The sequence below is a fragment of the Pseudomonas fluorescens genome (assembly GCF_000967965.1).
Taxonomy (GTDB): domain Bacteria; phylum Pseudomonadota; class Gammaproteobacteria; order Pseudomonadales; family Pseudomonadaceae; genus Aquipseudomonas; species Aquipseudomonas grandcourensis.
On the sequence record NZ_LACC01000011.1, the window covers coordinates 115,344 to 226,928 of the forward strand.

Sequence of the window (111,585 nt, forward strand, 5' to 3'; positions counted from 1 at the left end):
CGCGCTGCGCAACTCCGCTTCGCTGCCCTTGAGCAGAATCGTCGGGTCGGCTTCCAGGGTGATTTTCTGGTTTTTCTGGCCGGACAACTGCTGCGCGTCGCTCTTGATCGATTGCAGCAAGCCGTCGATCGGTACCGGCTGGTTGTCCGATGGATAATCGGTGGCTTCTAGCTTGGCCAGCAACAACAGGTCGTTGAGCAGGGTCTGCATGCGTCCACCTTGTTGCTGCATCTGCTGCAAGGCACGACCCCAGCGCGGATTCACCTCGTCGACGTTATCAAGCAAGGTTTCCAGGTAGCCGCAGATCACCGTCAACGGTGTGCGCAGTTCATGGGACACGTTGGCGATGAAGTCTTTGCGCATTTGCTCAAGCTGATGGATGCGCGTCACGTCGCGCACCAGCATCAAGTGTTCGTTGTTGCCGTAGCGGGTGATGTACAGCTGAATGCGCACGCGGTCGTTGGTTGGCGAGGGGATTTCCAGCGGCTCGGCGTAGCTGTCTTGCTCGAAGTATTCCTTGAAGCGCGGGTGGCGCACCAGGTTGGTCACTGGTTGGCCGCTGTCCTGTGGCGTCTTGAGGCCCAGCAGGGTTTCGGCGGCGCGGTTCCACCATTCCAGGTTGCCGTCGGTGTCGAGCATGATCACCGCGTCTTTCAGCGCGGCGGTGGATTCCTGAACCCGGTCGATCACCGCTTGCAGGCGCCCGCGTACCCGTTGGTCGCGGCGTTGCAGGTGGTAGATGCTGTCGAACACCTCGCCCCACAGGCCGTAGCCATCGGGTGGCGCTTCATCGGGTTTGTGCAGGCGCAGCCACTCGTGCAGACGCAGCAATTGCTTGAGGGTCCAGGCCAGGTAAAGACCCAGGCCTGCGGCGAGGCTCCAGCCGTAATAGCCGGTGATCAGACCGATCACCAGGCAGGCGGTGACCAGCAGCAGCATGTGGCGAATCAGGGTGCCATGCCAGTTTTGGTTCACGAAAAAAATACGTCCTTGAATAGAAGCAGTTTTGAGCTTCAAGCCTCAAGCTGCAAGTTTGAGGCGGTTTGGCTTTTAGCTTGCCGCTTGTAGCTTAAAGCTTGCAGCTGTTGTTATCAGGCCTTGGTTGAGAACCTGTAGCCAGTGCCGCGCACGGTTTGTACCAGATTTTCGTAAGCATCGCCGAGGGCTTTGCGCAGGCGTCGAATGTGCACGTCAACGGTACGCTCTTCGACGTAGACGTTGCCGCCCCAGACCTGATCCAGCAACTGGCCACGAGTGTAGGCGCGCTCCTGGTGAGTCATGAAGAATTGCAGCAAGCGGTATTCGGTCGGGCCCATCTCGGCAGGACGGCCGTCGATGGTCACGCGGTGGCTGATCGGGTCCAGCAGCAGGCCGCCGACTTCGATTGGCGCCTCTCCATCGGTTGGGCCCGCACGGCGCAGCACGGCCTTCAGGCGCGCGACCAGCTCACGGGGGGAAAACGGTTTGGTGATGTAGTCGTCGGCACCGACTTCCAGGCCCTGGATCTTGTTGTCCTCTTCACCCTTGGCGGTGAGCATGATGATCGGGATGTCCCCGGTCAGCTCATCACGCTTGAGGCGGCGGGCCAGTTCGATGCCGGACGTGCCGGGCAGCATCCAGTCGAGCAGGATCAGGTCCGGTTTGCGGTCGACGATAATGGCGTGGGCCTGCTGGGAGTTTTCAGCCTCCAGGCAGTCATAGCCGGCCATTTCCAACGCAACGGCGATCATTTCGCGAATAGGCGCTTCGTCGTCGACGATCAGAATGCTCCTGCCAACCATGCCCTTAATCCTCTTGTCATTTAACTGTCTTGCGCCGCATTAGATAACGGAATTATTGCAGTCGTGTGACAGTATTTTAGTCGGCCGGCGATTGGCTGGATCCTGGACTAAGCTTTAAGTCCGAATCCTGACAACCGCAAAAGGAAGGTTTCCATGAACTACATTGCTCAATCCTGGAAGGCTTTGCTGGTCACTGCTGCGTTAACGCTGCCGACACTGGCCTTTGCCGCCGACCCGGCGATGATGAAAGACGGCATGATGGTCGATCACAAGGGCATGACGGTCTACACGTACGACAAGGACAAGGATGGCAAGTCGATGTGCAACGGTGAGTGCGCCGAATACTGGCCGCCAATGATGGCGCCGGCGGGTGCCAAGGCTGAAGGTAAGTGGACAGTCGTCAAGCGTGACGATGGCATGATGCAATGGGCCTATGGCGGCAAGCCGCTGTACTACTACAAGGACGACAAGGCAGTCGGAGAAATGAAGGGCGACAAGAAGAAAGACGTCTGGCACGTCGTTCACGAGCATATGTAACGGTTGTAGCCTGCCGCACCAGATCGCTGCCTTCGTTGCTCTGCAGGAGCTACTGAAGGCGGCGATCTTTTTGATGCTTCAACGCAACGCGTAATCCAGCACAATCCCGACGAAAATCGCCAAACCCGCCCAGTGATTGTGCAAAAACGCCTTGAAGCAGCGCATCCGGTCCTTGCCGCGGGTGTACCAGAATTCCCACGCAAAGCAGCCCGCCGCCACCAATAATCCGAGGTGGAACCAGCCACCAAGGTCGAACTTCGAACCCGCCAGCAACAGGCAGCCCAGCGCCAGCCCTTGCAGGGTCAGGATGATCACCCGGTCCGCGTCGCCGAACAGAATCGCCGTGGATTTCACGCCGATCTTCAGGTCGTCGTCGCGGTCGGTCATCGCGTAATACGTGTCGTAACCCACGGTCCACATCAGGTTGGCGATCCACAGCAGCCATGCAACTGCCGGCAGTTCACCGGTTTCTGCGGTGAACGCCATCGGCATCCCCCACGAAAATGCGGCGCCCAGCACCACTTGCGGGTAATAGGTGTAGCGCTTCATGAACGGGTAACTGAACGCCAGCGCCAGACCGCCCAACGACAGCCATATGGTCGCGGCATTGGTGCACAGCACCAGCAGGAAACTCACGCCCATCAGCAATGCAAAGAACACCAGCGCCTCTTTGGAGCTGATCTTGCCGCTCACCAGCGGCCGCTGCTCGGTTCGCTTCACATGACCATCGACCTTGCGGTCCGCCCAGTCATTGATCACGCAGCCGCCAGCGCGGGTCAGCACCACACCGAGGACGAAAATCACAATGTTGGCCAGGGACGGCGAACCCTTGCCGGCAATCCACAGCGCCCACAGCGTTGGCCAGAGCAGCAGGTAAATGCCGATCGGCTTGTCCATGCGGGTCAGCTGAATGAAGTCCCAGGCCCGAGGGTTCAAGCGGTTCAAGGACTTGAGCAGGCTTTGGTACATCAACGGTTCTCCGATTGGGCGCAGGCGGCGTCCCACAGGGAAGGCAGGAAAATTTCGGCCACCAGCACGCTCAGCGCACCGCGGTCAAAGCGCGAACGACGGCCCCACAGCTCAGGCGATTGCACCTCGGCGGGCAGCCAGGCTTGCGGATAATGGCAAACCTCGATGGCCCGGCGCTGGAAGGCCTGATCGCAAAACAGCAATTCGCCCAGCGAGCGGCTGCCCAGTTCGTCCATATGCAGGCCGTCGCCTTGCAATGCACTGCGTGACGCCACGCTGCGCGCAAACACCCACGCCTGGCCATGACCGCGCAAATACACCTCGCGCACCCAGCCCTCACTGCCATCGGCCAGGTCCAGCGCTGCGCACTCGTCGGCGCGCAGGGGCTGCCAGCCTTCGAACATCGGCGAGACGCTAAAGGCATCATTCGACAGATGAATCAGACGTCTGGTGAGCGAGCCTTCGTCGAACAGCCAGTCCAGGGTGGAAGCATCGGGAAGGGGCGCCAGTTCGCTGCGCGAGAGCCAGAGAGGAGCTGGAGAGGGGGATTCTGTGTGATGCACAATGAGTCATTATTGGCAGCAAATGAGGCGGCGAGCTTAACATGTCAGCCGCCGATATCGATTGAAATGGCCTGCCGTTGCGCCGAACAGGCTTGCATCCGACGGCCCCGATCAGTACAAAACGCGCTGAGTTGGACGGCAGTGCTGCAACCATCGACCGTCTGGCCGGCAAAACGCCTGAACCCTGAGGAAGTACCTGATGAAAAAGTGGCAATGTATCGTCTGCGGCCTGATCTACAACGAAGCCGACGGTTGGCCGGATGATGGCATTGCGCCGGGCACCCGTTGGGAAGACGTCCCGGCAGACTGGCTGTGCCCGGACTGCGGTGTGGGCAAGATGGATTTTGAAATGATCGAAATCGCTGCCTGAATAATTGAGGAGTAAGGAATGAACGCACCTGTCGTAATCATTGGCACCGGCCTGGCGGGCTACAACGTGGCCCGCGAGTTTCGCAAACTCGATAGCGAAACCCCGCTGCTGCTGATTACCGCCGATGACGGACGCTCCTACTCCAAGCCGATGCTCTCCACCGGCTTCGGCAAAAACAAGAATGCCGACGGCCTGAGCATGGCCGAACCCGGCGCCATGGCCGAGCAGCTCAAGGCCGAAGTACGCACCCACACGCGCATCAGCGGCATCGACCCGGGCCACAAGCGCCTGTGGATCGGTGAAGAAGCGGTGATCTACCGCGACCTGATCCTGGCCTGGGGCGCCGAAACCGTGCGCGTGCCCATTGAAGGCGACGCGGCGGATTGCGTATTCCCGATCAACGACCTTGAAGACTACGCACGCTTCCGTGCGGCGGCGGCCGGCAAGCGCCGCGTGCTGCTGCTCGGCGCCGGCCTGATCGGCTGCGAGTTCGCCAACGACCTGACCCTGGGCGGCTACGAAGTGCAGCTGGTTGCACCGTGCGAGCAAGTCATGCCGACCCTGCTGCACCCGGCGGCCGCCGCTGCGGTGCAGGCTGGCCTCGAAAGCCTCGGCGCGCGCTTCCACCTCGGCCCGGTGCTCAATCGCCTGCAACGCGTGGCTGACGGCCTGGAAGCACACCTGTCCGATGGCCAGGTGATCCCGTGCGACGTGGTGGTCTCGGCCATTGGCCTGCGCCCGCGCGTCGACCTGGCGGCAGCGGCCGGTCTGCAGGTCAACCGCGGCATCATGGTCGATCGGCACCTGAAAACTTCCCACGCCAACATCTACGCCCTGGGCGACTGTGCCGAGGTCGATGGGCTGAATCTGCTGTACGTCATGCCCCTGATGAGCTGTGCGAGGGCGCTGGCGCAAACCCTGGCCGGCAACCCGACCGCCGTCACCTATGGCCCGATGCCGATCACCGTCAAAACCCCGGTCTGCCCGTTGGTGGTATCCCCGCCGCCACGGGGTGCAGAGGGCATCTGGACAGTCGAAGGGCAGGGCGCCGACATCAAGGTTTTATGCCGCGATGCCGCGGGCAAGCTGCTCGGTTACGCCCTTACCGGTGCCGCCGTGATGGAAAAACTGGCCCTGAACAAAGAGCTTCCGGCTCTGTTGGCGTAAATACCGGTCGTTCTGTCGGAATCACCCCCCTTTTGCCCTAACAATGGCCGCGCCGATACTGGCGCGGGGCCTCACTGCGTGCCATCCTCACTCCCGTCTGCCGCAGAGTAGAGCACCTGCGGCGCTTTTGGCGCTGCTCCGCAGAGAGCAGCACGGACATAACAACAACAAACCGTCAAAGGGGCTTCACTCACATGCGTAAACCAGACCTCGCCGCAGCCATTGCTGAAAAAGCAGACCTCACCAAAGAACAAGCCAACCGCGTTCTCAACGCCGTTCTTGAAGAAATCACCGGTGCCCTGCACCGCAAAGACAGCGTGACGCTGGTGGGCTTCGGCACCTTCCTGCAACGCCATCGCGGTGCCCGCACCGGCAAAAACCCGCAAACCGGTGAACCCGTCAAAATCAAGGCCAGCAACACCGTTGCGTTCAAGCCAGGCAAATCGTTGAAAGACAGCGTCAATCCGTAATCCGTTTTCACCTCCCGCGCAGCGGGGGAGTGGAATAAAAAATGGGCACGCCAACCAGGGTTGGGTGCCCATTTTTTGTGGGTGGCGAATCAGCCGAGCCCGCTTTGTTGCTTGGCGAGAATCGCCGCCATTTCCGGTCCATCCAGATGATCCAGCGCCCGCTCTACCAGCAAATGCGCCCCCTCAGCCACGCGACTGATCGCCAGGGCTACTGAGCGGCGTGAGCCGTCTACATCATCGGCCAGGTCCGCGGCGATGGCGCTGATGGACAGCAAATCTTCCGATGCGTTGGCCAGGAGTGCTTCGGTGTTGATGTCCGGGCAGACACTGAAGAGTTGGCCGCTGCGTTTCGTTGGTGCTTGTTTTGGTGGGGCGAGATAGTGATCGAGGGCGCGTTCGGCGGCTTCGTGGAGTTTTTTGGAATCGAGGGATTCGTAGGGGGATGTAGCCGGATCTTCTGGCGGATTAGGTGTTGGTTTGAACATTTGAATCACCGAGTTATGGAGCTCACACAGTTTCGCTTGCTTCGAAAAAGGTGGCAGCTGTGTATAGGTGTGCAAGACCGGACTCGGTTGCCGGCAGACCCGAAGGACTCCCACACACAGCCGCCATAACGATTCGCGAGGATAAAAAAACACCCGGTGAATAGCCATAACCGATTGCATGACGAGTCCGGACTTGCACGTCCGAGTCACCAACTTTGCAGTGACTGGGAGAGGTTATCGGTGCCGGCCAAGTACGCCTAGTTCATGTATAGCCCAGCGTATTGAAGGAAATGTCCGATAGGTTTGCGGGGTTGAAGATCAAAAAATCGCAGCCTCCGGCAGCTCCTACAGAATGTGTTTCGTTTGGTGTAGGAGTGGTGTGTGGAGTGGTCTTGAAGGAAGTTTTGATAATTGTGACTTGGTGGTCATCGTGAGGGTAATGGTTCTGATCTTCTTCTAACGCAAGCAGATACTGGTGTTATCGCCTGAAGCCGTTAAACTGCCCCAGCCGTTCATTTTTCTCTTGAGGCTGTGCGCATGAAATTTCGTTTTCTGCTGTGGATGCTGGGTTTGTTGATGGGTAAGGCCAGCCGGACCAATCCGGCGTTTCAGCAGCAACTGGGTGACAAGGACCTGGTGTTTCAGCTGCAGACCCTGGACGGGAAAGTGGCGCGGCAATTCCGCGTGAAGGACCAGCGCATCACCAGCCAATCGGGTGTGCATGCCGAGCCTGCGTTTGCGATTGCCTTCAAAGACGCCGCGTACGGCTTTGCCACGATGCAGGCGAAGAACAAGCAACTGGCGTTCATGACGGGGATTCAGGACAAGTCGATTCAGATCAAGGGCAACCCGGCGCTGGTGATCTGGTTCCAGGGGCTGACAAAGTACTTGAAGCCGAAGAAGGCGTAGGAGCGAGCTTGCTCCGGGCGGCGTTCCGACGAGAAACTCAAGTACCCCGTGTTTATCCAGGATGCACGCGTCATCGTTGACGACCTTCGCGGGCAAGCCCGCTCCTACAGGATTCAGGTGATCCATGTGGGAGCGTGGCTTGCCCGCGATGCTTTTCAGCCTTGAGTGAATTGCGAAGCCAGTTCGCGCAACAGCACTTCGGCCTCGAGGACTTTGCTGACCACGTCATTGGCTTTTTCGCGGCTCAGGCCAAGGCGTTCGAGCAGGGCGTCGGGGATATCTTCGTCGGGGCCCGAGCCGATGCCACGGCTGCGAAGCAGGCGCACCGACAGGCACACCAGGTTCGGGTACTCAGCGAAGTCGCCGTCGTAGTGAGGATCGTGCTGGAAGCGCAGGGCGGTGGCCAGTTCTTCAGGCATGTCCCAGTAGCGCATCAGCCACGAGCCGATCTGTTCCCGGCTGATGCCCAGCAGGTGTTGTTCCACGAAGCTGTGGCACAGGTGCGGGTTGACCTCCAGGTGGCGGCAGATCAGCGAGAAGTGCGGCGGGAACACGTGGGCCAGCAGCAGGTAGCCGAAGTTGTGCAGCAGGCCGGCGAGGTAGGTCAGGCCGGCTTCCGGGCGCTGGGCGCGCGGCATGGCGCGGGTCAGGCCTTCGATGACGGCGGCGGTGTAGATCGATTGCTGCCAGTACGGCGTGGAGTGTTGCGGGTGGTCCTTGGGCAGGCTCAGGGTTTTGCCCAAGGCCAGGCCCAGCGCCAGGTTGATCACCAGGTCGAAGCCCAGCACCCGGACGATGGCGTCTTCCACCGAGCGGATCTTGCCCGGCGAGGCGTAGTAGGGCGATGCCGCCCAGCTCACGACTTGTGCGGCCAGCGCCGGGTCAGTTTCGACCACGCCGGTGATGTCGTCGATGGTGGCGTTGGGGTCGACGCGCAGCTTGATGATTTTTTGCGCGGTTTCGGCCAGCGGCGGAATCTCGATGGTCGCTTCCAGACGCTGCTGGATGCGCCGTGCGGTGAACGCCTGGACGGCCTGGGTGATTTCCTTGCGGTCATCATCGGGGCGGTCGAGGTTGGGACGGATGCTGGTCAGGTTTTCGCCGAAGTTGGCGGCGCTGGCCTTGGTCAGCATGGTCGCCTTGAAGTCTTCGCTGGAGATTTCCAGCAGCACGCCCGGCTCACCGGAGTTGATCAGCAACTTCGGCTCACGCAGCAGGCTTTCGTCGTACAGGCACGGTGAACTGGTCAGTGCCGGCAGGCCCGGCAGCAAGCTGAGGTTGTGCTTGCCGAGCATTTTTGTCAGGCGTTCGGTGGGTACGGCGGCGAGGCGCCGACCGGTGAGTTCAGTGAGGCGATTGAGGTCCAGCAATTGGCTCTGCGGGAACAGCACCATCAATACGCCAACGCTGTCATCCAGCAGAACGGCCTGCACTTTACGCGCGGCATTGAGGCCGTGACGGTCCAGCACTTCTTCATAGGCAATGCCTAACTTGCCCAGCATCAGCCGAATAACCGACGGAGCGTGCGGGGTGTCGGGTGCGAAGGCAACTTCGGTCATGGTCTGTATCCGTACTTAAACAATTGCAGGAGTATAACCAGCTTGCTTGGGACCACGCCTCAGAAACCGTGACGGTTGTCACACTTGGCCGTATTGTTGGCCATGACGCAGCCATCGGTCGAGCAGCGGGCTGACGTGGGTCGGCCAGCGCTCAAGCAATGCCTGGGCGGCATCCCGCACGGCGGGCAGCAAATCGGCGTCGCGCATCAGGTCGGCGACCTTGAATTGCAGCAGGCCGGTCTGCCGGGTGCCGAGCATTTCGCCGGGGCCGCGCAGTTCCAGATCCTTTTCGGCGATGACGAAACCATCGTTGGTTTCGCGCATGATGCCCAGGCGCTGGCGGCCGATCTGCGACAGCGGTGGATGGTAGAGCAGCACGCAATGGCTGACGGCGCTGCCCCGGCCGACGCGGCCGCGCAACTGGTGCAATTGCGCCAGTCCCAGGCGCTCGGGGTTCTCGATGATCATCAGGCTGGCGTTGGGCACGTCCACGCCTACTTCGATCACCGTGGTGGCGACCAGCAGTTGCAGGTTGCTGGCCTTGAACTCGGCCATCACCGCAGCTTTTTCCGCAGGCTTCATGCGGCCGTGGATCAGCCCGACTTTCAACTCGCCGAGGGCAGCGGTGAGATCTTCGTACGTGGTTTCGGCGGCCTGGCAGGTCAGCTCTTCCGACTCTTCGATCAGTGTGCACACCCAATAGGCCTGACGCCCTTCGGCGCAAGCGCTGCGCACCCGCTCGATGACTTCGACCCGCCGGGTGTCGGTGATCAGCACGGTGTTGACCGGTGTGCGACCGGGGGGCAGTTCGTCGAGGATCGAGGTGTCGAGGTCGGCGTAGGCACTCATGGCCAGCGTGCGCGGAATCGGCGTGGCGGTCATGATCAGCTGATGTGGACACATGCGTCCGCCGACACCTTTCTGCCGCAAGGCCAGCCGCTGCTGTACGCCGAAACGGTGCTGTTCGTCGATGATCACCAGCGCCAGGTTCTTGAATTGCACTTCGTCCTGGAACAACGCGTGGGTGCCGACCACCATCGGCGTGCCGCTGGCGATTTGCTCCAGGGCGGCGACGCGGTTCTTGCCCTTGAGCTTGCCGGCCAGCCAGGCGACTTCAATACCCAGCGGCTCGAGCCAGCGCTTGAAGGTGATGAAGTGCTGCTCGGCGAGAATCTCGGTGGGCGCCATCAGCGCGACCTGATAACCGGCCTCCAGCGCTTGCAGCGCGGCAAGGGCGGCGACCACGGTTTTACCGGCGCCGACGTCGCCCTGGATCAGCCGCAGCATCGGTTCGTGCTGGCTGAGGTCATAGGCGATTTCATTGCCGACCCGTTGCTGGGCACCGGTCGGGCTGAAGCCGAGGTTGGCCAGGTACTTGGCCGGCAGTTGCGTGGCTTTGGGCATCGCGGGCGCACGCAGGGCGCGCATGCTTTCGCGCAGACGCTGTTGCGACAGTTGATGGGTCAGCAGTTCTTCGAAAGCCAGACGGTGCTGCGCCCAGTGGTGACCGAGGGCCAGTTCATCGACGTCGGCATCGGCGGGCGGGTTGTGCAGGTAGCGGATCGCGTCGGCCAGCGGCGCCAATTGGTAGTCGCGGGCCAGTTCGTTCGGCAGCCAGTCGGGCAGGCTGCTGGGACCGAGCAGGGTGAGGGTCTGCATGCACAACTGGCGCAAGCGCTGTTGGGTCAGGCCTTCGGTGAGCGGGTAGACCGGGGTCAGGGTTTCATCCACTGGCGGCGGTTCGTCACCGGTGATGGCGCGGTATTCCGGGTGGTAGATCTCCAGCCCCGAAGCGCCGGGCCGCGCCTCGCCGTAGCAGCGAATCCGCGTGCCGCGTTTGAGGCCTTCCTTTTGCGCGTTGCTGAAATGATAGAAGCGCAGGCTGAGTCCGCCAGTGCCATCCTGCAACCGGACCACCAGGCTGCGCCGACGGCCCATGACCACATCGGCACCGCTGACGGTGCCTTCGATGACCGCATCCTGACCGGGCCGCAGTGCGCCGATCGGCACGACACGGGTGCGATCCTGATAGCGCAGCGGCAGGTGAAACAACACGTCCTGGAGGTTTTCCAGGCCGACCTTGGCCAGTTTCTCGGCCATGGCTTCACCGACACCCCTGAGTGCCGTCACCGACACTTGCGACAACTCGCTCATGACCGTTGCTTAGCCCGCAGCGACTTGCGCCGCTGGCTTGGCCACCGAGCACAGGCGAATGGAGTCAGCGAGGATTTCAATCGCTTTCGGACGCGGGAAGCTGGCGCGCCAGGCAATGGCCACGGTGCGGAACGGTACGGGTGCCGACAACGGACGCACCTCAATCACGCCGGGGGCGTAGTGATGGCTGTCGACTGCCGACAACGGCAGGATCGAAATCCCGAGGCCCGAGGCGACCATGTGGCGAATGGTTTCCAGGGAGCTGGATTCCACCGTGGTGTGCTTGGCGCCGTCGTTGCCTTTGGTCAGGGTCGGGCAGGCTTCCAGTACCTGATCGCGGAAGCAGTGGCCTTCGCCGAGCAGCAGCAGGCTCTTGTCGTTGAGCAGACTGGAGTCGATGGATTCTTTTTGCGTCCACGGGTGCTGCGCCGGCATCAACACGTAGAACGGCTCGTCGTAGAGCTGCAGGGTCAGCACGTCGGCTTCATTGAACGGCAGGGCGATGATGATCGCGTCGAGCTCACCGTTGCGCAGCTTGTCGCGCAGCACGTGGGTGAAGTTTTCTTCGATGTACAACGGCATCTGCGGGGCGACCCGGTGCAGTTGTGGAATCAGGTGCGGAAACAGGTACGGTCCGACGGTGTAGATCGCGCCGACCTTGAGTGGGGCGGTCAGCTGGTTCTTGCCGGCCTGGGCCAGTTCGCGGATGCCTTGGGCCTGTTCCAATACCTTTTGGGCCTGGGCCACGATGCCTTCGCCGACCGGCGTCAGGCGCACGGCGCTCTTGCTGCGCTCGAAAATCAGCACACCGAGTTCGTCTTCAAGCTTTTTCACGCCCACCGACAGGGTCGGCTGGCTGACGTGGCAACGCTCGGCCGCATGGCCGAAGTGCTGCTCTTGGGCGAGGGTAACGATGTAGCGTAATTCTGTGAGGGTCATAGCAAGCGTCCATGTAGTTGCGGGCCAAGCATACCGGCTGCAATCGATAGACGCACGTTATCAGACTGAGTGCGTCGAGTGACACCGGGCAATGCCGGATTGCCGCTGGAAGATATGCAAAAGGCACCTTTCGGTGCCTTTTTGGCTGGATTTACGAACTTGTAGGAGCGAGCCTGCTCGCGAAAGCGGTGTGTCAGTCAACGTTGATGTTGAATGTGACGGCCTCTTCGCGAGCAGGCTCGCTCCTAAAGGTGCTGGTGTTATCAGCGGCGGCGTTTCTCCAGCGAATACACAAACGGTGCAACGATTTCGATGGAGCCATTGGTCAGCATGTCGGCCGGTGGCTTGGGCAGCGGTTGGGCGCGGCGGATCATTTCCAGGGTGGCCCGGTCCAGATCGGCAGTGCCCGAGGCGCCTACCAGCTCAAACGACAACACATTGCCTTCGGCATCCACGACGAAACGCAGACGGTTCATGCCTTCCTTGCCCCGCGCCTGGGCACTTGCAGGGTACTTCTTGTACTTCTGCAGGTGCGCCAGCAACGTGCCTTGCCAGCTGGCCTTGGCTGCCATTTGAGCAGGCGAAGGGCCTGGCGCAGGCTGGGCGGATTTCTCCGTCGGTACCTGAGTCTGCTGGGTTTCGGCCGGTTTTTCTTCGGCCGGCTTTTCCTTCGGCGGCTCGGGTTTCTTCTCTACCGGCTTGGGCGGTTGCGGCTTCGGCTTGGGTTTGACCGGCTTGGGCACAGCAATTTCGGCTTTCGGCGCTTCGGCGAGCTTGGGTATCGGCAGTTCTTCAACCGGAGCCGGTGGCTGCGGCGGGGTGACGACCTTCGGCGGAGCAGGCGGTGGCGGGGCAGGAACCGGTGCCAGTTCGACCATCATTGCCTGAGGGGGCAACTCGATGGGCGGACGGGCGGACCAGTTCAGCGCCAGCGCGATGGCCAGCGCGTGAACACCCAGCACCACAGCCAGGCTACCGCTGTAACGCGTCAGTTTATGGCGCGTCGTGATCATTTCTTGGCTGCCGTCTCGAGTCCGACCAGACCGACCTTCAGGTAACCGGCAGAACGCAGGTTGTCCATCACGCTCATCAGGTCGCCGTAATCCACGCCTTTGTCGGCCTGGAAGAAGATCGTCGTGTCTTTCTTGCCCTGGGTCCTGGCGTCGAGGGTGGCGCCGAGTGCTTCGGCCTTCACTTCGTCTTCGCCGAGGAACAGGCGCTGGTCAGCCTTGACGCTGAGGAACACCGGTTTCTCTGGCCGCGGCGCCGGTTTGGCGGTCGAGGCGGGCAGGTCGACCTTGATGTCCACGGTGGCCAGCGGGGCCGCCACCATGAAGATGATCAACAGCACCAACATCACGTCGATGAACGGCGTAACGTTGATTTCGTGGTTTTCGGACAGATCGTCGTCTGCCCCTTCTTTCAAATGCAGGCCCATGGCCGATTACCCCACTTTCACCATGTGCGGTTGCGAGCTGCGCTCAGACTGGTGGTCGAGGTCGCGGCTGACCAGCAGCAGGACCTGTGCCGACGCGTCGGACACCTGAGCCTTGTAACCGGCAATGGAGCGGGCGAATACGTTGTAGATCACGACCGCAGGGATCGCTGCAACCAGGCCCAGCGCGGTAGCCAGCAGGGCTTCGGCGATACCGGGCGCGACGACGGCGAGGTTGGTGGTCTGGGTCTTGGCGATGCCGATGAAGCTGTTCATGATGCCCCATACGGTACCGAACAGGCCGACGAACGGCGCGGTGGAACCGATGGTGGCCAGCACGCCGGTGCCGCTGCTCATGTTGCGACCGCAGGCCGCGACCAGGCGCTCAAGACGGAAGCTGACGCGTTCCTTGATGCCTTCTTTCTCACGGCTGTTGACCGACAGGCGCATCTCTTCGAGAGCATCATGTACCAGCAGGTTGGCCAGGGTGCCTTCCTTTGCTGCGGTGGCGCTGGCTTCCTTGAGGGAGGCGGATTTTTTCAGTTGGGCGATTTCACCGCGCAGACGACGCTTGGCGCCCATCAGCTCAAGACCCTTGGCGATCCAGATGGTCCAGGTAATGATCGAGGCGATGGCCAGGCCGATCATCACGATTTTCACGATGATGTCGGCGTTCTTGTACATGCCCCACGGCGACAGGTCATGGGCCATGCCCAGGGTGTTGTCGGCTTCGAGGACTTCAGGGACGTCTTCACCCAACGCTTCTGCCGATGCGGCCTGGGCAGGATCGGTCGCGACCGGAGTAACGGCCGGGGCGGCATGATCGGCCGGAGCCGGCGCGGTGGCGGCCGGTGTGGCTGGCGCCTGGGCATCGGCGAAAGCGGCGACCGGCGCGAGCATCAGGCTGAGGAACAGGGCGGCCACCGCGCTCCAGGCGCGAGGTCGTTTGGTTGGCGAAGCGAAGAATTGATTGCGTGTCATGCTGGCCGGACCTGAGAGAAAAAACGGGTGATGTTCTTCCAGGCCTCGAAGGCCGAGAACAAAAGTGGGGAGGCATTATTGCAATTAATTCTTGTTAACAAAAGTAATAGCGTCTCTTTTTTTCCTGCATTGCTAGCCGCCTGTCTATTGCCGGCGCTAGTCTGTGGCTTTCCGATGGGAGTTTTCTGATGTCTGCGCCTACTGTTTTGATCGCCGGCTGCGGTGATGTCGGCAGCCGCCTGGCCACACAATTGCTGGCGGCGGGGTGGGAGGTCCATGGCCTGCGACGCGACGTTTCACGTCTGCCCAAGGGCGTCATCGGCGTGGCCGGTGACCTGTTCAACAAAGACTGCCCGGCTACCTGGCCAATCGGCGCCGTGGATTACCTGGTGTATTGCGCGGCGGCCACCGATCACGACGAAGCCGGTTACCGCGCTGCGTATGTCCAGGGCCTGGAACACGTGCTGGAGTGGCTGGACGACTACGGGCAGGTGCCCAATCGCCTGTTGTTCGTGTCCAGTAGCAGTGTTTACGGTCAGCAGAATGGCGAATGGGTCGACGAGGCTTCGCCAGCCGTGGCGGCGGGTTATTCCGGGCGTGTGATGCTCGAAGCCGAGCAACTGGCCCTCAAGAGCGGCATTCCGGCGAGCATCGTGCGTCTGACCGGCATTTATGGTCCGGGCCGTGAGTGGTTGCTGACTCAGGTTCGTCGGGGGTATCGCGTGGTAACTGATCCGCCGCTGTATGCCAATCGGATTCATGCCGACGACGCCGCAGGATTGATGGCGTGCCTGCTTGAGGCGGATCGGCGTGGCGTTGCGCTGGATGATGTCTACATCGGCGTCGATGACGCGCCGGCAGCGCTGGCCGATGTGGTGGGCTGGTTGCGTGAGTATCTGGGTGTGACCGAATGGGCTGATGACGACAGCGTGCGTCGCACAGGCAGCAAGCGCTGCAGTAATGCGCGGGCCAAGGCATTGGGCTGGACGCCGAAGTATCCGAGTTTCCGCGAGGGGTATGCGGCGATTCTGGAAGGGCGCTGCTGACTTCCAGGCACCGTAAACACCTGTGGGAGCGAGCTTGCTCGCGATGGCGGCATAACAGTCAACGATGATGTTGGATGTTATGGCCTCATCGCGAGCAAGCTCGCTCCCACAGTGTTTTGTGGTGCTTTCAAGGGATGCTTATTGCTTCTCGAGCAACCACTTGCGCTCACCCGGGGTGAACGAGGGCATCTCGTCCGCCTGCGCCGTGTTCACGGTCTGGAAAATCTCCAGTTCCTTGCCCTTGCGTGCAAAGATCCAGGCGTTGCCCTGGCCATTGAGTTGCAGCCACATGTTGTCATTGCCACCGCTCATGGATGCGCAATCACCGGCCAGGCACAACGCATAGCGATCGCTGCCTGGCAGGCCGGTCACTTGGCCGTCGGCCTGGAATTGAACCGTGTTGCCTTCGCCTGGGCCGTTGACGATTGTCCAGCCGCCGCCCATGTAGGCTGAATACAGCGCACGTTCGAAGCTGGCGCCTATCGGTGCGCCATCCGGTACCTGGATCTGTACGCGGTCGAAGACTTGTTCAGGCTCGTTGTCGCTGGCGGACTGGCTCAGTTGCTTGCCGTCACGCTTCAGCTCACTGGCCGAGCTGCCATAAAAGTCGACTTTCCAGGCGCCGGACTGTTCACCCAGCAGCTTGCCGTCGACATTTTCAAAACCGTTGGTGTAGCGGGCCTGACCGGCCTTGGTGTTGATGTCCCATTCCAGGTTCGGACCATAGGCCTGGAGAGCTTCACGCAGGGGGACGCCTTTGGCGGCAGCATCGATCGCCACCTGGTTGATCCAGGTGCCGCTGATGTCGCGGTCGGCAGGGTTGCTGGCACATCCGCCCAGGAACAGGGCGAGCAGAGAGAGAGCAAGCGCGTTGCGCATGGGTGGAATCCTTTCAAGCATTCTTTACAGCAGAGCAGTCGGCGCAGCCCGAGGCTGCGCCGTACGCATTACTCGATGACCAGGATGGCATCCATTTCAACCTGCGAACCCTTTGGCAGGGCTGCTACGCCGATGGCGGCGCGGGCAGGGTAAGGCTGGTCGAAGTACTTGCCCATGATCTCGTTGACCTTGGCGAAGTGGCTCAGGTCGGTGAGGAAGATGTTCAGCTTGACGATGTCCTTGAACGAACCGCCAGCGGCTTCAGCCACGGCCTTGAGGTTCTCGAACACCTGGACGGTCTGGGCCTCGAAGCCTTCAACCAGTTCCATGGTTTTTGGGTCCAGGGGAATCTGACCCGACATGTAAACGGTGTTGCCAGCCTTGATCGCCTGGGAGTAAGTACCGATGGCGGCCGGGGCCTTGTCGCTGGTGATAACAGTCTTGGTCATGTAGGACTCCTTGTAATTAGGGCTTAGGCGCGCATGCGGGTGATGCGAGTCACCCCGGTCAAGGCGCGCAGTTTCTTGATCACGCGGGCCAGGTGCACGCGGTCGTGCACGCTGACCACCAACTGGACCACGCTGATGCGACCATCGCGTTCGTCCATGCTGATTTTCTCGATGTTACCGTCGGCGGCGTTGACGCTGCTGGCCAGCAGGGCGATAAGGCCGCGCTGGTGTTCCAGCTCGACGCGCAGCTCGACGTTGAATTCGCCGGTGACATCCTTGGCCCACGAGAGCTGGATGCATTTTTCCGGGTTGTGGCGGATTTCGCTGATATTGCGGCAGTTGTCCAGGTGCACGACCATGCCTTTGCCGGCGGACAGGTGGCCAACAATCGGGTCGCCCGGGATCGGCGTGCAACACTTGGCGTAGCTGAGCACCAGGCCTTCGGTGCCGCGAATCGCCAGCGGGCCTTCAGGGCTAGGCAACTGTTCGCCTTCGCCCAGCAACCGGCGGGCCACCACATAGGCCATGCGATTACCTAGGCCGATGTCTTCCAGCAGGTCTTCGATCAGTTCCAGGCGGTACTCGACGAGCATGGCCTTGACGCGTTCGGCCTGAATTTTCTCCAGCGAGCTGTCGAAACCATTGAGGACCTTGTTCAGCAGGCGCTCGCCGAGGCTGATGGATTCGGAGCGGCGTTGCAGTTTCAGTGCATGGCGTATGTGCGTGCGCGCCTTGCCGGTGACCACGAAGTTGAGCCAGGCCGGGTTCGGCCGCGCACCTGGGGCGCTGACGATCTCGACCGTGGAGCCGCTTTGCAGCGGTTCGGACAGTGGCGCGAGACGACGATTGATCCGGCAGGCAATGCAGCTGTTGCCCACGTCGGTGTGCACCGCGTAAGCGAAGTCGACTGCCGTGGAGCCCTTCGGCAGCTCCATGATCCGGCCTTTGGGCGTGAACACATAGACCTCGTCCGGGAACAGGTCGATCTTCACGCTTTCGATGAATTCCAGCGAGTTGCCGGCGCGTTGCTGCATTTCCAGCACGCCCTTGACCCACTGGCGGGCGCGGGCATGGGTGCCTTTCGGCTGCTCGTCGCCGCTGGACTTGTACAGCCAATGGGCGGCGATGCCGTTGTTGGCCATCTCTTCCATTTCACGGGTGCGGATCTGGATCTCGATCGGAACACCGTGCATGCCGAACAGCGTGGTGTGCAGCGACTGGTAGCCGTTGGCCTTGGGGATTGCGATGTAATCCTTGAACCGCCCCGGTAACGGTTTGTACAAATTATGCACGGCACCCAGCACGCGGTAGCAGGTATCGACCTTGTCGACGATGATCCGGAACGCGTAGACGTCCATGATCTCGTTGAAGGCCCGACGCTTGCCGCGCATTTTCTTGTAGATGCCGTAGAGGTGTTTCTGGCGACCGCTGACCTCGCCCTGGATGCCATCGATGGCCAGGCAGTGGCTTAAGGATTCTTCGATCTTGTTGACGATTTCCTTGCGGTTGCCCCGGGCGCGTTTGACCGCCTGGTAGATCCGCGCGGAACGCATCGGGTGCATGGCCTTGAAACCGAGGTCTTCGAACTCTATGCGGATGGCGTGCATGCCCAGCCGGTTAGCGATGGGCGCATAGATTTCCAGGGTTTCCTTGGCGATGCGCCGGCGTTTTTCGCCGGACAGCACTTCCAGCGTGCGCATGTTGTGCAGGCGGTCGGCCAGCTTGACCAGGATCACGCGAATGTCGCGGGCCATGGCCATGGCCATTTTCTGGAAGTTTTCGGCTTGCGCCTCGGCCTTGGTCTCGAAGTTCATCTGGGTCAGTTTGCTGACCCCGTCGACCAGTTCGGCCACAGTTTCGCCGAACTGCGCTTGCAGCGCTTCCTTGGCAATACCGGTGTCTTCGATCACGTCATGCAGCATCGCAGCCATCAGACTCTGATGGTCCATGTGCATGTCGGCAAGAATATTCGCAACCGCGAGTGGGTGCGTGACGTACGCCTCGCCGCTACGGCGGCGTTGGCCGTCGTGGGCTTGTTCGGCGTAGAAATACGCTCGGCGGACCAGATTGACCTGGTCCTTGCCGAGGTAGGTCGATAAGCGATCGGCGAGGGCGTCTATGCTCGGCATGATGTCTCCTGCCGTAAGCTTTTATCCCGCGCCGTGCTACGTCGACCAGGCATAGGCTTAGACGGCCTCGTTGGACTCGTCCTCGAATGCAGCAAAAAGCGGTTCATCTTCAACGATTTCGGCTTCGGCGATAGCTGCGTAGTCGATCAGGCCTTCAGCGATTTCACGCAGGGCGACGACGGTAGGCTTGTCGTTTTCCCATGCTACTTTCGGCTCTTTGCCGCCGGTGGCCAGTTGACGGGCACGCTTGGTAGAGAGCATGACCAGCTCAAAGCGGTTATCCACGTGTTCTAGGCAGTCTTCAACGGTTACGCGGGCCATGGTCTTCCTCGTAGCAAATGCAATATGCGCGCTGCCCGGATGGGCGAGCGGACTCAACAGTTTAAAAAATCACCAGCGTTTAGGGAAGCGCTGATTTTTTGACCAGGCCCTTCAACGCGCTACAAGTGCCAATGTAAAGCCCTTGCAGCTGTTTTGGGAAGGGCTGATTAACCGAGCAATTCAGCCAGCAATTTGCCGTGACGCTGCTGCTGACGCTTCTGAATCAGCTGATTGGCGCGGAAAATCGCCTTCAGATCGTGCAGCGCGTGGGCGAAATCGTCGTTGATGATCAGGTAGTCGTAGTCGACGTAGTGGCTCATTTCGCTGACGGCTTCGCGCATCCGGCCGTCAATGACTTCATCACTGTCCTGGCCGCGATTGGTCAGGCGCTGGTGCAGGGCCTGCAATGACGGCGGCAGAATGAAGATCGAGCGGGCCTGAGGCATCAGCTTGCGTACTTGTTCGGCACCTTGCCAGTCGATTTCCAGAATCAGGTCGTGGCCTTCGTCCAGGGTCTGCTGAAGGTGGCTTTGCGAAGTGCCGTAGAGATTGCCGAACACTTCGGCGCGCTCGAGGAAATCCCCGTGTTCGATCATCTTCACGAACTCGCTGCGGTCGACGAAGTGATAGTTCACGCCATTCACTTCACCGGGACGCATGGCGCGGGTGGTGTGGGAGACCGAGACGCGGATCTCCGGGTTTGCGTCGGTCAGGGCCTTGACCAGACTGCTCTTGCCCGCGCCCGAAGGGGCGGAAATGATGTACAGGGTGCCGGTGCTGTGTGTCATGTCGGGGTAGCCTTACTCAATATTCTGCACTTGTTCGCGCATCTGCTCGATCAACACCTTGAGGTTGACCGCAGCCTGGGTGCTGCGCGGGTCGAAGGCTTTGGAGCCCAGTGTATTGGCTTCGCGGTTGAGTTCCTGCATCAGGAAGTCCAGGCGCCGACCGGCGGCGCCGCCGGATTTGAGCACCCGGCGAACTTCGATGATATGAGTGCTCAGGCGATCCAGTTCTTCGGCGACGTCGCTTTTTTGCGCGAGCATGACCATTTCCTGCTCCAGGCGCTGCGGGTCCATCTCGGCCTTCATGTCGGCGAAGCGGTCGAGGACTTTCTGGCGCTGGGTGGCGAGCATTTGCGGAACCAGTTCGCGCAAGGTCACCACGTCTTCTTCGATGGAGCTCAGGCGCTCGTTGATCAGCCGCGCCAGCTCCGTGCCTTCGCGCTCGCGGCCGGCCTTCAGTTCCTTGAGGCCCTGGTTGAACAGTGCCAGCGCTTCGGCGTTCAAGGCTTGCGGGTCGGTGGCGTCGCCTACCAGGACGCCGGGCCAGGCCAGGACTTCCAGTGGGTTCAGCGCTGCCGGGTTCTTGATCAGGCTGGCGATGGTCTCGGCGGCGGCGACCAGTTGCGCGGCGCGCTCCTGATCGATTTGCAGCGCCTTGCCGGTGTTCTCTTCGGTGAAGCGCAGGGTACATTCGAGCTTGCCCCGCGATACTCCCTGGCGCAGGGCCTCACGAACAGCGCCCTCGAGGTCACGGAAGGATTCCGGGAGACGCAGGTGGGGTTCCAGGTAGCGGCTGTTGACCGAGCGCAGTTCCCAACTCAGGGTGCCCTGGACGCCGGCTTTCTCGACGCGGGCGAAGGCGGTCATGCTGTGCACCATGGAGGTACCTCGCAAGGCAGATCGGCACAGAACCGAGGTTCCGGGAATCCGATATCAATGAATTAAAGCCGACTGGCAGCAAAGGCGCAGGATTGTAGCGCAGTGGCGCAGATGCGCCCAAACACACAGTGTGACAAAGAGCGGCAGGCCTGCACCGACGCGCGGTGCAGAGCCCTCGGTCGTCGGCGGAATTTTTTAGAAGTGCCCAGTGGCGGCCGTCGGCTCTATAATGCTCCGCAGTTTTCCGTCCCCAGTACAGGTACTCCCTATGATACGTCCAAGTGGTCGCGCTGCCGATCAGCTCCGCTCGATCCGCATCACCCGCAACTACACCAAACACGCCGAGGGTTCTGTGCTGGTCGAGTTCGGTGACACCAAGGTCATCTGCACCGTCAGCGTTGAACCGGGCGTACCGCGTTTCCTGAAAGGCCAGGGCCAGGGCTGGTTGACCGCCGAGTACGGCATGCTGCCGCGCGCAACCGGCGAACGTAACCAGCGTGAAGCGAGCCGCGGCAAGCAAGGCGGCCGAACCCTGGAAATCCAGCGTTTGATCGGCCGTTCCCTGCGCGCTGCGCTGGACATGACCAAGCTGGGTGACGTCACCCTGTACGTCGACTGCGACGTGATCCAGGCCGACGGTGGCACCCGCACCGCGTCGATCACCGGTTCCATGGTTGCGCTGATCGATGCCTTGAAAGTCATCAAGAAGCGTGGCGGCCTGAAGGGCGGCGACCCGGTCAAGCAAATGATCGCTGCGGTTTCCGTGGGCATGTACAAGGGTGAGCCTGTGCTCGACCTCGATTACCTGGAAGACTCGGCCGCCGAGACTGACCTGAACGTGGTAATGACCAGCGCTGGCGGTTTCATCGAAGTCCAGGGCACTGCCGAAGGCGCGCCGTTCCAGCCTGAAGAGCTGAACGCGATGCTCGAACTGGCCAAGAAAGGCATGAACGAGATCTTCGAACTGCAAAAGGCCGCACTGGCTGACTGACCGGACTGCTCCAGACAAGGAGGACACCATGAGTGACGAGCAACTGCCGCTGCCCACGCCGAGCCAAGAGGTGCGTCAGTGGGCCATGTTTTGCCACTTGTCCGCCTTGCTGGGGATCTGGATTCCGTTCGGCACGATCATCGGCCCGCTGATTCTCTGGCAGATGAAGCGCGAGATGGACCCGTTCATCGATGCCCAGGGCAAGGAAGCGCTGAACTTCCAGATCACCGTCGCAATCGCCTCGGCTATCTGCTTCTTGCTGATGGTGGTGATTATCGGGTTCTTCCTGTTTGGCCTGATCGCGATCGGTGCGCTGGTGCTTACGATCATTGCCGGGGTGAAGGCCAATGAGGGGCAGCCTTATCGGTATCCGTTCACTTGGCGGTTGATCAAATAACGATCAACGAAGATCCCCCCTGTAGGAGCGAGCCTGCTCGCGATAGCGGTCTGACAGCCACTGCATCGGTATCTGGTGTATCGTCATCGCGAGCAAGCTCGCTCCCACAGAAAAGCAAAAACGAGTACCCACAAAAAAGCCGACATTGCTGTCGGCTTTTTTGTGTCTGCGAAACGACGCTTAAATGGTCAGCGTCCAGTCGTAGTCCACGATCAGTGGCGCGTGTTGCGAGAACCGCGGCTGGCGTGGCAGGCGTGCGCTGCGTACGAAGCGGCGCAGGCCAGGGGTCAGCAACTGATAGTCGAAGCGCCAACCGAGGTTGAGCATCTCCGCCTGTTCGTTGTCCGGCCACCAGCTGTACTGGTCGCCTTCACGGCTGACTTCACGCAGGGCGTCGACATAACCCATGTTGCCGACAATCTCGTCCATCCAGGCACGTTCAGGTGCCAGGAAGCCCGGAGATTGCTGGCTGTCGCGCCAGTTCTTGATATCCAGCTTCTGTTGCGCCACGTACAGAGAGCCACAATAAATGTACTCGCGGCGTTTGCGTCGCTGTTTATCCAGATAACGGGCGAAGTCGTCCATTAGCTTGAACTTCTGGTTCAAGTCTTCATCGCCGTTCTGCCCCGAAGGGAGCAGCAAGGTCGCGATGCTGACCTTGTCGAAATCGGCTTGCAGGTAGCGCCCGTAGCGGTCGGCCGTCTCGAAACCGAGACCGCTGATGACAGCCTTCGGTTGCAGCCGCGAATACAAAGCCACGCCGCCTTGGGCGGGAACTTCGGCATCGCAGGCATAAAGGAAGTATCCATCCAGTTGGAAGGCTGGATCGTCCAGTTCAAAGGCGGAGGCGCGGGTGTCCTGCAGGCAGATGACGTCGGCATTCTGTGCCTGCAGCCAACTGAGCAAACCACGCTCGACTGCAGCCTGAATACCATTGACGTTCACACTGATGATCCGCATAAATGGCCCCAAAAATCGCGTGCGTGTATGATACACGGCGTCAAGCTAATTAGCTAAATCCGTGGTATTTGGGGTTTTTTCATGCAAGCGTATCAGCGCGATTTCATCCGTTTTGCCATCGATCGCGGCGTTTTGCGCTTCGGTGAGTTCACCCTGAAGTCCGGGCGCACCAGTCCTTACTTCTTCAACGCTGGCCTGTTCAACTCGGGTTCGGCTCTGGCGCAGCTGGGACGTTTCTACGCCGCTGCCATTGCCGAGAGCGGCATTCCCTTCGACGTGCTGTTTGGCCCGGCCTACAAAGGCATCCCTTTGGCGGCGACTACTGCGGTGGCCCTGGCCGAGCATCACAACCGTGACCTGCCATGGTGCTTCAACCGCAAGGAAGCCAAGGCCCACGGTGAAGGCGGCAGCCTGGTTGGCGCACCGTTGACCGGCGACGTTCTGATCATCGACGACGTGATCACCGCCGGCACTGCAATCCGTGAAGTGATGCAGATCATCGCCTCCCAGGACGGCGCCAAGGCCGCTGGCGTGCTGATCGCCCTGAACCGTCAGGAGCGTGGCAACGGCGAGTTGTCGGCGATCCAGGAAGTCGAGCGTGACTTCGGCATCCCGGTCATCAGCATCGTTTCGCTGAACCAGGTGCTGGAATTCCTGGCAGATGACCCGCAGCTCAAGCAGCATCTGCCAGCCGTGGAAGCGTACCGCGCGCAGTTCGGCGTTTAATCGCTATTCCCTGTGGGGAGCTTGTGTGGCGAGGGAGCTTGCTCCCGCTGGGCTGCGTAGCAGACCCAAGAATGTCGTGAGTGCTGCGCACTCAAGCGGGAGCAAGCTCCCTCGCCACAAAAAAGCAGCCTTCCATAGGGAAGACGGTGCAAAAAAAGACCCCGCTCAGCCAGGCCGAGCGGGGTCTTTTTGTTTGCGCTATCGCTTAAGGACGCTTGCGATTGCTGATCAGGGTGCCAACACCGGTATCGGTGAAGATCTCCAGCAGGATCGCATTCGGTACGCGACCGTCGATGATCAGCGAGCTGCCCACGCCGCCCTGGACCGCTTCCAGTGCGCAACGGATCTTCGGCAGCATGCCGCCGTAGATAGTGCCGTCGGCGATCAGGTCGTCGACTTGCTGGGTTGTCAGGCCGGTCAGGACCGTGCCCGACTTGTCCATCAGGCCGGCGATGTTGGTCAGCAGCATCAGCTTCTCGGCTTTCAACGCTTCGGCGACTTTACCGGCCACCAGGTCAGCGTTGATGTTGTACGACTCGCCGTTGGCACCGACGCCGATGGGCGCGATCACCGGGATGAAATCGCCCTTGACCAGCAGGTTCAGCAGGTCGGTATTGATGCCGACTACTTCGCCCACGTGGCCGATGTCGATGATTTCCGGGGTGGTCATTTCCGGTGTCTGACGGGTAACGGTGAGCTTCTTCGCGCGAATCAGCTCGGCGTCTTTACCGGTCAGGCCGATGGCGCTGCCGCCATGACGGTTGATCAGGTTGACGATGTCCTTGTTGACCTGGCCGCCGAGGACCATTTCCACCACATCCATGGTCGCGGCGTCGGTGACGCGCATGCCGTCGACGAAATGGCTCTCGATCGACAGGCGCTTGAGCAGGTCACCGATTTGCGGGCCGCCACCGTGAACCACCACCGGGTTGATGCCCACGGCCTTCATCAGCACGATGTCGCGGGCGAAGCCGGTTTTCAGCTCCTCGCTTTCCATCGCGTTGCCGCCGTATTTGATCACCAGTGTCTTGCCGACATAGCGGCGGATGTAAGGCAACGCTTCGGACAGGACCTTGGCGGTGTTGGCGGCGGCTTCGCGTTCGAGGGTCATTCAGGGCTCCGGGTGAATCAGAACGGTAGTTGGAGATCAGGTGCAACACGCTTCAACTGGACTTTGAATACGTCCTTGATGCGCTGCAATTCAGCCTCGTCATCGGCCTCGAAACGCAGCACCAGCACCGGAGTGGTGTTGGAGGCGCGTACCAGGCCCCAGCCTTTGGCATAGTCGACTCGCACGCCGTCAATGGTGGTCAGGTCGGCGCCTTCGCCCCACTGCGCATCGTGCAATGCATCAATGATGCTGAATTTGCTCTCTTCGGTCACATGGATATTGATTTCCGGCGTAGAAATATCGTTCGGGAAGGTCGCGAACAGCTCTTCGGCCGAGGATTTTTCCTTGCTGAGGATCTCCAGCAATCGCGCGGCGCTGTAGATGCCGTCGTCGAAACCGAACCAGCGCTCCTTGAAGAAAATGTGCCCGCTCATTTCGCCAGCCAGCAGGGCGCCGGATTGTTTCATTTTCTTTTTGATCAACGAGTGACCAGTCTTCCACATTAACGACCGACCACCGTATTCCTTGATCAGCGGAATCAGGCGACGGGTGCATTTGACGTCGAAGATGATTTCGGCGCCCGGGTTGCGCGCCACGACGTCGCGGGCGAACAGCATCAGCAGGCGGTCCGGGTAGACGATGCTGCCGGTGTTGGTCACCACGCCGACGCGGTCGCCATCGCCGTCGAAGGCCAGGCCGATGTCAGCGTTGGTTTCCTTGACCTTGGCAATCAGGTCCACGAGGTTTTCAGGTTTGCCCGGGTCCGGGTGGTGGTTCGGGAAGTTGCCGTCCACTTCGCAGAACAGCGGGATGACTTCGCAGTTCAGCGCTTCGATCAGTTGCGGGGCGATCACGCCGGCCGCGCCGTTGCCGCAGTCGACGACCACTTTCAGGCGACGGGCCAGCTTGATGTCCTGGACGATTTCGGTGGTGTAGCGATCGAGAATCTCGACCTGGGTGATGCTGCCCTGGCCGCTGCTCAGGTTGTTGGTCTTGAGGCGGTCGTGCAGGGCCTGGATCTGTTCGTTGGCCAGGGTGTCGCCGGCAATGACGATCTTGAAGCCGTTGTAGTTCGACGGGTTGTGGCTGCCGGTGAGCATCACGCCGGATTTGCCGGCCAGTACGTTGGCGGCGTAGTAGAGCGCCGGAGTCGGGACCAGGCCGACATCACTGACGTGGCAGCCGCTGTCGGCGATGCCTTTGATCAGTTGCGCGACCAGCTCCGGGCCGGACAGGCGACCATCGCGACCGACGGACACGTTTGGCTCGCCCTGGGCCAGGCTTTGGGAGCCGACGGCGCGGCCGATCCAGTAAGCGGTTTCGGCGTTCAGGAATTCCGGGACGGTGCCGCGGATGTCGTAGGCGCGGAAGATGCTGTCAGGGAACTTGGGTACGATTTTGGCCGGGGTGTTCATCTGTGGAAATGCTCCATCTCGAAAGTGGCTGGACAGGCCGCCGATTCATTCGGCAGCAGGTTCAAACTGAAGGGTATGACGGCGTTTTCCACAGAGAGTTCGTGGTATGAAAGGGCCATGACGCCCCTGACGGCAAGGGTTTGGCCGGGCAATGCCTTGATTTCCGGAGCTAAACGTTGCAGATGACAATTTGAATTTTGTGGCGAGGGAGTCAGATCCCCCGCCCCAAGAACAGCGTGATCGGATCAGCGGGTACCGGTATGGCCGAAACCGCCAGTGCCGCGCTCGGTTTCAACAAACTCTTCAACCATCTCGAAGTGAGCCTGTACCACCGGCACCAGCACCAGTTGCGCCAGGCGCTCGCCGACCGGCATGGTAAATTCGGTCTGGCCACGGTTCCAGCAGGAGACCATCAATGGGCCTTGGTAGTCGGAGTCGATCAGACCCACCAGGTTGCCCAGCACGATGCCGTGCTTATGGCCCATTCCCGAGCGCGGCAGAATCAGCGCCGCCAGGTTTGGGTCACCGATATAAACCGACAGGCCAGTGGGGATCAGCACGGTTTCACCCGGCTTGATCACGGTGTCCTGTTCCAGCATGGCGCGCAGGTCGAGGCCGGCGGAGCCTGGTGTGGCGTATTGCGGCAGCGGGAATTCGGTACCGATGCGGGGGTCGAGGATCTTGGCTTGCAAAGCGTGCATGTAAATTAAACCTGGTTTAGACGTTCGGCGATAAAAGTGATCAGCTGGCGAGCAATCTTGCTCTTGCTGGTCTGGGCGAAAAGTGTGGCGTGAAGTTCACGGTCGATGACGCTGCAGGCGTTTTCTTCGCTGTTGAAGCCAATGCTCGGGTTGGCGACGTCGTTGGCGACGATCAGGTCGAGGTTCTTGTCTTTCAGCTTGCGTGCAGCGTAATCGAGCAGGTGTTCGGTCTCGGCGGCGAAACCGACACTGAACGGACGGTCGGGGCGGGTGGCGATGGTGGCCAGGATGTCCGGGTTACGCACCATCTGTAGCAACAAGCCGTCGCCGTTCGTAGGATCTTTCTTGAGTTTCTGCGGGGCGACGACTTCCGGACGGTAATCCGCGACCGCTGCCGAGGCGATGAACAGATCGCAAGGGATCGCCGCTTCACACGCGGCGAGCATGTCGCGGGCGCTGACCACATCGATGCGGGTGACGCGATCGGGAGTCGGCAGGTGTACGGGGCCGGTGATCAGGGTCACGCGGGCACCGGCCTCCACGGCGGCTTCGGCCAGGGCAAAGCCCATTTTTCCGGAGCTGTGGTTGGTGATGTAGCGCACCGGGTCGATGTTTTCCTGGGTCGGGCCGGCCGTGATCAGCACGTGTTTGCCGGTCAGTGCCTGACGCTGGAAGCAGTCGGCGGCACACTGGGCCAGTTCAATGGCTTCGAGCATGCGCCCCAGGCCGACATCGCCGCAGGCCTGGCTGCCGGAGGCCGGGCCGAAGACCTTGATGTCGCGACTTTCTAGGGTTTGCAGGTTGGCCTGGGTCGCCGGATCGCGCCACATCGCCTGGTTCATTGCCGGTGCGACGGCGACCACTGCGTCGGTGGCCAGCACCAGCGTGGTCAGCAGATCGTCGGCAATGCCTTGGGCCAGGCGGGCAATAAGGTCCGCCGTGGCGGGGGCGATCAGCACCAGGTCGGCCCATTTGGCGAGCTCGATGTGGCCCATGGCTGCTTCGGCCGCCGGGTCCAGCAGGTCCAGGTGGACCGGGTGCCCGGACAGGGCCTGCATAGTCAGCGGGGTGATGAACTCTGCGCCGCCACGAGTCATGACCACGCGCACTTCGGCGCCCTGATCGATCAGGCGGCGAACCAGGTCGGCGCTCTTGTAGGCAGCGATGCCGCCGCCGACGCCCAGAACAATGCGTTTCCGATACAGCCGCTGCATAGGCCTGCCTTTCAATTCGTTGGTGACATACGTGGCGAAACCCCCTCCCCAGGATGAATTCGCCCGCAAAAAAGATGGGCTACGATATCACAGCGACCGCTACGGAACAGCGGTGCCCACAGACAGGGAGGTGCTATGAGTATTCGCGATTGGCCGGCGACGGAACGGCCGCGGGAGAGGTTGCTTGAACAGGGTGCGGGAAGCCTTTCGGACGCCGAACTGCTGGCGATCTTTTTACGTACGGGCGTGGTGGGTAAAAGTGCAGTAGATCTGGCGCGACACCTGTTGAATCAGTTTGGCAGCCTGCGTTTGCTGCTTGAGGCCGATCAGGAAACGTTCAGCAAGCAGCTGGGACTTGGGCCGGCGAAATTTGCACAGTTGCAGGCTGCGCAAGAAATGAGCAGGCGCCATCTGGCCGAGCGAGCGCGCCAAAAATCGGCACTGGAGAATCCGCACGCGGTTCGTGAGTACCTGAAATCGATGCTGCGCCACGAGCCGCACGAGGTGTTTGGGTGTCTGTTTCTCGATTCCAGGCATCAGGTACTGGCGTTTGAGACGCTGTTTCGCGGCTCCATCGACAACACCAGTGTTCATCCGCGAGAGGTGGTCAAGCGTGCCCTGGCCAACAACGCAGCAGCATTGATCCTCTGCCACAACCATCCGTCGGGCAACACCGACCCCAGTCAGTCCGACCGGGTGCTGACCAATCGCCTGCAAAAGGCGCTGGAGTTGATTGACGTGCGGGTGCTCGACCATTTCATCATCGGCGACGGCGATCCGTTGTCGATGGCTGAGTATGGGTGGATTTAGATCTGGTGGGGGAATGCAGAACCCTGTGGGAGCGGGCTGCCCGCGATGACGGCGGTACATTCAGTACAAAGGTTGCCTGAAAGTCCGCTATCGCGAGCAAGCTCGCTCCCACAGGTTATGTGTGGTGGTTGGGTTATTTGATACTGACCTTGGAATAGTCCTGCCGGCCGAACGGGCTGACCGAGTACCCCTCGACATCCTTGCGCGTCAGCGCGAACGCAGTCGGGTGGGCCAGTGGCAACCACAGCGCCTGCTGCTGGATCTGCGCCTGGGCCTGTTCGTAGAGTTTGCTGCGCACACCTTGCTCGCCGGTGGTCTTGCCGGCGCTGATCAGCTTGTCCAGGTCCTGATTGCAGTAGCGGGCGAAGTTGGTACCGGACTTGACCGCGGCGCAGGAAAACTGCGGCGTGAGGAAGTTGTCCGGGTCACCGTTGTCACCGGCCCAGCCCATGAACAGCAAGTCATGTTCACCGGCCTTGGCGCGGCGGATCAGTTCGCCCCATTCGATCACGCGGATTTCGGCCTGAATGCCGATTTCCGCGAGGTCAGACTGCAGCAGTTGAGCGCCAAGGCTTGGGTTGGGGTTAAGCAGGCTGCCGGAAGGGCGGGTCCAGATGGTGGTCTGGAAGCCGTCCTTGAGTCCGGCCTTGGCCATCAAGGCTTTGGCCTTCGCAATGTCGTGAGGGTAGCCCGGCAGGTTTTTCGCGTAGCTCCAGGTGTTGGGTGGGTACGGACCGTTGGCCGCCTCGGCGGTGTCTTCGAACACGGCTTTGACATAGCTGGCCTTGTCGAAGGCAAGGTTGATGGCCTGACGCACTTCTGGCTTGTCCAGCGGCGGATGCTGGCTGTTGATGCCGACGAATGCGGTCATGAACGCGTCAGTCTTTTCGACTTTCAGCGTCGGCTCTTTCAGCGCTTCCTGTACGTCCAGAGGCTTGGGCGACAGGGCGATCTGGCATTCGTTACGGCGCAATTTCTGCAGGCGCACGTTGGCGTCCGGGGTGATGGCGAAGATCAGCGGATCTACAAGAGGTTTGCCACCGAAGTATTCGGGGTTGGCTTTGTAGCGAACCGAGGCGTCCTTCTGGAAGCGAGTGAAAACGAACGGCCCTGTGCCGATTGGCTGGCTGTTGAGCTTCTCGGGTGTGCCGGCCTTCATCAGTTTGTCGGCGTATTCGGCCGAATAGATCGAGGCGAAGCCCATGCTCAGGGTCGCCAGGAAGGTCGAATCCGGGTGGTCGAGGGTGAAGCGTACGGTCTGCGGATCGAGGGCGTCGATCTTCTTGATCAATGCAGGTAACTGCATCGATTGCGCATGGGGGAAGCCGCTCTGGGCGACTTTGTGCCACGCATTGGCCGGGTCGAGCATGCGGTCGAAGCTGAAAATCACGTCTTCGGCGCTCAGGTCGCGCGTTGGGGTGAAATACTCGGTGCGATGGAATTTCACCTGCGGGTGCAACTTGAAGACGTAGGTCAGGCCGTCGGGGCTGACTTCCCAGCTGTCGGCGAGGCTGGCGACCACTTTGCCACTAGCCGTGTCGAAGTCCACCAGGCGATTCATCAGCACATCGGCCGAGGCGTTGGTGGTGGTCAGCGAGTTGTACTGCACCACGTCGAAGCCTTCAGGGCTGGCCTCGGTGCAGACGCTCAGGGCGGCGGCAAAGGCCTGTGGGCTCAGCAGAAGCGGGGCGAGCAACAGCGGTAGGGCAGCGAGGCGCATGGTCGGCTTCCTTTACAGATCGAAGGCCCATCTGCAAGTGCAGTCTGGAAAAGGCTTACCCTAGTGGGCTCGTTTGCAAATGACTATCCCCTTTTTCATTTTGAGAGGACTATAGCGCCTGAATTTGCTGTGAGGCGGGAGAGCAAAATCCTGATTTGGCCGGTTGGCCGATTCTCTGCGACGAGCGGTCGCCATCGATGATAGCCTTTGTCCAAGGCGCTCGGAGCCCGAAAAACGGGGTTTTTGTGAATTCAACGCGCACCGAATGTTGTTGCTCTCCAGTCTTTCTGGTATAAAGCAGCGCTCTTTTCTAGGGGCCCGGTTCCTTCACTGTAGGTGTAGCCGGTAAGACCTCTAAAGAAACGCGGCGCCTGGCGCCAAATGACTGAGAGATTAAGCGGCCAACCCATGCCGGGTTGGGCATGTGGTTTTAGAGGGCTGAGGCATGTCTAGAGTATGTCAAGTTACCGGTAAGGGTCCGGTGACTGGGAATAACATTTCCCACGCAAACAACAAAACCCGTCGTCGTTTCCTGCCGAACCTGCAGCATCACCGCTTCTGGGTTGAAGAAGAGAAACGTTTTGTGCGTCTGCGCGTATCTGCCAAAGGCATGCGTATCATCGACAAGCGTGGCATCACTGTCGTGCTGGCCGAACTTCGCCGCGATGGCAAGGTTTAAGGGAGCTAATCATGCGTGAATTGATTCGTTTGATTTCGAGCGCCGGTACTGGTCACTTCTACACTACCGACAAGAACAAGCGTACTACCCCGGACAAAATCGAGATCAAGAAATATGATCCGGTTGTTCGCAAGCACGTGATCTACAAGGAAGGCAAAATCAAGTAATTGATTTTTCCCTCTTACGAAAAAGGCCCGTATCGCGAGATACGGGCCTTTTTTGTTGTGCTTGAAAAAACGGGTAACTCTTCAGTCTGATCAAGTCACAGTGCTTCAGTGCTGAGTAGAGCGATGCACGGTTTAGCGCAAATCAATTGCCCATGGTGACATGGGTGATGATTTCGTTTTCAACCAGCAGATTGATCCGTGCGGGATTGTAGTCTTTGGTCATGATGAACCCGATGCCCCTCGGACGTACCGCCAGCCCGGTCTTGTTGGCGAGCTCTCCACGCAGCTCTTCGGAGTATTGCCGGCCGATGTACTGAATGGCTGTGTCCAGGTGTTGTTTCAAATCAGTGGTCATATATCGCTTCCTTGCAATTGGTGAGTGAGCGAAATTGCTCCCGTCATCCGTCTTGGATGCCGTGAAGAAATACTGGAGCAGCCCCGAATATTTATCACCTGCTGTACTGTATCGCGATGTTTGCCGGAGCCCGCCCATGAAAAAGCCCGTCACCAGGGACGGGCTTTTAAGTATTTCGATGATCTTGCTTCAAGCCTTCTGTTCAAACGCTACGTAGATCTTGCGGCATGGCTCCAGCACTTCCCAGGTGCCTTTGAATCCGGCGGGGATCACGAAGCGGTCGCCTGCGCGCAGGGTCTTGGCATTGCCCTCGTTGTCACGCAGCACCGAAACCCCTTGCTGGATCTCGCAGTACTCGTGCTCGGTGAAGTTCACTGTCCACTGCCCGACTGCACCTTCCCACACACCAGCGTTCAACTGGCCACAAGGGCTGTTGTAGTGGTTGTAAACGGCTTGTTCCGGGTCGCCCTTGAGCACTTTGGCTGCGTCCGGGCGGTAGCGTTCGGCGGCGGTGGTGGCCTGGCTGAAGTCGACGACGTTCTGGATGTTCATTGTTGTTATCCCCCGTGATTACGGCGCGAGTGGTGGGTGTCCGGTCTCGCCAATACTGTTCCTTTTTGACGGCATCTGTTGCTGTCATGCTGCGTTGCCGCTCCTCGCCATAGCGGGCTATGACTCGTCACGGCGCCTTGCCTGACAACAACATCTGCTCGTCAAAAGAGGAACGTATTGGCGAGACCGGACACTGAAAGGCTCAAAGTCTATGTTTATTAAAATGAACATCGCAAGGCCGTTTGCCGGTGTTATGTCAAATATATTGAAACTTCATGTGCGGCTGGTTTAGGGTGGTGGATGCCTTGGGCCGAAAAGCAGGCTGGCCGGGCAGAATTCCTGACAGCGCCCGCGAAGAACGCGGGTGTCGTATCAATAAGAGGAGGACACTCGCATGACCACCCTGACCCGTGCCGACTGGGAACAACGTGCCCGCGACCTGAAAATCGAAGGCCGCGCCTATATCAATGGCGAATACACCGACGCCGTTTCCGGCCAGACCTTCGAGTGCATCAGCCCGGTCGATGGCCGTCTGCTGGGCAAGATTGCCAGCTGTGACGCCGCCGATGCCCAGCGCGCCGTGGAAAACGCTCGCGCCACCTTCAATTCCGGTGCCTGGTCGCGCCTGGCGCCGACCAAGCGCAAGTCCACCATGATCCGTTTCGCCGGCCTGCTCAAGCAGCACGCCGAAGAGCTGGCCCTGCTTGAAACCCTGGACATGGGCAAGCCGATCAGCGATTCCCTGTACATCGACGTTCCCGGTGCGGCGCAAGCCCTGAGCTGGAGCGGCGAAGCCATCGACAAGATTTACGACGAAGTAGCGGCCACTCCGCACGACCAGTTGGGTCTTGTGACCCGTGAGCCGGTGGGTGTTGTTGGCGCCATCGTGCCGTGGAACTTCCCGCTGATGATGGCGTGCTGGAAACTTGGTTCTGCGCTGTCCACCGGTAACTCGGTGATCCTCAAACCGTCCGAAAAATCCCCGCTGACCGCCATTCGCATCGCTGAACTGGCTGTCGAAGCCGGCATCCCGAAAGGCGTGCTGAACGTGCTGCCGGGTTACGGTCACACCGTCGGCAAGGCCCTGGCCCTGCACAACGATGTCGACACCCTGGTGTTCACCGGATCGACCAAGATCGCCAAGCAGCTGTTGATCTACTCCGGCGAGTCGAACATGAAGCGCGTCTGGCTCGAAGCTGGCGGCAAGAGCCCGAACATCGTGTTCGCCGATGCACCGAACCTGCAAGACGCTGCTGAAGCCGCAGCTGGCGCCATCGCCTTCAACCAGGGCGAAGTCTGCACCGCCGGTTCGCGCCTGCTGGTCGAGCGTTCGATCAAGGACAAATTCCTGCCACTGGTGATCGAGGCACTGAAAACCTGGAAGCCGGGCAATCCGCTGGATCCTGCAACCAACGTTGGTGCGCTGGTCGATACCCAGCAGATGAACACCGTGCTGTCTTACATCGAGTCTGGTCATGCCGACGGCGCCAAGCTGGTGGCCGGTGGCAAGCGTACGCTCCAGGAAACGGGCGGTACTTACGTTGAGCCGACGATTTTCGACGGTGTGAGCAACGCGATGAAAATCGCCCAGGAAGAAATCTTTGGCCCGGTACTGTCGGTCATCGCATTCGACAGCGCCGAAGAAGCCATCGCGATCGCCAACGACACACCGTACGGCCTGGCTGCTGCGGTCTGGACGGCCGACATCTCCAAGGCTCACCTCACCGCCCGCGCACTGCGTGCCGGTAGCGTGTGGGTCAACCAGTACGATGGCGGTGACATGACTGCTCCGTTCGGTGGCTTCAAGCAGTCCGGCAACGGTCGCGACAAGTCCCTGCACGCTTTCGACAAGTACACCGAGCTGAAGGCGACCTGGATCAAGTTGTAAGCCGTTAAGGGAGGCCTGTTGTAGAGCAGGCCTCCCGAACGACGCAGATCCCTTGTGGGAGCGAGCCCTGTGGTGAGGGGGCTTGCCCCCGTTCGGCTGCGAAGCAGGCGCAAAACCATTGCATGCGGTGTACTTGATACACCGCAATTGCAGGTTTTGGGGCCGCTCCGCGACCCAACGGGGGCAAGCCCCCTCGCCACAAAGGCTCGCTCCCACAGTACTTTGCGCTGCATATAAAAATATCCACAGGAGCGTGGAACATGCGTTGGGCGACTTATTTCGCCGTTTTGGCATCTGTCCTGAGTGTCGGCTTGGCCCTGGGTGTCAGCATGCCGCTGGTGTCGTTTCGCTTGGAAAGCTGGGGCTACGGCTCGTTTGCCATTGGTGTGATGGCGGCGATGCCGGCCATTGGTGTCCTGCTGGGGGCGAAAGTCTCCAGCCATCTGGCGGCGCGCTTCGGCACGGCCAATCTGATGCGTCTGTGCCTGTGGGCCGGGGCGGTCTCGATCGGTTTGCTGGCGCTGTTGCCGAGCTATCCGATCTGGTTGGTGCTGCGGCTGATGATCGGGGTGATCCTGACCCTCGTATTCATCATCGGTGAAAGCTGGATCAATCAACTGGTGGTCGAGCAATGGCGCGGGCGGCTGGTGGCGCTGTATGGCAGCAGCTACGCCTTGAGTCAGCTGGCAGGGCCGGTATTGCTGGGCTTCCTCGGTACCGAGCATGACTATGGCTTTTGGGTGGGTGTCGGTTTGCTGATGGCTGCACCGTTCCTGCTGTTGGGACGCAGTGGCGCGCCGAGCAGCGAGGCCAGCAGCGTGACCCTGCGTGATTTGCTTGAGTTCTGTCGAGGCCTGCCGGCGATTGCCTGGGCGGTGTCGCTGTTTGCCGCGTTCGAAGCGATGATCCTGACGCTGTTGCCGGTCTACTGCCTGCGACAGGGCTTCACCACGGAAATCGCTTTGGCGATGGTCAGTACGGTGGTGGTCGGCGATGCGGTGCTGCAATTGCCGATTGGTGCGTTGGCCGATCGTTTGTCGCGACGCGCGTTGTTCGCCGGTTGTGCTGTGGTCCTGCTGATATCGAGCCTGGCAATCCCGCTGCTGATCGACACGCTGATGATCTGGCCGCTGTGGGTGCTGTTCGGCGCCAGCGCTGGCGGGTTGTTCACCTTATCGTTGATCCTGATCGGCGAGCGTTATCGCGACGATGCGCTGGTGCGGGCCAACGCACACATCGCCCAGCTGTGGGGGATCGGTTGCCTGATCGGGCCGCTGCTGGCGGGTGCCGGCAGCCAGTGGATCAGCGGGCATGCATTGCCGTTGCTGATGGCGGTAGGGGCCTTGGGTGTGTTGATTGTGGTGTCGCGGCAAGGGGCGTTTGGCGCGGCTGCAGAGCCAGCCTGAAGAACCACAATGGATCATCGGCTGGCTACAACATCTTCTCCAGCCCAACCGTATTGCTCATCCACGCATTGAAGCGTCGCCACCAACTCCCTGGCTCCTTGGTCAGGGTGTGCATTTTCCCGTCGTCTTCGGTGGTCCAGACGATCTTTCCGTTTTCCAGCTCCACCTGATAACTCAGGGCCGGCGCCATGCCCTGCAGCGCCAGTTCGCGGACCCGTGCGGCCAATTCCGGGCTGTCCACCAGTACGCCGACTTCGGTGTTCCACAGCACCGAGCGTGGATCGAAATTGAACGAGCCGATAAAGGATTTCTGCTGGTCGAATATCATCGCCTTGCTGTGCAGGCTGGAGTCAGAGCTGTGATAGGCGCTGCTGGAAAACAGATGCGGCCCGCTACCGCTGCCGCCTCCCTCGCCGGGTTGGCGACGCAATTCGTACAGCTTCACGCCGTGCTCCAGCAGCGCCCTGCGATAGGGCGCGTAACCACCGTGTACGGCGGGAACGTCCGTGGCTTCCAGTGAATTGGTCAGCAAACTCACAGAAACGCCGGCATCGGCGCGCCCGGTCAGGTACACCAGTCCCGGCTGGCCGGGCACAAAGTAGGCCGAGATCATGATCAGCTCTTTGCTGACGTTATTGAGTTCAGGTGCGAGTTGCGTGGTAAGCAGCAACCGCGGATCGGGCTCGCCCTTGGCCAGTACCTTGCTCGGCGCATCCCACAATGCCTGGTTCCAGGCCCAGATCAGCTCGCGGCGCCAGATGTCCAGGCGTGGGTGGGTGGTGAAAGTCATCAAGTGTTTATAGAGCGCGTGATTCTGTTTGCGCGTTTCCGCCAGGGACTCTTCCAGTCGGACGCGGGTGTTTTCCAGGTCCCGGGGTGTGGGTTTGCTCGACAGGAATTCGTCGATCGGCTTGCTCAGGGCGCTGTTCCAGTACTGGTCGAAACTGTGCCCGAGTTGCTCGGCGACCGGGCCGACACTGAGCATGTCGATGTCGGTGAAATTCATGTTGGGCTTGGCATCGTAATACTCGTCCCCCAGATTGCGCCCGCCGACGATGGCCATGCTGTTGTCCGCAAGCCACAATTTGTTGTGCATGCGTCGATGCTGTTGCGACAGGTTGAACAGTCGGCCCACGGTGCGCGTCACCCCCGTACTGCGGCCCAGATTCAGCGGGTTGAACACGCGGATCTGGATGTTCGGGTGTGCGGCGAGGGTCGCAATGACCCGGTCCAAGCCATCGCTGGCAGTATCGTCGAGCAGTACCCGCACCCGTACGCCCCGGTCGGCGGCCTTGAGCAACTGCTCGATCAGCATGCGCGTGCTGATGCCGTCGTGCACGATGTAGTACTGCAAGTCGAGGCTGCTTTGGGCGTTACGGATCAGTTCGGCGCGGGCGGTGAAGGCCTCGGTGCTGTCCGATAGCAGGCGAAAGCCCGATTGTCCCTTGTAAGGTGCGGCCTGCGCCTGGACCGAGCGGCCGAATGCGGAGTTTGAAGCCGGCAGCGCCTGGCTTGGCACACGCTGTACGTCGAGGCTGGCGCAACCGTCCAGGAACGCGGTGAGTAGCAGAAGAGCAAGCAGGGGCTGTCTGACTCTCACGTAGGATCGTTCCGTTTGGCGGCGCAGATAGGCATATGGACGCTGATCCCCGAATAAAAGTCAGTCGCTGAGCTGATCGGTTTCCGCCAGCAGTTTGATCGCTGTCGCACCGACCTTGCGCACCGCGTCTTCGATCTGCGGTGTTGGCTTGGCAGCGTAGTTCATGCGCAGGCAATTGCGGTACTTGCCGGAGGCGGAAAAAATGCTGCCCACGGCAATCTGTACGCCTTGGTCGTGCAATGCACGATTCAGTTTCAGGGTGTCGAAACCTTCCGGTAGTTCGACCCACAGCATGAAGCTGCCCTGTGGGCGACTCGCGCGGGTACCGGCCGGGAAGTAGCGGGTCACCCAATCAATCATCACGTCGCGATTGCGCTGGTATTGCGTGCGCATTCGCCGCAAATGCGGTTCGAAGTGGCCGCCCTTGAGAAATTCGGCGATGGCGATCTGCGGTTGTGGTGCGGTGGATCCGGTGCTGATGTATTTCATGTGCAGCACCCGTTCCAGATAGCGGCCGGGCGCAACCCAGCCGATGCGCAGGCCCGGCGCCAGGGTCTTGGAAAACGAGCTGCACAACAGGACGCGACCGTCCTCGTCGAAGGACTTGATCGTGCGCGGGCGCGGGTAGGTGTAGGCCAGTTCGCCATACACATCGTCCTCGATGATCGCCACGTCATAGCGCTGCGCAAGCGTCAACAACGCGCGTTTGCGCGACTCCGGCATGATGTAGCCCAACGGGTTGTTACAGTTGGGGGTCAGCTGTATGACCTTGATCGGCCACTGCTCCAGGGCCAGTTCCAGCGCTTCGAGACTGATGCCGGTCAATGGATCGGTGGGGATTTCCAGGGCTTTCATGCCCAGGCCCTTGAGGGTCTGCATCGCACCGTGAAAGCTCGGCGAGTCCACTGCGACAATGTCGCCGGGTTCGCAGATCGCGCGAATACTGGTGGACAGCGCTTCGTGGCAACCGGTGGTGACCACCAGTTCGCTGGCGCTCAACTGGCAGCCGGAATCGAGCATCAGGCGAGCGATCTGTTCGCGCAGTTCGAGGTTGCCGTGGATGTTGTCGTAATACAGACCGGGCATGTCCTGCCGCCTGCTGATTCGCGCCAGGTCACGCAGCAGCGGTTTCATGGTCGGGCTGGTGATGTCCGGCATGCCGCGGCCCAGTTGCACCACGTCTTTGCGCGGCACGGCGCGAATCAACTCCAGCACTTGATCCCATTGGGAAATGTCCACCGGCCGTTGGGCCGGGCGGCCGACTGCCGGCAAATCCGGCAGCTCGCGACTGGCCGGCACGAAGTACCCGGATTTGGGGCGTGGCATGGCCAGCCCGCTGTCTTCCAGCACCCGATAGGCCTGCTGCACCGTGCTCAGGCTGACGCCGTGCTCGACGCTCAGCGCCCGTACCGAAGGCAGCCGGTCACCGGGGCGGTAGAAGCCCTGTTCGATACGTGTGCCGAGCAATTCGGCGAGGTTGACGTAAAGGGTCATGGTGCAGCCTCGATAGGAGTGATTCGGTTAACCAGTACAGATCGGGCAAAAAATCGGGATTCAGTGGCGGAATCGGCAAAACTGTATGGAGTTAATACAGTTGCTTTGAATCTGTAATGCTTTTGCGCGCCCACGCATCATGGAACCTCTGGCTACCCAAGTAAACAGGAGCATCCAAGATGAACGGTTTGAGCGATGTGCGGCTGACGTTACACAGTCAGGAACTGGCGACCGGGCAGAACAACGGCACGCGGGAGGCGGGCATGGGCAATGCGTCGTCCGGCCTGAGTCGCTGGGACCGGTTCTGGCGTTGCCTGCACACGCGCAAGGCCTTGTTGGCCCTGACGGCTGACCAGCTCAAGGATATCGGGCTGACGCGGGAGCAGGCGCGGGAGGAGGGGCTGAAGCCTTTCTGGCGGATCTGAAGTTGCAGTGTTCTTCAGAGCCTCATCGCGAGCAAGCTCGCTCCCACAAGGAGCGGTGGTGAACACAAATCTTGTGAACGCCACCAGACACTGTGGGAGCGAGCTTGCTCGCGATGGCACCGATACAGGCCCCGCCAAACCTTCAGACCAACTCTTTCAGCCGATGCCACAACATCCCCAACGCCAGCAACGGCGAGCGCAAATGCTTGCCACCTGGGAAAGTGATGTGCGGCACCTTGGCGAACAAATCAAAACCACCACTGTGCTGCCCGCTAATCGCTTCGGCCAGCAGCTTGCCCGCCAGGTGCGTGGCATTCACGCCATGACCGGAATAGGCCTGGGCGTAGTACACGTTCGGCTGGTCCTTGAGTCGCCCGATCTGCGGCAGACGGTTGGCGCCGATGCCGATCATGCCGCCCCATTGGTAATCGATCTTCACTGCGCTCAGCTGCGGGAAAACCTCGAGCATTTTCGGGCGCATGTACGCGGCGATGTCTTTCGGGTCGCGGCCCGAGTAATGGCAGGCGCCGCCAAACAGCAGGCGTCGGTCCGCCGAGAGCCGGTAGTAGTCCAGCGCCACCCGCTGGTCACAGACCGCCATATTCTGCGGCAGCAGGGCGTGGGCCTGTTCTTCGCTCAATGGTTCGGTGGCGATGATGTAGCTGCCGGCGGGCAGGACTTTGCCGCTGAGTTCCGGGTTGAGGTTATTGAGGTAGGCATTGCAACCCAGCACCAGGGTCTTGGCGCGCACCGAGCCCTCGGCGGCATGGACCTTGACCTCGGGACCATAGTCAATGCGGGTTACGGCCGAGTGCTCGAACAACTTGACCCCCAGACATTGTGCCGCGGCTGCTTCGCCCAAGGCCAGGTTCAGGGGGTGCAGGTGCCCCGAGCCCATGTCGATCAGGCCGCCAACGTAACGCGTGGAGCCGACCACGGTGTGCATCTCGTTGGCTTGCAGCAAACGGGTCTCGTAGCGGTAGCCGAGGCTGCGCAGTTCTTCGGCATCCTCGGCGAAGCCTTCAAGGTCACGGGGTTTGTTGGCGAGGTCGCAGTAGCCCCAGGTCAGGTCGCAGGGGATCTGGAAGCGCTCGACCCGTTGTCGGACGATTTCCACGGCTTCCAGGCCCATGAGTTTCATTTGCCGAACACCTTCGGCACCGATGACGTTGGTGAACTGATCAAGACCGTGGCCGACGCCGCGAATCAGCTGCCCGCCATTGCGTCCACTGGCGCCCCAGCCGATTCTATGGGCTTCGAGCAGCACCACACTGAGGCCGCGTTCGGCCAGCTCAAGCGCCGTGTTCAACCCCGAAAACCCGCCGCCCACCACACAGACATCAGCCAGCACTTCGCCTTTGAGCGCAGGAAGTTCGGGCTGCGGCAGGCTGCTGGCGGCGTAGTAGGACGCGGTGTGGTTCTGAGCAGGCTGTTGAGCACGGGCATTCATGTGCGTGTTCCTGATTCTTGCGTTTGGAAAACCTGACGGAGCATAAGCCGGAGCTTCCCGGACGGGCAACATTGGTCGGCTGGTGCTGTCTGGATCGAGTCTTTTGCGTCAGAATCGCGCTCTATTCCGCTATTGGTCACCGCTGCAATGAGCTGCAACAGCCAGACGATCCGCACATTGCGACAACAGATCCCCTCGTTCGAGTGCGTTCCCGGCTGCCATGACTGCTGTGGGCCGGTGACCACCTCGCCGGAAGAAATGTCGCGACTGCCGCGCAAGACCCGCGCCGAGCAGGATGCCGCCATGGAAGAGCTCAACTGTGTGCATCTGGGGCCGAATGGTTGCACGGTGTATGACGAGCGGCCGCTGATCTGCCGGTTGTTCGGCACCACCAAGACCTTGCCATGCCCGAATGGTCGCGGGCCGGTGGAATTGATTCATCCGCGGGTGGAGAAGCAGGTGTTTGAGTACATGGCCAGCACTCGGCAGGTGTTGGTTTAGGCGGCGGCGTACTTCAGCAGAACCGAGTCGACTTCATCGCGGGCAAGCCCGCTCCCACAGGATCGCCACTGTACCTGTGGGAGCGGGCTTGCCCGCGATGGGGCCGGTTCGGACACCGCAAATTTCAATCCGGAATCGGCAAGGTCAGGCTCTCTTTCACCTCTTCCATCACGATATAGCTCTTGGACTCGCGCACGTGGGGCAGCTTGAGCAGGATGTCGCCCAGCAACTTGCGGTACGAGGCCATCTCGGAAATCCGCGCTTTCACCAGGTAGTCGAAATCCCCTGACACCAGATGACACTCCAGCACATGGGGCAATTTCAGCACCGCACGTCGGAACTCTTCGAAAGTATCGCCGGATTTGTAGTCCAGGCTGATTTCGACGAACACCAGCAGACTACCCTTCAGGTGCTGCGGATTGAGCCTGGCGTTGTAGCCCATGATGATCCCTTCGCGCTCCAGACGCCGGACCCGCTCAGTACAGGGCGTGGTCGAGAGCCCGACCTTTTCTCCAAGCTCCGTAAAGGAAATCCGCCCGTCCGCTTGCAGGATCCGCAGGATATTGCGGTCGATCTTGTCCAGCTCACGTTTGGTCTGAGTGTTGGTACGCATAGGGGATGCGCCTCCGTGAAAAGGGTTTTTGCCGAGAATTGTCGCCAAATATAAGCGCTTATATAGTGAAAAGCACTGGCAAATCTTTTTTACACTGCGCGCATCTAAAGCTCTGAATAACAAACGTCAGCGGTTAGCCGCGATGAGGGATATGAAAATGCGCGTCATGGTCTTGGGTAGCGGCGTCATCGGTACCACCAGTGCTTATTATCTGGCCCGCGCCGGGTTTGAAGTGGTGGTTGTGGACCGGCAGCCAGCTGCTGCCATGGAGACCAGTTTCGCCAACGCTGGGCAGGTTTCGCCGGGTTATGCCTCGCCGTGGGCCGCGCCAGGTGTGCCGCTCAAGGCCATCAAGTGGCTGTTGCAGCGCCACGCGCCACTCGCGATCAAGGCCACTGCCGACATCGACCAATACCTGTGGATGGCGCAGATGCTGCGCAACTGCACCGCCAGCCGTTACGCGGTGAACAAGGAGCGCATGGTCCGTCTGTCCGAGTACAGCCGTGACTGCCTCGATGAACTGCGTGCCGAAACCGGCATCACCTACGAAGGCCGTAGCCTTGGTACGACCCAGCTGTTCCGCACCCAGGCTCAACTGGACGGCGCCGCGAAAGACATCGCCGTGCTGAAAGAGTCCGGCGTGCCGTTCGAGCTGCTCGACCGCGACGGCATTGCCCGCGTTGAACCGGCGCTGGCAAGCGTCACTGACATCCTCGCCGGTGCCCTGCGCCTGCCGAACGACCAGACTGGCGACTGCCAGATGTTCACCACCAAGCTCACCGAGATGGCCGCGAACCTCGGTGTGCAATTCCGTTTCGGCCAGGACATTCAGCGCCTCGACTTCGCCGGTGATCGCATCAATGGCGTGTGGATCGACGGCAAGCTGGAAACCGCCGACCGCTACGTGCTGGCCCTCGGCAGCTACTCGCCGCAACTGCTCAAGCCGCTGGGGATCAAGGCGCCGGTGTACCCGCTCAAGGGCTACTCCCTGACCGTGCCGATCACCAACCCGGCGATGGCCCCGACTTCGACCATTCTCGACGAGACCTACAAGGTCGCGATCACCCGTTTCGACAACCGCATCCGCGTTGGCGGCATGGCTGAAATCGCCGGTTTTGACCTGTCGCTGAATCCGCGTCGCCGCGAAACCCTGGAGATGATCGTCAACGACCTTTATCCTCAGGGCGGCGATCTGGCCCAGGCCAATTTCTGGACCGGCCTGCGTCCGACCACTCCGGACGGCACCCCGATCGTTGGTGCCACCCCGTTCAAGAACCTGTTCCTGAACACCGGCCACGGCACGCTCGGCTGGACCATGGCTTGCGGCTCCGGTCGCTTGCTGGCGGACCTGATAGCGAAGAAAAAGCCGCAGATCAGCGCCGAAGGCCTCGATATTTCCCGTTATGGCAAAAAAACCCAGGAGTCTGCAAAGCATGTCAGTCCAGCGCCAGCTCACCAATGAGCGCATGAGTCAGATCGTCACCCATAACGGCACGGTTTACCTGGCCGGACAGGTCGGTGATGACATGAACGCCGGGATTGAACAGCAGACCCGTGAAACCCTCGCCAACATCGAGCGGTTGCTCGATCTGGCCGGCACCGACAAAAATAATCTGCTGTCGGTGACGATTTACCTGAAAGACATCGACGCGCATTTCGAAGGCATGAACGCGGTGTGGGACCAGTGGCTGCCAAAAGGATTCGCCCCGGCCCGTGCCACCGTTGAATCGAAATTGTGCGAACCGGAAATCCTGGTCGAGCTGTCGGTTGTAGCCGCTCTGCCATAAAGCCTGTCAGAAAGATCCCTCTCCCGGCGCTGTTGGCGGTTCACGCCACCAGCCAGCGCCGGTTTTTCTTCCCGATAACCCGACCAGAAGTCTGCCGCCATGCGTCCTGCCCGTGCCCTGATCGACCTTCAAGCCCTGCGCAACAACTACCGAATCGCCCGTGAACTCACGGGGGCCAAGGCCCTCGCGGTGATCAAGGCCGATGCCTATGGCCATGGCGCGGTGCGTTGCGCGCAGGCGCTGGAAGCCGAGGCGGACGGGTTTGCCGTGGCCTGCATCGAAGAGGCGTTGGAGCTGCGGGCGGCGGGCATTCGTGCGCCGATCCTGCTGCTGGAAGGTTTTTTCGAAGCCGATGAGCTGGCGCTGATCGTCGAGCATGATTTCTGGTGCGTGGTGCATTCGCTGTGGCAGCTCGAAGCCATCGAGAAAGCGGCGTTGAGCAAGCCGATCACCGTGTGGCTGAAGCTCGATTCGGGCATGCACCGCGTGGGGCTGCACCCGGCGGATTATCAGGCGGCCTATCAACGCCTGCTGGCCAGCGGCAAAGTCGCGAAAGTGGTGCTGATGAGCCACTTTGCCCGCGCCGATGAACTGCGCGAGCAGGCCAGCGCCGATCAGGTGGCGGTATTTGAAGCTGCGCGCAAGGGCTTGTCCGCCGAGGTCAGCCTGCGCAACTCGCCGGCGGTGCTCGGTTGGCCGCAGATTCCGAGCGATTGGGTGCGCCCAGGCATCATGCTCTATGGCGCCACGCCTTTCGAAGAAGCCAACGAAGCGGCATCGCGCCTGCAACCGGTCATGACCCTGGAATCGAAAGTGATCAGTGTGCGCGAGTTGCCGGCTGGCGAGCCCGTCGGTTACGGCGCCAAATTCATCACCCCCAAACCGATGCGCATTGGCGTCGTGGCCATGGGTTACGCCGACGGTTACCCGCGTCTGGCACCGACCGGCACGCCAGTGCTGGTTGCCGGGCAGCGCAGCCAGTTGATCGGTCGGGTATCGATGGACATGCTCTGTATCGACCTGACCGATGTGCCGCAGGCCGGCCTTGGTTCGACCGTCGAATTGTGGGGCAAAAACATCCTCGCCAGCGATGTGGCCATGGCTGCCGGCACGATTCCTTACCAGATCTTCTGCAACCTGCGTCGAGTGCCACTGCTCTATTCCGGGGCTTAGTGCGCAGGGCTCCAGACCGGAAGTCGCCTCGCTGAGCAGGATTCAGGTCAAGGTGTTGTAAATACTGAACGCTGTCGCCATGATAACGCTCACTATTCCAACAATCTGAATCCTGGAGGCGCAAGCTTTGGACGTCGGTGAACGACTGCAATCCATCCGTAGGCTCAAAGGCCTTTCCCAGCGTGAGCTCGCCAAACGGGCGGGGGTCACCAACAGCACGATTTCGATGATCGAGAAGAACAGCGTCAGCCCCTCGATCAGTTCGCTGCGCAAGGTGTTGGGCGGGATTCCCATGTCCATGGTCGAGTTCTTTTCCGAAGAAATCCTGCAGGAAAAACCGACTCAGATCGTCTACAAAGCCAACGAGCTGATCGATATTTCCGATGGCGCGGTGACCATGAAACTGGTCGGTCGGGCGCACCCGAGCCGGGCGATCGCATTCCTCAATGAAATCTATCCGCCAGGCGCCGACACCGGTGACGAGATGCTCACCCATGAGGGCGAGGAAACCGGCATCCTGGTCGAAGGAAAACTGGAACTGGTGGTCGGACTCGAAACTTTTGTCCTCGAAGCCGGCGATAGCTACTACTTTGAAAGTACCAAGCCACACCGTTTCCGTAATCCGTTCGACGTGCCAGCGCGACTAATCAGCGCAGCCACGCCGGCGAATTTCTAAGAAAAGGGGCGTCCTGCCAGCATCGCAGAGGCGCCCAGGCTGTTTTTCCGTCGCGGCCTAAGACCCCTCCGACTTTGGGGTTGTTTCAGTGCGACGGGCTTACCGCTATACTTGCGCCCGCCTGCGAACCGTGGCCGTAGGCGTGACTAGCCACCATTGAGGGTGAACGCGTGAACCTAATTATGAAAATGCTGGCTGCACCAGCAACCGTATTGGCCCTTTGGGCTGTCAGTGTCAGCGCTCAAGCTGCGACCAACGACGATATCGCCAAACGCCTTGAGCCAGTCGGCCAGGTTTGTGTTCAGGGTAAAGAGTGCAAGGGCATGGAAGTGGCCACTGCCGCTGGCGGCGGTGGTGGTGCGAAAACCCCGGATGAAGTGATTGCAAAACATTGCAACGCTTGCCACGGTTCAGGCCTGTTGGGCGCGCCGAAAATCGGTGATGCCGCTGCCTGGAAAGACCGTGCCGATCACCAGGGCGGCCTCGACGGCATCCTGGCCAAAGCCATTACCGGTATCAACTCGATGCCGCCTAAAGGCACCTGCGCCGATTGCTCCGACGCCGAGCTCAAAGGCGCCATCCAGAAGATGTCCGGCTTGAAATAAGCCTGAGTCTTGCTGCTGAAAAGCCGCTTTCGAGCGGCTTTTTTGTGCCTGTGATTTAACCCGGGTGGCTGTTCATTGCAGCAAAGACACGGCAAGCTCGGTTCAAGCCCAAGTCATGGAACGTGAGGGAGGATCCGATGGTTCAGCTGTGCTCTATCGAACAGGCAGTCGATGACGTCTTGGCACGGTTGCCGGCGCATATCCACATGGGCCTGCCTCTGGGGTTGGGCAAACCCAATCACTTCGTCAACGCGCTGTATCAACGAATCGCACAGTCGCCCGAGCGACGGCTGACGATCTACACCGCGTTGTGCCTGGGGCGCCCACCCTTGGGCGATGGTTTGCAAAAGCGCTTTCTCGAACCCTTTGTCGAGCGGGTCTTCGGCGATTATCCGGAGCTGGAATTTCTCGCCGACCTGCGCCGCGACGGTCTACCGGGCAACATCCACGTCCAGCAGTTCTTCATGCAGCCTGGCAGCCTGCTCAACAGTGCCACGGCGCAACAGGATTACGTCAGCAGCAATTACAGCCATGCGGCGCGGGACATCAATGCCGCCGGGTTGAATCTGGTGGCGCAACTGGTGGCCAGCGAAGCCGAGCATCCCGACCGCTTGAGCCTGAGCTGCAACCCGGACATCACCCTCGACCTGTTGCCGATGATCGCCAAGCGCCGCGCCGCCGGAGAAACCATCCTGATGGTCGGCCAGGTGCACAACGATCTGCCCTACATGCCCGGCGATGCGGAACTCGGCATCGACACCTTTGACCTGCTGATCGATGAGAAGGACAACACCACGCTGTTTTCCACGCCGAACATGCCGGTGGGGTGTCAGGACCATTTCATCGGCCTGCACGCCAGCACCTTGGTGCGTGACGGCGGCACCTTGCAGATTGGTATCGGCTCCATGGGCGATGCGCTGACAGCGGCACTGCTGGCGCGGCAAGCAGACAACGACCGATACAGGGCTTTGCTGGCAGACGTAAACCTCAGTCAGTGGTCGCAACTGATCGAGCGCGAAGGCGGCATCGAACCCTTCGCCAAGGGCTTGTACGGTTGCAGCGAAATGTTCGTCAACGGCTTGCTGGTGCTGGCGGATGCCGGGATCGTGCGGCGCAAGGTTTATCCGGACGTGGCGACCCAACAGCAGGCGAATGCCGGCACCCTCGACGAAGCTGCGCAAACCGATGGCATCTCGGTGCACGGCGGATTCTTCCTCGGTCCGCGCAGCTACTACGAACGCTTGCGCGAGTTGCCGCAAAACAAGCGGCTCGAATTCAACATGACCCGCATCAGCTACATCAACGAGCTCTACGGCCAGGAAGAACTCAAGCGTTTGCAGCGCCTGGATGCGCGGTTCATCAACACTGCGTTCACCGTGACCTTGCTCGGTGCCGCGGTGGCGGATCAGCTCGAAGACGGACGTGTGCTCAGCGGCGTAGGCGGGCAATACAACTTCGTGGTTCAGGGGCATGCACTGGCAGGCGCGCGCTCGGTCTTGTTGCTGCGCAGTTGGCGCGAGTCTGGCGGCGATGTCAGCTCGAACATCGTCTGGGAATACGGTCACTGCACGATTCCCCGGCACTTGCGGGACATCGTGGTCACCGAATACGGCATCGCCGATCTTCGCGGCAAGACCGATGCGGCGGTGATCGAGGCCTTGCTCAATATCAGCGACTCGCGTTTTCAGCCGGGGTTGATCGAGCAGGCGCAGAAAGTCGGCAAACTACCCAAGGACTTCTGTCTCGATCCGCGCTTTACCGATAACAGTCCGCAGCGTTTACAGGCGATTCAGGCGCGGCATCCGCAGCTGTTTCCGGAGTATCCGTTGGGTTGCGATTTCACCGAGGTCGAGTGTGATCTGTTGCGGGCACTGAACTGGCTCAAGAGCAAGTTCAAGCTGAGCGAGGTGCTGGAGTTAGGCAAGGCGGCACTGGATGCGCCGGAGCCCGCGTCGTTCCCGGAGCATCTGCAGCGCATGCAACTGGCAAGCCCGGAGGGGATGAAGGAGGATTTGTATCAGCGCCTGCTGCTCACAGGCCTCAAGGCCACCGTGCAATAACTGCTCGCCCAAAAACAACTGTAGGAGTGAGCCTGCTCGCGATAGCGGTGTATCAGCCAATGACTATGTCGGCTGACACTATGCAATCGCGAGCAGGCTCGCTCCTACAGGGGTATTACTGTGTGGCTGCTTACTCGATAAAGGTCACAACACCATCGGCCAGCGACTTCACCCGGGCCAGGGACTCTACTCGATAACCCTGCGAGTCCAGTTCCGCACGGCCGCCCTGGAACGACTTCTCGATCACGATGCCCAGGCCCGCCACGGTGGCGCCAGCCTGCTTGATGATCGAAATCAGTGCCTGGGACGCCTTACCGTTGGCCAGGAAGTCATCGATGATCAGCACGCGGTCGCTGCTGGTCAGGTGGCGCGGGGAGATCGCCACGGTGCTTTCGGTCTGCTTGGTGAACGAGTACACGGTCGCCGACAGCAGGTTTTCGGTCAGGGTCAGGGACTGGTGCTTGCGGGCGAAAATCACCGGCACACCCAGGTTCAGACCGGTCATGATCGCCGGGGCGATGCCCGAGGCTTCGATGGTGACGATCTTGGTGATGCCCGAATCCTTGAACAGCGTGGCGAATTCGTCGCCGATCAGCTTCATCAGGGCTGGGTCGATCTGGTGGTTCAGAAAGGCGTCGACTTTCAGGACCTGGTCGGAAAGCACTATGCCTTCTTCGCGAATTTTCTTGTGCAGGGCTTCCATGAAGCTGTCCTCTGTTGGCGCCTTGTGCGCCCTAAGGTTTTAAAAAAGTGGTCAATTCTAGCGCTTTAACATCGCGCGTATATCCGCCAATGCATTGTTGCCGCGCACGGCTTTGACTTCGGTCGGTGTGTCGTCGTTGCCTTCCCAGGCCAGATCGTCCGGCGGCAACTCATCGAGGAAGCGGCTCGGTGCGCAATCGATGATCTCGCCGTACTGCTTGCGCTTGGCGGCGAAGGTGAAGGCCAGGGTCTGGCGCGCGCGGGTAATGCCCACGTAGGCCAGGCGACGTTCTTCTTCGATAGTGTCGGCTTCGATGCTGGAGCGGTGCGGGAGGATTTCCTCCTCCATGCCCATGATGAACACGTAGGGGAATTCCAGGCCCTTGGACGCATGCAAGGTCATCATCTGCACGCCTTCGGCGCCATCTTCCTCTTCCTGCTGACGCTCGAGCATGTCGCGCAGGACGAGTTTTCCGATGGCGTCCTCGACGGTCATTTCGCCTTCTTCGTCTTTTTCCAGGGTGTTCTTCAGCGCTTCAATCAGGAACCAGACGTTACCCATGCGGTAGTCGGCAGCCTTGTCGCTGGAGCTGTTGGTGCGCAGCCAGTTCTCGTAGTCGATGTCCATGACCATGCTGCGCAGGGCAGAGATCGGGTCTTCGCCGGCGCACTGCTCGCGGACCCTGTCCATGAAGCGCTTGAAGCGCGACAGGCGATCGGTGAAGCGGCTGTCCAGATGCTCGCCCAAACCCATCTCGTCGGTGGCAGCGTACATCGAGATCTTGCGTTCGGTGGCGTAGTTACCCAGCTTCTCCAGCGTGGTCGAACCGATCTCGCGGCGCGGCACGTTGATCACCCGCAGGAAGGCGTTGTCGTCGTCCGGGTTCACGATCAGGCGGAAGTAGGCCATCAGGTCTTTCACTTCCTGACGTCCGAAAAAGCTGTTGCCGCCGGACAGGCGATACGGCACTTGGTGATGCTGCAACTTCAGTTCGATCAGCTTGGCTTGGTAGTTACCGCGATACAGGATCGCGAAATCGCTGTACGGGCGGTCGGTGCGCAAGTGCAGGCTGAGGATTTCCATGGCCACGCGCTCGGCCTCGGCGTCTTCGTTGCGGCAACGGATCACGCGGATCTCGTCGCCGTGACCCATTTCACTCCACAGCTGCTTTTCGAATTCGTGGGGGTTGTTCGAGATCAGCACGTTGGCGCAGCGCAGGATGCGACTGGTGGAGCGGTAGTTCTGCTCCAGCATCACCACTTTCAAGGACGGGTAGTCTTCCTTGAGCAGCATCAGGTTTTCCGGGCGAGCGCCGCGCCAGGCATAGATCGACTGGTCATCGTCGCCCACCACGGTGAACTGGTTGCGCTTGCCGATGAGCATTTTCACCAGCAGGTACTGGCTGGCGTTGGTGTCCTGGTATTCGTCGACCAGCAGGTAACGCACCTTGTTCTGCCACTTTTCCAGGATGTCGGCGTGCTCCTCGAATAGCTTCACCGGCAGCAGGATCAGGTCGTCGAAGTCCACCGCGTTGAACGCCTTGAGCGTGCGCTGGTAGTGGGTGTAGACGATGGCAGCGGTCTGTTCCTTGGGGTTGCGCGCGTTTTCCAGGGCCTGGGCCGGCAGGATCAGGTCGTTTTTCCAGGCGCCGATCATGTTCTTGATCTCGTCGACGCCGTCGTCGCCCGAGTATTCCTTCTGCATGATGTCGGTCATCAGGGCCTTGACGTCGGTCTCGTCGAAGATCGAGAAGCCCGGTTTGTAGCCCAGCCGCACGTGTTCCTTGCGGATGATGTTCAGGCCCAGGTTGTGGAACGTGCAGACCGTCAGCCCGCGCCCTTCACCGGCACGCAGCAGGGTGCCGACCCGTTCCTTCATTTCGCGGGCGGCCTTGTTGGTAAAGGTCATGGCGACGATGTACTGGGCGCGAATGCCGCAGTTCTGGATCAGGTGCGCGATTTTGCGCGTGATCACGCTGGTCTTGCCGGAGCCAGCACCGGCGAGCACCAATAGAGGGCCGCCGACGTAGTTCACGGCTTCTTGCTGCCGGGGATTGAGTCGGGACATACGTAAATTCAGGAGTCAGTCACAAAATGGGCCGGCATTTTAACAGGCTCAGCGAATTGTGCTGCTCTGTCCGACTTGTGACGTAGCACGCTATCTGTAATTGCCGGTTTTGTTACTTTCACGCAGGATGCGCAACGAATTTGCGGCTAATGTTCGTAATTCCGGATACAAAGGGCTCGTTTTGCTCACTGATGTCATTGTCATTGGTCATCGGAACGGCATAATGCCCGTCGCCTACATCTTTGCAGAGTCTAGGGAGCTAGCTTGTCTACGCCTGTCGAACCCTTGCGTTTGCTGCTACTGGCCGAAGAGCCAGCGTGGGCAGCGTTGTTGCGCGAGTGTCTGGCTCCTATGGGGAGCTCGGCCGTGCTCATCAGCGCGCCGAGTTGGGAGTCGGTCAGCAGCCTGTTCGATGACAACCGCAGCGCGGTGTTATTGACCATCCCGCAACTTCAACCGGCGCCGGGCCGTTGCAGCCTGCCGACGGTGTTGTTGCTCGACCATGAGCCGCTGACCCCGCCCGACGGCGTGAGTGACTGGCTGGTGCGCGATTTGCTCGATCCCGGCATGTTGCGCCGTTGCCTGCGCCATGTGCGCGAACGCGGCGTCCTGGAAAACACTCTGCAACGCCTGGCCGAGCAAGATCCGCTGACCGGCATCGCCAACCGCCAGGGTTTCCAGACCCTGCTGACGGCGCGCCTGGCGGAAAACGACGGTCGCGGCCTGGCCCTCGGTCATCTCGATCTCGACAACTTCCGTTATGCCAACGACGCCCTCGGCCATCAGGCCGGTGACCGCCTGATCCTGCAAGTGGTGGCGCGGCTCAAAAACCAGCTTGAGGCCGGCGATCAACTGGCGCGCCTGGGCAGTGATGAATTCGCTCTGCTGATCGACACCCGTCGCGCTCCCCAGCGTGCCGAGTGGATGGCCGAGCGCATCAGCGAAGCACTGGCCGAGCCTTACTGGGTCGACGGCGAAAGCCTGTTGATCGGCTCCAGCCTGGGCATCGCCTACGCCCGGGCCCAGGCCAGTGCGGACCCGCTGATGTGGCATGCGCACATCGCCATGCAGCAGGCCAAAAGCACCCAGGGTTGCACCTTTCACATTTTCAACGAGCGCATCAACCGCAATGCCCGCAGCATCGCCGACCTCGAAACCGAGCTGCGCCGGGCGCTGCGTCGTGATGAGCTGGAGCTGCATTACCAGCCACGGCTGAACCTCGAAGACGGGCAGATCGTTGGCCTCGAAGCGTTGGTGCGCTGGCGGCATGCCGAGCGCGGCTTGCTGCCTCCGAGTGAGTTCGTGCCGCTGGCTGAGCAAAGCGGTCTGATTGTGCCGCTGGGCTACTGGGTGATTTCCCGGGCCTTGCGCGACATGCAGGCGCTGCTTGAGCTGGGTTTGCCGCCGTTGCACATGGCGATCAACCTGTCGTTCCGACAGTTCCAGGACAGCCAGCTGTTGTCGACCCTCAGTCGCCTGATTGCCGAGCGTGGTGTCGAGGCGCAGTGGCTGGAGTTCGAGCTGACCGAAACCGCCGTGATGCGTCGCAGCGATCTGGTCAAGCAGACCATGGATGCCCTCGGGCGCCTCGGCGTGCGCTTCTCCCTCGACGACTTCGGCACCGGGTTCTCGTCGTTCGTGCACCTCAACAGCCTGCCGATCACCTTGCTGAAGATCGACAAGAGCTTTGTCGGCGGTATGGAGCAGCGTGAGGAAAACCGCAAGCTGGTCCACGCGATGATCAACCTGGCGCACAACCTCAACCTCGAGGTGGTCGCAGAAGGCGTGGAAACGCCGGAGCAACTGGATCTGCTGCGCGGGTTTGAATGCGATCAGGTGCAGGGATATTTGATCAGCAAGCCATTGCCGCTGGCCGAGTTGGTGGAATATCTGACGTTTGGTTCCAGTCAGCAGCCGATGCTGGAAATCGTGAGCTGACGTGTACACCCCTGTGGAGCGGGCTTTTGTGGCGAGGGGGCTTGTCGGAACGCCGCACTGCCCCGTTGGGTCGCGAAGCGGCCCCTTATCCTGCAACCGAGCTCTGTCAGGTACATCGCATTTTCTGGCTTTGCGGTTGCTGCGCAACCGAACGGGGGCAAGCCCCCTCGCCACAGGGCTGCTCCCACAGGGGATCTCAGTCTGGCTGAGCGACCGTGAAGTCGTTCTGTTGCGTTGGCTCCCGTCGAATCATCCGCTTCATCTTCCACTCAAACCCCAGCGTCAGGCTCACCGCCGCGCACGCCAGCCCCAGCGCCAAGCCCCACCAGACACCCGTTGGCCCCCAATTCAGGTGGAACGCCATCCACCACGCTGCCGGTGCGCCAATCAGCCAGTAGCAACCCAGGCCGACGAGGAAAGTGGTCTTGGCATCCTTGAGTCCGCGAATGCAGCCCATGGCAATGGTTTGCACGCCGTCGAACAGCTCGAACCATGCCGCCACCGCCAACAGGCTCACGGCCAGGTTGATGACATCGCGAAACGCCGGGTCGTTGTGGTCGAGAAACAAACCGACCAATTGGTTCGGCAATAGCCAGAAGACCATGGCGAAACACAGCATCGCCGCCGCCCCGAACGCAATGCCGACCCGCCCGGCCAGCCGCGCATCCAGCAGTTGCCCGGCGCCGTAGTGCTGGCCGATGCGCATGGTGATCGCATAAGAAATCCCCGCCGGGACCATGAACGCCACCGAAACGATTTGCAGGGCAATCTGGTGCGCTCCCAGCTGAGTGCTACCCATGGTGCCCATGCACAGCGCGGCGAAGGCAAACAGCCCGACTTCCACCGCGTAGGTGCCGCCAATCGGCAGGCCCAGGCGCCACAGCTCCTTCAGGTACTGGCGGTTCAGCCGCGACAGGCCCTGGCGTAGCGGATAGGCCTCATAAGCCGGATGCCGACGAATGTGCCACGCCAGCGCAAGTGCCATCAGGTTGGCGACAATCGCCGTGACCAGCCCAATGCCCGTCAACCCCAGCTTCGGCAGGCCGAACATGCCGGTGATCAACGCGTAGTTGAGCAGGAAGTTGGCGACCGTACCGCCAAGGCTGATGACCATCACCGGCGTCGCACGGCCAATGGCGCTGGTGAACCCGCGCAGGGCCATGAAGCTCAGGTAGCCGGGCAGGGCGAACGGCAGGAAGATCAAAAATTGACCGGCCGCGTTGACGTTGGTTTCGGTCTGCCCGAATAGCAGCAAGACCGGTTTGAGGTTCCACAGCAGCAAACCGGCGGCCAGTGCCATCAGCCATGCCAGCCACAGCCCGGCCTGGGTCAGCCGGGTAGCCCCGACGATATCGCCGGCCCCCTGACGGATCGCCACCAAAGTGCCGACGGCCGCAATCACGCCGATGCAGAAAATCGACACGAACGAATAGGTCGCCGCACCGAGCCCGCCACCGGCCAGGGCCTCGGGACTCAGGCGCGCCATCATCAGGGTGTCGGTGAGGACCATCAGCATGTGCGCCAACTGCGAGGCAATCAGCGGCCCCGCCAGCCGCAGGATGGCCCAGAGTTCAGTACGTGCTGGATGCTGCATGGTCATCACGCTCGATTATCAAAGGGAACAGGAAAGCACCGATTCTCGGCGCTTTGCGCGGTTTGCACAAAGGGATAAAAAGGATGGGTAGCATGATTAAAACTCATGCTGGAGAGTTTCTGCTAGGGTAGGCGAACCCCGCACCAGGAGCTTTCCCAATGTCCCGTCGTCTTCCTCCCTTGTATGCCCTGCGCGCATTCGAAGCGGCGGCGCGGCACAGCTCGTTTACCCGTGCGGCCGAAGAGCTGTCGATTACCCAAAGTGCGGTCAGCCGACATATTCGTACGCTCGAAGAGCATTTTGCCTGCCGCTTGTTTCACCGCAGTGGCCGCAACCTGCAACTGACCGAGTCGGCCCGTTTGCTGTTGCCGGGCATTCGCGAAGGCTTCACCGCCCTTGAACGTGGCTGTAATACCTTGCGCGCCGAAGACGACATCCTGCGCATGAAGGCCCCGTCAACCCTGACCATGCGCTGGTTGCTGGCGCGCCTCAGTCGCTTCCGTCATCTGCAACCGGGCAACGAAGTGCAATTGACCAGTGCGTGGATGGACATCGATTCGGTGGATTTCAACGACGAGCCGTTCGACTGTGCGGTGTTGCTGGGCAATGGACATTTCCCCCCGGACTGGGAGGCGAGTTACCTGTTCCCCGAGGAATTGATCCCGGTGGGCGCCCCCAACCTGCTGAACGATCAGCCTTGGGATGTCACGCGTCTGGCCAATACCGAATTGCTGCACCCGACCCCGGACCGCCGCGACTGGCGCAACTGGCTGGAACGCATGGGGCTGGCTGATCAGGTATCACTCAAGGGCGGGCAGGTGTTCGATACCTTGGAGCTGGGCATGATCGCCGCCGCGCGGGGTTATGGCGTGTCCATGGGCGATCTGCTGATGGTGGCTGAGGACGTGGCCCAGGGGCGCCTGAGTTTGCCCTGGCCGACCGCCGTTGCCAGTGGCGAGTGCTATTACCTGGTATGGCCGAAAACCCGGCCCGGCGGCGAACGCATGCGCCGGCTCAGCGACTTTCTGCAAAATGAAGTCCGGTCCATGGAGTTGCCGGATGTCGTGCATCTGAGCTGAAACGATGAAGCCGCCGCAATGACGGCTTCAGGCAATCTCCCGGTGAATGACTCAAGTATTCAACTTCGCCGCTGAAAATTTGCTGATGGGACCTTCGTGCAGGTCCCTGTATTCCACTGCGGACTTGCGGCATCAGGTTGACCGGTTTCGTTGAGTCACTGCCGAAGTCGCCATCGCGAGCAGACTCGCGATGGCATCGACTCAAATCCGTTTGCCCCCCATCTACTGATCAATTGTCTTTCTTGGCATTTTTTCGACTTTTATGCTTGCTGAAACGTTTCATCATGTCTATAAAAATGGCACAACTCCAAGAAAGGCTATTTTCATGACACCGCTCAAACTCTTCGTTGCCCTCAGCGCACTGTCCGCTGCCTCCCAAGCCCTAGCCTGGGATTACGTCCTGCTCGACACCGAAAAAGCCGCCCAGAACTGGCAAATCACCAGCCAGCAACTCGGCGTAAAAACCGACAAACCTTTCAGCGTGACCCTGCGTACTTTGCACGGCGGTCGGCAGGAAGGCGTCAGCATCGTCGACATCGATAACGGCACGATGAAACTTTCGGTAGTTCCAACTCGCGGCATGAACGTCCTGCAGGCCTCGGTCGGTAACGTGCGCATGGGTTGGGATTCGCCAGTCAAGGAAGTGGTCAATCCGTCCTTCATCGAGCTCAACGGCCGTGGTGGCCTGGGCTGGCTGGAAGGCTTCAATGAACTGGTCACCCGCTGCGGCTACGAATGGGTCGGCCACCCCGGCATCGACAACGGCGAACTGCTGACCCTGCACGGTCGCGCTGCCAATATCCCGGCAAACAAAGTCACCCTGCACATCGATGAAAAACCGCCGTACGCCATCAGCCTGCGCGGCGAGCTGAAAGAGCAGGCTTTCAAGAAAGTCGACTTCTCGGTCGCGACCGAACTGGTCACCGAGCCCGGCAGCGTAGCGTTCGCCCTCAACGACACCCTGACCAACAACGGCGACTATCCGAAGGAATACCAGGCGCTGTATCACAGCAACTTCAGCACCCCATTCCTGGAACAGGGCGCCCGCTTCGCTGCGCCGGTGAAACAGGTGTCGCCGTTCAACGATAAAGCCAAAAGCGATTTGCCGGACTGGCAAACCTATCGCGCACCGACCAAGGACTACGACGAAACGGTTTACAACGTAGTGCCGTACGCCGATGCCAAGGGCGATACATTGACCGTCCTGCATAACAAGGCCGGCAGCCTGGGCGTCTCGGTCGGTTTCAACACTCAAACACTGCCCGTGTTCTCCCTGTGGAAAAACACCGATACCGAAGGGCAGGGCTATGTCACGGGGCTGGAGCCAGGCACGAGTTTTTCCTACAACCGCCGGTATCAGCGGCCACTGAACCTGGTGCCAATGATTGGGCCGAAGGAGCAGAAGCAGTTCCGCATCAGCTACGGCTTGCTGGCGGATAAGACCGCTGTGGATAAGGCGCTGAAGCAGGTGAGCGAGATTCAAGGTGGGCGGGAGACTGAGGTGCGGCAGACGCCGTTGGTTGACCTTACCAAGGGTTGATTTTCGCCCTCTTTCCGAAAAACCGCTCATTGGTCGAAAAAACACTTAGAAATGACGTTTTTCAAAACACTTACAAATTTGAGCTACTGGCTTGTTGGCCGATATTGCAGCGCTTCGGCCAAGTGCTCGCGTCTGATCTCATCGACTTGTTCAAGGTCCGCAAGAGTGCGCGCTACTTTGAGCAGTCGATGGGCCGCTCGCAGTGACAAGGTCAGTCGTTCACACGCTGTCTCCAGCCACGTTTCGTCTGTTGTGGATAACTTGCAGTGTCTGCGCAGGCCCGGCAAGTCGAGAAAGGCATTGGCACAGCCTTGGCGCTTTTGTTGCCGTTCTCGTGCATCGGCAACCAACTCGGCGGCGGTGGCAGTGTCCTCGCCGGGTTTTAACGCAGGATTCAATGCCGTGGCTTCGCGAGCAACCGTCAGGTGCAGATCAATACGATCCAGCAGTGGCCCCGACAGTTTGTTGCGATAGCGCTGAACCATGTCCGGCGTACAGGAACAACGGCCACTCGGTTCGCCAAGATATCCACAGGGGCAGGGATTCATCGCGGCGACCAGTTGAAAACGCGCCGGGAAGCGTACGCGGTCCTTGGCGCGGGAAATCACGATGTGGCCGGATTCCAGTGGTTCTCTCAACACCTCCAATACCTTGCGATCAAATTCCGGGAGTTCATCGAGGAACAGCACGCCATGGTGAGCGAGGGTGATTTCGCCCGGTTGTGGTTTCGAGCCACCGCCCACCAGTGCCGGTCCTGAGGCGGAATGGTGTGGTTGTCGGAAGGGTCGCTGTGGCCAGTGGCTCAGCGGTACGCAGCTGGCGACGGATTGAATCGCCGCGACCTCCAGTGCTTCGTTTTCGGCCAAGGGTGGCAACAGCCCTGGTAATCGGCTCGCCAGCAGTGTCTTGCCCGTACCTGGTGGCCCGCTGAACAGCAGGTTGTGCGCACCCGCTGCCGCAATCAGCAGCGCGCGTTTGGCTGCCATTTGCCCCTGAACTTCATTCAAATCAGGATAGGGTTTGCTGGCGTAGAGCAAACCATTGGAAACGTAAGGTTCGATGGGGGTGTGCCCATTGAAATGCGCCACCGCTTGCAGCAGATGGTCCACCGCGATGACCTTCAACCCCGACGCCAGGCAGGCCTCTTCGGCATTCGCCTGCGGCACCATCAACCAACGCCCGGCCTTGCGCGCCGCCAATGCCGCCGGCAGCACCCCGCGGACCGGCCGCACTGCGCCGGAAAGCGCCAGCTCCCCCAGGCACTCCACGTCATCCAGTGTCAACGTCGGCACTTGCACGCTGGCCGAGAGAATCCCGAGGGCAATCGCCAGATCGAACCGTCCGCCATCCTTGGGCAAATCCGCCGGCGCCAGATTCAACGTGATCCGTCGCGCCGGAAATTGCAGTCCCGAATTGATGATCGCACTGCGCACCCGATCCTTGCTTTCCTTCACCGCCGCCTCGGGCAAGCCGACCATGGTCAGCGATGGCAAACCATTGGCCAGATGGACTTCTACAGTAACGGCAGGCGCCTCCACGCCGACCTGGGCGCGGCTGTGGACGATGGAGAGGGACATGATCGTTCCTTGAGCTAAACGGGGACCGCTTCCTGCGGGTTTTTGAAGGGTAGACGCGGGGTGAGGATCTGGCGTTGGAAACAGGCCGGGAAATGTTCGCCGGATGTTGCGAGGTCATATCCACTGCTGTTCGAAAACAAAAAAACCGCCCAAAAGGCGGTTTTTCATTCGTGCATACGGTGTTTATTCGGTCGGCGGATTCAGCTTCGCTTCCAGCTCCGCCACCTTCGCCTCAAGGCTCTCCAGTCGCGCCCGTGTGCGCGCCAATACAACCATCTGGCTATCGAACTCTTCCCGACTCACCAGATCCAGTTTGCTGAAGCCACTTTGCAGCAACATTTTGAACTGGCTTTCGATTTCAGCTTTCGGCAGAGGCGTGTCGCCGCTGAAGAGGCGGGAGGCAGTGCCGGTGAGGGCGTCGAGGAAGTCTTTTGGCGCAAGCATGGGCAATGTCCTGGAAACAATGACGGGCAGTGTATCACGCAGTGTCTATAGTCATTTGCGCGGGCAAGGGATGCACGCTTTTCGCGCATGGGGACGGACGGTGTTGCACCGTTATTGTGCGTAACCCGGCGAGTGTTGCTGCGATATGGCGGACATCTGTCGGCAAAAGATTGAAAACTATGAGTTTTGTGGAGATGGCAAGGTTTCTGCTTAGATGGTGATGACCCATGCACTGATGCAGTCACTGTGACGAACGAAGTGCGCCAAGCGAAGCGGGGGAGTGTTTCGTGAGGGGCGTCGGACGGGCAGGTCAGGGCCGACGATGCGTTACAAAGCCAGGCACTGCGCTTAGACTTGAGTCGGGTTTGTTTTCCTGGGGCAAGTCCACCAATTCGGGAGAGAGTTTTCATGAAGCTAGTCACTGCCATCATCAAGCCGTTCAAGTTGGACGACGTACGCGAGTCGCTGTCCGAGATCGGCGTGCAGGGCATTACCGTCACTGAAGTCAAAGGCTTTGGTCGGCAGAAGGGTCACACCGAGCTGTATCGCGGCGCGGAATACGTGGTCGATTTCCTGCCCAAGGTGAAGATCGACGTCGCCATCGACGATAAGGATCTGGACCGGGTAATCGAGGCCATCACCAAGGCGGCCAACACCGGCAAGATCGGTGACGGCAAGATCTTCGTGGTCAATCTGGAACAGGCGATTCGCATCCGTACCGGCGAAACCGATACCGACGCAATCTAAGCCGCCACAAACCCAACGCCCCAGGAGAAAACAATATGACTCTGCGTAAATTCGCAGGGCTAGGAGCCCTGTTGTCCATCGTAATGCCCAGCCTTGCTCTGGCGGCAGACGAAGTGGCGGCCCCAGTCCTCAACTCCGGCGACACCGCCTGGATGATGACCTCGACAGCCTTGGTGCTGTTCATGACCATTCCCGGCCTCGCGCTGTTCTACGGCGGCATGGTTCGGTCGAAAAACATTCTTTCCGTGATGATGCAGTGCTTCGCCATTACCGGTCTGATCAGCGTCCTGTGGGTCATTTATGGCTACAGCATCGCGTTCGACACCACGGGCATGGAGCAGGGCGTCATCAACTTCAACTCGTTCTTCGGCGGCATGGGCAAGGCGTTCCTCGCCGGCATCACGCCAGCCAGCCTGACCGGCCCTGCGGCGCTGTTCCCCGAGGCGGTGTTCGTCACCTTCCAGATGACCTTCGCGATCATCACCCCGGCGTTGATCGTCGGCGCGTTCGCCGAGCGGATGAAGTTCTCCGCGATGTTGGTCTTCATGGGCGTGTGGTTCACCCTGGTTTACGCGCCGATTGCGCACATGGTCTGGTCCGGTAACGGCGGTCTGTTGTGGGACTGGGGAGTTCTGGACTTCGCCGGCGGCACCGTGGTGCATATCAACGCCGGTGTGGCTGGTCTGGTTGCCTGCCTGGTGCTGGGCAAGCGTAAAGGCTTCCCGACCACGCCGATGGCGCCGCACAACCTCGGTTACACCCTGATGGGCGCGGCCATGCTGTGGGTCGGCTGGTTCGGTTTCAACGCCGGTTCCGCCGCTGCGGCCAACGGCACCGCCGGTATGGCGATGCTGGTAACTCAGATTGCTACCGCCGCTGCTGCACTGGGCTGGATGTTTGCCGAGTGGCTCACCCACGGCAAACCTAGTGCACTGGGCATTGCTTCGGGCGTGGTTGCCGGTCTGGTGGCAATCACCCCGGCTGCCGGCACCGTTGGCCCGATGGGCGCACTGGTAATCGGTCTGGCGGCTGGTGTGGTGTGCTTCTTCTGCGCCACCACCCTCAAGCGCAAGCTCGGCTATGACGACTCCCTGGACGCCTTCGGCGTGCACGGTATCGGCGGTATCCTCGGCGCAATCCTGACCGGTGTGTTCGCTGCTCCGTCCCTGGGTGGCTTCGGCACCGTGACCGACATCGCCGCACAAGTGTGGATTCAGTGCAAAGGCGTGGGCTTCACGGTGATCTACACCGCGATCGCTACATACATCATCCTCAAGGTGCTGGATGCGGTCATGGGCCTGCGTATCAACGAAGAAGAAGAGGCGGTCGGCATCGATCTGGCGCTTCACAACGAACGCGGCTACAACTTGTAAGCAGGCGCGTAAAAAAACTGCCCGGCTTGCCGGGCATTTTTTTGTCTGGAATTTGTCATTAAGGACTGAGCTGAAAGGTTTTTTCCTACAGGTTTTACGATGTTTACGTCGGGTGTTTTTGTGCCGCCAAAGGCTTACAGGATTGAAGGAATATTAGGGCCTTTGTTTTTTCCCAGAGCGCGCTAGAATGCGCCCCGAACGTGCGGAGAACAGTATGTGGCAACAGACTCTGATTACCTTGCGGGCGAGGCCCCGGGGCTTTCATCTGGTAACGGACGAGTTACTCGCCGGCCTGCCTGAACTCAAGGCGTGTCGGGTCGGTCTGTTGCATTTGTGGCTGCAGCATACCTCGGCGTCGTTGACCATCAACGAGAACGCCGATCCGGCGGTACGTCGCGACTTCGAACGATTTTTCAATCGTCTGATCCCACAAGGAACAGACGGCTATGAGCATAACGACGAAGGCCTGGACGACCTCCCGGCGCACTTCAAGGCCTGCGTGCTTGGCTGTCAGCTCAGTTTGCCGATTTCGGCAGGCCGGTTGGCGTTGGGGACCTGGCAAGGCGTTTATCTGGGCGAGCACCGTGATCATGGCGGTGCCCGTAAAGTCCTCGCCACCGTACACGGTGAAGAGGCATAGCCGCTGGTCAGCAGCGGCTGTTGAATTTTTTCCTGCAGCCTTCGACAGAGGGCAAAGCTGGGCTATAACTAATCTGCTTTTCGCAAGTCATGAGGTAGAACATGAGCGACGATGATCTGGAAAACGACGACCTCGAAGTAGGCGACGACGACGAAACCGAAGAAGGTCTGGAAGCAGCGGCGGAAGACGTCGCTGAAGACGACGGCGGTGATGCGCCGGTTCCGGCCGCCAAAGGCAAGGCCAAGGCAGCGGTATCGGTCGATGAACTGCCGAGTGTCGAAGCCAAGAACAAGGAACGCGATGCTCTCGCGCGGGCCATGGAGGAGTTTTTGGCCAAAGGTGGCAAGGTGCAGGAAGTGGAGGCCAATGTGGTCGCCGATCCGCCCAAGAAACCGGACAACAAGTACGGCAGCCGGCCTATCTGAGCCTGCTACCCGCTTGCTGAAAAAGCCCGCCGTCGCTGCGGGCTTTTTCATGTCTGAAACAAAAATTTGAAACCTGTGGTGATCCCTGTGGGAGCGAGCTTGCTCCGGGCGGCGATCCGACGATGGCGGAGTGTCAGGCAACATTTATTTTGAATGTTAAGCCCTCATCGTGAGCAGGCTCGCACACAGGTTCTGTGTCAGGCCGAGGCCTTGTTCCAACTCGCCAGCAACGCCGGCAAATCGGTCAGGCTGCGAATCTCCGCATCCGGCAGTCGTTCGGCTTCCCAGACCTTGCCCGCCGGATTGAACCAAATTGCCCGCATTCCCGCCTGCTGCGCACCGGCAATGTCATCGCCTGGATGATCGCCAATGTGCACCGCCGATTCAGCGGTCACGCCACCGCGCTGCAAGGCTTCCTGGAACAATCTCGCGTCGGGTTTGGCGATGCCTATGTCTTCGGCGCACAGCGCAAACTTGAAGTAATCCGCCAGGCCCAACCGACGCACATCGGCGTTGCCATTGGTGACCACGCCGAGGGCGTAATGGTTGGCGAGGATTTCCAGGGTCGGTTCAACCTCTGGAAACACTTCGATCTGATGCCGAGCATGCAGAAACACTTCAAAGCTCTTGTCCGCGAGGTCCGAGGCCTCGTCATGCCCATAACCGGACTCTTCCAGTGCATGGAACAGCACCCGTCGACGCAGGGCGCTGATGCGGTGCTTGAGGCCAGGCTCGTTGCTCAATACGCGCTCGCGAATAGCCCACAGATGCTCCACCGGCACCGCCCCAAGATTGGGCGCGTGCTCGGTCAGCCATTCACGCAAAACGGCTTCGGCGCTGACGATGACGGGGGCGGTGTCCCACAAGGTGTCGTCGAGGTCGAAGGTGATCAACTGAATGCTCATGAATCGTCGCCCTTAATGCGTTTGGCCCGTGGGTGGGTGCTGTCGTAGACCGTGGCCAGGTGCTGGAAGTCCAGGTGGGTGTAGATCTGCGTGGTCTTGATGTCCGAGTGGCCGAGCAGTTCCTGCACTGCGCGCAGGTCCTGGGAGGATTCCAGCAAATGGCTGGCGAAGGAGTGCCGCAACATGTGCGGATGCAGGTTCTGCCCCAGTTCGCGCTCGCCGGCAGCCTTGACCCGCACCTGGATCGCCCGGGGGCCGAGGCGGCGGCCTTGCTGGCTGACAAACACCGCATCGTCCGCCGGGTTGGCCATGGCCCGCAATGGCAGCCACTGCTCCAGCGCTTCGCGGGCCTTCTTGCCTACCGGTAGCAGGCGGGTCTTGCTGCCTTTACCGAGCACCTGGACCATGCCGTCGGCCAGGTCCAATTGATCGAGATTGAGCCCCGTCAGCTCCGATAGCCGCAGCCCGGAGGAATAGAACAGCTCGAGAATCGCCTGGTCCCGTCGAGCGAGAAAATCATCTTCGACCCCGCCTTCAAGCAGTTGCAGGGCGCGGTCGGTATCGAGGGTTTTCGGCAGACGGCGTTCGCCTTTGGGCGGCGCGAGGCCATTGGCAGGATCGTGGTCGCACAGGCCTTCGCGGTTCAGGTAGTGATAGAGCCCGCGAACGGCCGACAGCAATCTCGCCAGGCTGCGGGACGATTGACCCTGGGCATGCAGACGGGCAACCAGACTGCGCAAGCGCTGGATGTCCAGCGCCGTCCAGCTGCCGATGTTCTGTTTGACGCACCAGCCCAGCACTTTATCGAGGTCGCGGCGGTAGGCCGACAGCGTGTGCGGCGACACCTGCCGCTCACTGCGCAGGTGTTCGCAGTAAGCGTCCAGTTGTCGTTCCATGTTCAGCGTACCGAGCGCAGGGAGTTGTTGACCCGTGGCAGCACGCGACCCATGACTTCAGCGATGTAGCTCAGGAACAAGGTGCCCACCGAGCTTTTGTAGTGCTGCGGATCACGGCTGGCGATGGCCAGGATGCCGTGGATGCCCTGGTGGCTGATGGCGACGACGGCGGTGGAGCCGATCTGCTTGCGCTGCTCTTCGCCGAACAGGAAGTCCAGTTCATGCTCGCGCAGGCTGCCGCTGACGCTTTTGTCTTCCGAGAGCAAACCGCCGATGGCCACTTGTGCTTCGGCGTGGGTGACCCAGCGGCCCACCGGCATGGCGTTGTCGCCGAGCAGAATGAGACTGACGAAGGGCACCTGGAATTCCTGGCGCAGGCTGTCTTCGACGCACATCACCACGTCTTCCAGGCTGGCGGCATCCATCAGCGCGAGGATCAGGCGACGGGTCTTTTCGAACAGCCGGTCGTTGTCCCGGGCCACGTCCATCAAATGCGACAGGCGATGACGCAGTTCAATGTTGCGGTCGCGCAGGATGGTCATCTGACGCTCCACCAGCGACACGGTATCGCCGCGTCGATGGGGAATACGCAGGGACGGGAGCAGTTCTTCGTGCTCGACGAAGAAGTCCGGATGAGCCTCCAGGTACGCGGCTACAGCCGCCGCCTCCAGGCTTTCGGCCGGTGATTCGTCAGCTTGTCGTGCGGGTACCTGAGGCTTGTCGGTCATGGATTTCGCTCACTCAAAGACGCACTTGTCCTTCATATACGCGCACTGCCGGGCCGGTCATCATCACCGGTTGGCCAGGGCCTGCCCATTCGATGGACAAGCGCCCGCCAGGCAGGTCGATCAATAGCGGCGAATCCATCCACCCCTGGCTGATCGCGGCCACTGCGGCGGCACAGGCGCCGGTTCCGCAAGCCTGGGTTTCCCCGGCTCCACGCTCCCAGACGCGCAACTGCGCGCGGCTCCGGTCGATGACCTGGAGAAAACCGACATTGACCCGTGCCGGGAAGCGCGGGTGATGTTCGATTTTCGGCCCCAGTTCATGCACCGGCGCGTTGTTGATATCGCTGACCCGCAGCACGGCATGGGGGTTGCCCATGGACACGGCGGCCAGATCGACCGGGGTGCCGTCGACGTCGACCTGATAACTCTTGGCCTGCTCCGGTGCCTGGAACGGAATATCCGCCGGCACCAGGCGCGGGGCGCCCATGTTGACGCTGATCTGGCCGTCGTTACGCACGTCGAGCTCGATGACGCCGCTTTTGGTCTCGACGCGAATCAGCCGTTTTGCGGTCAGGCGCTTGTCGAGCACGAAGCGGGCGAAGCAGCGCGCACCGTTGCCGCACTGTTCCACTTCGGAACCGTCGGAGTTGAAGATCCGATAGCGGAAGTCCACGTCCGGGTTGCTCGGCGCCTCGACGATCAGCAACTGGTCGAAACCGATGCCGGTGTGCCGGTCGCCCCATTGCTTGGCGTGCTTGGGCAGAATGTGCGCGTGCTGGCTGACCAGGTCGAGGACCATGAAATCATTGCCCAGTCCGTGCATCTTGGTAAAACGCAGCAGCATGGTTTTACTCCGGCAGCAGGCTTTCGCCAGCAAACAACTCGGCTACCGTTTCACGGCGACGCACTTCAAATGCCTGATCACCGTCCACCAACACTTCCGCGGTACGGCCGCGGGTGTTGTAGTTGGAGCTCATGACAAACCCGTAGGCACCGGCCGAATGCACGGCCAGCAGGTCGCCTTCTTCCAGCGCCAGCTGACGATCCTTGGCCAGGAAGTCGCCGGTCTCGCAGATCGGGCCGACGATGTCGTAGGCGCGGGCAGCTGAGGTACGCGGACGCACGGCCGTGACGTCCATCCAGGCCTGATACAGCGCCGGGCGGATCAGGTCGTTCATGGCCGCATCGACGATGGCGAAGTCTTTGTGTTCGGTGTGCTTGAGGTACTCGACCTGGGTCAGCAGTACACCGGCGTTGGCCACGATGAAGCGGCCCGGCTCGAACACCAGCGCCAGGTCGCGACCGTCGAGACGCTCGCGCACGGCTTTGATGTAGTCGGCAGCCAGTGGCGGCTCTTCATCGCGATAACGCACGCCCAGGCCACCACCGAGATCGATGTAACGCAGGTAGATGCCGCAATCGCTCAGGCGGTCGACCAGGCCCAGCAGGCGGTCGAGGGCGTCGATGAATGGCGGCAGGGTGGTCAGTTGTGAGCCGATGTGGCAATCGACGCCGACCACTTCCAGGTTTGGCAGCTGCGCGGCACGCACGTACACGTCTTCGGCATCGGCAATGGCGATGCCGAACTTGTTCTCTTTGAGACCGGTGGAAATGTACGGGTGGGTGCCGGCATCGACGTCCGGGTTCACGCGCAGCGAAATCGGCGCGCGAACGCCCAGTTCGGCGGCGACCACCTGCAGGCGTTCCAGCTCGTCGGTGGATTCGACGTTGAAGCAGTGCACGCCGACTTCCAGGGCGCGACGCATGTCGTCACGGGTCTTGCCGACACCGGAGAACACGATCTTGTCGGCGCTGCCGCCAGCGGCCAGTACACGTTCCAGCTCACCACGGGAGACGATGTCGAAACCGGCGCCCAGACGCGCCAGGACATTCAGTACGCCCAGGTTGGAGTTGGCCTTTACAGCAAAACACACCAGGTGCGGCATGCCGGCCAGTGCATCGGCGTAAGCCAGGTATTGGGCTTCGATGTGCGCGCGCGAGTAAACGTAGGTCGGTGTACCAAAGCGCTCGGCGATGGCAGACAGGGCAACACCTTCCGCGAACAGTTCACCGTCACGGTAGTTAAAAGCGTCCATGAGGTTCCCTTATTATTGGTAGACGTCGTGCTTGTGTGCTTTGGAAGCAGGCTGCTGCTGCGACGACTTGGCTTGCTCGACAGGGTCCTGGTCTTCATCGGGCAGGTACAGCGGGCCTTTTTGACCGCAGGCCGACACAAGACAGGCAACCGCGAGGAGCGCAGCAAGGGAAGAGATCAGGCGCTTCATGGCGAAATCCTTGAAAATGCATTAATTGCGCCGGAGTATACCGGCCACCCGGCAGCTTGCCTATGCAACGGACCGCCCGTCCGGCGGGGCTTGGCCGCAAGCACATCGAACCCTGTGGGAGCGGGCTTGCCCGCGATGAGGCCATAACAGACGCATTGATGTTGAATGTGAGGCCGCCATCGCGAGCAAGCTCGCTCCCACAGGTAGGCAACTGGGCGTTATCCTTTGCAATCGACGGGGCTCGGTCGTATCTTGCGGCGCTTGAGCCTGATCAGACACTTTTTGAGGTTGCCGTAATGAGTTTGTCCGAAGCGCGTTTCCATGACCTTGTCGATGCCACCCAGCAAACCCTGGAGGACATCTTTGACGAGAGCGACCTGGATATCGACCTCGAGAGCTCGGCCGGTGTGCTGACCGTCAAGTTCGAGAACGGCAGCCAGTTGATCTTCAGTCGCCAGGAGCCGCTGCGTCAGCTTTGGCTGGCGGCGGTTTCCGGTGGTTTTCACTTCGACTACGACGAAGAAAGCGAGCGCTGGATGTGCGACAAGAGCGAAGAACAGCTGGGTGAAATGCTTGAGCGTATCGTCCAGCAGCAGGCCGGTGTCGAGCTCGATTTCGAAGGCCTGTGAGATCGTGACCCAGCCTGCGCCTGTCCGTGCGCCCAAGCCGCTCTACAGCAACGTCAGCCCGGCGGTGCCATCGCCCTGCAGCGGTGTGTGCCGGCTGGATGAGCAGAAAGTCTGCCTGGGCTGCTTTCGTCACGTCGAAGATATTCGTGAGTGGCGTTCGGCAGATGATCAGCGTCGGCGGGTGATTTGCGCCGAGGCTGCCCACCGCAAATCCTTGGCATAAGGGCTTTTGTGGCGAGGGAGCTTGCTCCCGCTCGGTTGCGGAGCAGCCGCATGCTTTTTTAGGGGCGCTTCGCACCCCAGCGGGAGCAAGCTCCCTCGCCACAGAGGTAAAGCGACCTCAAATGGCGTGACTTGTATATTTTTTGAGCTGTGATAGTGTCCGGAAACGCCTCAACCCATCGAGGCTTATGAAAACCCCGCCTTTTTCTGGCGGGGTTTTGCTTTTTTCGTGCAGAAGAAAGGAGTCTGCCCAGATCATGACCGCACCTTCCATCACCCTTACCCGTCTGGACGTCCAGCGTCTGGAGCGTCTGATCGACAGCCTGGACGACACGCTGCCGGGCGTTATTGCGTTGCAAACCGAACTGGATCGCGCCGATACCCTGGTCGGCCACGATGAAGTGCCGGCGGATGTCGTGACCATGAATTCCCGTGTGCATTGCCGCGAAGAAGGCAGTGGCAAGGACTATCACCTGACCCTGGTGTACCCCAAGGATGCGAACGCCGACGAAGGCAAGGTCTCGATCCTGGCGCCGGTGGGCAGCGCTCTGCTCGGCCTGAAGGTTGGCCAGCACATCGATTGGCCGGCTCCGGGCGGCAAGATCCTGAAGCTGACACTACTGGAAGTCGAGTCGCAGCCGGCCAATGGCGGCGCGTTCCCGGAGTGACACCCCTCAGACCTGATCAAGCGCCTCGTTCAATGCGTGCTCCAGGTCGGCTTTGTAGCGAAGGTACAGATGGGTGGAACTCTGCCCTTCGCCCAGCAGGCCCGACAGGTCGAGGTCGGTGATGTAGCAGCGGTAGCGTTCGGTTTCCCGGCGCTGCCCGACGATTTCCCGGGCGACCACGCGGAACAACTGGTCGCCATGTTCCAGCTCGGAAAACTCCCGTTGATTGCAATACAAGGTCACCTGCACCTGACCCGGTGCGGCTTTGCCGACGATCGCCTGCACGTCGTAGAACGGCTTGTTCACCGGCGTCTGCGGTGCCGGCCGGGCTTCGATGCGGCGCGCCCGGCCAGGGCCTGACGGCAACAACTGGCAATACAGGGTGTCGAGGTTCATGGGGTGGGCCGCCTCCATTGGCAGCAGGGCATCGCGGCGGTACTGGATCGATTGCAGGAAACGCTGCAGCGGCACCAGCAAGCTTTGCTCGTCATGCCAGGGCAGGCGTTGCTGCCACAGGGCATTGAACTCATCGAGCACGTACAGATCAGCCTGATCTTCGATAACCCGGTAGAACACTTGAATGCAGTCCGGCTGGCCCGTTGGCAGGAACAGCGAGAGGTCGTGCTCTTCCAATGCCTTTGGGTCCAGGTGAAGCGGGCTGTAGCTCGCCATTTCTTCACCCAGGTAATTGATCAGCGCCGGCAGAGTGGCCAGCGCGATGTGCTGGACCCGGCCCGGCACCAACTCCAGCACGTGGTAGTCCTGCTGGACCTGGATAAGGTAGCGATGATTGAGCCGGCTCAGCAGCAGGTTCTGCGCGGTATCGAGGATTTCCTCCACCCGTTGGGCAATGAATTGCGCGCGGTTATGGCAGAAGCAACGCACCCTCAGCTTCGGCTGTTGTGGCCCGGCCGGCAGGTTGTTGAGGTAGTCGCGGATGCAGTCGAGCAGGGCGTGGGGGCCGTCGTAGCGACCGACCAGCACTTCGTTCCAGCTATTGAGCGTGACCTGGTCCAGGGTCAGCACCAGATTTTCCCGGACACCGGCGTAGCTCAGGGAGTCGGTGCGTTCGGTGGTCATGAGGATGTTCAGGTCGCGATGGTGCTTGAGCGGATCGATGCCGACATTCACCAGGATCAGCACTTCACTCGGCACGCTGGCGCGCAACAGAGGTTCCTCGGCGACGGTGGGCAAGGGCAGGGCGATGGTCTGTTGCAGGCTGCCGAGCAGGTTGAACAGTTCGAATTCGCTCAAGTCGCTGGTGCCGGGGTGCAAGGCCAGGCGGGTACTGCTGTCGATCACGCCATTGCGGTGGCACCAGGTCAGCAGCTCGAGCAAGTGACGGCTGCGTTTGATCGGCGCGAAATGGTCCCACTCCAATGCCGTAAGACTGCCGTTGTACAAGCCCCACTGGCTTTGCCCAGGTTCCTTCTTGTTCGGGGCGTGCACCAGCGTCAGGGTGTCTTCAGCCAGGTCCGGGGCGATGCCGGGGTTGATGAATTCGACTTTGCCGGCCTTGCGCTCGAAAGCGGCGTACAGGCGACGGCCGAGGACACTCAGGTCGCGCTTGTTGATGCGGCTGACCGTTTGTTCGTGACGGGCAAACTGGGTGAGAAAGCGGTAGCTGTAGTTCAGCTCGTTGACCAGTGCCCGCCGCTCGGAGCTGACTTGGCGGACTTTCCACTGGCTGCGGCTGTCGAGCAGGCTCAGCTGGCGCTGGTCCCAGTGCCATTCATGGGCCAGGCGTTCGAGCAAAGAGCGCTGCCAGCTCTGGGTGCGGCTGTTGCCAGTGAGTTTGCGATTGACCTTCAGGTACAGCGCGCGACGCACCAGTTCCAGGCGTTCCGGTTCGTTGCGGGCAATCAGGTATTCCTCGATGCGCCGGTACACCACGACGTACGGATCCAGTTCGTCGAGGTCGAGCCGGTTGGCGAACACCGCTTGCTTGAAGCGCAGGCTCAGGCAATGGACCCTGGGGTGCTCACTGGCGTAAACCTCCGTCAGCAGCAACTTGAGTACCGATTTGTAGGGCGACTCGATGCCCTTGAACAACTGCCAGAGCCCGGCACCGATAAATTCGCCGGGCGGGATGTAGGCCAGGTTACCGAGGTCGAGGGTTTCATCGGCACGGATGAAGCGTTTGGAGATCAAGGTATGGGTGTAGCGGTCGTAGCTCGACTCCTCGTAGACCGGCACCAGCCACCAGATCGGTGTGCGCCCGGCGAGCCAGATTGCGGTGCGGTAAAACTCGTCCAGCAACAGGTAGTGCTGGGTGGTGCCGCAATCTTCCGAACTCAGCTGGGTATCGCGCTCGCCGCGGACGAAACGGCTCGGGTCGATCAGGAAAAAATGCGCTTCGGCGCCCTGGCTGGCGGCCCAGGCTTCCAGCAACTGGCATTTCTTGCGCAGCTCGGCGAGTTCGTTTTCAGTCAGGTCCGGTCCATGACAGACCCACACATCCATGTCGCTCTGGTCAGCCTGCGCCAGGGTGCCGAGGCTGCCCATCAGGAACAGTCCGTGAATCGGCCTTGGCGGGTTGCTGCCGTGGCGCGGCTTGTAGGAAAACGAGCGGGTCAGGCGCTGGGCTTCAGCGAGGACATTGGCATCCGGTTCGAAATTCGACAGTCCGGCCGGCGTACTGCCGGAAACGTAGCCGGGCAACAGCGGATGGTTAACGTGGAAAAACAGCGGCAGCAAGGTCAGGACCCCTTGCTGGCGCGTCGACAACCCTTCCATGGCGCGAGCCATGCGTCCTTCGTTGAGTTTCAGAAAGCGTGCGCGCAGCTGGCTGAGAACCTTGCGGTCGATTCCCTCGTCCAGATCAGGGCGGATTTCATGGGTGCGCGTCATGTCAGCTCAAACCGGCTCGCAGGGCTCGGACGTGGGGCTCTTCGGATGAGTGGCAGTTTAGCGCCTTGAGGCGAGGACTTTTAAGCTGATTTTATTTTTCTGGCGTCAGATTTCTAACGGCTGGAGACAGAAATCAGGGGAATGTGCCCGCGGAAATCCCTGGATCGGGGTCTCCGTGGGCGATACGGCAGAATTCAGGCTGTTACTTCGGCGTTAAGAATGGTCAGCACGGATTGCACATTTTGCGCGGCGTCACGACCCAGACTGGTCAGGTAACCGCCATCAGGCTGGTTGGTCAGTTCTTTTTCAAAGAGGCGTTTGGCGGCGGCAATGTGTTTCGGGGCAGCGGTCTGATGAATTTTCAAACCTTCCTGGGAACTGTCCAGGTTGAAGAGTGCGAGGACTTCCAGTTCGGCAACCAACTCAGGGGTAAGCGACATAAGGACTCCAGACTTTCTAGGAATTGGACGACAGCGCCCCTAAGGTGAACCCGCTTGTCCGGCATGTCCAGTGCTCGCGACAGGGTTTTTTTCCTCGGGTGGCCTTCCCCCGGTGGATGGTGGGGTAGCGGGGTGGTTCCAGTGTAGTCAGATGCCGGGAGACGGCAGGCGGGATTGGCAACAAAATGTGTGGGAGCAGCATTTTGTGGCGAGAGAGCTTGCTCCCTCGCCACAGGAATCGGTGTCGGTGCTTACTGCTTTTCCGGCGGCAGCTCGGGCAATGCGCGCAGGGCAGCTTCGTACCATTCGGTGTTGAACGCGCGGTCTTCTTCGAGGATCGCGTCGATTTCTACCGCCAAAACGTGAGCCATCAGGTTAAGAATTTCTTCGCGCTCATAACCCACCAGCGTCAGCTTGTTGAACGTCGCTTTGGCAGCCGGCGGGTTGTCGCTTTCGATCTGGTTTTCGATGGCCTGGATCAGGGTGCTTTCGGCGAACTCTTCTTCGTCGTTGTCGATATCGGTTGGCTCGCTCATGGCAGGCTCCTCAGGGAAAGGCGGCCAGTTTACCCGCATTCAGTCGCGTGATGCTGCTGGCAAGAATCCCGGCAGCGTTCTATAAAAAGGCACTGCCCACCCCGCATGGCCTGGAGGCTTTGTGATGATCAAGCTTTATGGATTCTCCGTCAGTAACTACTACAACATGGTCAAACTGGCGCTGCTGGAAAAAGGCCTGCCCTTCGAAGAAGTACCGTTTTACGCGGGCACCAACCCCGAGGCGCTAGCCATCAGCCCTCGCGGAAAGGTCCCGGTGCTGCAGGTAGAGCAGGGCTTCATCAATGAAACCAGCGTGATCCTCGAATACATCGAGCAGAGCCAGAAAGGCCCGCCGCTGCTGCCGAGCGATCCGTTCGAGCGCGCGCAGGTGCTGGCACTGGCCAGGGAAATCGAGCTGTACATCGAATTGCCAGGCCGGGCCTGCTATCCCGAAGCCTTTTTCGGCATGACCCTGCCGGATGCGATCAAGGAAAAAACCAAAGCCGAATTGTTGCTGGGGATGGCGGCGCTGGGCCGGCACGCCAAATTCAGCCCTTACGTGGCTGGCGACAGCTTGAGCGTGGCGGATCTGTATTTCCTGTTCAGCGTGCCGCTGGCGTGTGGGGTCGCCAAGAAGTTGTTTGGCATCGATCTGTTGGCCGAGATGCCGAAGGCCAAGGCGCTGCTGGAGTATTTGGGGGGGAATCCGAATGTGCAGCGTGTGGCGGCGGACCGGGAGGCCGCGATGCCGGCGTTCATGGCGATGATTGCTGCCAAGAAGTAATTCTGTTGCGCTCTGAAGATCGCATTCGCGAGCAAGCTCGCTCCCACGAGGTATGCGTCAGACACCGGTTTTGTGTGTGACGATCAATGTGGGAGCGGGCTTGCTCGCGAAGCTTTTGGCGATTTAGCGGCTGGCGAGCAACGCCTGGCCACGAGCCACGGCAGCCTTCACCTGCGCCGGCGCGGTGCCGCCGATGTGGTTACGGGCATTGACCGAGCCTTCCAGGGTCAGCACGGCGAACACGTCCTGGTCGATCTGGTCGCTGAACTTGCGCAGTTCTTCCAGGCTCATTTCCGCCAGGTCCTTGCCGCGGTCCACGCCGTACTTCACGGCATGGCCGACGATTTCGTGGCAATCACGGAATGGCAGGCCGCGACGCACCAGGTAGTCGGCCAGGTCGGTGGCGGTGGAGAAACCGCGCAGGGCCGCTTCGCGCATCATCGCGTGCTTGGGCTTGATCGCCGGCACCATGTCGGCAAATGCGCGCAGCGAGTCGCGCAGGGTGTCGGCGGCGTCGAACAGCGGTTCCTTGTCTTCCTGGTTGTCCTTGTTGTAGGCCAGGGGCTGGCCTTTCATCAGGGTCAGCAGGCCCATCAGCGCGCCGAACACGCGACCGGTCTTGCCACGCACGAGCTCCGGCACGTCCGGGTTTTTCTTTTGCGGCATGATCGAGCTGCCGGTGCAGAAACGGTCGGGCAGATCGATGAACTGGAACTGCGCGCTGGTCCACAGCACCAGCTCTTCGGAGAAGCGCGAGAGGTGCATCATCGCGATGCTGGCCGCCGAGCAGAATTCGATGGCGAAGTCACGATCGGAGACGTTGTCCAGCGAATTGCCGCCAACCGCGTCGAAACCCAGGAGTTGGGCGGTGTATTCGCGATCGATCGGGTAGGTGGTGCCGGCCAGCGCCGCGCTGCCCAGTGGCATGCGGTTGGTGCGCTTGCGGCAGTCGACCAGGCGTTCGTAGTCGCGGCTGAGCATTTCGAACCAGGCCAGCATGTGGTGCCCGAACGTCACCGGCTGTGCGGTCTGCAGGTGGGTGAACCCCGGCATGATGCTGGCGGCTTCGCGCTCGGCCTGCTCCAGCAGACCTTTTTGCAGGCGGGTGATTTCGGCCAGGATCAGGTCGATCTCGTCACGCAGCCACAGTCGGATGTCGGTGGCGACCTGATCGTTACGGCTGCGGCCGGTGTGCAGTTTTTTACCGGTCACGCCGATGCGGTCGGTCAGCCGTGCCTCGATGTTCATATGGACGTCTTCGAGGTCGATGCGCCAGTCGAACTGACCGGCCTCGATTTCGCCCTGGATGGTGTTCAGGCCATCGATGATGCTGTCGCGCTCGGCATCGGTCAGCACGCCGACCTTGGCCAGCATGGTAGCGTGGGCGATCGAGCCCATGATGTCGTGGCGATACAGGCGCTGGTCGAAGGTGACGGAGGCGGTGAAGCGGGCGACGAAGGCGTCGACGGGTTCACTGAAGCGGCCGCCCCAGGACTGATTGGTCTTGTCAGTGCTCATGAATTCGCTCGTATCGGCTTGAAGTAAGAAGGCGTGGAACGCTGGCGCGGATAATAACAGGGTTGCCAATCCTGTCGCTGACACTGGTCGATACGTTTTTTTGGGGGGAGAGAGCCCGGGCCCGGGCAAGACTCGCGCATTTTTGCGGAACGATATTTTCCAATTGAGCTATATCGTCCCGGCAACCGTCTACAGTTGGACAGTAGGATCAGCGCACTTCTCGGTGCAGCCGCTGACTATAAGAAGAGTGGGGTGTTCATATTGCGTATCAGCAAACCCTGTGGCGATGCGTCGCCAACGCGGGCCTGGGCCGCCAATCGCCCGGCAGATGAAAATTTAGCCGCCGGACCAACGGCACTTTTTGGCGCTCGCGCTAGTCTTAGCGTGGATCGCGGTGACGGATGTCACTTCACCTGTCTACGCTATCCTTGTGCGAGACTCACGCAGGAATCCAGCGCAATATGAATGTCCTGATCGTTGATGACGAACCCTTGGCCCGCGAGCGCCTGAGCCGAATGGTTGGCGAACTCGAGGGATACAGTGTCCTGGAGCCTAGTGCCACGAATGGCGAAGAGGCGTTGGCACTGATCGACAGCCACAAACCGGATATCGTGCTGCTCGATATCCGCATGCCCGGCCTGGATGGCCTGCAAGTGGCTGCTCGGTTGTGTGAACGCGAAACTCCGCCCGCCGTGGTGTTCTGCGCCGGGCCCGATGAATTTGCCGTGGAAGCCTTACAGGCCAGCGCCGTAGGCTATCTGGTGAAACCTGTGAGAACTGAACAATTACATGACGCATTAAAGAGAGCCGAGCGCCCCAATCGTGCCCAGCTCGCCGCCCTGACCCGCCCTGCTGCCGAAAGCGGCAACGGCCCGCGCAGCCATATCAGCGCCCGAACCCGTAAAGGGATAGAGCTGATTCCGCTGGATCAGGTGGTGTATTTCATTGCCGACCACAAATACGTGACCTTGCGCCACGAAAGCGGCGAAGTGCTGCTCGATGAGCCGCTCAAGGCCCTCGAAGACGAGTTCGGTGACCGTTTCGTGCGTATCCATCGCAATGCGCTGGTCGCCCGCGAGCGTATCGAGCGATTGCAACGCACACCCCTGGGGCATTTTCAGCTGTTCCTCAAAGGCCTCAATGGTGATGCGCTGATCGTCAGCCGGCGTCATGTGGCTGGGGTACGCAAAATGATGCAACAGCTTTAAACGGCTGTTCGCAGGCCAGTTTTACACCCGATTGCCGGACATCCGGGGCCAGGGAGGCCGAGTAGTATCTGATACAAGTCAAAGTGGATTTGGCTGAGCTGTTATTATCCGCCGTATCTATTCAGTACGGATTGATCCATGTCCTCTCGCCAGATCCGCATCGCCACCCGCAAAAGCGCTCTCGCCCTTTGGCAGGCCGAATACGTCAAAGCCCGTCTTGAAGCGGCTCATCCCGGCCTGCTGGTGACCCTCGTCCCTATGGTCAGTCGTGGTGACAAGCTGCTTGACTCGCCGCTGTCGAAAATCGGCGGCAAGGGCCTGTTCGTCAAGGAGCTCGAAACCGCGCTGCTGGACAATGAAGCCGACATTGCCGTGCACTCCATGAAGGACGTGCCGATGGACTTCCCCGAAGGCCTCGGTCTGTTCTGCATCTGCGAGCGGGAAGACCCGCGCGATGCCTTCGTTTCCAACACTTACACCAGCCTGGATGAGTTGCCCCAGGGCAGCATCGTCGGCACCTCCAGCCTGCGCCGCCAGGCTCAATTGCTGACCCGTCGCCCGGACCTGCAAATCCGCTTCCTGCGCGGCAACGTCAACACTCGCCTGGCCAAGCTCGATGCCGGCGAATACGACGCCATCATCCTCGCCGCTGCCGGCCTGATCCGCCTGGGATTCGAAGATCGCATCACCTCGGCCATCAGCGTCGACGACAGCCTTCCGGCCGGTGGCCAGGGCGCGGTGGGTATCGAATGCCGCAGCGCCGACAGTGAAATCCATTCGCTGCTGACACCCTTGCATCACCAGGACACCGCCACCCGCGTGACCGCCGAACGGGCCCTCAACAAGCACCTCAATGGCGGCTGCCAGGTGCCGATTGCGTGCTACGCCGTGCTGGAAGGCGAGCAGGTCTGGTTGCGCGGATTGGTGGGCGATCCGGCTGGTGGCCTGCTGCTCAGCGCACAAGCCCGCGCCCCTCGCGACGATGCCGAGGCGCTGGGTGTGCGAGTCGCCGAAGACCTGCTCAGCCAGGGTGCCGATGCCATCCTCAAAGCGGTCTATGGCGAGGCTGGTCACGAGTGATCGGCTGGCGCTTGCTGCTGACGCGTCCCGCCGAAGAAGCGGAGGCGCTGAGCAGCCTTTTGGCCGAGCAGGGGATATTCAGTAACAGTCTGCCGCTTTTGGACATCATGCCCATTGCGGCCACTGACACAATGCGCCAGGCGATTCAGGCCCTGGATCAGTTCTGCGCCGTCATCGTGGTCAGCAAGCCGGCCGCCCGGATCGGCGTCGAACTGCTCGAGCGATATTGGCCAACACCGCCTGGTGTGAAGTGGTTCAGCGTCGGCGCGGCGACTGCGCAGATCCTCGAGGATCACGGGCTGGACGTGAGCTTCCCGGCAGAAGGCGATGACAGTGAAGCCTTGCTCGAACTTTCCCGATTGCGCGAGGCTATTGCACGACCCGATGCGCGCGTGCTGATCCTGCGCGGGGAGGGCGGGCGCGAGTTGCTGGCTGAGCGTTTGCGTGAGCTTGGTGCTAGTGTCGAGTATCTGGAGTTGTACCGCCGGGGATTGCCGATTTACCCGCCAACACTGCTGCCGCAACGGATCCAGGCGGAACGCCTGAACGGGCTGGTGGTCAGCAGTGGACAAGGTTTTGAGCACCTGCATCAACTGGCCGGCGATGCCTGGCCGCAGTTGGCGCGGTTGCCGTTGTTCGTACCGAGCCCCAGGGTTGCCGAAATGGCGCGTGCCGCCGGGGCCAAAACAGTTGTGGATTGTCGTGGCGCCAATGCCGCGGCCTTGCTGACGGCGTTACGGGAGCATCCCGTACCCGTTTTCTGATGCAAAGGATGGATACGTGAGCGAAACAGCCTTGCCTAAAGATGACTCGCGACCGGTGCTTGATGCACCTGTTGATGCTCCTGTTGATGAAATGCTGCCGCCGCCACCTGCTGCCGAGCAGCGTCGAGGCAATGGTCTGGCAATCATCGCGCTGCTGTTGGGTGCGGCCGGTGTAGCGGTGGGCGGTTGGGGTGTCTGGCAGGTGCGTCACCTGCAGGCCAATAATCAGCAGCAACTGAGCCAGGTGCAGGCGCTGAATGACCAGGCACAAAGCCTCAAGCTCAATGAGGAACGCCTGAGCGCACGCCTGGCACAATTGCCTCCCGCCGATGAACTGGAAGCGCGCAGCCGTCTGGTTGTTCAGCTGCAAGGTGATCAGCAGCGGTTGAACCAACGGCTGGAAACCGTTCTCGGTGCCAGTCGCAAGGACTGGCGTCTGGCCGAGGCCGAGCACCTGCTGCGTCTGGCCAGCTTGCGACTATCCGCCTTGCAGGACATCAGCAGTGCCCAGGCACTGGTCCAGGGTGCCGACGAGATATTGCGTGAGCAAAACGACCCGGGCTCTTTTGCTGCTCGCGAGCAGGTGGCCAAGACCCTGATCGCCTTGCGCAGCACCGAACAGCCGGATCGCACCGGGCTGTTCCTGCGTCTGGGCGCGCTGCGCGATCAAGTGACCAGCCTCACCGAGCTGGCACCGGAGTACAAGGACCGTGGCGATTCGTTGCTGGGCCTGACCTCCGATGGCGACGGTGCCAGTCGCTGGGCGCAATGGTGGGATCAGATTTCGCGCTACATCCGTATCGATTTCAATGCCGACAAAAACGTTCGCCCATTGCTGGCCGGCCAGAGTCTGAGTCAGGTCCGCCTGGCCCTGAGCCTGGCGCTGGAGCAGGCGCAGTGGGCCGCACTCAATGGCCAGGCGGCGGTTTACTCCCAGGTGCTGGACGAAGCGCGGGACATCCTCAAGGGCAACTTCAACCCGGACAACGCGCAAAGCAAAGTCATGCTTGAGCAGGTCGCCGAGTTGAGCGGGCAACCTGTCACCGTCGTCACGCCGGATATGACCGGCACCCTGAGCGCGGTGCAGGGGTATCTGGAGCGGCGCAACGTCAACGCCGAGGAATCGGTCAAGCCACTGACCAGGCCTGCCGCGAACGCCGCGCCGGAGGCCACGCCATGAGACGCCTCTATGTGATCGTGTTCCTCGTGATCGCCGCTGCCGCTGCGCTGGGGCTGGCGATTGCCGAACACTCCGGCTATGTGCTGATTGCCTACAAGACCTTCCGTTATGAGTCGAGCCTGTGGGCTACCTTGGCGCTGGTGGCTGTGCTCTGGCTGGTGATCTGGGGCATCAAGTCACTGGTCGAACTGGTGATGGCTTCCAGTGGCGTGGTCAATCCATGGTCACGACGTAACCGCAGCCGTCGGGTACAGGTGGCGATCGAACACGGTCAGCTGGACTTGGCCGAGGGTCGCTGGGCCAGCGCGCAACGGCACTTGCATCGGGCTGCCGAAGCCGAGCGCCAGCCGCTGCTTTACTACCTCGGCGCTGCCCGTGCCGCGAACGAACTCGGCAATTACGAAGAAAGCGACAACTTGCTGGAGCGCGCCCTGGAGCGTCAGCCTCAGGCCGAGTTGGCGATCGCCTTGAGTCACGCCCAGTTGCAGACAGATCGCGGTGATACCGACGGTGCCCTCGCCACCCTGCAAGCCATGCGTGAACGCCATCCTCATAACGCTCAGACCCTGCGTCAGTTGCAGCGCCTGCTTCAGCAGCGTGGTGACTGGTCGGCAGTGATTCGCCTGCTGCCGGAGCTGCGCAAGGACAAAATCCTGCCGGCGACTGAGCTCGCCGAACTGGAGCGTCGGGCCTGGGGGGCGAACCTGTCCCTGGCGGCGCAACGGGAAGAAGACGGAACGGTAGGGAAGCAATCGCTGGAACGTGCCTGGCAACAACTGACTTCGGCACAGCGTCAGGAGCCGCAACTGGTGCTCGCGTATGCCGAACAACTGCGGCAATTGGGGGCTCAGGTCGAGGCCGAAGAAGTGCTGCGCACTGCGCTCAAGCGCAGCTACGACAGTCATCTGGCACGACTCTACGGACTGGTTCGCGGCAATGATCCGGCCCGCCAGCTGCAGGCCGCCGAAGGCTGGCTCAAGGACCATCCGGCTGATCCGGGCCTGCTGCTGACACTGGGTCGTCTATGCCTGCAAAACAGTTTGTGGGGCAAGGCCCGGGACTATCTGGAAAGCAGCCTGCGTATACAGCGCAATCCGGAAGCCTGTGCCGAGCTGGCACGCTTGCTGGCGCAAATGGGCGATGCCGAGCGCAGCAACCAGCTGTTTCAGGAAGGCCTGGGGTTGTTGGATGAACGCTTGCTCGCGGCCCCTCTGCCAGTGCCAGTCCGCGCTTGAACCATTCGCTGGCGCCGGGCTCCGGCGCCTGAGCGATGACCTGCGGCGAGGGAGCTATCGCCCTCGCCGTAGTGCAATGACGGGTTGAAATTCAGTCGCGAAATTTCGTCGCAGGCAAAGTCCTACAGAGGACTACATTTTATCCTCTCACCTGCGTCGGGATTTCCCTACTCCTGCGCTGAAGTCTCTGTGGGCACTTGCCTTGAAAGGCTGTCGCGCTTTCCTCTACCGTAATGGTCTGTCACTACTTTTACGGAAAAGCCATGTCTTTGGCCTGCTCACGCTCCTTGTTTTTCATGGCTTTCATTGCGGGTGCCCTGGCGATGGGCGTTTCCTACTACCTGGAATATGCAGTCGGCCTGCGACCTTGTGGCTTGTGTCTTGTGCAGCGGGTTTGCCTGGCGCTCCTGACCGGCATCTGCCTGATGGCTTCGGTCCATGGCCCCGGTCGCATCGGTAACGTTCTGTATTGGCTGCTCAGTCTTTGTTGCAGCCTGGCCGGCACCGTCACGGCGTGGCGACAGGTCTTGCTGCAAAGCCTTCCGACGGAGCAGGTAGCGGCATGCTCAACGCATCTTGCGGACCTGCTGGCCAATTCGCCGTGGCTATCGGTCGTACAGCAGATGTTCAAGGGCGCTGCCGATTGCGTGGAAATTTCCTGGACGCTGTTCGATCTGAGTCTCACCGAGTGGAGCTTGCTGTTCTTCGTCGCGATGATGATTCTGGCCGTTTACCAGTCGCTGCGACTGGTCTGGACCAGCTATCAGCGACCGCTCAGCGGCGAGTCGTCGCACCGGGCCTTTGCAGGCGATTAAACACTTGTATGAACTTTATCGCCTGCGTACCTTGAAGCCAGTGTCGTGCGGGCATAATCTGGCCCGCACGTGTCATTGGAATTATGTTGCTCGATGACGCTCTGCCTGACCGCCCACCGACGTTACAAGAGGCGAGCGGGCATAGAGCAGCTGACCCACAAGGGAAGAGAGATCACCATGCTCGAAAGTTGTCAGAATGCTCAGGAACGCTGGGGCGGAGTGCACCTGCTGATCGATCGCTGGTTGCAGGAACGACACGAACTGATCGGGGCCTATGACGCTCTCGGCGCAAAGCCTGAGGTGCTGGGTGAGAACCGCAAGCCCTTGCAGGAATTCTGCGGCGTGCTGGTCGATTATGTATCGGCCGGACACTTCGAGATCTACGAGCAGCTGACGGGGGAGGCCAAGGCTTTCAACGACCAGCGTGGCCTTGAGCTCGCCGAGACGATCTACCCGCGTATCGACGTCATCACCGAAAAGCTGCTCGCCTTCAATGATCTGTGTGACGCAGGAAAGTGTGTCGCCGAAGAGTTCAAGACACTCGGCGGACTGTTGCATGAGCGCTTTGAACTGGAGGATTGCCTGATCGAAGTGCTGCACACCGCCCACAAGGAAACTGATTCGGTTCAGGCCTGAAGCTCTTTCTGCAAGATCCCGAAACGGCGTGCCAAGGCACGCCGTTTTTCGTTTGCGTCGTCAGCTGGTGGCGCCGCGCAATTCGACTTCGAACACCAGTGGAGTGAACGGAGCAATCACGTCACCGGCACCGTCGGCGCCATAGGCTTGAGCCGATGGAATCACCAGTCGCCATTTCGCCCCGACCGGCATGTTTTGCAACGCGCTGCGCCATCCGGCGATCACGCTGTCGAGACTGAACCATTGTGGCTGACTGTTCTGATCGAACACCGTTCCGTCGGGCAAGCGACCGATGTACAGCACCTGCACTTTGCCGTTCGGTCCGGCCTTGGCGCCAGTGCCTGGCGTCAACTCGGTCAGCAACACGCCATCAGCCAGTTCGCGCACACCCGGCCTGGCTTTTTCCGTGGCGAGAAAACGCTGTTCTTTTTCCAGTGCCATTTCGCTTTGCGGCTCGGCTGACTGCATGGCGATCCGGGCTTCATGCTCGTTCAGTATCTGCTGGATTTGCTCGTCCTTCAGCGCCAGTGGTTTGCCCTGATAGGCCTGCTGCAATCCTTCGACCAGTGCCTGGAGCTGCAGATCGGGAGCCTCCTGGCGCAGGCGTTCGCCAAGGCTTGCACCCAGGCTGTAAGCGAGATCGTGGGCTTCATTTTCCTGCGTTTTTTCGGCGGCCTGGGCCACCGAAAAAAACACGCACAGCGATAAAAAAAGGTAGCGCGACATGAACTCTCTCCGACCTGAATTGCGGGCGATTATGCCAGCGAGAATGTGCGCAACGGTGAACTGCTTTTGCGTCGAGGCAGAAGTTTTTCAATCCTTTGCAACGTAGCGCTTTCGATAGTGTCAACATGCCCTAGCGGCGGTTGCAGCAGAGGTCTAGTATGAGCCGCACTCACTTCAGCCAGGAGGTAAACCATGTCGGCCACCAAGAAGCCAGTAAACACTCCGTTGCACTTGCTCCAACAACTCTCGAGCAGCCTGCTCGAGCATCTGGAAACCGCTTGTTCCGAAGCCTTGGCTGATGCTGAAAAGTTGCTCGCCAAACTGGAAAAGCAGCGCGGAAAAGCGCAAGAAAAACTGCACAAGTCCCGCACCAAATTGCAGGACGCTGCGGCGGCCGGAAAAGCCAAGGCGCAAGCCAAGGCCAAGGGCGCAGTGGCCGATCTTGAGGAGCTGCTCGATGCCCTCAAGGATCGTCAATCGGAAACCCGCGGCTATATCCTGCAACTCAAGCGCGATGCTCAGGAAAGCCTGAAACTGGCCCAGGGCGTCGGTCGTGTACAAGAGGCTGTCGGCAAGGTGTTGTCCTTGCGTGCGGCCAAACCTGCTGCGGCACCTGCGAAGAAAGCCGCTGCCAAACCGGCTGCTGCAAAAGCACCGGCCAAGCCTGCTGCTGCCGCCAAACCAGCCGCTGCCAAACCAGTCGCTAAAACTGCCGCAGCCAAACCTGCTGCCAAACCGGCTGCGAGAAAACCGGCTGCTGCCAGCGCTGCAAAACCTGCGGCTAAAACCACGGCTGCCAAACCAGCCGCCGCACGACCTGCCGCTGCAAGAGCCGCTGCTGCCAAACCAGCCGTGGCTAAAACCGCCGCCGCGAAACCGGCTGCAAAACCAGCTGCAAAACCGGCCGCTAAACCAGCTGCCCGCACCGCTGCCGCGAAACCTGCTGCCAAGCCGGCTGCAAAACCCGTCGCTGCAAAACCGGCAACCAAACCTGCAGCTAAAGCAGCAGCCAAGCCAGCGGCAAAACCTGCTGTAAAAGCGGCTGCCAAACCTGCTGCTAAACCAGCCGCAAAACCAGCTGCAGCGAAACCAGCCGTTGCCGCCAAACCAGCCGCTACCAAGCCAGTTGCCGCCAAACCGGCTGCTGCGAAACCCGCTGCAAAACCAGCAGCCAAACCTGCAGTGAAAAAGCCGGTTGCCGCCAAGCCAGCCACCGCTCCGGTTGCCAAGCCAGTCGCTCCGGCTGCGCCCGCAGCACCTGCTCCGGCAGCAACTACTACCTCGACAGCCGCGCCAGCGCCAACGCCTGCCGCAACTTCGAGTGTTGTAACCACCCCAGCCAGCGCTTCCTAAGTGCCGGTTACCGCGACGCGCAGCTGATGCAGCGCGTCGCGGTGCAGGTGGGCGGCCTCAGCCGCCGCACCTTCCAGCCAGGCCGATAGATCGGTCTCGGCATTTTGCGGCCAACTCTGCGCCGCTCTCTCCAGCCGCAACAACAGATGCCGTTCGGCTTCCAGCTCCAGTGCCTTCACTTGTTCACGCAGGGTATGCAATTCAGCGTCTTCCTTGGCCGCGGCTTTCCACTGTATGCGCAAGGCGCGTAACGGCCGCACGACATCGGTGTCCCAGGCGAAAGCCACGCTGCGCAATTGCTGCAAGCGCTGCTCATCGCAGGCCACACCTCGATGTCCCAACCACGCACCACACAGCAACAGGCACACATTGACCCCCGCCGATTGCAATTGCAGGCAGGCCTGCTCAACGCTCGGGCGGGCGTAAGTGGTTAGGGAAAAGCTCCACAGGTCAGAGGACATAGTGCTACTCGCGCCAGTTGCGAGCGAAGCTGGTAGACTCCGCCGCCATTATGATTCGACTTCAGAACCTGACTTTACAGCGTGGCCCGCAACGTCTGCTAGAAGACGCCGAGCTGACGCTGCACGCCGGCCAGAAAGCCGGCCTCATCGGTGCCAACGGCGCCGGCAAATCGAGCCTGTTCGCCTTGCTTCGGGGTGAGCTGCACCCGGACTCGGGTGATTGCTTCCTGCCGGCCGACTGGCGTATCGCCCACATGCGCCAGGAGGTCGACACCCTCGAGCGCCTGGCGGTCGACTACGTGCTCGATGGCGACCTGCGCCTGCGCCAGGTGCAACGCGACCTGGCGGTAGCCGAAGCGGCCCATGACGGTGCCGCTCAGGCCCGCCTGCACTCGGAACTCGACAGCGCCGACGGTTACACCGCCGACGCCCGGGCGCGCAAGTTGCTGGCCGGACTTGGGTTCACCAACGAGCAGATGGATCGCCAGGTCGGGGATTTCTCCGGTGGCTGGCGGATGCGCCTGAACCTGGCGCAGGCCCTGATGTGCCCATCGGACCTGCTGCTGCTCGACGAACCGACCAACCACCTCGATCTCGACGCCATCATCTGGCTCGAAGAGTGGCTCAAGAGTTATCCCGGCACCTTGATGCTGATTTCCCACGACCGGGATTTCCTCGATGCCGTGGTCGACCACATAGCCCACGTCGATCAGCGCAAGATCACCCTGTACCGCGGTGGCTACAGCGCCTTCGAGCGCGCCCGTGCCGAACGCCTGGCCCAGCAACAGCAGGCGTACGAGAAGCAGCAGGTGCAACGTGCGCACATGGAAAGCTACATCGCCCGCTTCAAGGCCCAGGCCACCAAGGCCCGTCAGGCCCAGAGCCGGATCAAGGCCCTGGAGCGGATGGAAGAGTTGACCGCTGCCCACGTCGACTCGCCGTTCGATTTCGTTTTCCGTGAATCACAGAAAATTTCCAGTCCGCTGATCGACCTGTCCGATGCCCGTCTGGGTTACGGCGACAAAGCCGTGCTGGAGAAGGTCAAGCTGCAACTGACCCCGGGTGCGCGAATCGGTCTGCTCGGCCCGAACGGCGCCGGTAAATCGACCCTGATCAAGAACCTTGCCGGTGAGCTGTCGCCATTGGCCGGCCGCTTGACCCGTGGCGAGAACACCGTGGTCGGTTACTTCGCCCAGCATCAACTCGATTCTCTGGACTCCAAGGCCAGCCCGTTGCTGCACGTGCAGCGCCTGGCTCCGACCGAACGCGAACAGACCCTGCGCGACTTCCTCGGCGGTTTCGACTTCCGTGGCGCGCGAATCGACGAGCCGGTACTGAATTTCTCCGGTGGCGAGAAGGCACGCCTGGCGTTGGCCTTGATCGCTTGGGACCGACCGAACCTGTTGCTGCTCGACGAACCGACCAACCACCTGGACCTGGAAATGCGCCTGGCGCTGACCATGGCCCTACAGGAATTCAGTGGTGCGGTACTGGTGGTCTCTCACGATCGCCACTTGCTCAAAAGCACCACCGACAACTTCTATCTGGTGGCGGACGGCAAAGTCGAAGAGTTCGACGGCGACCTGGAGGACTACACCCGCTGGCTGGTGGAGTATCGCCAGCGCAACGCCCCGGTCAGCAACACGCCGGTCAACCCGGACAAGACCGACAAGAAAGCCCAGCGTCAGGCTGCTGCTGCGTTGCGCCAGCAACTGGCACCGCACAAGCGCGAAGCTGACAAGCTTGAAGCCGAGCTCGGCAAGCTCCACGAAAAATTGGCGAAGGTCGATACCAGCCTCGGCGACAGCGATATCTACGAGCCGGCGCGCAAGAGCGAATTGCGTGATCTGCTAGCCGAACAGGCCAAGCTGAAGGTGCGTGAGGCGGAGCTGGAGGAAGCGTGGATGGAAGCCCTGGAATTGCTGGAAGGCATGCAGGCGGAGCTGGAGGCACTGTCCTGATGGACGCCTTCAAGCTGCCGTTGCCGGCGGTGTGGGTCGAGCCGATCTGGCTTGGCGTGCAAATCCTGCTGATCCTGCTCGCCGGCTACTTCACCCAGCGATTCGTCGCCAAAGGCCTGACCCGCCTCGGTGAGCGTTACCCGTTTCCGCCGCAGTTGCTGATGCCGCTACGGGGCGGATTGCGCTGGCTGATCATGGGCAGCGCGCTGATTTTCGTCCTGGAGCGACTCGGTGTATCGGCCACGGTGCTCTGGACCGCGTTGTCCGGTTTCGTCGCAGTCGCGGCGGTGGCGTTTTTCGCCATGTGGAGCGTGCTCTCGAACCTGCTGTGCGCGATCCTGATCTTTACCGTCGGCCCGTTCCGCATAGGTGACGTGGTCGAGTTGGTGGATACCACCGACAAGCCCGGCGTCAAAGGCCGAGTGGTAGCGATCAATCTTCTTTACACCACGCTGATCGAGGCCGAAGAACTCGGCACTGGCAGCGCCATGGTGCAGGTGCCCAACAGTTTGTTCTTCCAGCGCTCGGTGCGACGCTGGCGCGGGACGGATGTGTTTCCTTCCAGTGGGTTTGAAAAGTAAGCCTTCAGCTGACTGATACACCGCCATCGCGAGCAAGCTCGCTCCCACAGTGTCTTGTGTAGCACCCGGATATTGCGTCCGCAGCAGATCCCTGTGGGAGCGAGCTTGCTCGCGATGGGGGTCTCAAGTCGGCCGTCGCCATGTCCTACAAAAAATCGGTAGTCATCCAATCAAAGCCGCATTAGCTTAGACGTCTGTCACGAGTCTGAGTCGAGGTGTGCAATGGAGCTTCAAACATGGCTGGCGTTTTTTGCCGCCTGCTGGGTGATCAGCCTGTCCCCCGGTGCCGGCGCCATTGCGTCGATGTCCAGCGGCCTGCAATACGGTTTCTGGCGCGGCTACTGGAACGCCCTGGGCCTGCAACTGGGCCTGGCTTTACAGATCGCCATCGTCGGTGCCGGTGTCGGCGCCATTCTTACTGCGTCGGCCACAGCCTTCTACGCCATCAAATGGTTTGGCGTGGCGTACCTGGTTTACCTCGCGATCAAGCAATGGCGCGCGCTGCCCAGCGATATGAGCGATGACGCGGCAGTGCGCCAGATCGGCAAGCCGATGGCCCTGGTGTTCCGTGGTTTTCTGGTGAACATCAGCAACCCCAAGGCGCTGGTGTTCATGCTGGCGGTGCTGCCGCAGTTCATCGACCCCCATGCTCCGCTGCTGATTCAGTATCTGGTGATCGGCGTGACCATGGTCTGCGTCGACCTGATCGTGATGGCCGGGTATACCGGTCTGGCGTCTAAAGTGCTGCGTCTGTTGCGCACACCGAAACAGCAAAAACGCATGAACCGCACCTTTGCCGGGCTGTTCATCGGGGCGGCGGCGTTCATGGCGACGTTGCGCAGGGCTGCTGTGTAAAACGGCGACTTACAAAAAAGGCGACCCTGGAGGTCGCCTTTTTCATTTGGGGGAGCAATTCCAGAATCCAATGCAATTACGAAGAAGTATCAACAAAGCTTGAGCGAAACCCGTCAGGCGTTAACAATATGTAACTTCGCATTTCCAATTGAGATTCATTCATGATTCCCCCCTCCCGTTTTCTTGCGTGGCTGTTGCTGCCGCTGTTGGCTGCGTGCAGTTTTCAGCTACTGGCCGCTCCCGCCGAAGGTGCGCCGCAGGCGCTGCACTTGCTCGATTACATCGGCGAGGATTACCCGGACACGGTGCAGGCGGGCAGCATCACGGACCAGGCCGGATTTCGCGCGCAGCAAGAATCGGTCAAGACACTGGGCAGTCTGATTGCAGCCATGCCGGCCAAGCCGGAAAAAGCCGTGCTGGAGCAAAGCCTGGCCGCGCTGGGAAATTCCATCAGCGCCCGTCAGGAGGGGACCGAGGTCACTCGCCAGGCCCGACAACTGGGCGCGAAGCTGGCCGTGGCCTATGAAGTCAGCCAGGCTCCGGTCATTACACCGGACCCGGCGCGTGGCGCGCCGCTGTACGCTCAGCATTGCTCGGTCTGCCACGGCGATACAGGGGCCGGCGACGGCCCGGCAGGTGTCGGCATGACGCCTCCGCCATCCAATCTGCGTGATACCACACGACTGGATCGACTGAGCCTCTACGCGATCTACAGCACCTTGGGTCAGGGCGTCGAAGGGACTGACATGCCTGCCTTTGCCGATCAACTGGATGATCGTCAGCGCTGGGACCTGGCCACCTATATCGCCAGCTTCAGTGTTGACCCGGCGACGGCCAAGGCTGAAAAGACTTACAACATCGCCGACCTCGCTCGTCAGACCCCGACCGAAGTACAGGCCGCCGAAGGCCCGCAAGCCGCCGCGACCTTCCGTGCCCAGCGGGCGCAACCGCCCCAGGTCAAGCGTGGCCCGGCGCAACTGCTCGACTACACCGCAGCCACTCTGGACAAGAGCATCGCGGCGTATCGTGCCGGTGAGCATGATCAGGCTTATGACTTATCGGTAGCGGCGTATCTGGAAGGCTTCGAGCTGGTTGAGAGCTCGCTGGATAACATTGACGCCAACGTGCGCAAAGACACTGAAAAATCCCTGATGGCCTACCGTCAATCGTTGCAGGACGGCCTGCCGGTGAGCGAGGTCGAGCAGCGTCTGGACGTGACCAAGGGCAAGTTGAAGGCATCGGCCGGCCTGTTGGGCAACGAGGGTTTGAGCTGGTCGCTGAGTTACATTTCCGGCCTGCTGATTTTGCTGCGCGAAGGTCTGGAAGCGATTCTGGTGCTGGCGGCGATCCTTGCTTTCCTGCGTAACACAGGCCAACAAACGGCAGTGCGCAGCGTTAACGTCGGCTGGGGCCTGGCGTTTGTGGCGGGGCTGGGCACCTGGGCGCTGGCAGCCTATGTGATTGATGTCAGCGGTTCGCAGCGCGAGTTGCTGGAAGGCGCGACAGCGTTGTTTGCCAGCGTCATGGTGCTGTGGCTGGGCGTGTGGATGCACGATCGTCGTCACGCGGCGGCCTGGCAGGATTACATCAAGAGCAGCCTGGTGGGCGGCGGCGGGCGTTTCGGTTTTGCGACCCTGGCGTTCTTCTCGGTGTATCGCGAACTGTTCGAAGTGATCCTGTTCTACGAAACCCTGTGGTTGCAGGCAGGCCCCGCAGGGCACAACGCGGTGCTGGCTGGTGGGGCCACGGCGCTGGTGCTGCTGGTCGGCCTGGCCTGGGTGATTTTGCGCGGTTCGGCGAAGTTGCCGCTGGCGCTGTTCTTCAGCATCAACGCCGGTCTTTTGTGCGCCTTGTCGGTGGTGTTTGCCGGGCATGGCGTGAAAGCGCTGCAGGAAGCCGGGATTTTCGGCACGCGGCCGGTGCCGTTCTTTGACTTTGAATGGCTGGGGATCCATACCGATGCGTATTCGTTGAGCGCCCAGGCTGTGGCGATCATTGCGATTGTCGTGTTGTACGGTCGTAGCCGGGTGGTTGAGAGGCAGCGGGTGCAGGTTTCTTAAACGGCATTCGCTGCGCTCACTTTCGCGGGCAAGCCACGCTCCCACAGGTTTAGCGTTAACCTGTGGGAACGTGGCTTGCCCGCGATGCTTTTCAACAGAGGAAAATTCAATGCGTGTGTGGATCGATGCCGACGCCTGCCCGCGGGCAGCCAAGGATCTGGTGGTGAAGTTCGCCCTCAAGCGCCAGTTCGAAGTGGTGCTGGTGGCCGGGCAACCGCAGACCAAACCGGGGCTGGCACTGGTCAAGCTGATCGTGGTGCCGAGCGGACCGGATGCGGCCGATGACTACCTGGTGGAACACGCAGTACCCGGTGAGCTGGTGATCTGCAGCGATGTGCCGCTGGCCGATCGTCTGGTGAAGAAGGGCGTGGCAGCGCTCGACCCACGGGGCAAGGAGTTTGATGCGCAGAACATGGGCGAGCGGCTGGCGGTTCGCAACCTGTTCACTGATTTGCGCGAACAGGGGCAAATGGGTGGTGGGCCCGCACCGTTTGGCGACCGTGAGAAGCAGGCGTTTGCCAATGCGCTGGACCGGATTCTCACCCGGCTGGCCCGCAAACTGTAGGAGCGAGCTTGCTCCGGGCGGCGATCCGACGATGGACGTCAACGATGACGAGTGCTGGCTGGATGAACGCGGCGCTCTCACGTCTTTCTCGAGCAAGCTCGCTCCTACAGTTCTGAACAGTATCAGGCGTCGTTTTCGTGGGTCAGTTCGAGCACACGGTCGACCAGTTTGTTAATGCCTGAAGCCGCTTCACTGATCGATTGCGCCAGCATATAGGCCGGTGTGCTCACCAGTTTGCGTGCCTTATCCTCGACGATCTCACTGACCGCACAATCGGTATGGGTCGCGCCCATCTTGTTCATCGCGGCAGCCGTGTCGGTGTCGTTGCCAATGGTGCAGATGACGCCAGGGCCGTAGATCTTTGCCGCCAGGGCGGGGGAGATGCACATCAACCCCACCGGTTTGCCGGCCTCGGCAAAGGCTTCGGTCAGTGCCAGGACATCCGGTTGAACGGTGCAGCCGGCGCCTTCGATGGCGAAGTTGGACAGGTTCTTGGCCGAGCCGAAGCCGCCGGGCACGATCAGCGCATCGAACTCATCGATGTTCGCTTCACGGATATCCTTGATGTTGCCCCGGGCAATCCGCGCCGATTCCACCAGCACGTTGCGCGATTCGGGCATTTCTTCGCCGGTCAGGTGGTTAATCACATGCAATTGCGCGATGTTCGGTGCGAAACACTGCACCTGGGCCCCGCGCTGGTCCAGACGCAGCAGGGTGATGACGCTCTCGTGGAGCTCGGCGCCGTCGTACACGCCACAACCGGAAAGGATCACTGCAACTTTTTTGCTCATGGGCTTTTCTCCAGATTCATGGCGTTAAATGTCCACTAATTTGTCCCGCGTTGCCATAGGGTTAATTCGCGGCTGCACATAGCATCTGTCCTCAAGATTCCGATCAGGGCGCGTCATGGACTTCATTCTGTATGCAGTGCCGTTTTTCTTTTTTCTGATAGCCGTCGAGTTGCTGGCGGACCGTTGGCGCGGGGTAAGCAATTATCGGGTGGCGGACGCGATCAACAGCATCAGCACCGGCGTGCTGTCGACCACCACGGGTCTGTTGACCAAGGGTGTGGGACTGGTGACCTACGCCTTTGCCCTCAAGCACCTGGCGCTGTTCGAACTGTCGGCCGACAGCGTCTGGACCTGGGTGTTTGCCTTTGTCTTCTACGATTTCTGCTACTACTGGCTGCATCGCATGGGCCACGAGCGCAACATCCTCTGGGCCGCCCATTCGGTGCATCACCAGAGCGAGGACTACAACCTGTCCACGGCGTTGCGCCAGACCAGTACCGGATTCTTGTTGGGCTGGATCTTCTACCTGCCGATGGCGGTGTCCGGCGTGCCGCTGCTGGTGTTCGTCAGTGTCGCGGCGCTGAACCTGCTGTACCAGTTCTGGGTGCACACCCGGCACATTCCCAAGCTTGGCTGGTTCGAATGGTTCTTTGTCACGCCGTCCAATCATCGGGCCCACCATGCACAGAACGCTCTCTACATGGATCGCAACTACGGCGGTGTGTTCATTATCTGGGACCGTTTGTTCGGTTCGTTCCAGGAAGAAGACGACAACGAGCCGGTGATCTTCGGCGTGACCACGCCGCTGGCGAGCTGGAACCCCGTGTGGGCGAACGTGCAGTTCTATGCGCAGTTGTGGGCCGATGCGCGGCGTGCCGAAAGCACCTGGGATAAGCTACGGATCTGGTTCATGCGCACCGGCTGGCGCCCGGCGGACGTGGCGGCCAGATACCCGATGAACAAGCCGGACCTGAGCCAGTTCCGTAAATTCGAGGTGGCGCTGGACGGGCGTCAGCAGCTCTACGTCCTCTTGCAGTTCTGCGTCTATATCGCGCTGGGCAGTTACCTGATGAATCTTGAACCGAAGCTGCCAGTCGCCGCCCTGGTGTTGGGTTGGGGAGCGGTGGCGTTCGGTCTGTTTGTGCTGGGCGTAGCCCTGGAGAATCGCCCGAGGGCGTTGAAGCTGGAGCTGGTGCGGCTGGCGTCGAACCTGCCATTGGCATGGCTGGCCCCGATGGTGGGGCTGTGGCCGGCCAGCGCGGTGGGCTGGGTCGGCCTGCTCAGCTACAGCCTGTTGAGCGGCGTCGGTCTCTACTGTTGCAGGAACCGCATCACTCGGTTGGCGTCGTAGGGCCTTCGGTGTTGGTCCGCGTAGCTTTCAGGGCTTGTTCGTCGGCGTAGACCTGCTTGGCCAGGCGGGCATTCTTGAAGCGCCGGCGCAGCCACAGCACGAAGCCCAGGACCAGCAGTGCACCGAGCACCCAGAGTTCGTACTTCTTCACACTGCCGAGCATGCCTTCGAGCACTGCGCCGAAATGGTACGCGGCCGCTGCCAGGGCTGCGGCCCAGATCGCTGCACCAATTCCGTTGAGCAGCAGGTAACGGCCCGGCGGATAGCCTGACAGCCCGATGGCCACCGGCATCACCGTGCGTAAACCGTAGACGAAACGGAAGCTCAATACCCAGATGTCCGGATGCTTGCGAATGTGTTCCAGCGCCCGGTCACCCATCATTTGCCAACGCGGCTTGCGCGCTAGCAACTTGCGGCCGTGCTTGCGCCCCAGGAAATACCACAGCTGGTCGCCGGCATAGCTGCCGAAGAAGGCCACGACCACCACCAGGTTGATGTCCATGTATCCACGGAACGCGAGGAAGCCCGCGAGTACCAGAATGGTTTCGCCTTCGAAGAACGTGCCTAGAAAAAGGGCAAAGTAGCCGAAGTCATGCAGAAATTGTTGGAGCATTGTCTGGGTGCTGGCGAAATGAACGCGCAGCCTAACCCTTCGGACACATTCAGGAAAGTGTCCAAATGTGTCTCGACGTGAACATTTCCTACAATGACAATGGAATGCGGCTACCTGTCACAGGGGTGCACACAACTGTAATACGTTCGTCATAATGGCCGCTTATAACTGTCACGCTCGCCCGTAAGCGCGGGCTCAGGAGTCTGCCGTGAGCTTTACCCCCGCCAACCGTTTGTTCCCCGCAACCCGCCTGCGCCGCAATCGTCGTGACGACTTCTCGCGTCGTCTGGTCCGTGAAAACGTCCTGACCGTCGATGACCTGATCCTGCCGGTGTTCGTTCTGGACGGTGAAAACCGTCGCGAAGCGGTGGCTTCGATGCCGGGCGTCGAACGCCTGACCATCGACCTGTTGCTGGAAGAAGCGGCCAAGTGGGTCGAACTGGGGATTCCGGCGCTGGCGCTGTTCCCGGTGACACCCGCGGAACTCAAGTCCCTGGACGCCGCTGAAGCGTGGAACCCCGAAGGTATCGCCCAGCGCGCGACCCGTGCGCTACGTGCACGATTCCCTGAGCTGGGCGTGATCACCGACGTCGCCCTGGACCCGTTCACCACCCACGGCCAGGACGGCATTCTTGATGAAGAAGGCTACGTGCAGAACGACATCACCGTCGACGCACTGGTCAGGCAAGCCCTGTCCCACGCCGAAGCCGGCGCTCAGGTCGTGGCTCCATCGGACATGATGGACGGTCGCATCCAGGCGATCCGCGAAGCCCTCGAAGTGGCCGGTCACGTCAATGTGCGGATCATGGCCTACTCGGCCAAGTACGCCAGTGCCTATTACGGCCCGTTCCGCGATGCGGTCGGTTCGGCGCTGAACCTGGGCAAGGCCAACAAGGCCTCCTATCAGATGGACCCGGCCAACAGCAACGAAGCCCTGCACGAAGTGGCGGCGGACTTGTCAGAAGGTGCAGACATGGTCATGGTCAAGCCGGGCATGCCGTACCTGGACATCCTGTGCCGGGTAAAAGAAGAGTTCAAAGTGCCGACGTTTGTTTATCAAGTCAGCGGCGAATACGCCATGCACATGGCGGCGATCCAGAATGGCTGGTTGAGCGAAGGGGTTATCCTCGAGTCCTTGACCGCTTTCAAACGTGCAGGGGCTGATGGCATCCTGACGTACTTTGCCGTTCGTGCCGCTCAATTGTTACGAGAGCAAAAATAGCCCTCCCAGGAACATTCGATGAATACCGAAGTACTCACTGAAGTTGCCGTAAAAGACGCTCAACCTGTGGTGGAGCAAGTCGAAGAGACCCCGCCGGAGCTGGAGCCAGCTCCGCCCGCGGCGGTCGTCGAAACCGCCGTGACAGCGCCAGTGCTGGCCATTCCCGGCCTGGATGACAGCAGCCTGTACATCCACCGCGAGCTCTCGCAACTGCAGTTCAACATCCGCGTGCTGGAGCAGGCGCTGGACGAGTCCTATCCATTGCTGGAGCGGCTGAAGTTTCTGTTGATCTTCTCCAGCAACCTGGACGAGTTCTTCGAGATTCGTGTCGCCGGCCTCAAGAAGCAGATCACCTTCGCCCGTGAACAGGCCGGCGCCGATGGTCTGCAGCCGCATCAGGCGCTGGCACGCATCAGCGAACTGGTCCACGGTCACGTCGATCGCCAGTACGCGATCCTCAACGACATTCTGTTGCCGGAGCTGGAAAAACATCAGGTCCGCTTCATCCGTCGCCGCAACTGGACGACCAAGCTCAAGACCTGGGTCCGCCGCTATTTCCGTGACGAGATCGCACCGATCATCACCCCGATCGGTCTCGACCCGACGCACCCGTTCCCGTTGCTGGTGAACAAGAGCCTGAACTTCATCGTCGAGCTCGAAGGCATCGACGCCTTTGGCCGCGATTCCGGTCTGGCGATCATCCCGGCGCCACGCCTGCTGCCGCGCATCATCAAGGTGCCGGAAGAAGTCGGCGGCGCTGGCGACAACTATGTATTCCTGTCGTCGATGATCCACGCCCACGCCGATGACCTGTTCCAGGGCATGAAGGTCAAGGGCTGCTACCAGTTCCGCCTGACCCGTAACGCCGACCTGGCGCTGGACTCCGAAGACGTCGAAGACCTGGCCCGCGCCTTGCGCGGCGAACTGTTCTCCCGTCGCTATGGCGATGCGGTGCGTCTGGAAGTGGCCGACACCTGCCCGAAACATCTGTCCGACTACCTGCTCAAGCAATTCAACCTGAGCGAGACGGAGTTGTATCAGGTCAACGGCCCGGTGAACCTGACGCGGCTGTTCAGCATCACCGGCCTGGACAGTCAGCGCGAACTGCAATACCTGCCGTTCACCCCGCAGATTCCGAAACTGCTGCAGAACAGCGAGAATATTTTCAGCGTGATCAGCAAGCAGGACATCCTGCTGCTGCACCCGTTCGAGTCGTTCACCCCGGTGGTCGACCTGCTGCGCCAGGCCGCCAAGGACCCACACGTTCTGGCGGTGCGCCAGACCCTGTACCGTTCTGGCGCCAACTCGGAAATCGTCGATGCGCTGGTGGATGCGGCGCGTAACGGCAAGGAGGTCACGGCGGTGATCGAATTGCGCGCGCGCTTCGACGAAGAGTCCAACCTGCAACTGGCCAGCCGTCTGCAAGCGGCCGGTGCGGTGGTGATCTACGGTGTCGTCGGCTTCAAGACCCACGCCAAGATGATGTTGATTTTGCGGCGCGAAGCCGGCGAGATTGTGCGTTATGCGCACCTCGGCACCGGTAACTACCACGCCGGCAACGCCCGCCTGTATACCGACTACAGCCTGCTGACCTCCGACGACGCCTTGTGCGAAGACGTCGGCAAACTGTTCAGCCAGTTGATCGGCATGGGTAAGACGCTGCGCATGAAGAAACTGCTGCACGCGCCGTTCACCCTGAAAAAGGGCATGCTCGACATGATTGCCCGCGAAACCCAGTTCGCCCTCGACGGCAAACCGGCGCACATCATCGCCAAGTTCAACTCGCTGACCGATCCGAAGATCATCCGCGCGTTGTACAAGGCCAGCCAGTCAGGTGTGCGCATCGATCTGGTGGTGCGTGGCATGTGCTGCCTGCGGCCAGGCATCGCCGGGGTTTCCCATAACATCCACGTGCGTTCGATCATTGGCCGCTTCCTGGAACACACCAGGGTCTTCTACTTCCTCAACGGTGGCGACGAGCTGATGTACCTGTCCAGTGCCGACTGGATGGAACGCAACCTCGACAAGCGCGTCGAGACTTGCTTCCCGGTGGAAGGCAAGAAGCTGATCATGCGGGTCAAGAAAGAACTGGAGTTGTATCTGACTGATAACACCCACAGCTGGAGCCTGCAGTCGGACGGTCGTTACATCCGTAACACACCGACCGGCAACCAGAACCCGCGCAGCGCCCAGGCGACATTGCTGGAGCGTTTGGGTAGTCCGATACTGGCTGTGCGGTAACGCGGATCAGGCAGACAAAAAAAGGGCGATCCAAATGGATCGCCCTTTTTCGTTTTCACTGTATTCCTGTGGCGAGGGAGCTTGCTCCCGTTGGGCTGCGCAGCAGCCCCAAAATCAGTGACCAGATATTTTCTGATTACCTGCAAGCGCGGAGGGGGGCGCTTCGCACCCCAGCGGGAGCAAGCTCCCTCGCCACAGGGGTTGGCTTCATTTCTGGTGTTTCAGCGAGCGCTCAACACGATATCGACCCGGGTCAGCCATTGCGCTTCGATTTCGAAGTCGGCCTGCGTCAGCTGGTTTTCGTCCAGCCAGTTCTCCGGGAACACCACTTCCAGGCTATTGCCATGGGCGTTCAGTTCCACCTGGGGCATTTGCTGGGTGCCACGGATGTGGTGGAACAGGATCGCAAAGCGCAGCAGCGCGCACAGGCGAATCAGCTTGATGCCGTCGTCGCCGAAATCGGCGAACCTGTCCTTGGGAATATTGCGGCGGTGACCGCGTACCAGCAGCGCGAGCATCAACTGGTCTTCGCGGGAGAACCCGGCGAGGTCCGAGTGCTCGATCAGGTAGGCGCCGTGCTTGTGGTACTGGTAGTGAGCGATGTCCAGACCCACTTCATGGACCTTGGCCGCCCAGCCGAGCAGTTCGCGCCAGACGCCGTCTTCCAGATCCCAGTCCTCGGCCACTTGGTCGAAAGCATGCAGTGCCTTGCGCTCGACCCGTACCGCCTGTTCCTGATCGACGTGGTAGCGCTCCATCAGCGAAGTGAGGGTGCGTTCGCGCACGTCTTCGTGATGATGGCGGCCCAGCAGGTCATAGAGCACGCCTTCGCGCAGGGCGCCTTCGCAGTGATCCATGCGTTGCAGTTCGAGGGAGTCGAAGATCGCTTCGAGGATCGCCAGGCCCGCCGGGAAAATCGCCCGGCGATCCGGTTTGATACCTTCGAAATCGATTTTTTCGACGTCGCCCATCTTGATCAGTTTGCGCTTGAGCCAGGCCAGGCCTTCGGCGTTGACCTCGCCGGTACCATGGCCGCCAGCCTTCAGCGCCAGACCGATGGCGCGGATGGTGCCCGAGGAGCCAATGGCTTCATCCCAGGTCAGGCGGTGCAGGGCGTGCTCGATGCTCATGATCTCCAGCCGCGCCGCGGTGTATGCCTGGGCGTAACGGGCCGGGGTGATCTTGCCGTCCTTGAAATAGCGCTGGGTATAGCTGACGCAACCCATCTGCAGGCTTTCGCGCAGCAGCGGTTCGAAGCGCTGGCCAATGATGAATTCGGTACTGCCGCCGCCGATGTCGGCCACCAGGCGTTTGCCGGGGGTGTCGGCGAGGGTGTGGGACACGCCGAGGTAGATCAGGCGCGCTTCTTCACGGCCGGAAATGACTTCCACCGGGTGGCCGAGAATTTCTTCGGCGCGACGGATGAATTCGGCGCGGTTGCGGGCTTCACGCAAGGCGTTGGTGCCGACGATGCGAACGGCGCCGGTGGGCATACCGCTGATCAGTTGGGCGAAACGCTTGAGGCAGTCGAGGCCGCGTTGCATCGATTCTTCGTTGAGATGGCGCTCTTCGTCGATACCGGCGGCCAGCTGAACCTTCTCCCCGAGACGCTCGAGAATACGGATCTCGCCGTTCTGGGCCTTGGCCACGACCATGTGAAAACTGTTGGAGCCCAGGTCGATTGCGGCGATCAGGGACAGATTCTTGGCTTGGGATTGCGGCATGGTCTGGGGTCTCGGTCGATAACCTCGACATCGTGCCACGATCAAAGGCTGGCGCCAACGCGTAGGAGCTGCCGAAGGCTGCGATCTTTTACCACGGGGGGACCTGCGGCGATGCAAATGGCCTCTTCGCGGGCTTGCCCGCGAAGGTGGCGTCATTAGCACCGATGATCTTCAGCCCGCCGCCTCAACTGTCCCGATGAAATTCGCCAGCTCCGCCGTCTGCGGGTTGGCGAACAACACCTTCGGATCGCCTGTCTCATGCACCTTGCCCTGGTGCATGAACACCAACTTGTCCCCAACCTCCCGGGCGAAGCGCATTTCGTGGGTGACCATGATCAGCGTCATGCCTTCCCTGGCCAGTTGCCGGACCACGCTCAGCACTTCGTTGACCAGTTCCGGGTCCAGCGCCGAGGTGATTTCGTCGCATAGCAAAACCTTCGGCGACATCGCCAGTGCCCGGGCAATCGCCACCCGCTGTTGCTGCCCGCCGGACAGTCGATCAGGGAAAGCATCGAACTTTTCCCCCAGCCCGACCCTTTCCAGCATCTGCCGCGCCAGTTCGGCGGCCTTGGCTTTTGGCACTTTCTGCACCACTTGCGGCGCGAGCATGACGTTCTCGCCGACGGTCAGGTGCGGGAACAGGTTGAACTGCTGGAACACCATCCCGACTTTCTGCCGCAGGCTGCGCAGGTCGGCGCGGGCGGCGTCGAGGTACTCGCCGTCGACTTCGATCACGCCGTCGTTGATCGACTCCAGGCCGTTGAGAGTGCGCAGCAGGGTGGACTTGCCCGAGCCACTACGACCGATGATCGCCACCACCTGGCCTTCCTCGATGCTCAGGTCGATGCCTTTGAGCACATGGTGATCGCCGTAGTATTTATGCAGGGCGGAAATTCTAAGCAGAGGCATGCAGTCTCCTTTCCAGGTAGCGCGCACTGAGCGACAAGGGGTAGCACAGCAGGAAGTAGCCGAGGGCGACGAGGCCGTAGACCATGAACGGTTCGAAGGTGGCGTTGGCGAGCATGCCGCCGGTCTTGGTCAGCTCGGTGAAGCCGATGATCGAGGTCACGGCGGTGCCTTTGACCACTTGCACCGAAAAACCCACGGTCGGCGCCACGGCGATGCGCAGGGCCTGGGGCAGGATCACATGGCGCAATTGTTCCAGCGGGTTCAGCGCCAGGCTCGATGAGGCCTCCCATTGGCCGTTGGGAATCGAATCGACGCAACCGCGCCAGATCTCCGCCAGATAAGCACTGGTGAACAACGTCAGTGCAATCGCCGCCGCCATCCACGGCGAAATCTCTATCCCGGCCAACGCGACGCCGAAAAACACCAGGAACAGCTGCATCAATAGCGGTGTGCCCTGGAACAGTTCGATGTAAGTGCGGGCGAAACTGCGCGGCAGGGATTTGTCCGAGATGCGCATGACCATGATCAGCAAGCCGATCAGCCCGCCGCCAATGAACGCCACCAGCGACAGCGCTAGCGTCCATTGCAGGCCCATGAGCAGGTTGCGCACGATGTCCCAGAGGGTGAAATCGCTCATCGGCTGCTCCTTGCAATGAAGCGGTGGCCGATCCAGTTCAGCAACTGGCGGATCAGCAGCGCCATGCACAGGTACAGCAGCGTGGTCAGGGCGTAGGTTTCAAAGGCGCGGAAGTTGCGCGACTGAATGAAGTTGGCGGCGAAACTCAGCTCTTCGGTGGCGATCTGCGAGCAGACTGCCGAACCGAGCATGACGATAATGATCTGGCTGCTCAGGGCCGGCCAGACTTTGCCCAGTGCCGGCAGCAGCACTACATGGCGAAACGCTTCGAAGCGCGTCATCGCCAGTGCCGCTGCGGCTTCCAGCTGACCCCGGGGAATTGCCTGGATGCCGGCGCGGATGATCTCGGTGGAATAGGCGCCGAGGTTGATGACCATCGCCAGCACCGCCGCCTGCCATTCGGAAATCTGCACGCCCAGGGACGGCAAGCCGAAGAAGATGAAAAATAACTGCACCAGGAATGGCGTGTTGCGGATCAACTCGACATAGACCGCGAAAATCCCCGCGAAAGGCCGGATGTTCCACGCCCGCACCAGCGCCCCGACGATGCCCAGCCCCACGCCGAGCACAGCGCCGATGGCGGTCAGCTCAAGGGTGAACAACGCACCGCGCAGCAACAGGTCGGTGTTGTTCACCACCGGCAGGAAATCGAACTGATAAGCCATAAAACGTCTCCAGCGCGCCGAATCAGAGATCGGCCGGCAGCGGCTCTTTCAGCCAGGTCAGGGCGTTCTTTTCCAGCGCGCCGTCAGTCTTGGCGGTCACGAGGATCTGGTTGACCTTGTCCAGCAGCGCCGGCTCGTTCTTGTTGACGCCGACGTAGACCGGCGAATCCTTGAGTTTCACTTTCAGCGCCGGCACCCGTTTCGGGCTCTTTTCGCTGATGGCAACCATCACCACGTTGCCGCTGGCGATCAGGTCGACTTGCCCGGCCAGGTACGCGGCAATGGTCGAGTTGTTGTCTTCGAAACGCTTGATGGTCACGCCTTCGGGGGCGACCTTGGTCAGCTCGATGTCTTCGATGGCACCACGGGTGACGCTGATGGTTTTGCCCTTGAGATCGTCCAGGCCCTTGATGTCGGCGTCTGGCGGACCGAACACGGCGAGGTAGAACGGTGCGTAGGCGCGGGAGAAGTCGATGACTTTTTCGCGCTCCGGGTTCTTGCCGAGGCTGGAGATCACCAGGTCGACCTTGCCGGTGGTGAGGAACGGGATGCGGTTGGTGCTGTTGACCGGGGTCAGTTCGAGCTTGACCTTGAGCTGATCGGCCAGCAGTTTTGCGGTGTCGATATCGAGGCCACGGGGTTTCATGTCCGGGCCGACCGAGCCGAACGGCGGGAAGTCCTGGGGCACGGCGACCTTGAGGACGCCGCGCTTGACCACATCCTCCAGACCGTCGGCATGGGCGGGTGCCTGGCTCAGCATCAGGCTGGCGAACAAGGCTGCGAGGAGGGCGCTGTAACGCTGGGTCATGGCAAATCTCCGGATCGGCAAGAAGTGATTTCTGTGGATCGACAGAGCATGGGCCATGCCAACATGGGGTTTTGAGGGCGCCAGGGCGCGGTTTTGCTGGCGTCGCACGGTCTTACTGGTCTGAACAGTCAGGTTGCGTTTCGCACCCCGATGGCGCAGCCGTGAAAATCACCGAACCCCCATGGGGCACGACTTGCCGGGCGTCGCGAATAGCTTTACAACTGAGCGCACATTGGCCTGGTTCGTCTGGAAAACCATGAACTCGATCTCCCGCGCCGTACCTGAAGTGGCGCTGCAAGCCATCCGCAAACTGATTACCGAACAGGGCTTCGGGCCTGGGGATGCCTTGCCCTCGCAACGGGACCTGGCGGTGCAATTGGGGGTCAGTCGGGCGTCGTTGCGCGAGGCGTTGTCATCGCTGAGTGCGCTGGGCGTCATCAGCATCCAGCCGGGTAAAGGCGTGTTCGTGCAATCGCCGGTGGAGTTGCCGCGAGGCGATGCGGCGCCGGGCTGGCCGTTCGCGGCGCAGGCTTCGCCGCTGGACATCTTTCAACTGCGCTATGCGCTGGAGGGGTTTGCTGCGGGGTTGGCGGCCGTAACCTTGAGCACCGACGAACTCGATGTGCTGGAAGACAATGTCGCCGCCATGCGTAACGAGCTCAAGTCCGGCGACTTCGAAGCCGCGGCCCGCCTGGATTTCGAATTCCACCGCCGCATCCTGCTGGCCAGCGGCAATCAGGCGATGCTGAGCATCCTGACCGCCAGCGCCGACATCTTCCTGGAAAGCCAGAAGCTACCGTTCATCCGGGTCGAGCGGGCCATGGAAACCTGGCAGGAACACCGCAAAATCCTTCGTGCGCTGGCTCGCCGGGCGTCTGGCGCCGCGCAAAAGGCCATGCAAGAGCACGTACGCAATGCCGCGTTGCGCACCGGAATCGCGTTCATCGCTCCCGTCACTTCATGACCTGAGCTATACCCAAACTCATGAATCACCATAGCGAGACTCAATCATCTGCACCTTCCTGAACGAGGGAAGGACCGCTATGATGGGCCACGTTTTTTTGCTTACAACCTGGAGAATTCCATGAGCAGCGATCTTATCAAACACGTTAGCGACGCTAGCTTCGAGGCCGACGTACTCAAGGCCGAAGGCGCTGTACTGGTCGACTACTGGGCTGAATGGTGCGGCCCTTGCAAAATGATCGCTCCGGTTCTGGACGAAATTGCCGAGACTTACAAAGGCAAGCTGACCGTTGCCAAGCTGAACATCGACGAAAACCAGGAAACCCCGGCCAAGCACGGCGTGCGCGGTATCCCGACCCTGATGCTGTTCAAGAACGGCAACGTTGAAGCGACCAAGGTCGGCGCACTGTCGAAGTCGCAACTGGCTGCCTTCCTCGACGCCAACATCTAAGCGTCGCTGCAAAGTGTCCTGAAAAAGCCCCGCAAATAGCGGGGCTTTTTGCGTATTCAGGGCTAGACGCTCCTAAACTCAGGTGTTACATTCGGCCCCGCACTGGTTTCTCCATTGCCCCCTGCTAGCCGTCGCCGACGCACTCCTTTTCGAATAAGTACGCGATCCTGTCGCCTTCTCTGCGGCGCGGCCTCATTAAGCCAAAAGCTTAATTTCCCCCCTCCATAAATGATTACGTCATTCCTATATGAATCTGACTGAACTCAAGCAAAAGCCGATTACCGAACTGCTCGAATTGGCCGAACAGATGGGCATAGAAAATATGGCCCGTTCGCGCAAGCAGGACGTGATTTTCTCCCTGCTCAAGAAGCACGCGAAAAGCGGTGAGGAAATCTCCGGTGATGGCGTGCTGGAGATTCTCCAGGACGGCTTCGGCTTCCTGCGCTCCGCTGACGCTTCCTATCTCGCCGGCCCAGACGATATCTACGTCTCGCCGAGCCAGATCCGTCGTTTCAACTTGCGCACCGGTGACACCATCGTTGGCAAGATCCGCCCTCCAAAGGAAGGCGAGCGTTATTTCGCGCTGCTCAAGGTCGACACGATCAACTACGACCGTCCGGAAAACGCGAAAAACAAGATTCTCTTCGAGAACCTGACCCCGCTGTTCCCGACCGTGCGCATGAAAATGGAAGCCGGTAACGGTTCCACCGAAGACTTGACCGGTCGAGTCATCGACCTGTGCGCCCCGATCGGTAAAGGCCAGCGCGGTCTGATCGTTGCACCGCCGAAAGCGGGCAAGACGATCATGCTGCAGAACATTGCCGCGAATATCGCCCGTAACAACCCTGAAGTTCACCTGATCGTGCTGCTGATCGACGAACGTCCGGAAGAAGTAACCGAAATGCAGCGCACCGTGCGCGGCGAAGTGGTTGCCTCGACGTTCGACGAGCCGCCAACCCGCCACGTGCAGGTTGCCGAAATGGTGATCGAGAAGGCCAAGCGCCTGGTCGAGCACAAGAAAGACGTGGTGATCCTGCTCGACTCCATCACCCGTCTGGCTCGTGCCTACAACACCGTGATCCCGAGCTCCGGCAAGGTACTGACCGGTGGTGTCGATGCCCACGCCCTGGAGAAACCGAAGCGTTTCTTCGGCGCCGCGCGGAACATCGAAGAAGGCGGCTCGCTGACCATCATCGCCACCGCGCTGGTTGAAACCGGCTCGAAGATGGACGAAGTGATCTACGAGGAATTCAAAGGCACCGGCAACATGGAGCTGCCGCTGGATCGCCGTATCGCTGAAAAGCGCGTCTTCCCGGCCATCAACATCAACCGTTCCGGCACCCGCCGCGAAGAGTTGCTGACTGCCGACGACGAGCTGCAGCGCATGTGGATCCTGCGCAAGCTGCTGCACCCGATGGATGAAGTAGCTGCCATCGAGTTCCTGGTCGACAAGCTGAAAACGACCAAGACCAACGACGAATTCTTCCTGTCGATGAAGCGCAAGTAACATCGTCCGTTGAGTTCAAGAGAATGGCGTCCCGGTGGGGCGCCATTTTTTTGCCTGCAATTTTTTGCCCGGGCCATGGGATGTTTTTGATTGGCCAGGGTCAGTTGCTTGGCACTTCAACCAGCCGCGTTTGCAGTCATCGTCCGGGGACGATGCTCAAACGCGCTGAAAACAACGATCTGACTGGTTTATGTTTATGAGCACACTGGCTTATCGAAGGGATATCGACGGCTTGCGCGCGGTGGCGGTGATTGCTGTCGTGCTGTTTCATTTTGGCGTTCCCGGATTTACCGGCGGCTTTGTCGGCGTGGATGTGTTTTTCGTGATTTCCGGTTACCTGATCACCTCGATCATCTGGAATCAGCGCCAGGCCGGGCAATTCAGCTTCGTCGATTTCTGGGTCCGGCGTGCACGGCGGATTTTGCCGGCATTGTTCGCGATGATCATCGCGGTGCTGGCGGTCGGCTGGTTTTTGCTGGCACCGAAGGATTACGACGAGCTGGGGCGATCGGTGCGTTACCAGGTGATGTTCGTGTCCAACATCCTGTTCATGCGCCAGGACGGCTATTTCGATGTCGCCTCCGACCTGAAGCCCCTGCTGCACACCTGGTCGCTGGCGGTGGAGGAACAGTTTTACATCGTCTTCCCGTTGCTGCTGACACTGCTGTCGAGCCGTCTCAGGCATTGGCGACTGGCGCTGTTCGGCGTATTGCTGCTGTCCTTTGGCTTGAGCGTGTGGGCCGTCGCCCATCATCCGGAAAAAGCCTTCTTCCTGCTGCCGATGCGTGCGTGGGAACTGTTGGCCGGTGCGATGCTGGCGGTAGCGCCCAAGTCTGCATGGCGTCTCAAGCCGATGGCGGCGCAGTGGCTGAGCCTGCTCGGCATGGTGCTGATACTGTTGGCGGTGTTCGGTTATGACAAGGCCACGCCATTCCCGGGCGTCGCGGCGTTGCTTCCGGTGCTTGGTGTGGTGCTGCTGATTCTGGCCAACGGTCATCGTGAAACCTGGGCTGGTCAGTTTTTGAGCAGTCGGGTGATGGTCGGCCTCGGCCTGGTTTCTTATTCCTGGTACCTGTGGCACTGGCCGGTGTTCGTATTCTCCAGCTATGCCAGCGTCGGTGAACCGAGTGCTTTCGACAGTGCCGGGTTGATTCTGCTGACGCTGTTGCTGGGTTATCTGTCCTGGAAATTCGTCGAAACCCCGTTTCGTGAGCGTCGCCTGCTCGCCGGACGCCGACAGGTTCTGCTCGCCGGCGCCTGCGGTATCCTGCTGCTCGGCCTGGCCGGGCAAACCTTGCGATGGACCGACGGCTTGCCGTGGCGTCTGTCTGACCAGGTCCTGCAATACGCAAAGGGTCGCGAATGGCGGCCGGAGCTGATGGCCTGCCTGGCCGATGACAAGACGCCGGATGACAAGTTGTTCTGCCGTTATGGCGCACAAAATCGCCTGCCCCCAGCGCTTGTCTGGGGCGATAGTCATGCCACGGCATTGATCCCGGTTTTCGACGAGGGTGCCAAGGCCCATGGCGTCAACGTGATCCTGGCCAGTTCTCCCGGTTGTGTGCCAGTCGATGGCCTGGAGCACGATGCGCGTTGTGCGCGGTTCAATCGGCGGGTTGAACAGGCCTTGGAGTCGCAAGCCGTCAGCGATGTGGTGTTGGTGGCGCACTGGAGCCTGTACCTCTATGGCGACGGCAAAGGCGATCTTGGTCACGCTCTGAAAAGCGCTGACGGGCACTACGACCGTGCCAGTGCCGAACAGCGTCTGGCCGATGGCTTGCGTAACCGGGTCGCGCAATTGCGTGCCGGCGGACATCGGGTCTGGCTGGTAAAAGAGGTGCCGTTGCAGCCCTTCAGCCCACCGTATCGCCTCACACGTCTGGCAATGCTGGACCGTCCGGTCGACGATGTTGGGCTGGCGCTCGCAGAGCACCACAAGCGCCAGGCATTCATCAGTCAATTGTTCGCACAACTGGCGCAAGACCCGGCGGTACGGGTGGTGGACCCGGCGCCGAGGTTATGTGACGCGAGCGGCCTGTGCCGCGCCGAACGCGGCGGCTACTCGTTGTACACCGATGACAATCACCTCTCGGAAGTCGGTGCGCGGTTCGTGGCGCCGATCCTCGAACCGCTGTTTGTCAGTCTGCAAGCCGGGGCAAACCCGGGGAAACCGCAGGTGAATGCATCCAGATAAGCAGCGATAAGCTGCCAGCGGCCGGCAGAGCAGGTAGGATGTACGCCTATTTTTCGGGTGCCATCATCAATGAAATTCAAGGATCTTCGGGATTTCGTGCAGCAGCTTGAGCAGCGCGGAGAGTTGAAACGCATCCAGATCCCCGTCTCTCCAGTGCTGGAGATGACCGAGGTGTGTGATCGCACGCTGCGTGCCAAAGGCCCGGCGCTGTTGTTCGAAAAGCCGACAGGCTATGACATCCCGGTGCTCGGCAACCTGTTCGGCACCCCCGAGCGGGTCGCCATGGGCATGGGTGCCGAGTCGGTCAGCGAGCTGCGCGAGATCGGCAAGCTGCTGGCGTTCCTCAAGGAACCCGAGCCGCCGAAGGGCCTGAAGGATGCCTGGTCCAAGCTGCCGATCTTCCGCAAGATCATTTCGATGGCGCCGAAAGTCGTCAAGGACGCGGTGTGCCAGGAAGTGGTCATCGAGGGTGACGACGTCGACCTGGCCATGTTGCCGGTGCAGACTTGCTGGCCGGGCGACGTCGGTCCTCTGATCACCTGGGGCCTGACCGTCACCAAAGGCCCGAACAAGGATCGCCAGAACCTCGGCATCTACCGTCAGCAGGTGATTGGTCGCAACAAGGTCATCATGCGCTGGCTGAGCCACCGTGGCGGCGCGCTGGATTACCGCGAGTGGTGCGAAAAGCACCCAGGCCAGCCGTTCCCGGTTTCCGTGGCACTGGGCGCTGACCCGGCGACCATCCTCGGTGCCGTGACCCCGGTGCCCGACAGCCTTTCCGAATACGCCTTCGCAGGTCTGCTGCGCGGTAACCGCACCGAGCTGGTGAAGTGCCGTGGCAACGACCTGCAAGTGCCGGCCACCGCCGAAATCATCCTCGAAGGCGTGATCCATCCGGGCGAGATGGCCGATGAAGGCCCGTACGGCGACCACACCGGTTACTACAACGAAGTCGACAGCTTCCCGGTGTTCACCGTCGAGCGCATCACCCACCGGATCAAACCGATCTACCACAGCACCTACACCGGCCGTCCACCGGATGAGCCGGCGATCCTCGGCGTGGCATTGAACGAAGTGTTCGTGCCGATCCTGCAGAAGCAGTTTCCGGAGATCACCGATTTCTACCTGCCGCCCGAAGGTTGCTCGTACCGCATGGCCATCGTGACCATGAAGAAGTCGTATCCGGGCCACGCCAAGCGGGTAATGCTGGGTGTCTGGTCGTTTTTGCGACAGTTCATGTACACCAAGTTCGTTATCGTCACCGACGACGATATCAACGCCCGGGACTGGAACGACGTGATCTGGGCCATCACCACGCGCATGGACCCCAAGCGCGACACGGTGATGATCGACAACACGCCGATCGACTACCTCGACTTCGCCTCGCCGGTGTCCGGCCTGGGGTCGAAAATGGGCCTTGATGCCACGCATAAATGGCCGGGCGAAACTACCCGTGAATGGGGTCGGGTCATCGTCAAGGACGATGCCGTGACCCAGCGGATCGATGCCATCTGGAATCAGTTAGGAATAGATTGATGCGTGTAACCTTGCAGCCCTCCGGAGCAATGCTTGAGATATTGCCCGGCGAGCGGATTCTCGATGGCGCACGACGTCTGGGCTACGAATGCCCGCAAAGCTGCCGCAACGGCAATTGCCACGTGTGCGCGGCGCTGCTGGTGGAAGGCCGGGTCGAGCAGGCTGGCAATGTGCGTGACCATGGCGAGTTCTACACTTGCATAGCGGAGCCGCTGGAAGACTGCATCGTGCTGTGGGATGGCGTGCTCGCGCTGGGAGAACTGCCGGTGCGCAGCGTGTCGTGTCAGGTCATTGAGTGCAAGGAGGTGGGGGGCGACACCTGGCGCGTACGTCTGCGGGCTCCGGCCGGCAAACCGCCGCGCTACCACGCCGGTCAGTACCTGATGATCGAGCGCGAGAATGGCGAAAAGTCCGCATTCTCCCTCGCCTCGGCACCGCATGCGGGGCGCGACCTGGAAATCCACGTACTGGCGCGCGAATCCAGTGCGTTGAGCCTGATCGAACAGCTCCAGCGCAACAGCATGGTGCGGGTCGAGTTGCCGTTTGGCGATACCCACCTGGAGGAGTTGCCGGACGGTCCTCTCGTGCTGATCGCCGCTGGTACCGGCATGGGCCAGGTCCACGGCCTGATCGAACATTGCCGGGCCACGGGTTTCAAGCATCCGGTACATTTGTATTGGGGCGTGCGTCGTCCAGAAGACTTTTACCAGGTCGAGCATTGGGACGAATGGCTGAAGCTGCCCAACCTGTTCCTGCACAAAGTCGTCAGCGATCAATGTGGTTGGGAAGGGCGGTGCGGCATGCTGCATGAAGCGGTCTGTGAAGACTTCCCTGACCTCAAGCCGTTGCACGTGTACGCCAGTGGCTCTCCGGCCATGGTCTACGGCACGCTGGATGCGCTGGTGGAAGCAGGGATGGACGCCCACCAGATGCGTGCCGACGTTTTTGCGTATGCGCCGCGCTCTTGAGCCGCGATCTTTCGTTATAACTCTATATATAGCCAATCGGCATTTATAAACTTTTATAAATGTCGGTAGGTTATATCTCATTCAGGCATTTAAATAAGTACGGTGCCATGGCATTCAAATTGCCTTAAAACTTATGTGCCTTATTGTTACAGCTGTGCGTTCTATTAAGTAATTCTTCACCCGCGGGGAGCTGAACGCTATTCGCCATGAGCGCCATTGAATCCGCTTTTTTGAATCTGGCTTACCCTCCGCGGCTCGATCTGGGGCCGCAGCTCACTCACGAACAATTGCTCAGCTCGATGCAATCGACTATGGCGCGCCACAAGGGTGGGCCAGTATGGCTGTTTGCGTATGGTTCGCTGATCTGGCGCCCTGAATGCACGGCGGTTGAGCGGGTTCGCGGCCGGGTGCATGGCTATCATCGCGGGTTGTACCTGTGGTCCCACGAACATCGCGGCACACCGGAAATGCCCGGCCTGGTGTTTGGCCTGGATCGCGGCGGTTCTTGCAGCGGTTTCGCCTATCGCTTGCCCGAAGAGCAACTCGAAGCCTCGCTCTACGCACTTTGGCAGCGCGAGATGCCTTTCCCTTCCTACCGCCCGCACTGGCTAAACTGCCGTCTCGAAGATGGCAGCCAGGTTCAGGCATTGGGATTCGTTCTGGAACGGCACCTGCCCAGCTATGCCGGCAACTTGCCGGACCATGTGCTGAGCCATGTGTTCGAAAACGCCTGCGGGCGCTACGGCACCACTCGCGATTATGTCGAGCAGACCGCGCACGCCCTGCGCAGCCACGCCATGCCAGACCGGAATCTGGAGGCGCGGCTCAAGCGTTGTAAATCAACGGCCGTTCAAGCGAGTGCTTCGCGGCCCTGACTGGCGATTTGTTTGTGCCGTAGTGTCGGGGCCAGGAAGGCCATCGCCAGCAGGCAGGCGCCGACCAGCAACACGAAACCGCCGTCCCAACCGAAATGGTCCACGGTGTAGCCCATCGCTGCACTGGCCGCGACCGAACCGCCCAAGTAACCGAACAGACCGGTAAAGCCCGCCGCCGTACCGGCAGCTTTCTTCGGTGCCAGTTCCAGCGCCTGCAAGCCGATCAGCATCACCGGGCCGTAGATCAGGAAGCCAATGGAAAGCAGCGCGATCATGTCGACCATCGGATTGCCGGCCGGGTTGAGCCAGTAAACCAGCGTCGCAACCGTCACCAATGCCATGAACACCATGCCGGTCAGGCCACGGTTGCCACGGAAGATCTTGTCCGACATCCAGCCGCACAGCAGCGTGCCCGGGATACCTGCCCACTCGTAGAAGAAGTACGCCCACGAGGTTTTATCCACAGTGAAACCCTTGGCTTCCTTGAGGTAGGTCGGCGCCCAGTCCAGCACGCCGTAGCGCAGCAGATAGACAAAGACGTTGGCCAGGGCGATGTACCAGAGCATTTTGTTGCGCAGCACGTATTTGACGAAGATTTCCTTGGCGCTGAATTCCTCTTCGTGGCTGGCGTCGTAGCCTTCCGGGTAGTCGTTCTTGTATTGCTCGATCGGCGGCAGGCCAACCGATTGCGGGGTATCGCGCATGGTTACAAAGGCAAACACCGCTACCGCCAGCGCCACGGCTGCCGGCACATAGAACGCGGCGTGCCAGTCATTGAACAGGCCCATGCCGATCAGGAACAACGGACCAATCAGGCCACCGCCGACGTTGTGTGCCACGTTCCACACGGACACCACGCCGCCACGTTCCTTCTGCGACCACCAGTGCACCATGGTCCGGCCACTCGGCGGCCAACCCATGCCCTGCGCCCAGCCATTGATGAACAGCAGGATGAACATCATGGTCACGCTGGACGTCGCCCAGGGCGCGAAACCGAAAATGAACATCACCCCAGCCGACACCAGAAGGCCGAACGGCAGGAAGAAACGCGGGTTGGAACGGTCGGACACCAAGCCCATCAGAAACTTCGACAGACCGTAGGCAATCGCGATGGCGGACATCGCCAGGCCCAACTGACCACGGGAGTAGCCCTCGTCGATCAGGTACGGCATGGCCAGGGAGAAGTTCTTTCGCAGCAGGTAGTAACCGGCATAGCCAATGAAGATGCCGGCGAAAATCTGCCAGCGAAGGCGTCGGTAGGTGCTGTCTATTTTTTCTTCAGGCAATGGAGCCTGATGTGCGGCAGGACGAAAGAAAGCAAACATTCAAGAGCTCCAAATTTCTTGTTTTGACTGCGGATACGAATGTTACAGTTTCGTTACCGAAAATAGCACTGGTTCTCATCGGCAAAACAGCGGAAATGTTGGATATCGCGCGTTCCTTTATGAGCGTGTCGCTCAGATGTAAGCGAGGGGCGTTGTAGGAAGCGTTACCTGTTTAGTTGGCAGGCGCGTGGTGTACCTGAAATAGGGCAGGCCTTTAGGAAAGGTCCTTCGTTTAAAGCAGAAGTCATGGCGTTATGCCGAATGCCCTGGCGCTTTAACCTTTGTACTGTTGCCAGGTCTGGCGTTGCAGGCGAAGGGAGAGGGACATGCGGTGGTGGGTATGTGTGCTTTTGTTGGTGGCGTCCATGGATGTCAGGGCCGGGGAGGTGTTCCTGATACCCGAGCATAATCCGAAGCCGGTTTATCCGGTGGCGCTGCATCGGGCGGGTGTCAC

The 111,585-nt window shown here is 60.6% G+C and carries 110 protein-coding genes and 2 pseudogenes (2 of these 112 running past the window's edge); 58 read left to right on the top strand and 54 right to left on the bottom strand.

Annotated elements, in window-relative coordinates; all coding sequences use genetic code 11:
* Together phoR and phoB are read right to left on the bottom strand one after the other, a co-directional pair.
* Positions 1-939, bottom strand: the 5' portion of a protein-coding gene (gene phoR, locus VC35_RS07515) for a phosphate regulon sensor histidine kinase PhoR (RefSeq protein ID WP_259674430.1). 348 nt of this gene lie to the left of the window's left edge; 939 of the gene's 1,287 nt are visible here — the first part of the coding sequence; the start codon lies at positions 937-939; its stop codon lies off the left edge, out of view.
* Between the two features lie 152 nt (positions 940-1,091).
* Positions 1,092-1,781, bottom strand: coding sequence for a phosphate regulon transcriptional regulator PhoB (gene phoB / locus VC35_RS07520; RefSeq protein WP_003229608.1), 690 nt, complete (start codon positions 1,779-1,781; stop codon positions 1,092-1,094).
* A 153-nt stretch (positions 1,782-1,934) separates the two neighbouring features.
* On the opposite strand from phoB, the gene VC35_RS07525 reads away from it, so the two are divergent.
* On the top strand, positions 1,935-2,318 hold the full coding sequence (locus tag VC35_RS07525; protein WP_046038919.1) for a COG4315 family predicted lipoprotein: 384 nt from the start codon (positions 1,935-1,937) through the stop codon (positions 2,316-2,318).
* A gap of 78 nt (positions 2,319-2,396) precedes the next feature.
* Here VC35_RS07525 and ubiA read toward each other — a convergent pair whose 3' ends face one another.
* Together ubiA and VC35_RS07535 are read right to left on the bottom strand one after the other, a co-directional pair.
* A complete protein-coding gene (gene ubiA / locus VC35_RS07530; protein ID WP_046038920.1) occupies positions 2,397-3,287 on the bottom strand; it encodes a 4-hydroxybenzoate octaprenyltransferase in 891 nt (296 codons plus the stop codon).
* The gene (locus tag VC35_RS07535; protein ID WP_046038922.1) at positions 3,287-3,850 is read right to left on the bottom strand and encodes a chorismate--pyruvate lyase family protein; all 564 of its coding nucleotides are present in this window, start codon (positions 3,848-3,850) and stop codon (positions 3,287-3,289) included. The genes ubiA and VC35_RS07535 overlap by 1 nt, the downstream gene beginning before the upstream one ends.
* 199 nt (positions 3,851-4,049) lie before the next feature.
* Here VC35_RS07535 and VC35_RS07540 point away from each other — a divergent pair, with 199 nt between their 5' ends.
* The 3 genes from VC35_RS07540 to VC35_RS07550 all read left to right on the top strand — a co-directional run bounded on the left by VC35_RS07540 (position 4,050) and on the right by VC35_RS07550 (position 5,857).
* Positions 4,050-4,220 carry a rubredoxin gene (locus VC35_RS07540; protein ID WP_007995385.1) on the top strand — a complete coding sequence of 57 codons (171 nt, stop codon included), beginning with the start codon at positions 4,050-4,052 and terminating at the stop codon, positions 4,218-4,220.
* Positions 4,221-4,238: 18 nt separating this feature from the next.
* Positions 4,239-5,387: an NAD(P)/FAD-dependent oxidoreductase gene (locus tag VC35_RS07545; protein ID WP_046038926.1), complete on the top strand. Its 1,149-nt coding sequence runs from the start codon at positions 4,239-4,241 to the stop codon at positions 5,385-5,387.
* A 194-nt stretch (positions 5,388-5,581) separates the two neighbouring features.
* Positions 5,582-5,857: an HU family DNA-binding protein gene (locus tag VC35_RS07550; RefSeq protein ID WP_003195589.1), complete on the top strand. Its 276-nt coding sequence runs from the start codon at positions 5,582-5,584 to the stop codon at positions 5,855-5,857.
* 89 nt (positions 5,858-5,946) lie between these two features.
* Here the strand turns inward: VC35_RS07550 and VC35_RS07555 are convergent, their stop codons facing one another.
* Positions 5,947-6,342, bottom strand: coding sequence for a DUF6124 family protein (locus VC35_RS07555; protein ID WP_046039537.1), 396 nt, complete (start codon positions 6,340-6,342; stop codon positions 5,947-5,949).
* A gap of 537 nt (positions 6,343-6,879) precedes the next feature.
* On the opposite strand from VC35_RS07555, the gene VC35_RS07560 reads away from it, so the two are divergent.
* Entirely contained in the window at positions 6,880-7,251 is a 372-nt protein-coding gene (locus VC35_RS07560) for a hypothetical protein (RefSeq protein WP_046038928.1), read from the top strand.
* 155 nt (positions 7,252-7,406) lie between these two features.
* Here the strand turns inward: VC35_RS07560 and VC35_RS07565 are convergent, their stop codons facing one another.
* From VC35_RS07565 to exbB, 6 genes are all read right to left on the bottom strand, one after another.
* Positions 7,407-8,810 carry an aminoacyl-tRNA deacylase and HDOD domain-containing protein gene (locus VC35_RS07565; RefSeq protein WP_046038931.1) on the bottom strand — a complete coding sequence of 468 codons (1,404 nt, stop codon included), beginning with the start codon at positions 8,808-8,810 and terminating at the stop codon, positions 7,407-7,409.
* Between the two features lie 78 nt (positions 8,811-8,888).
* On the bottom strand, positions 8,889-10,964 hold the full coding sequence (gene recG / locus VC35_RS07570) for an ATP-dependent DNA helicase RecG (RefSeq protein ID WP_046038932.1): 2,076 nt from the start codon (positions 10,962-10,964) through the stop codon (positions 8,889-8,891).
* A gap of 9 nt (positions 10,965-10,973) precedes the next feature.
* A complete protein-coding gene (locus VC35_RS07575; protein WP_046038933.1) occupies positions 10,974-11,903 on the bottom strand; it encodes a hydrogen peroxide-inducible genes activator in 930 nt (309 codons plus the stop codon).
* Positions 11,904-12,166: 263 nt separating this feature from the next.
* Positions 12,167-12,916, bottom strand: a complete 750-nt coding sequence (locus VC35_RS07580; RefSeq protein ID WP_046038935.1) for an energy transducer TonB family protein — start codon at positions 12,914-12,916, stop codon at positions 12,167-12,169.
* Entirely contained in the window at positions 12,913-13,341 is a 429-nt protein-coding gene (gene exbD, locus VC35_RS07585) for a TonB system transport protein ExbD (protein ID WP_007975187.1), read from the bottom strand. Before exbD ends, VC35_RS07580 begins: the two co-directional genes overlap by 4 nt.
* A 6-nt stretch (positions 13,342-13,347) precedes the next feature.
* Positions 13,348-14,319 (bottom strand): tonB-system energizer ExbB, encoded by a 972-nt coding sequence (gene exbB / locus VC35_RS07590; RefSeq protein ID WP_046038938.1) that lies wholly within the window; start codon positions 14,317-14,319, stop codon positions 13,348-13,350.
* Positions 14,320-14,507: 188 nt separating this feature from the next.
* Here exbB and VC35_RS07595 point away from each other — a divergent pair, with 188 nt between their 5' ends.
* Positions 14,508-15,365: an SDR family oxidoreductase gene (locus VC35_RS07595; protein ID WP_046038940.1), complete on the top strand. Its 858-nt coding sequence runs from the start codon at positions 14,508-14,510 to the stop codon at positions 15,363-15,365.
* A gap of 138 nt (positions 15,366-15,503) precedes the next feature.
* On the opposite strand, the gene VC35_RS07600 is transcribed toward VC35_RS07595, so the two are convergent.
* The 6 genes from VC35_RS07600 to VC35_RS07625 all read right to left on the bottom strand — a co-directional run bounded on the left by VC35_RS07600 (position 15,504) and on the right by VC35_RS07625 (position 20,807).
* Positions 15,504-16,244 (bottom strand): hypothetical protein, encoded by a 741-nt coding sequence (locus VC35_RS07600; RefSeq protein WP_008047086.1) that lies wholly within the window; start codon positions 16,242-16,244, stop codon positions 15,504-15,506.
* Positions 16,245-16,312: 68 nt separating this feature from the next.
* Positions 16,313-16,693 carry a RidA family protein gene (locus VC35_RS07605; protein ID WP_003229509.1) on the bottom strand — a complete coding sequence of 127 codons (381 nt, stop codon included), beginning with the start codon at positions 16,691-16,693 and terminating at the stop codon, positions 16,313-16,315.
* 23 nt (positions 16,694-16,716) lie between these two features.
* Positions 16,717-18,822 (bottom strand): bifunctional GTP diphosphokinase/guanosine-3',5'-bis pyrophosphate 3'-pyrophosphohydrolase, encoded by a 2,106-nt coding sequence (gene spoT, locus VC35_RS07610; protein WP_046038943.1) that lies wholly within the window; start codon positions 18,820-18,822, stop codon positions 16,717-16,719.
* Positions 18,823-18,879: 57 nt separating this feature from the next.
* Positions 18,880-19,143: a DNA-directed RNA polymerase subunit omega gene (rpoZ, locus tag VC35_RS07615; RefSeq protein WP_007921129.1), complete on the bottom strand. Its 264-nt coding sequence runs from the start codon at positions 19,141-19,143 to the stop codon at positions 18,880-18,882.
* Positions 19,144-19,310: 167 nt separating this feature from the next.
* Positions 19,311-19,931, bottom strand: a complete 621-nt coding sequence (gmk, locus tag VC35_RS07620; protein ID WP_046038947.1) for a guanylate kinase — start codon at positions 19,929-19,931, stop codon at positions 19,311-19,313.
* Between the two features lie 12 nt (positions 19,932-19,943).
* On the bottom strand, positions 19,944-20,807 hold the full coding sequence (locus VC35_RS07625; RefSeq protein ID WP_046038949.1) for a YicC/YloC family endoribonuclease: 864 nt from the start codon (positions 20,805-20,807) through the stop codon (positions 19,944-19,946).
* A gap of 268 nt (positions 20,808-21,075) precedes the next feature.
* On the opposite strand from VC35_RS07625, the gene rph reads away from it, so the two are divergent.
* Both rph and VC35_RS07635 read left to right on the top strand, forming a co-directional pair.
* Positions 21,076-21,798, top strand: a complete 723-nt coding sequence (gene rph / locus VC35_RS07630; protein ID WP_007975179.1) for a ribonuclease PH — start codon at positions 21,076-21,078, stop codon at positions 21,796-21,798.
* Positions 21,799-21,826: 28 nt separating this feature from the next.
* Positions 21,827-22,195: a DUF4870 domain-containing protein gene (locus VC35_RS07635; protein ID WP_046038952.1), complete on the top strand. Its 369-nt coding sequence runs from the start codon at positions 21,827-21,829 to the stop codon at positions 22,193-22,195.
* Between the two features lie 180 nt (positions 22,196-22,375).
* Here VC35_RS07635 and VC35_RS07640 read toward each other — a convergent pair whose 3' ends face one another.
* Positions 22,376-23,155 carry an exodeoxyribonuclease III gene (locus VC35_RS07640; RefSeq protein ID WP_003176915.1) on the bottom strand — a complete coding sequence of 260 codons (780 nt, stop codon included), beginning with the start codon at positions 23,153-23,155 and terminating at the stop codon, positions 22,376-22,378.
* Positions 23,156-23,236: 81 nt separating this feature from the next.
* Here VC35_RS07640 and pyrE point away from each other — a divergent pair, with 81 nt between their 5' ends.
* The gene (pyrE, locus tag VC35_RS07645) at positions 23,237-23,881 is read left to right on the top strand and encodes an orotate phosphoribosyltransferase (protein ID WP_011336558.1); all 645 of its coding nucleotides are present in this window, start codon (positions 23,237-23,239) and stop codon (positions 23,879-23,881) included.
* Between the two features lie 205 nt (positions 23,882-24,086).
* Here the strand turns inward: pyrE and argB are convergent, their stop codons facing one another.
* The 4 genes and pseudogenes from argB to coaBC all read right to left on the bottom strand — a co-directional run bounded on the left by argB (position 24,087) and on the right by coaBC (position 28,322).
* Entirely contained in the window at positions 24,087-24,992 is a 906-nt protein-coding gene (argB, locus tag VC35_RS07650; RefSeq protein ID WP_008047078.1) for an acetylglutamate kinase, read from the bottom strand.
* 17 nt (positions 24,993-25,009) lie between these two features.
* A pseudogene (locus VC35_RS07655) lies at positions 25,010-26,383 on the bottom strand (phosphomannomutase/phosphoglucomutase); the annotation flags it as partial.
* A 269-nt stretch (positions 26,384-26,652) separates the two neighbouring features.
* Entirely contained in the window at positions 26,653-27,108 is a 456-nt protein-coding gene (dut, locus tag VC35_RS07660) for a dUTP diphosphatase (RefSeq protein ID WP_007975171.1), read from the bottom strand.
* Between the two features lie 5 nt (positions 27,109-27,113).
* A complete protein-coding gene (coaBC, locus tag VC35_RS07665) occupies positions 27,114-28,322 on the bottom strand; it encodes a bifunctional phosphopantothenoylcysteine decarboxylase/phosphopantothenate--cysteine ligase CoaBC (RefSeq protein WP_046038959.1) in 1,209 nt (402 codons plus the stop codon).
* Between the two features lie 135 nt (positions 28,323-28,457).
* On the opposite strand from coaBC, the gene radC reads away from it, so the two are divergent.
* A complete protein-coding gene (radC, locus tag VC35_RS07670) occupies positions 28,458-29,132 on the top strand; it encodes a RadC family protein (protein WP_046038961.1) in 675 nt (224 codons plus the stop codon).
* Between the two features lie 133 nt (positions 29,133-29,265).
* Here radC and VC35_RS07675 read toward each other — a convergent pair whose 3' ends face one another.
* Positions 29,266-30,852, bottom strand: coding sequence for an ABC transporter substrate-binding protein (locus tag VC35_RS07675; protein WP_046038964.1), 1,587 nt, complete (start codon positions 30,850-30,852; stop codon positions 29,266-29,268).
* 445 nt (positions 30,853-31,297) lie between these two features.
* On the opposite strand from VC35_RS07675, the gene rpmB reads away from it, so the two are divergent.
* Together rpmB and rpmG are read left to right on the top strand one after the other, a co-directional pair.
* Positions 31,298-31,531 (top strand): 50S ribosomal protein L28, encoded by a 234-nt coding sequence (gene rpmB / locus VC35_RS07680; protein WP_007975166.1) that lies wholly within the window; start codon positions 31,298-31,300, stop codon positions 31,529-31,531.
* Between the two features lie 11 nt (positions 31,532-31,542).
* Positions 31,543-31,698 (top strand): 50S ribosomal protein L33, encoded by a 156-nt coding sequence (gene rpmG / locus VC35_RS07685; protein WP_003177274.1) that lies wholly within the window; start codon positions 31,543-31,545, stop codon positions 31,696-31,698.
* A 142-nt stretch (positions 31,699-31,840) separates the two neighbouring features.
* Here rpmG and VC35_RS07690 read toward each other — a convergent pair whose 3' ends face one another.
* Positions 31,841-32,053, bottom strand: a complete 213-nt coding sequence (locus VC35_RS07690) for a hypothetical protein (protein WP_046038966.1) — start codon at positions 32,051-32,053, stop codon at positions 31,841-31,843.
* Positions 32,054-32,242: 189 nt separating this feature from the next.
* Positions 32,243-32,605 (bottom strand): cupin domain-containing protein, encoded by a 363-nt coding sequence (locus tag VC35_RS07695; protein WP_046038968.1) that lies wholly within the window; start codon positions 32,603-32,605, stop codon positions 32,243-32,245.
* 394 nt (positions 32,606-32,999) lie between these two features.
* Here VC35_RS07695 and VC35_RS07700 point away from each other — a divergent pair, with 394 nt between their 5' ends.
* Together VC35_RS07700 and VC35_RS07705 are read left to right on the top strand one after the other, a co-directional pair.
* Positions 33,000-34,493, top strand: coding sequence for an aldehyde dehydrogenase (locus VC35_RS07700; RefSeq protein ID WP_046038970.1), 1,494 nt, complete (start codon positions 33,000-33,002; stop codon positions 34,491-34,493).
* 260 nt (positions 34,494-34,753) lie between these two features.
* Positions 34,754-35,899: an MFS transporter gene (locus tag VC35_RS07705; protein WP_046038972.1), complete on the top strand. Its 1,146-nt coding sequence runs from the start codon at positions 34,754-34,756 to the stop codon at positions 35,897-35,899.
* Between the two features lie 25 nt (positions 35,900-35,924).
* On the opposite strand, the gene VC35_RS07710 is transcribed toward VC35_RS07705, so the two are convergent.
* Positions 35,925-37,499 carry a phospholipase D family protein gene (locus VC35_RS07710; RefSeq protein WP_046038974.1) on the bottom strand — a complete coding sequence of 525 codons (1,575 nt, stop codon included), beginning with the start codon at positions 37,497-37,499 and terminating at the stop codon, positions 35,925-35,927.
* Between the two features lie 60 nt (positions 37,500-37,559).
* Positions 37,560-38,993, bottom strand: a complete 1,434-nt coding sequence (locus tag VC35_RS07715) for an aminotransferase-like domain-containing protein (protein ID WP_046038975.1) — start codon at positions 38,991-38,993, stop codon at positions 37,560-37,562.
* Positions 38,994-39,172: 179 nt separating this feature from the next.
* Here VC35_RS07715 and VC35_RS07720 point away from each other — a divergent pair, with 179 nt between their 5' ends.
* Entirely contained in the window at positions 39,173-39,418 is a 246-nt protein-coding gene (locus VC35_RS07720; protein ID WP_046038977.1) for a DUF1127 domain-containing protein, read from the top strand.
* A gap of 142 nt (positions 39,419-39,560) precedes the next feature.
* Here VC35_RS07720 and VC35_RS07725 read toward each other — a convergent pair whose 3' ends face one another.
* Entirely contained in the window at positions 39,561-40,868 is a 1,308-nt protein-coding gene (locus VC35_RS07725; RefSeq protein WP_046038978.1) for an NAD(P)/FAD-dependent oxidoreductase, read from the bottom strand.
* Positions 40,869-41,015: 147 nt separating this feature from the next.
* Between VC35_RS07725 and VC35_RS07730 the strand changes: the two genes are divergently transcribed.
* The gene (locus VC35_RS07730; protein WP_007975156.1) at positions 41,016-41,369 is read left to right on the top strand and encodes a YkgJ family cysteine cluster protein; all 354 of its coding nucleotides are present in this window, start codon (positions 41,016-41,018) and stop codon (positions 41,367-41,369) included.
* 124 nt (positions 41,370-41,493) lie between these two features.
* On the opposite strand, the gene VC35_RS07735 is transcribed toward VC35_RS07730, so the two are convergent.
* Positions 41,494-41,982 carry an Lrp/AsnC ligand binding domain-containing protein gene (locus VC35_RS07735; protein ID WP_007975155.1) on the bottom strand — a complete coding sequence of 163 codons (489 nt, stop codon included), beginning with the start codon at positions 41,980-41,982 and terminating at the stop codon, positions 41,494-41,496.
* Positions 41,983-42,139: 157 nt separating this feature from the next.
* Here VC35_RS07735 and dadA point away from each other — a divergent pair, with 157 nt between their 5' ends.
* The 6 genes from dadA (at position 42,140) to VC35_RS07765 (ending at position 48,283) form a co-directional block, all read left to right on the top strand.
* Positions 42,140-43,444, top strand: a complete 1,305-nt coding sequence (gene dadA / locus VC35_RS07740) for a D-amino acid dehydrogenase (protein ID WP_046039538.1) — start codon at positions 42,140-42,142, stop codon at positions 43,442-43,444.
* Complete coding sequence (locus VC35_RS07745) at positions 43,416-43,769, top strand: RidA family protein (RefSeq protein WP_046038979.1); 354 nt, start codon at positions 43,416-43,418, stop codon at positions 43,767-43,769. Before dadA ends, VC35_RS07745 begins: the two co-directional genes overlap by 29 nt.
* A gap of 99 nt (positions 43,770-43,868) precedes the next feature.
* Positions 43,869-44,942, top strand: coding sequence for an alanine racemase (gene alr, locus VC35_RS07750; protein ID WP_046038981.1), 1,074 nt, complete (start codon positions 43,869-43,871; stop codon positions 44,940-44,942).
* A 127-nt stretch (positions 44,943-45,069) separates the two neighbouring features.
* Positions 45,070-45,618 carry a cupin domain-containing protein gene (locus tag VC35_RS07755; protein WP_008023455.1) on the top strand — a complete coding sequence of 183 codons (549 nt, stop codon included), beginning with the start codon at positions 45,070-45,072 and terminating at the stop codon, positions 45,616-45,618.
* A 182-nt stretch (positions 45,619-45,800) separates the two neighbouring features.
* Positions 45,801-46,223 (top strand): c-type cytochrome, encoded by a 423-nt coding sequence (locus tag VC35_RS07760; protein WP_046038983.1) that lies wholly within the window; start codon positions 45,801-45,803, stop codon positions 46,221-46,223.
* Between the two features lie 137 nt (positions 46,224-46,360).
* Positions 46,361-48,283 (top strand): acetyl-CoA hydrolase/transferase C-terminal domain-containing protein, encoded by a 1,923-nt coding sequence (locus VC35_RS07765; RefSeq protein WP_046038984.1) that lies wholly within the window; start codon positions 46,361-46,363, stop codon positions 48,281-48,283.
* A 130-nt stretch (positions 48,284-48,413) separates the two neighbouring features.
* Here VC35_RS07765 and VC35_RS07770 read toward each other — a convergent pair whose 3' ends face one another.
* Both VC35_RS07770 and rep read right to left on the bottom strand, forming a co-directional pair.
* Complete coding sequence (locus VC35_RS07770; protein ID WP_046038985.1) at positions 48,414-48,986, bottom strand: xanthine phosphoribosyltransferase; 573 nt, start codon at positions 48,984-48,986, stop codon at positions 48,414-48,416.
* Between the two features lie 57 nt (positions 48,987-49,043).
* Entirely contained in the window at positions 49,044-51,053 is a 2,010-nt protein-coding gene (gene rep, locus VC35_RS07775; RefSeq protein WP_046038986.1) for a DNA helicase Rep, read from the bottom strand.
* A 264-nt stretch (positions 51,054-51,317) separates the two neighbouring features.
* On the opposite strand from rep, the gene VC35_RS07780 reads away from it, so the two are divergent.
* On the top strand, positions 51,318-52,991 hold the full coding sequence (locus VC35_RS07780; protein ID WP_046038987.1) for a putative bifunctional diguanylate cyclase/phosphodiesterase: 1,674 nt from the start codon (positions 51,318-51,320) through the stop codon (positions 52,989-52,991).
* Positions 52,992-53,187: 196 nt separating this feature from the next.
* Here VC35_RS07780 and VC35_RS07785 read toward each other — a convergent pair whose 3' ends face one another.
* Positions 53,188-54,585: a NorM family multidrug efflux MATE transporter gene (locus tag VC35_RS07785; protein ID WP_046039539.1), complete on the bottom strand. Its 1,398-nt coding sequence runs from the start codon at positions 54,583-54,585 to the stop codon at positions 53,188-53,190.
* A 158-nt stretch (positions 54,586-54,743) separates the two neighbouring features.
* Here VC35_RS07785 and VC35_RS07790 point away from each other — a divergent pair, with 158 nt between their 5' ends.
* Together VC35_RS07790 and VC35_RS07795 are read left to right on the top strand one after the other, a co-directional pair.
* The gene (locus VC35_RS07790; RefSeq protein WP_046038988.1) at positions 54,744-55,664 is read left to right on the top strand and encodes a LysR substrate-binding domain-containing protein; all 921 of its coding nucleotides are present in this window, start codon (positions 54,744-54,746) and stop codon (positions 55,662-55,664) included.
* 325 nt (positions 55,665-55,989) lie between these two features.
* A complete protein-coding gene (locus VC35_RS07795; RefSeq protein ID WP_046038990.1) occupies positions 55,990-57,204 on the top strand; it encodes an aldose 1-epimerase family protein in 1,215 nt (404 codons plus the stop codon).
* An 83-nt stretch (positions 57,205-57,287) separates the two neighbouring features.
* Here VC35_RS07795 and VC35_RS07800 read toward each other — a convergent pair whose 3' ends face one another.
* Both VC35_RS07800 and VC35_RS07805 read right to left on the bottom strand, forming a co-directional pair.
* Positions 57,288-58,781, bottom strand: a complete 1,494-nt coding sequence (locus VC35_RS07800) for a YifB family Mg chelatase-like AAA ATPase (RefSeq protein ID WP_046038992.1) — start codon at positions 58,779-58,781, stop codon at positions 57,288-57,290.
* A 183-nt stretch (positions 58,782-58,964) separates the two neighbouring features.
* Positions 58,965-59,225 (bottom strand): accessory factor UbiK family protein, encoded by a 261-nt coding sequence (locus tag VC35_RS07805; protein ID WP_046038993.1) that lies wholly within the window; start codon positions 59,223-59,225, stop codon positions 58,965-58,967.
* Between the two features lie 408 nt (positions 59,226-59,633).
* On the opposite strand from VC35_RS07805, the gene glnK reads away from it, so the two are divergent.
* The 4 genes from glnK to sutA all read left to right on the top strand — a co-directional run bounded on the left by glnK (position 59,634) and on the right by sutA (position 62,410).
* Positions 59,634-59,972, top strand: a complete 339-nt coding sequence (glnK, locus tag VC35_RS07810) for a P-II family nitrogen regulator (RefSeq protein WP_002555808.1) — start codon at positions 59,634-59,636, stop codon at positions 59,970-59,972.
* 35 nt (positions 59,973-60,007) lie between these two features.
* Entirely contained in the window at positions 60,008-61,345 is a 1,338-nt protein-coding gene (locus VC35_RS07815) for an ammonium transporter (RefSeq protein ID WP_046038994.1), read from the top strand.
* 214 nt (positions 61,346-61,559) lie between these two features.
* Positions 61,560-61,985 carry a secondary thiamine-phosphate synthase enzyme YjbQ gene (locus VC35_RS07820; RefSeq protein WP_046038995.1) on the top strand — a complete coding sequence of 142 codons (426 nt, stop codon included), beginning with the start codon at positions 61,560-61,562 and terminating at the stop codon, positions 61,983-61,985.
* A gap of 101 nt (positions 61,986-62,086) precedes the next feature.
* A complete protein-coding gene (gene sutA / locus VC35_RS07825) occupies positions 62,087-62,410 on the top strand; it encodes a transcriptional regulator SutA (protein ID WP_046038997.1) in 324 nt (107 codons plus the stop codon).
* Between the two features lie 197 nt (positions 62,411-62,607).
* Here the strand turns inward: sutA and VC35_RS07830 are convergent, their stop codons facing one another.
* Genes VC35_RS07830 through lptM form a run of 6 tightly spaced genes read right to left on the bottom strand, consistent with a single transcriptional unit; the run spans position 62,608 to position 67,224 of the window.
* The gene (locus VC35_RS07830) at positions 62,608-63,315 is read right to left on the bottom strand and encodes an HAD family hydrolase (protein ID WP_046038999.1); all 708 of its coding nucleotides are present in this window, start codon (positions 63,313-63,315) and stop codon (positions 62,608-62,610) included.
* Positions 63,312-64,211, bottom strand: a complete 900-nt coding sequence (xerC, locus tag VC35_RS07835; protein ID WP_046039000.1) for a tyrosine recombinase XerC — start codon at positions 64,209-64,211, stop codon at positions 63,312-63,314. The genes VC35_RS07830 and xerC overlap by 4 nt, the downstream gene beginning before the upstream one ends.
* Before the next feature lie 2 nt (positions 64,212-64,213).
* Positions 64,214-64,939: a DUF484 family protein gene (locus VC35_RS07840; RefSeq protein ID WP_046039002.1), complete on the bottom strand. Its 726-nt coding sequence runs from the start codon at positions 64,937-64,939 to the stop codon at positions 64,214-64,216.
* 13 nt (positions 64,940-64,952) lie between these two features.
* Positions 64,953-65,783, bottom strand: a complete 831-nt coding sequence (gene dapF, locus VC35_RS07845) for a diaminopimelate epimerase (RefSeq protein ID WP_046039004.1) — start codon at positions 65,781-65,783, stop codon at positions 64,953-64,955.
* 4 nt (positions 65,784-65,787) lie between these two features.
* Positions 65,788-67,035, bottom strand: coding sequence for a diaminopimelate decarboxylase (gene lysA, locus VC35_RS07850; protein ID WP_046039005.1), 1,248 nt, complete (start codon positions 67,033-67,035; stop codon positions 65,788-65,790).
* Positions 67,036-67,047: 12 nt separating this feature from the next.
* The gene (lptM, locus tag VC35_RS28720) at positions 67,048-67,224 is read right to left on the bottom strand and encodes an LPS translocon maturation chaperone LptM (protein WP_007980804.1); all 177 of its coding nucleotides are present in this window, start codon (positions 67,222-67,224) and stop codon (positions 67,048-67,050) included.
* 296 nt (positions 67,225-67,520) lie between these two features.
* On the opposite strand from lptM, the gene cyaY reads away from it, so the two are divergent.
* The 3 genes from cyaY (at position 67,521) to rnk (ending at position 68,743) form a co-directional block, all read left to right on the top strand.
* Positions 67,521-67,853, top strand: coding sequence for an iron donor protein CyaY (gene cyaY, locus VC35_RS07860; protein WP_008050853.1), 333 nt, complete (start codon positions 67,521-67,523; stop codon positions 67,851-67,853).
* Between the two features lie 4 nt (positions 67,854-67,857).
* Positions 67,858-68,076, top strand: coding sequence for a DUF1289 domain-containing protein (locus VC35_RS28730; RefSeq protein ID WP_080925278.1), 219 nt, complete (start codon positions 67,858-67,860; stop codon positions 68,074-68,076).
* Between the two features lie 256 nt (positions 68,077-68,332).
* Positions 68,333-68,743: a nucleoside diphosphate kinase regulator gene (rnk, locus tag VC35_RS07865; protein ID WP_046039007.1), complete on the top strand. Its 411-nt coding sequence runs from the start codon at positions 68,333-68,335 to the stop codon at positions 68,741-68,743.
* Between the two features lie 6 nt (positions 68,744-68,749).
* Here rnk and VC35_RS07870 read toward each other — a convergent pair whose 3' ends face one another.
* The 3 genes from VC35_RS07870 to VC35_RS07880 all read right to left on the bottom strand — a co-directional run bounded on the left by VC35_RS07870 (position 68,750) and on the right by VC35_RS07880 (position 72,569).
* Positions 68,750-71,593, bottom strand: a complete 2,844-nt coding sequence (locus tag VC35_RS07870; protein WP_046039008.1) for a class I adenylate cyclase — start codon at positions 71,591-71,593, stop codon at positions 68,750-68,752.
* Between the two features lie 194 nt (positions 71,594-71,787).
* Positions 71,788-72,033, bottom strand: coding sequence for a TIGR02647 family protein (locus VC35_RS07875; protein WP_046039009.1), 246 nt, complete (start codon positions 72,031-72,033; stop codon positions 71,788-71,790).
* Between the two features lie 251 nt (positions 72,034-72,284).
* Complete coding sequence (locus VC35_RS07880) at positions 72,285-72,569, bottom strand: hypothetical protein (protein ID WP_046039010.1); 285 nt, start codon at positions 72,567-72,569, stop codon at positions 72,285-72,287.
* 124 nt (positions 72,570-72,693) lie between these two features.
* Here VC35_RS07880 and VC35_RS07885 point away from each other — a divergent pair, with 124 nt between their 5' ends.
* Positions 72,694-73,353 carry a glutathione S-transferase family protein gene (locus VC35_RS07885; protein WP_046039011.1) on the top strand — a complete coding sequence of 220 codons (660 nt, stop codon included), beginning with the start codon at positions 72,694-72,696 and terminating at the stop codon, positions 73,351-73,353.
* A gap of 123 nt (positions 73,354-73,476) precedes the next feature.
* On the opposite strand, the gene argH is transcribed toward VC35_RS07885, so the two are convergent.
* On the bottom strand, positions 73,477-74,871 hold the full coding sequence (gene argH / locus VC35_RS07890; protein ID WP_046039012.1) for an argininosuccinate lyase: 1,395 nt from the start codon (positions 74,869-74,871) through the stop codon (positions 73,477-73,479).
* Between the two features lie 348 nt (positions 74,872-75,219).
* Here argH and VC35_RS30290 point away from each other — a divergent pair.
* The 8 genes and pseudogenes from VC35_RS30290 to VC35_RS07925 form a co-directional block, all read left to right on the top strand.
* A pseudogene (locus VC35_RS30290) lies at positions 75,220-75,336 on the top strand (sensor histidine kinase); the annotation flags it as partial.
* Entirely contained in the window at positions 75,333-76,079 is a 747-nt protein-coding gene (locus VC35_RS07895; RefSeq protein WP_008048635.1) for a LytR/AlgR family response regulator transcription factor, read from the top strand. The pseudogene VC35_RS30290 and the gene VC35_RS07895, both read left to right, overlap by 4 nt.
* 138 nt (positions 76,080-76,217) lie before the next feature.
* The gene (hemC, locus tag VC35_RS07900; protein ID WP_046039013.1) at positions 76,218-77,159 is read left to right on the top strand and encodes a hydroxymethylbilane synthase; all 942 of its coding nucleotides are present in this window, start codon (positions 76,218-76,220) and stop codon (positions 77,157-77,159) included.
* Positions 77,156-77,923, top strand: a complete 768-nt coding sequence (locus tag VC35_RS07905) for a uroporphyrinogen-III synthase (protein WP_046039014.1) — start codon at positions 77,156-77,158, stop codon at positions 77,921-77,923. The genes hemC and VC35_RS07905 overlap by 4 nt, the downstream gene beginning before the upstream one ends.
* Positions 77,924-77,939: 16 nt before the next feature.
* Complete coding sequence (locus tag VC35_RS07910) at positions 77,940-79,103, top strand: uroporphyrinogen-III C-methyltransferase (protein WP_046039015.1); 1,164 nt, start codon at positions 77,940-77,942, stop codon at positions 79,101-79,103.
* Entirely contained in the window at positions 79,100-80,338 is a 1,239-nt protein-coding gene (locus tag VC35_RS07915; protein ID WP_046039016.1) for a heme biosynthesis protein HemY, read from the top strand. Before VC35_RS07910 ends, VC35_RS07915 begins: the two co-directional genes overlap by 4 nt.
* Before the next feature lie 263 nt (positions 80,339-80,601).
* A complete protein-coding gene (locus VC35_RS07920) occupies positions 80,602-81,153 on the top strand; it encodes a disulfide bond formation protein B (RefSeq protein ID WP_046039017.1) in 552 nt (183 codons plus the stop codon).
* Between the two features lie 177 nt (positions 81,154-81,330).
* Positions 81,331-81,789 carry an Rsd/AlgQ family anti-sigma factor gene (locus VC35_RS07925; RefSeq protein ID WP_046039019.1) on the top strand — a complete coding sequence of 153 codons (459 nt, stop codon included), beginning with the start codon at positions 81,331-81,333 and terminating at the stop codon, positions 81,787-81,789.
* Between the two features lie 60 nt (positions 81,790-81,849).
* Here the strand turns inward: VC35_RS07925 and VC35_RS07930 are convergent, their stop codons facing one another.
* Positions 81,850-82,515: an FKBP-type peptidyl-prolyl cis-trans isomerase gene (locus VC35_RS07930; RefSeq protein WP_046039020.1), complete on the bottom strand. Its 666-nt coding sequence runs from the start codon at positions 82,513-82,515 to the stop codon at positions 81,850-81,852.
* Between the two features lie 192 nt (positions 82,516-82,707).
* Between VC35_RS07930 and VC35_RS28740 the strand changes: the two genes are divergently transcribed.
* Positions 82,708-83,868, top strand: a complete 1,161-nt coding sequence (locus tag VC35_RS28740) for an AlgP family protein (protein ID WP_046039021.1) — start codon at positions 82,708-82,710, stop codon at positions 83,866-83,868.
* Here the strand turns inward: VC35_RS28740 and VC35_RS07940 are convergent.
* Positions 83,865-84,329: a TIGR02444 family protein gene (locus tag VC35_RS07940; protein ID WP_046039023.1), complete on the bottom strand. Its 465-nt coding sequence runs from the start codon at positions 84,327-84,329 to the stop codon at positions 83,865-83,867. The two genes, VC35_RS28740 and VC35_RS07940, sit on opposite strands and share 4 nt — an antisense overlap.
* Before the next feature lie 50 nt (positions 84,330-84,379).
* On the opposite strand from VC35_RS07940, the gene VC35_RS07945 reads away from it, so the two are divergent.
* From VC35_RS07945 to VC35_RS07965, 5 genes are all read left to right on the top strand, one after another.
* The gene (locus tag VC35_RS07945) at positions 84,380-86,290 is read left to right on the top strand and encodes an ATP-binding cassette domain-containing protein (protein ID WP_046039024.1); all 1,911 of its coding nucleotides are present in this window, start codon (positions 84,380-84,382) and stop codon (positions 86,288-86,290) included.
* Positions 86,290-86,871: a mechanosensitive ion channel family protein gene (locus VC35_RS07950; protein ID WP_046039025.1), complete on the top strand. Its 582-nt coding sequence runs from the start codon at positions 86,290-86,292 to the stop codon at positions 86,869-86,871. The genes VC35_RS07945 and VC35_RS07950 overlap by 1 nt, the downstream gene beginning before the upstream one ends.
* 222 nt (positions 86,872-87,093) lie before the next feature.
* A complete protein-coding gene (gene rhtB, locus VC35_RS07955; protein ID WP_007998964.1) occupies positions 87,094-87,726 on the top strand; it encodes a homoserine/homoserine lactone efflux protein in 633 nt (210 codons plus the stop codon).
* A 161-nt stretch (positions 87,727-87,887) separates the two neighbouring features.
* Positions 87,888-89,786, top strand: coding sequence for an FTR1 family protein (locus tag VC35_RS07960; RefSeq protein WP_046039028.1), 1,899 nt, complete (start codon positions 87,888-87,890; stop codon positions 89,784-89,786).
* Positions 89,787-89,895: 109 nt separating this feature from the next.
* Positions 89,896-90,351: a YaiI/YqxD family protein gene (locus tag VC35_RS07965; protein ID WP_046039029.1), complete on the top strand. Its 456-nt coding sequence runs from the start codon at positions 89,896-89,898 to the stop codon at positions 90,349-90,351.
* Positions 90,352-90,473: 122 nt separating this feature from the next.
* On the opposite strand, the gene elbB is transcribed toward VC35_RS07965, so the two are convergent.
* On the bottom strand, positions 90,474-91,142 hold the full coding sequence (elbB, locus tag VC35_RS07970; protein ID WP_046039031.1) for an isoprenoid biosynthesis glyoxalase ElbB: 669 nt from the start codon (positions 91,140-91,142) through the stop codon (positions 90,474-90,476).
* Positions 91,143-91,257: 115 nt separating this feature from the next.
* Here elbB and VC35_RS07975 point away from each other — a divergent pair, with 115 nt between their 5' ends.
* A complete protein-coding gene (locus VC35_RS07975; protein WP_046039033.1) occupies positions 91,258-92,493 on the top strand; it encodes a sterol desaturase family protein in 1,236 nt (411 codons plus the stop codon).
* On the opposite strand, the gene VC35_RS07980 is transcribed toward VC35_RS07975, so the two are convergent.
* Positions 92,474-93,106 (bottom strand): DedA family protein, encoded by a 633-nt coding sequence (locus VC35_RS07980; protein WP_046039034.1) that lies wholly within the window; start codon positions 93,104-93,106, stop codon positions 92,474-92,476. The genes VC35_RS07975 and VC35_RS07980 overlap by 20 nt on opposite strands.
* A 208-nt stretch (positions 93,107-93,314) precedes the next feature.
* Here VC35_RS07980 and hemB point away from each other — a divergent pair, with 208 nt between their 5' ends.
* Positions 93,315-94,328, top strand: coding sequence for a porphobilinogen synthase (gene hemB / locus VC35_RS07985; RefSeq protein ID WP_046039035.1), 1,014 nt, complete (start codon positions 93,315-93,317; stop codon positions 94,326-94,328).
* Between the two features lie 18 nt (positions 94,329-94,346).
* On the top strand, positions 94,347-96,569 hold the full coding sequence (gene ppk1 / locus VC35_RS07990; RefSeq protein ID WP_046039036.1) for a polyphosphate kinase 1: 2,223 nt from the start codon (positions 94,347-94,349) through the stop codon (positions 96,567-96,569).
* A gap of 221 nt (positions 96,570-96,790) precedes the next feature.
* On the opposite strand, the gene ppx is transcribed toward ppk1, so the two are convergent.
* From ppx to VC35_RS08015, 5 genes are all read right to left on the bottom strand, one after another.
* Positions 96,791-98,293 (bottom strand): exopolyphosphatase, encoded by a 1,503-nt coding sequence (ppx, locus tag VC35_RS07995; RefSeq protein WP_046039038.1) that lies wholly within the window; start codon positions 98,291-98,293, stop codon positions 96,791-96,793.
* 171 nt (positions 98,294-98,464) lie between these two features.
* Positions 98,465-99,202, bottom strand: coding sequence for an amino acid ABC transporter ATP-binding protein (locus VC35_RS08000; RefSeq protein ID WP_046039039.1), 738 nt, complete (start codon positions 99,200-99,202; stop codon positions 98,465-98,467).
* Positions 99,189-99,839: an amino acid ABC transporter permease gene (locus VC35_RS08005; protein WP_046039040.1), complete on the bottom strand. Its 651-nt coding sequence runs from the start codon at positions 99,837-99,839 to the stop codon at positions 99,189-99,191. The genes VC35_RS08000 and VC35_RS08005 overlap by 14 nt, the downstream gene beginning before the upstream one ends.
* Positions 99,836-100,504 (bottom strand): amino acid ABC transporter permease, encoded by a 669-nt coding sequence (locus tag VC35_RS08010; protein ID WP_046039042.1) that lies wholly within the window; start codon positions 100,502-100,504, stop codon positions 99,836-99,838. The genes VC35_RS08005 and VC35_RS08010 overlap by 4 nt, the downstream gene beginning before the upstream one ends.
* Positions 100,505-100,526: 22 nt before the next feature.
* Complete coding sequence (locus VC35_RS08015; protein ID WP_046039044.1) at positions 100,527-101,312, bottom strand: transporter substrate-binding domain-containing protein; 786 nt, start codon at positions 101,310-101,312, stop codon at positions 100,527-100,529.
* Between the two features lie 256 nt (positions 101,313-101,568).
* On the opposite strand from VC35_RS08015, the gene VC35_RS08020 reads away from it, so the two are divergent.
* The 7 genes from VC35_RS08020 (at position 101,569) to VC35_RS08050 (ending at position 109,806) form a co-directional block, all read left to right on the top strand.
* Positions 101,569-102,276: a FadR/GntR family transcriptional regulator gene (locus tag VC35_RS08020; RefSeq protein WP_046039540.1), complete on the top strand. Its 708-nt coding sequence runs from the start codon at positions 101,569-101,571 to the stop codon at positions 102,274-102,276.
* 120 nt (positions 102,277-102,396) lie between these two features.
* Entirely contained in the window at positions 102,397-102,726 is a 330-nt protein-coding gene (gene trxA / locus VC35_RS08025; protein ID WP_003206727.1) for a thioredoxin TrxA, read from the top strand.
* 247 nt (positions 102,727-102,973) lie between these two features.
* Complete coding sequence (gene rho, locus VC35_RS08030) at positions 102,974-104,233, top strand: transcription termination factor Rho (protein ID WP_046039047.1); 1,260 nt, start codon at positions 102,974-102,976, stop codon at positions 104,231-104,233.
* A gap of 196 nt (positions 104,234-104,429) precedes the next feature.
* Positions 104,430-106,427 carry an acyltransferase family protein gene (locus tag VC35_RS08035; RefSeq protein WP_046039049.1) on the top strand — a complete coding sequence of 666 codons (1,998 nt, stop codon included), beginning with the start codon at positions 104,430-104,432 and terminating at the stop codon, positions 106,425-106,427.
* Positions 106,428-106,496: 69 nt separating this feature from the next.
* Positions 106,497-107,963: a 4-hydroxy-3-polyprenylbenzoate decarboxylase gene (gene ubiD / locus VC35_RS08040; protein ID WP_008048693.1), complete on the top strand. Its 1,467-nt coding sequence runs from the start codon at positions 106,497-106,499 to the stop codon at positions 107,961-107,963.
* A complete protein-coding gene (locus tag VC35_RS08045; RefSeq protein ID WP_046039052.1) occupies positions 107,963-108,931 on the top strand; it encodes a CDP-6-deoxy-delta-3,4-glucoseen reductase in 969 nt (322 codons plus the stop codon). Before ubiD ends, VC35_RS08045 begins: the two co-directional genes overlap by 1 nt.
* A gap of 206 nt (positions 108,932-109,137) precedes the next feature.
* Positions 109,138-109,806 (top strand): gamma-glutamylcyclotransferase, encoded by a 669-nt coding sequence (locus tag VC35_RS08050; RefSeq protein ID WP_046039054.1) that lies wholly within the window; start codon positions 109,138-109,140, stop codon positions 109,804-109,806.
* Here VC35_RS08050 and glpT read toward each other — a convergent pair.
* A complete protein-coding gene (gene glpT, locus VC35_RS08055) occupies positions 109,782-111,131 on the bottom strand; it encodes a glycerol-3-phosphate transporter (protein WP_008048696.1) in 1,350 nt (449 codons plus the stop codon). The two genes, VC35_RS08050 and glpT, sit on opposite strands and share 25 nt — an antisense overlap.
* Before the next feature lie 326 nt (positions 111,132-111,457).
* Between glpT and VC35_RS08060 the strand changes: the two genes are divergently transcribed.
* Positions 111,458-111,585: the start of an energy transducer TonB gene (locus VC35_RS08060; protein WP_046039056.1), read on the top strand. Its footprint extends 487 nt past the window's final position; only the first 128 of its 615 coding nucleotides appear in the window; its start codon is at positions 111,458-111,460; the stop codon falls past the right edge of the window.

Bases quoted from the DNA above. Each gene is read 5' to 3' on its own strand.
- gmk (WP_046038947.1), bottom strand. From the start codon at position 19,931: ATGACACACAGCACCGGCACCCTGTACATCATTTCCGCCCCTTCGGGC.
- cyaY (WP_008050853.1), top strand. From the start codon at position 67,521: ATGAGTTTGTCCGAAGCGCGTTTCCATGACCTTGTCGATGCCACCCAG.
- hemC (WP_046039013.1), top strand. From the start codon at position 76,218: ATGTCCTCTCGCCAGATCCGCATCGCCACCCGCAAAAGCGCTCTCGCC.
- lysA (WP_046039005.1), bottom strand. From the start codon at position 67,035: ATGGACGCTTTTAACTACCGTGACGGTGAACTGTTCGCGGAAGGTGTT.
- dapF (WP_046039004.1), bottom strand. From the start codon at position 65,783: ATGCTGCTGCGTTTTACCAAGATGCACGGACTGGGCAATGATTTCATG.
- glnK (WP_002555808.1), top strand. From the start codon at position 59,634: ATGAAGCTAGTCACTGCCATCATCAAGCCGTTCAAGTTGGACGACGTA.
- VC35_RS07880 (WP_046039010.1), bottom strand. From the start codon at position 72,569: ATGAGCGAGCCAACCGATATCGACAACGACGAAGAAGAGTTCGCCGAA.
- ppk1 (WP_046039036.1), top strand. From the start codon at position 94,347: ATGAATACCGAAGTACTCACTGAAGTTGCCGTAAAAGACGCTCAACCT.
- ubiD (WP_008048693.1), top strand. From the start codon at position 106,497: ATGAAATTCAAGGATCTTCGGGATTTCGTGCAGCAGCTTGAGCAGCGC.
- argB (WP_008047078.1), bottom strand. From the start codon at position 24,992: ATGACCCTCGAACGCGAAGCCGCCGCCAACACCGCCAAGGTCCTGTCC.
- rhtB (WP_007998964.1), top strand. From the start codon at position 87,094: ATGGAGCTTCAAACATGGCTGGCGTTTTTTGCCGCCTGCTGGGTGATC.
- VC35_RS07690 (WP_046038966.1), bottom strand. From the start codon at position 32,053: ATGACCACTGATTTGAAACAACACCTGGACACAGCCATTCAGTACATC.
- VC35_RS07940 (WP_046039023.1), bottom strand. From the start codon at position 84,329: ATGTCCTCTGACCTGTGGAGCTTTTCCCTAACCACTTACGCCCGCCCG.
- rpmG (WP_003177274.1), top strand. From the start codon at position 31,543: ATGCGTGAATTGATTCGTTTGATTTCGAGCGCCGGTACTGGTCACTTC.
- ppx (WP_046039038.1), bottom strand. From the start codon at position 98,293: ATGCCGCAATCCCAAGCCAAGAATCTGTCCCTGATCGCCGCAATCGAC.
- VC35_RS07830 (WP_046038999.1), bottom strand. From the start codon at position 63,315: ATGAGCATTCAGTTGATCACCTTCGACCTCGACGACACCTTGTGGGAC.
- VC35_RS07565 (WP_046038931.1), bottom strand. From the start codon at position 8,810: ATGACCGAAGTTGCCTTCGCACCCGACACCCCGCACGCTCCGTCGGTT.
- dut (WP_007975171.1), bottom strand. From the start codon at position 27,108: ATGCACGCTTTGCAAGCCAAGATCCTCGACCCCCGCATCGGTACCGAA.
- exbD (WP_007975187.1), bottom strand. From the start codon at position 13,341: ATGGGCCTGCATTTGAAAGAAGGGGCAGACGACGATCTGTCCGAAAAC.
- VC35_RS07600 (WP_008047086.1), bottom strand. From the start codon at position 16,244: ATGCGCAACGCGCTTGCTCTCTCTCTGCTCGCCCTGTTCCTGGGCGGA.
- VC35_RS07580 (WP_046038935.1), bottom strand. From the start codon at position 12,916: ATGATCACGACGCGCCATAAACTGACGCGTTACAGCGGTAGCCTGGCT.
- VC35_RS07805 (WP_046038993.1), bottom strand. From the start codon at position 59,225: ATGCTTGCGCCAAAAGACTTCCTCGACGCCCTCACCGGCACTGCCTCC.
- VC35_RS07715 (WP_046038975.1), bottom strand. From the start codon at position 38,993: ATGACCCTTTACGTCAACCTCGCCGAATTGCTCGGCACACGTATCGAA.
- VC35_RS07525 (WP_046038919.1), top strand. From the start codon at position 1,935: ATGAACTACATTGCTCAATCCTGGAAGGCTTTGCTGGTCACTGCTGCG.
- VC35_RS07745 (WP_046038979.1), top strand. From the start codon at position 43,416: ATGTCAGTCCAGCGCCAGCTCACCAATGAGCGCATGAGTCAGATCGTC.
- VC35_RS08045 (WP_046039052.1), top strand. From the start codon at position 107,963: ATGCGTGTAACCTTGCAGCCCTCCGGAGCAATGCTTGAGATATTGCCC.
- VC35_RS07795 (WP_046038990.1), top strand. From the start codon at position 55,990: ATGACACCGCTCAAACTCTTCGTTGCCCTCAGCGCACTGTCCGCTGCC.
- VC35_RS28740 (WP_046039021.1), top strand. From the start codon at position 82,708: ATGTCGGCCACCAAGAAGCCAGTAAACACTCCGTTGCACTTGCTCCAA.
- spoT (WP_046038943.1), bottom strand. From the start codon at position 18,822: ATGCCGAGCATAGACGCCCTCGCCGATCGCTTATCGACCTACCTCGGC.
- VC35_RS07820 (WP_046038995.1), top strand. From the start codon at position 61,560: ATGTGGCAACAGACTCTGATTACCTTGCGGGCGAGGCCCCGGGGCTTT.
- xerC (WP_046039000.1), bottom strand. From the start codon at position 64,211: ATGGAACGACAACTGGACGCTTACTGCGAACACCTGCGCAGTGAGCGG.
- VC35_RS07870 (WP_046039008.1), bottom strand. From the start codon at position 71,593: ATGACGCGCACCCATGAAATCCGCCCTGATCTGGACGAGGGAATCGAC.
- VC35_RS07575 (WP_046038933.1), bottom strand. From the start codon at position 11,903: ATGACCCTCACAGAATTACGCTACATCGTTACCCTCGCCCAAGAGCAG.
- sutA (WP_046038997.1), top strand. From the start codon at position 62,087: ATGAGCGACGATGATCTGGAAAACGACGACCTCGAAGTAGGCGACGAC.
- glpT (WP_008048696.1), bottom strand. From the start codon at position 111,131: ATGTTTGCTTTCTTTCGTCCTGCCGCACATCAGGCTCCATTGCCTGAA.
- rep (WP_046038986.1), bottom strand. From the start codon at position 51,053: ATGTCCCGACTCAATCCCCGGCAGCAAGAAGCCGTGAACTACGTCGGC.
- VC35_RS07885 (WP_046039011.1), top strand. From the start codon at position 72,694: ATGATCAAGCTTTATGGATTCTCCGTCAGTAACTACTACAACATGGTC.
- VC35_RS07765 (WP_046038984.1), top strand. From the start codon at position 46,361: ATGGTTCAGCTGTGCTCTATCGAACAGGCAGTCGATGACGTCTTGGCA.
- pyrE (WP_011336558.1), top strand. From the start codon at position 23,237: ATGCAAGCGTATCAGCGCGATTTCATCCGTTTTGCCATCGATCGCGGC.
- radC (WP_046038961.1), top strand. From the start codon at position 28,458: ATGAGTATTCGCGATTGGCCGGCGACGGAACGGCCGCGGGAGAGGTTG.
- VC35_RS07815 (WP_046038994.1), top strand. From the start codon at position 60,008: ATGACTCTGCGTAAATTCGCAGGGCTAGGAGCCCTGTTGTCCATCGTA.
- VC35_RS07930 (WP_046039020.1), bottom strand. From the start codon at position 82,515: ATGTCGCGCTACCTTTTTTTATCGCTGTGCGTGTTTTTTTCGGTGGCC.
- VC35_RS07545 (WP_046038926.1), top strand. From the start codon at position 4,239: ATGAACGCACCTGTCGTAATCATTGGCACCGGCCTGGCGGGCTACAAC.
- rpoZ (WP_007921129.1), bottom strand. From the start codon at position 19,143: ATGGCCCGCGTAACCGTTGAAGACTGCCTAGAACACGTGGATAACCGC.
- VC35_RS07605 (WP_003229509.1), bottom strand. From the start codon at position 16,693: ATGACCAAGACTGTTATCACCAGCGACAAGGCCCCGGCCGCCATCGGT.
- trxA (WP_003206727.1), top strand. From the start codon at position 102,397: ATGAGCAGCGATCTTATCAAACACGTTAGCGACGCTAGCTTCGAGGCC.
- VC35_RS07785 (WP_046039539.1), bottom strand. From the start codon at position 54,585: ATGCAGCATCCAGCACGTACTGAACTCTGGGCCATCCTGCGGCTGGCG.
- VC35_RS07700 (WP_046038970.1), top strand. From the start codon at position 33,000: ATGACCACCCTGACCCGTGCCGACTGGGAACAACGTGCCCGCGACCTG.
- VC35_RS07800 (WP_046038992.1), bottom strand. From the start codon at position 58,781: ATGTCCCTCTCCATCGTCCACAGCCGCGCCCAGGTCGGCGTGGAGGCG.
- dadA (WP_046039538.1), top strand. From the start codon at position 42,140: ATGCGCGTCATGGTCTTGGGTAGCGGCGTCATCGGTACCACCAGTGCT.
- VC35_RS07975 (WP_046039033.1), top strand. From the start codon at position 91,258: ATGGACTTCATTCTGTATGCAGTGCCGTTTTTCTTTTTTCTGATAGCC.
- VC35_RS08000 (WP_046039039.1), bottom strand. From the start codon at position 99,202: ATGCCTCTGCTTAGAATTTCCGCCCTGCATAAATACTACGGCGATCAC.
- VC35_RS07735 (WP_007975155.1), bottom strand. From the start codon at position 41,982: ATGCGTACCAACACTCAGACCAAACGTGAGCTGGACAAGATCGACCGC.
- VC35_RS07540 (WP_007995385.1), top strand. From the start codon at position 4,050: ATGAAAAAGTGGCAATGTATCGTCTGCGGCCTGATCTACAACGAAGCC.
- VC35_RS07965 (WP_046039029.1), top strand. From the start codon at position 89,896: ATGCGTGTGTGGATCGATGCCGACGCCTGCCCGCGGGCAGCCAAGGAT.
- VC35_RS07550 (WP_003195589.1), top strand. From the start codon at position 5,582: ATGCGTAAACCAGACCTCGCCGCAGCCATTGCTGAAAAAGCAGACCTC.
- VC35_RS07705 (WP_046038972.1), top strand. From the start codon at position 34,754: ATGCGTTGGGCGACTTATTTCGCCGTTTTGGCATCTGTCCTGAGTGTC.
- rph (WP_007975179.1), top strand. From the start codon at position 21,076: ATGATACGTCCAAGTGGTCGCGCTGCCGATCAGCTCCGCTCGATCCGC.
- VC35_RS07840 (WP_046039002.1), bottom strand. From the start codon at position 64,939: ATGACCGACAAGCCTCAGGTACCCGCACGACAAGCTGACGAATCACCG.
- VC35_RS07695 (WP_046038968.1), bottom strand. From the start codon at position 32,605: ATGAACATCCAGAACGTCGTCGACTTCAGCCAGGCCACCACCGCCGCC.
- lptM (WP_007980804.1), bottom strand. From the start codon at position 67,224: ATGAAGCGCCTGATCTCTTCCCTTGCTGCGCTCCTCGCGGTTGCCTGT.
- rnk (WP_046039007.1), top strand. From the start codon at position 68,333: ATGACCGCACCTTCCATCACCCTTACCCGTCTGGACGTCCAGCGTCTG.
- VC35_RS07920 (WP_046039017.1), top strand. From the start codon at position 80,602: ATGTCTTTGGCCTGCTCACGCTCCTTGTTTTTCATGGCTTTCATTGCG.
- VC35_RS07770 (WP_046038985.1), bottom strand. From the start codon at position 48,986: ATGGAAGCCCTGCACAAGAAAATTCGCGAAGAAGGCATAGTGCTTTCC.
- VC35_RS08010 (WP_046039042.1), bottom strand. From the start codon at position 100,504: ATGGCTTATCAGTTCGATTTCCTGCCGGTGGTGAACAACACCGACCTG.
- VC35_RS07635 (WP_046038952.1), top strand. From the start codon at position 21,827: ATGAGTGACGAGCAACTGCCGCTGCCCACGCCGAGCCAAGAGGTGCGT.
- coaBC (WP_046038959.1), bottom strand. From the start codon at position 28,322: ATGCAGCGGCTGTATCGGAAACGCATTGTTCTGGGCGTCGGCGGCGGC.
- VC35_RS07555 (WP_046039537.1), bottom strand. From the start codon at position 6,342: ATGTTCAAACCAACACCTAATCCGCCAGAAGATCCGGCTACATCCCCC.
- VC35_RS07915 (WP_046039016.1), top strand. From the start codon at position 79,100: ATGAGACGCCTCTATGTGATCGTGTTCCTCGTGATCGCCGCTGCCGCT.
- VC35_RS07760 (WP_046038983.1), top strand. From the start codon at position 45,801: ATGAAAATGCTGGCTGCACCAGCAACCGTATTGGCCCTTTGGGCTGTC.
- VC35_RS08005 (WP_046039040.1), bottom strand. From the start codon at position 99,839: ATGAGCGATTTCACCCTCTGGGACATCGTGCGCAACCTGCTCATGGGC.
- recG (WP_046038932.1), bottom strand. From the start codon at position 10,964: ATGAGCGAGTTGTCGCAAGTGTCGGTGACGGCACTCAGGGGTGTCGGT.
- exbB (WP_046038938.1), bottom strand. From the start codon at position 14,319: ATGACACGCAATCAATTCTTCGCTTCGCCAACCAAACGACCTCGCGCC.
- VC35_RS07875 (WP_046039009.1), bottom strand. From the start codon at position 72,033: ATGTCGCTTACCCCTGAGTTGGTTGCCGAACTGGAAGTCCTCGCACTC.
- VC35_RS07725 (WP_046038978.1), bottom strand. From the start codon at position 40,868: ATGAATGCCCGTGCTCAACAGCCTGCTCAGAACCACACCGCGTCCTAC.
- VC35_RS07595 (WP_046038940.1), top strand. From the start codon at position 14,508: ATGTCTGCGCCTACTGTTTTGATCGCCGGCTGCGGTGATGTCGGCAGC.
- rho (WP_046039047.1), top strand. From the start codon at position 102,974: ATGAATCTGACTGAACTCAAGCAAAAGCCGATTACCGAACTGCTCGAA.
- VC35_RS07675 (WP_046038964.1), bottom strand. From the start codon at position 30,852: ATGCGCCTCGCTGCCCTACCGCTGTTGCTCGCCCCGCTTCTGCTGAGC.
- VC35_RS07925 (WP_046039019.1), top strand. From the start codon at position 81,331: ATGCTCGAAAGTTGTCAGAATGCTCAGGAACGCTGGGGCGGAGTGCAC.
- VC35_RS07730 (WP_007975156.1), top strand. From the start codon at position 41,016: ATGAGCTGCAACAGCCAGACGATCCGCACATTGCGACAACAGATCCCC.
- VC35_RS07950 (WP_046039025.1), top strand. From the start codon at position 86,290: ATGGACGCCTTCAAGCTGCCGTTGCCGGCGGTGTGGGTCGAGCCGATC.
- phoB (WP_003229608.1), bottom strand. From the start codon at position 1,781: ATGGTTGGCAGGAGCATTCTGATCGTCGACGACGAAGCGCCTATTCGC.
- VC35_RS07720 (WP_046038977.1), top strand. From the start codon at position 39,173: ATGAACGGTTTGAGCGATGTGCGGCTGACGTTACACAGTCAGGAACTG.
- VC35_RS07980 (WP_046039034.1), bottom strand. From the start codon at position 93,106: ATGCTCCAACAATTTCTGCATGACTTCGGCTACTTTGCCCTTTTTCTA.
- VC35_RS07895 (WP_008048635.1), top strand. From the start codon at position 75,333: ATGAATGTCCTGATCGTTGATGACGAACCCTTGGCCCGCGAGCGCCTG.
- VC35_RS07790 (WP_046038988.1), top strand. From the start codon at position 54,744: ATGTCCCGTCGTCTTCCTCCCTTGTATGCCCTGCGCGCATTCGAAGCG.
- argH (WP_046039012.1), bottom strand. From the start codon at position 74,871: ATGAGCACTGACAAGACCAATCAGTCCTGGGGCGGCCGCTTCAGTGAA.
- VC35_RS08050 (WP_046039054.1), top strand. From the start codon at position 109,138: ATGAGCGCCATTGAATCCGCTTTTTTGAATCTGGCTTACCCTCCGCGG.
- VC35_RS07640 (WP_003176915.1), bottom strand. From the start codon at position 23,155: ATGCGGATCATCAGTGTGAACGTCAATGGTATTCAGGCTGCAGTCGAG.
- VC35_RS07560 (WP_046038928.1), top strand. From the start codon at position 6,880: ATGAAATTTCGTTTTCTGCTGTGGATGCTGGGTTTGTTGATGGGTAAG.
- ubiA (WP_046038920.1), bottom strand. From the start codon at position 3,287: ATGTACCAAAGCCTGCTCAAGTCCTTGAACCGCTTGAACCCTCGGGCC.
- VC35_RS07625 (WP_046038949.1), bottom strand. From the start codon at position 20,807: ATGGTGCACAGCATGACCGCCTTCGCCCGCGTCGAGAAAGCCGGCGTC.
- VC35_RS07945 (WP_046039024.1), top strand. From the start codon at position 84,380: ATGATTCGACTTCAGAACCTGACTTTACAGCGTGGCCCGCAACGTCTG.
- VC35_RS08020 (WP_046039540.1), top strand. From the start codon at position 101,569: ATGAACTCGATCTCCCGCGCCGTACCTGAAGTGGCGCTGCAAGCCATC.
- VC35_RS07960 (WP_046039028.1), top strand. From the start codon at position 87,888: ATGATTCCCCCCTCCCGTTTTCTTGCGTGGCTGTTGCTGCCGCTGTTG.
- elbB (WP_046039031.1), bottom strand. From the start codon at position 91,142: ATGAGCAAAAAAGTTGCAGTGATCCTTTCCGGTTGTGGCGTGTACGAC.
- VC35_RS08015 (WP_046039044.1), bottom strand. From the start codon at position 101,312: ATGACCCAGCGTTACAGCGCCCTCCTCGCAGCCTTGTTCGCCAGCCTG.
- rpmB (WP_007975166.1), top strand. From the start codon at position 31,298: ATGTCTAGAGTATGTCAAGTTACCGGTAAGGGTCCGGTGACTGGGAAT.
- alr (WP_046038981.1), top strand. From the start codon at position 43,869: ATGCGTCCTGCCCGTGCCCTGATCGACCTTCAAGCCCTGCGCAACAAC.
- VC35_RS08035 (WP_046039049.1), top strand. From the start codon at position 104,430: ATGAGCACACTGGCTTATCGAAGGGATATCGACGGCTTGCGCGCGGTG.